The following is a 113,180-nucleotide window of genomic DNA, read 5'->3' as shown; positions in this document are numbered from 1 at the left end:
GCGGCCGCCGTCTGGACCGGCTCGGGCATGGACGTGCGGACGGTCCCGGTCCCCGAACTCGGGGCCGGCGAGGTGCTGGTTCGAGTACGGCTGGCCACGGTGTGCGGCAGCGACCTGCACACTGTCACGGGCCGGCGTCCCGCCGCCTGTCCTTCGGTGCTCGGCCATGAGGCCGTCGGCGACGTCGTCGCCACTGGTCCGGAATCAGATGCCCACGTCGGGCAACGCGTCATCTGGTCGGTGACGGTGGCCTGCGGTGAGTGCCCGCGGTGCCGGTCCGGGCTGAGCGCCAAATGCCTGTCGGTACGCAAAGTGGGCCATGAGCCGTTCGACGGGGACTGGCCGTTGTCGGGTTCCTATGCCGCCCATGTGGTTCTGCCGCGGGGCACCACGATCGTCGCGGTCCCCGACACACTGCCCGATGCGGTCGCGGCACCGGCGGCGTGTGCGACGGCGACGGTGATGGCCACGCTGGAAGCCGCCGGTGAACTGGCCGGCCGGCGGGTTCTGATCGGCGGGGCAGGCATGCTGGGGCTGACCGCGGTCGCGGCCTGCGCGGACGCCAGCGCCGACGTGCAAGTGGTCGACCTCGATGCCGAGCGTCTGGCGTCGGTGCCGCAATTCGGTGGCCGCGCCTCCGACGGCGGGCCGGTCGATGTGGCGATCGACTACACCGGATCGTGCGCGGCCGTGTCGGATGCGTTGGCGCGCCTCGATATCGGCGGCGCCCTGGTGCTGGCCGGATCCGTCACCCCGGGGCCGCCGCTGGCAGTCGACCCGGAAACCGTTGTGCGGCAATGGCTGACCATCACCGGCGTGCACAATTACGAGCCCCGGCATCTGCACCGGGCCGTCGAGTTTCTCGACCGCACCCGCGAGCGCTTTCCGTGGGAAGCGCTGGTCGTCCCCGCGGTGCCGCTCAAACAGATTGCGTCGGCGCTGAATCCGCCGCCACCAGGAAAGCTCCGCACTGCGGTCTGTCCGTAGCTTCGGCGGCAAAGCAGGGAAAAGTCAGCCCTGGAAGACGCGAATCCAGTCGACCAGCATCTCGGCGGGGTAGTTGCCACCGCTCGGATCGCGGCCGCCGGATCCGCCGACTGCGATGTTGAACACCGGCACCAGTGTGTAGCCGGGATCGTTGAAGGGCCAGTCGTCCAGCGAGTTCGCCGGGACCTCGAAGAAGGGGTCCATGCCCGGGGCATAGTCCTTCCAGAAGTACATGCCCTGCGGCGTCCACGACATCCGCCAGGTGTGCCACCCGCTGTCGATGGCATGCGGGTTGGTGGCGAAGGACTCGCCGTCCAACCGGGCGTGCACAGTGCTGCCCGACGGCCAGTCACGGTTGCCGTACCACTCGACCAGGTCCACCTCGCCGCCACGGACGGGATCGTCGTTGAGGAGCCAGAACGCGGGCCAGGCACCGTCGGTCAGGCAGTTGAGCTTGACCCGGGCTTCCCACGTGGTGCCGATGCCGCCGCGCCAGTTTCCGATGACCTTGGCGCTGGCGTACTTCTCCTGGACGGTGGTGCCCGGACCGCGGGTCGCGCGGATCACCAGGTTGCCCTTGCCATCCTGGAACGCGTGGTCGGTATCGGTGACGTAGCGGCCCATGTTGAACGGCTTGTCCCACTCGACCGGGTTCTTGATGGTCTCGCGCTCGGGCACCAGGTGCCACCACGCCGGGTCCGGCGGGGAACCGGCCGGACCGTTGAATTCATCCTGGAACAGGAAGGTCGGTGACGCCGCGGTAGCAGCCGGTGGGGTAGGCGCTCCGGGCGCGGCGGGACCAGGTGCGGCCGGGTCGGCGTTGGCCGTCCCGGCGGGCAGCGCTGCGGCTGCCACCCCCAGACCCATCATGAACATCACACTGCGACGATCCATCTCAGGCACAGCAGAACCTTAACCGAACTCTTACCCACATACTCGCTCCCTACCCAAAGTTTCGTGGTTACAAGACCATTTCCCCAGCTAGGGACACTGGGCGGGCGCGTCGTCACGCACCGGAGCGTCGGCGGGCAGCGTGTAGGTCACGACTACATCGGCATCGTCGGCCGCCTCGTTGGTCACCTGGTGGGCCACCCCGCCCGGGATCACCACCATCTGGCCCGCCGTGTACACCGCAGGCGCACAATTGCCCGCGCTGCGCACCACCACAGCGCCCTCGTTGATCACCGACTGCTCCGGCCCGGGATGGGTGTGCCAACCGCTGCCGGCCCCGGGTTTGAGCAGCAGGCCCTGTACGTGCAAGGTGGTCGGCTGCCCCGCCGTGACGACCCAGATCGGCGCGGTGGTGGTGCCTTTGCCGAGATCGGTGCGCACGACGTCACCCTCGGCGGGAGTTGCCGCAGCCGGGCCCGCCAACACACCTGCGGCGACGACGGCGACGGCAACCACGGCGACGGTATGAATGTGCTTCATCTTTCCTCCCGGTTTTGACCGAGAAGGTACAGCCGAACCACGCTCCGGGCAGCGTATTGCCGAACCCCGCACTCAGTCGTCGCCGGCGGCCGAACCCTTCGCCGCAGCCTTCCCGCCACGACTCGTGTCACCCTCGGCGTTCTCGCCGGCCTTGGGGCCTCGGACTTCGAGGTTGTAAGACTCAGCGGTGCAGCGATTTCCGGTGTGGCATCTGCCTGCCCGGCCCGTTCGGTACCGCGGTCAGGTAGTAGGAGCCTCCGGTCGGGGTGACGTCGATGAGGGCGCCGGCCAACATGGCGCCGACGTTGACCAGGATGTCGTTCGGGGCATCGCCCTTGATCTCGACGCCGCCGAGCAGATTCGTCAGAAAGATGGACGCAGCAATGGAATTCGGCCACGACACCGGGTTGAGCGTGACGGGCTCATCCGACAGCGCGTCGTACGCCCAGGTGACGTCCGCCGTCGCGGCATTGAGGTCGATGCCGGAGAACTGGTTGGCCCCACCCATTCCCACCATGGCCCGAGACGTTACGCCGCCGTCAGTTCATTGTATTGGCAATGCGCACAACGCTTTTCGCGCGCAACGAACCAGGTCGCAGCAAGGCAGAATGAGCGAAAAAGGGCAGGCAGGCGATCCGCCGCTCCAACCTTTGCCAAATACCGCTCAGTAATGAACCGGCAGCACCACGGGCGTCACGGATACGGCTGGTACGGATACTGAGGCTGCTGCTGGTAGGGGTACTGCGGCTGTTGCGGGTACTGGGGTTGCTGCGTCTCGCCGCGGTTCGGCACCTGGATCGGAATGGGCACCGGAACGAACGGCACGGTGACATACGTAGTCGTCATCGGGTTCGTCGTCGTGGTGGTCGTGGTCGGCGTCGTCGTGGTCGTTGTGGTCGGCGGCGTTGTGGTTGTCGTCGTCGTGGTCGTGGTGGTGGTCGTGACGGGCGGAGGCGTCGTCGTCTGCGTGACGACGTGCGTCTCCGTCACCGGCGGTGGTGGCGCCTGAGTCACCGTGACCGGCGGCGGTTCAGGGGCCTGCGTCACAGGCTCGGGGGCCGGCGGCGGCTCGACCGGCGGCGGCGCGACGGGGCTCGGTGCCACCTCCTGCGGAGGCAACGGCTTGGGCTCGGGTGGCTTGACCTCTGAACTCGGCGCGGTACCCGTCGCGCTGGTCAACGCATACGTCACACCACCGATGGCGACCAGGACCAGCGCGGCGGCCACGGCGAAAACCGTCAACGGCAACCGCTCCCACCCGCCACGCGGTTGTTCGATGGGACCCGTTGGGGGCACGTACTGCACAGCCGGACGCGCCGAGGTCTCAGTGCCGTAGGACTCCACCAAATCGGGTCCGGTGTAGGGCACCACGTCGTCGCCCGCCTCATCCTCCGACCAGGCCAGTGCACGGAAGGTGGATGAACCCTCAGAACCCTCTGCGCCGGAAGGCATTCCGGCCGGCGGGACTGCCGCCACGCCGAGGGTGGGGGCCACGCCGGTCTGCGCATCGGCATCGGCGGAGTAGGCGGCGGACAACGCGGCCCCGATCGCGGCATCCAGCGCCGGTTGCGGTGTCGTCACGACCTGCGCCTGCGAATGTTCCGAAAGCCTTTGGGTAACAAGGGGAATACTGGCCCCGCCGCCGATGGTCACCACTGCCGAGACTGCCGGCCAGCTGATCCCGTTGCGTTCCAACGCCTTTTCCAGCGCATCCAACGCACCGGCGAGCGGCGCCTGCATCAGCCCCTCGAGTTCGGTGCGGGTCACCCGCACCGTGGCCGAATATCCGGGTAGCTCGACCACCAGGTCGGTCGCGGTCTCTGCCGACAGTCGTTCCTTGGCCTGACGGCATTCCTCACGCAGCCGGGCCAGGGAGCCGACCGCGGCGGTTCCGGCCGGATCGATACCGCCGGCCTGGGCGACACCGTCGAGTACATGGGTCAGCAGGGCCTGATCGATCTGATCACCGGAGAAATCGGGATAGCGGGTGGTCTCGTCGATCGGCTCGAAAGCCGACGTGGCGTCGGCCAGCGTGATGCTGGTGCCGCCGCCGCCGAAATCCAGCAGTGCCACCACGCCGTTGGACGGCAGGCCCGGGTTGGCGCGCAGCGCCGCGAGCGAGGCAACGGCATCCGGGATGAGCCGGGGCGGCCGCCCATCGTGCGACAGGCTGGGGTTGTGCCGGAGCGCGTTGCGCAGGGCCCGCAAGGTCGGTGCGCCCCAGTGGGCAGGCACCGCGACCGCCAGCTGTTCGGAGGGTCCGCCGACCAGCTCGACCATCGCATCGAGGGCCTCGACCAGCAGGGTGTCGGCGGGATAGGACGCACCGTCGGGCGCCACCAAGGGCACCGGGTCGCCGACCCGCTCCACAAATCCACTGAGCGTGACACCGGGACCGGATTCAGGCATGCCGACCTGCGGCGTCCGGTCTGTCGACAAGGTCAACACCGAACGCCGGCTGACAGGTTGATTGCCGACTCGCGCCGCAACCAAGTTGGTGGTCCCGATCGACAACCCCAACGGGCCGCTCATAACGCACGCCACGATAGCCGCCGCGCGGCTCCGCGGCCTTTCGACACTCCGCAGCCGCCGGGCCAAGCGCGTTCCGCCGGTGCGCCTTTGACCAGCTCAGCAACACTCAGCGGGTACATAGCCACCACGATGGTCACCGAACTCCGCAGCTGAATCAGTCGACCGGCAAACCGCTTCAGCCCCTGGGGCGAGTGTGCAGCTTCTGTCGCCGAACACCGCTTCGCTGCCGCGAAAGCCTGCACGTTCGCCACAGTGGACACAGAAGGTATTGCGCCCGCCGGAGGTGTGCTCCAATGTCGTGCATGGGTGACATCGACGACATCAAGCAAGTCAAATACCGGTACCTGCGTGCGCTCGACACCAAGCACTGGGACGAGTTCGCCGACACCCTCACCGAGGACGTCGCGGGCGACTACGGACAGTCCATGGGCCAGACCCTGCACTTCACCGAGCGCGATTCGCTGGTGGAATACATGAAGGCCTCGTTGGGCCCGGAGGTCATCACCGAGCACCGCGTCGCGCACCCTGAGATCGTGGTCGACGGCGACGAGGCCACCGCCACCTGGTACCTGCAGGACCGGGTGATCGTCGCGAGTATGAACTTCATGTTGTTCGGGTCGGCGTTCTATCACGACCGCTACCGCCGCACCGCTGACGGGTGGAAGATCAGCGCCACCGGCTACGACCGCACCTACGACGCCACTCTCTCGCTGGAGGGGCTCAACTTCAAGCTGGAACCCGGTGCCGCCCTGAATCTTTGAGCTATTGCGCGACGGCGATCAGCGCGCCGGGCCGTAGCCACTGCATGATCTTGACGAGCGTGGCGTCGTCGATCGCCACACAACCGGCGGTGGGCCCGCCATCGGTGGTGTGCACGAAGAACGCACCACCGTTGCCGGGCACCCGCGCCTTGTTGACGCCCATCACCACAGCGTGTTTATAGGCCGTGATGTCGAGGTTCTCGGTGCCGCTGGCCGGATCGGTGTTGAACGGGCACTGCGCCTTCTTGCACACCTGCATGGTGTTGTAGGTGGGGCTCTTCATGTCCCCGTCCCACCAGTGGTCGGGCGTCACCTGGACGTACTGCAGCCCGCCACCCGGATTCGGGGCGGTGCCGAAGGCGAAGTCGAGGGTGAAAATGCCCATGGGCGTCTTCATTTCGCCGTCATGGGTCTGCGGGGCCATGCCGTTGGAGCCGACGTTGGCCGGGATCCCGGCACCGACCGGTTGCCACCCCGCCGGCCCACGTTGCCAGACATCCATCTTTGCCTTCGAACCGCCCACTCCGACAACGGAGATCACCTGGGTGGCGTTGCCCACCGAGGAGGCGAACCAGGGCGGATCGACGGCACCGGCTGTGGGCGCGCATGCGAGAGCCAACACCCCGGCACACAGATTCGCGAGCAGTCGGCGCATCCGTCCATCGTCGTCGGCATCCCTCTCGGCCCGATAAAGCTTGGGGCACGATCCGGTCCCGACGGCTACGTTGGCGGCATGGACGCGCGCGCGATCGGCAAGGGCCTGGGCACGTTGGACCGCGAGGTCTTCGAGGCGGTTGCCGAATCGCCGAGCCCGCTGCTGGACACTGTGATGCCCGGGCTGACCAGGGCGGCAGACCATTCCAAGCTGTGGTTCGCCATCGCGGCCGCCATGGGTGCGCTGGGCGGCGCGTCGTTGCGGCGTGGCGCCGCGCGGGGCGTCGTCAGCCTGGCGGTGACCAGCCTGGTGACCAACCAGGTGGCCAAACGGATCTGGCGGCGCCCTCGGCCCGACCGCAGCCTGATCCCGCTGGCGCGGCGGACCCGACGCGTACCCACCTCGCATTCCCTGCCGTCGGGGCACTCCGCGAGCGCCGCGGCCTTTGCGGTGGGCGTCGGCCTGGAGTCCGCATCCGCCGGCCTGCCGCTGGCACTGCTCGCCGGCCTGGTCGGGTTGTCCCGGGTGGCCACCGGTGCGCACTATCCGGGCGATGTATTCGCCGGATTCGGCATCGGCGCCGCGATCGCGGTCCTCGGCGCACGCATCGTCCCGACCATCCCGGCCGCCACGCTGCCGACGTCGGATCCGCTGCGGTTCCACACGGAGCCCCGACCGGACGGTGCCGGCGTGGCCCTGGTGATCAACCCGGCCTCCGGTGACGGGACGGGCGCACGGATCATCGACGACGTGCGAAAAGCCCTACCGCGCACGGAGATCGTCGAGCTCGGCGACGACGATGACATCGAGACCGTGTTACGCGAGACCGCTGCCCGCGTCGACGTGCTCGCGGTGGGCGGCGGCGACGGCACGGTGGCCTGCGCGGCGGGCATCGCCGTCGAGGCAGATGTCCCGCTCGCGGTGTTCCCCGGCGGGACCTTCAACCACTTCGCCAAGGACATCGGCTGCGATTCGGTGGCCCGGACCGTGAAAGCGATCGCCGACGGCTCCGCGGTCTATGTCGACCTGGTGTGCCTCAACGAGGAACGCATGGTGATCAACACCGCGAGCATCGGCGCGTACCCGAACTACGTGCGGATGCGCGAGAAGCTCGAACACCGGATGGGCAAGCGCTTGGCCGGGATGTACGCGCTGTATCTGACGCTGCGCCGGGAGGCCCCGGTGCGGATCAGCTACGACGACAAGACACTTGAGACGGAACTGTTCTTCCTGGGCAATTCGACCTACTTCCCGTCCGGGTTCGCCCCGTCGCTGCGGCCGCGTCTCGACGACGGTCTCATCGACGTGCGGATACTGGAAACCGGGCGGCGATTCAGCCGGCTGCGCATCGCGACGTCCGTGGCGTTGGGCCGGCTCGAACGCAGCCCGCTCTATCACGAGTTGCAGGTACCGCAGTTCCGGTTCGTCGCTGTCGACGGGCCCACCACCGTCGCCCACGACGGCGAGGTGGGCGAGGCGCTGCGCGAAGCGAGCTTCACCGTGCGCTACCGGGTGCTGCCGGTGTTTCGTCCACTGCCGTGACGGCCGGCGGGTACGGCGGGTACAGCAGGAACACCGCCACGAACCACACGTAGCCCAGCGCCCACCCGGCCACCACATCCGAAGGATGGTGGACGTTGAGCACCACCCGGCCCACGCCGATCGCGATGACAACGAGTGCTCCGGCGGCCACCCACCAGCCCCGCGGCGCGGGCCGCAGCATGGGCCAGGCGAGCGTCAGCAGGGCCAGCACCGAGACCATGACGCCCATCGCGTGCCCGGACGGGAACGAGGTAGATAGGGCGTGCACCAGCGCGGTGGACGGACGCGGACGGTCGACCAGGGACTTGGCCACCTCGGTCGTCACCGCGCTGAGCTCGATGGTCAACAGCAGGAACCACGCGATGCGCCGCCGGCGGCGCACAAGCGCGACAACGATCATCACCAGTGCCAGCAACCGGAAGGCAAAAGGCCCGAGCACGGTACAGAACACGTCCCAGGCGGTCACCCAGCCCGGGTGCGCCGATCCGAACCGGTACGGACCCGCCAGGCCCGCGGCGTCGACGTCGGCCAGCCAGGTCCACTGCCGCTCGTAGCCGATCCACAGTGCCGCGTACACCGCGGCGGCCAGCACCGCGGTTGCGATCAGCCACCTGACACGGGTTCTCACCAGACAATCTCTACCAGCTCCCACTGATTTGCCATGTTTGCGCGCTACCGTCGAGGGCATGGCTCTGATCCTGCGAAAGCTGATGCACATCGGCGGACTGCCGGACGGTCTTCGGTCAGAGGCAGAAGCCGAGGGCATTCTGTTCCTGGCCGAATACATCCCGGTGACCAGGCGTTTCACCGGATCGATCCCGGGCACGCGTTCTGCAGGCAGTGTTGCCAGCTACGCCGGTTCACTGGTTCTCACGAACTACCGGGCACTGGCCACCATGTCCACCCTGCCCAAGCTCGCCGGCCGCAGCATCGACCAGCCGTGGTCGGCCCCGCAGGTCGGTGCGGTGCAGGCCGAGATCAGCGACACCGGACTCACCCTGCAGGCCGACGTGGCCCAGATCGACCGGCGCGGTCACGGGCGGCTTTCGCTGCACTACAAGACCGACATCCCGGACGAGATTCTCACGCAACTGCCCCGCCGGTTGCTGGCCTTCGACGTCGGCCCGGAGTACGTCCTCCGCGCGGTCGGCGTGCCATACCACCCGTAGCAAACCCCACCGGAAATCGGGTATTTACCGAGACTCAATGTCTCGGTAAATTGGGGCCATGGTTTCCACCTCGCCCGACGCCGCATCGCTGGATGCGGACTACCGGGATCTACTGCAGACACTGTCCGAGGGTTCCGTGCGCCGCCGCTTCGATCCCTATCTGGACATCGCGTGGGACTCCCCCGATCTGGCGATCGACCTCGACGATCCACGTTGGGTGCTGTCACCGAGCGTCGATCCGCTGGGCGCCACGGCCTGGTATCAGAGCCAGCCGCAGGCCCGGCAGATCGCGATCGGCCGCTGGCGGACGCTCAACTCCGTCAAGGTCGGCGCGGCCTTCGAGAGCATCCTCATCCGCGGGTTGATGGCCTTCATCATGAAGCTGCCCAACAACTCGCCCGAGTTCCGCTATGCGTTGCATGAGATGACCGAGGAGTGCAACCACATCCAGATGTTCCAGGAGCTGGTCAACCGCAGCGGCCTGGACGTGCCCGGCATGCGGCCACTGTTCCGACGGTTATCGCCGTACATCGGCCTCGTCGGCCAGTACTCGCCGACGGCGTTCATGGCGGGCATCCTGGCCGGCGAAGAGCCGATCGACCATTTCCAGAAGGGGCTGATCCGCGAGGGCGCCAACATCCCACCCGCGGTGCTGCGGACCATGCAGATCCACATCGCCGAGGAGGCACGCCATATCTCCTGGGCGCACGAATTCCTCAAAACCCATCTGCCGGAACGCTCGTGGCGCATGAAGGCTTTCGCGTCCGTCGCATTTCCGCTGGCCCTGCGCTGGCTCGCCCACGAGATCATGGCTCCGCCGAAGTCATTCGGTGAGGAGTTCGGGATTCCGCGGGAGGTGATCAAGGATGCGTTCTGGCGTAGCCCGCACTCACGCAAGATCTTGAACGGCTACTTCGGTGAAATGCGTGCCCTCAGTGAGGAACTCGGGCTGATGAATCGGGTCGGACGGTGGACGTGGAACCGGTGCGGAATCGGCGGTCAGCCGGCCCGCTACCGCGGCGTGCCGGACCGCGAAGCGGTTGCCCTCCTCTGATGCCCCACGTCATCACGCAGTCCTGCTGCAGCGACGCCTCGTGCGTCTATGCCTGCCCGGTGAACTGCATCCACCCCACGCCCGACGAACCCGATTTCCACACCGCGCAGATGCTCTATGTCGACCCGGTCGCATGCGTCGATTGCGGCGCATGTGTATCGGCGTGCCCGGTCGATGCGATCAAACCGCATACCAAGCTGACCGGCGCGGAGGACGTGTTCACCACGCTGAACGCCGATTTCTACACCACACCACGGCCACGGCCCGTGCTGGCGCCGGTGGTGCCGCCGTTGCAGGTCCGAGCCGGCGACCTGCGGGTCGCGATCGTGGGATCGGGTCCGGCCGCGATGTATGCCGCCGAAGAGGTGCTGACCATTCCCGGGGCCCGGGTGCGGATCTATGAAAAGCTCACGCAGCCCTATGGTTTGGCCCGCTACGGGGTGGCCCCCGACCACCAGAGCACCCGCAAGGTGACCCGGCAGTTCGACCACATCACCGCGAGCCCACGCTTGGAGATGCATCTGGGTGTCGAGGTCGGCAGCGGCGTCACCCACGACGATCTGCTCGCCGAGCACCACGCCGTCATCTACGCGGTAGGTGCCTCGACCGACCGTCGGCTCGACATCCCCGGCAGCGAACTGCCCGGCGTCACCTCGGCCACCGAATTCGTCGCCTGGTACAACAACCACCCCGACTACACCGGTCGGACCTTCGACCTGTCTCATCGCCGCGCCGTCGTGATCGGCAACGGCAACGTCGCACTCGACGTCGCCCGCATCCTCACGATCGACCCAGACCGTCTGGCCTCGACGTCGATCGCCCCGCACGCCCTGGAAGCACTGCGCCACAGCGCAATCGAAGAGGTGGTCGTGGTCGGCCGACGTGGGATCGAGCAGTCTGCGTTCACCGTCCCCGAACTGGTCGGGCTGTGCTCCACACCGGGTGTCGACGTCGTCGTCCGTGACGAGGATCTGCGGATGCTGCCTGGCCCGGATCCCCGGTCCACGATCCTGCGGGCGGCATCGCGCGGAGCAGGCAATCGCCGGATCGTCCTCGAATACCTACTGTCGCCGACGGCGGTCCACGGCCAGTCCGCAGCCACCGGCGTGGAGTTCGTCCACAACGAACTGATCGCCGCGCCCGACGGATCGGTCCGGGTGAAAGCCACTGGGCGCGAACGGCTCATCGAAGCCGGTCTGGTGTTGACATCCATCGGCTACCGGGGCCGGCCGGTGGCCGGGCTACCGTTCGACGACGCCACCGCCACCGTGCCCCATCACGCGGGCCGGGTCACGCAGGCCCACGGCGCGTACGTCACCGGGTGGATCAAACGCGGGCCGACCGGATTCATCGGGACCAACAAGTCCTGCGCCCAGGAAACCGTGCGCAGCCTGGTCGACGATTACAACGCCGGGCTGCTCTAGCGTTTGGTCAGCGCGGCGATCACGGCCGTCAACTCGTCGTCGCGGTTGATCTCCAACCCGCTGGCACGGGCGGCGCCGTCCAGGACGTACCAGGCGAAATCGGCCAGGTGCGTCACGATCTCTTCCCGTGACCGCTCCGGCGCCGCACCGCGGATCCACGCCGACAGCGTGGCCTCCACCATGGTCACCACCGCGAACGGAACGGTCTTGAACGCAGCGTCGTCCACGCCGATGGTCTGCGCGATCGCGGCGATGACGCCTTCGGACTGCCTGGTCATCCGGAGCTTGAGCTCGCTGACCGCATCCAGCGAGCCGTCGCTGGAGAACGTCGGCCCGCGGCGGACGAAGTCATCGAGCCGCGGGTGATCAAGCATCCAGTCCGCGACCGCCGCCACGGTGCGGGTCAGGATGTCGCGCAACGAGCCGTTGGTGACATCGAGGTTGGTGTCGAGAATCGCGGCGAAATCATCGAACACCCAGGACCGGACGCGTCGCTCGAGCTCGTCCTTCCCGCTGAACTGCCGGTACACCACTGACTTCGCCACTCCGGCGCGTTCGGCGATACGCACCATCGAGATCTCGGCGCCCGGCGGATTCTCCTCGACCAATGCCACCGCGGCCTGCAGGATCTGGGCGCGCCGCTCGGTGTTGTGCTGCTCCCAACGGGCCTCGTAGCCGCTCGCCGCAGCGGGATCGGTGGCGGTCGGCATGGAGTCCACCCTACCGACGACGACGCGCCGCATATGTAGCTCTCGATGAGCCAAACGGTTGCGGGCGGCGCATTCGGGCTGTTCGGTCGTAGGGTGGACCGAAAGGATGTGACGTGAGCGAGCTGCAACGGCAGAACCTGTTGATCGTGCACTGGCATGATCTCGGGCGTTATCTCGGCGTGTACGGCCACCCTGATGTGGCCAGCCCGCACCTGGACCGCCTCGCCGCCGAGGGGATCCTGTTCACCCGGGCCCACGCCACCGCACCGCTGTGCTCACCGTCGCGGGGCTCGTTGTTCACCGGCCGCTACCCGCAGAGCAACGGCCTGGTGGGCCTGGCCCACCACGGCTGGGAGTACCGCGCCGGGGTGCGCACACTACCCCACTTCCTTGCTGAATCAGGTTGGCACACAGCTCTGTTCGGCATGCAACACGAAACCTCGCAACCTGCCAATCTGGGATACGACGAGTTCGACGTGTCGAACTCGTTCTGCGAGTACGTCGTCGAGCAGGCCAACGCCTGGCTGAGGGCGTCACCGCAGCAACCGTTCCTGCTCACCGCCGGATTCTTCGAGACGCACCGGCCCTATCCGCGCGACCGATACGAACCCGCCGAGGCCGACGACGTCGCCGTACCCGACTATCTGCCCGACACCTCTGCGGTGCGTGACGACCTCGCCGAGTTCTACGGCTCGATTGCGGTAGCCGACGCGAAAGTCGGGGAACTGCTCGGCACCCTGGCCGCGAGCGGTCTCGACGAGAACACCTGGGTGGTGTTCATGACGGATCACGGGCCTGCGTTGCCCCGGGCCAAGTCCACGCTGTACGACGCGGGCACCGGCATCGCGCTGATCGTGCGCCCACCGCGGGGGTCTGCTCTGGCGCCGCGCCGCTACGACGAACTGTTCAGCGGGGTCGATCTGCTGCCCACCCTGCTGGAACTTCTCGGCGTCGAGATTCCCGCCGAGGTCGAGGGTCTGTCACACGCCAGCAACCTCACGGCAACCCCCATTGAAACGGTTGAGGTCCGTTCCGAGGTGTACACCACAAAGACGTACCACGATTCATTCGACCCAATTCGCGCCATTCGCACCAAGGAATACAGCTATATCGAGAATTACGCGGCGCGACCATTGTTGGACCTGCCGTGGGATATCGCCGACAGCCCCTCTGGACGTGCACTCGGCGATACCGTCCGGAGCCCCCGGCCCGGCCGCGAACTGTACGACCTCGTCGCAGACCCCACCGAAAGCAACAACCTGCTGGGACCGGACGCCACCGACAAGGCCGAGGCGATCGCGAACGACCTGGCACTGTTGCTGAACGACTGGCGCGAGAAGACGCTCGACGTCATTCCGTCCGAATTCGCCGGCACCCGGATATCGGAGCGTTACACCGACACGTATCTGCATATCCACGGCCGTCCGGCCACCAGCAGATCGGCCATCGCCACCGACCGCGGTATCACCGATACCCGCCAATAGTTTTCATCACGGTGAACGAAACCTCTTGACGCCGTTTCAAATAGGCGCCGCAAACAAATCATGGATAGAGTCTCGCCCATGCCAGATCATCCGACGGCCTACCTGGTGCTCGCATCTCAGCGCAGCGGCAGCACCTTGCTGGTGGAATCCCTACGTGCCACCGGCATGGCCGGCGAGCCCCAGGAGTTCTTCCAGTACCTGCCGACCACCAGCATGTCGCCGCAGCCGCGGGAATGGTTCGCCGGCGTCGAGGACGAGTCGATACTGCGCCTGCTCGACCCACTGGTCGAGGGCAAGCCGGACCTGGCCCCGGCCGAGATCTGGCGCGACTACGTCCGCACCGTAGGCCGCACCCCCAACGGGGTGTGGGGCGGGAAGCTAATGTGGAACCAGACCCCGCTGCTACTGGAGCGCGCCGAGGGCCTGCCCGACAGATCCGGGCCCGGCCTGCTCGCCGCGATCCGCGCCGTCACCGGCGGCGATCCGGTGCTGATCCACGTCTACCGGCCCGATGTTGTGTCACAAGCGGTTTCGTTCTGGCGTGCGGTGCAGACCAGGGTGTGGCGCGGCCGGGCCGATCCGGCGCGCGATGCGCGTGCCGAATACCACGCGGGTGCCATCGCCCACGTGATCAAGCTGCTGCAGGCCCAGGAGGAGGGCTGGCGCTCCTGGTTCGCCGAGGAGAACGTCTCCCCCATCGACGTGTCTTACCCGTATCTGTGGCGCAACCTGACGACCGTGGTGGCCACCGTGCTGGAAGCGCTGGGCCTGGACCCGCGCCTGGCGCCACAGCCGGTCCTGGAACGTCAGGCCGATCAGCGATCCGACGAATGGGTCGACCGCTACCGCCGCGACGCCGAGGACCAGGGTCTGCCTGGTCTGACGGACTTGACGGGTTTGGCCGGCCTGGCTGACCTGCCCGGCGTGCCCTCTAACCTGTGATTTGTGGAGTTTTAGCCGCACCCGCCACGGCTGAAACTCCACAAATCGCGTCGATGACGCGGTCAGCGTGGGTCAGGTACAGCCCGTGTGCGGCGCCGGCGATCTCGATGAGCTCCGCATGCGGCAGCAGCGCAGCCGTGCGTCGTCCGGTGAGCTCGATGGGCGTCGACGCGTCGGCGTCGCCGTGGATCAGCAGCACCGGAAGGTCGAGTTCGGCGAGCTCCGCACGGTAGTCGGCGTGCGCACCCATCCGCTGGGTGGCCAGCAGGGTCTCGACAGGAACGGCAGCGATCTGGTCCACGGTCCACTCGACGATCTCGGGCGCCACGGTGTGCGGTCCGAAGAACGGTGGCGTGTTGTCGATGCACCATTGCCGCACATCGCGTTCCAGCTCGACGAGCATGGTGTCGAGGATGGCCTCGTCGACCCCCTCGGGGTTGTCCGGCGTCTTGACCACCAGCGGAAGTTGGCCCGCCACCAGTACCGCGCGGTTCACCCGCGCCGTCCCGTGCCGGCTGAGGTAACGCACGATCTCACCGCATCCCAGGGAATGCCCCACCAGTGTCACGTCGTCGAGTTCGAGGTGTCCCAGCACTCGGGCCAGATCGTCGGCCAGCAGATCCACCGTCCACTCACCGTGGTGGGCCCCCGAGCTCCCGTGCCCACGCCGGTCATAGGCGACACACCGAAAGCCCTTGTCCACCAAGCGTCGGACCAACTCATTCCACTGGCCCGAATTGAGGCCCCACGAGTGGGTGAAGACCAACACCGGCCCGGATCCGGTGTCGGTGTAGTGGATGTCGGTTCGGTCGGCCGTCTCTAGCGTAGGCATGCGTCGATAGTCGACCGCACAGGTACGCATGTCGATTACGTCGTAGGTAATGCCTACCCCGCGATTTGGGCCACCACGAACACGCGCCGGAACGGGAAGAACGTGATGCCGTCATCGCGTTTGGGGTAGGCCTCGGCCAGCATCGGGATGATGGCCTGCCGGTACTGCTCCCACAGCTCTTCGGTAAGCCGACCTTTCACCTGTGTCAACGCCGTCCCGGTGATCCAGTCCAGAACCGGTGTCTCACCAGATAATTGGTGCACGTAAGTGCTCTCCCAGGCATCCACCACGCAGCCCGCGTCGGTCAACAGCCCGGCATATTCGACGGGCGTATCCACTTGGCCGACATCGCGCCACGGCATGTCTCGCAGCGGCTCGATGAACGGCTCGCGGCGGGCCAGCTCGCGCACCGCGTGGTGGGACGGGGCGTCGAAATTGCCCGGCACCTGAAAAGCGATCCACGCACCCACAGGCAACTGTCCAACCCAGCGCACCACGAGTTCGCGATGCGTGGGCACCCATTGCAGTGCCGCATTGGAGATCACCACGTCCGTGTCGGGTTGCGGCGTCCACTCCTCGATCGCCCCGACGTGTGCCTCGAGCCCGCGCCCCTGCGCGGCTGCCACCATCTCCGGAGAGCTGTCCCAGGCCTCCAGCGTCGCATCTGGCCAACGCTGCGCCAGCGTCTCGGTCAGGTTGCCCGGCCCACAACCCAGGTCCACCACGCGGCGCGGAGCCGACGCAGCCACCCGCGATAGCAGGTCGTAGAACGGACGTCCGCGGTGATCGGCAAAGGCGAGGTAGGTGTCCGGATTCCACATGCCCCGATCATGCCCGGCGGTCGCATTTTCGAGGACGGCTATCGTCAGAGCGCGATGGACGAAGCAAACAAAGTACGGAAGATCTGGACCGAGCTGGGCCTGCCCGGCATCGTCGACGTACACACGCACTTCATGCCCAAGAACGTCATGGACAAGGTGTGGCAGTACTTCGACAGCCAGGGCCCGATGATCGGCCGCGAATGGCCCATCACCTACCGCGCCGACGAGGCGGAACGGGTCGCCACGCTGCGGGAGTTCGGCGTGCGCAGGTTCACCTCGCTGATCTACGCACACAAGCCGGCGATGGCCGCCTGGCTCAATCAATGGGCCAAAGACTTCGCCAGGGACACCCCGGACTGCCTGCACACCGCCACGTTCTTCCCGGAACCCGAGGCCCCAAAGTACGTCGCGGAGACGATCACCGCAGGTGCGCAGGTGTTCAAGGCACATATCCAGGTGGGGAATTACGACCCGAATGATCCCCTGCTCGACCAGGTCTGGGGGCCGATCGAAGACGCCGGCGTCCCGGTCGTGATCCACTGTGGTTCCGGTCCGGTGCCGGGCCGGTTCACCGGGCCAGAGCCGATCGCGAAACTGCTGGGCCGCTATCCACGCCTGGTGCTGATCGTCGCGCACATGGGGATGCCCGAGTACACCGCCTTCCTGGATCTCGCCGAGCAGTTCGGGCAGGTGAGGCTGGACACCACGATGGCGTTCACCCCGTTCGTCGAGGCGATGATGCCCTTCCCCGCCGCCGACGTCGCCCGGCTCAAAGCCATGGGTGAACACATCCTGTTCGGCAGCGACTTCCCGAACATCCCATACGGCTACGCCGAGGCGATACACCACCTGACCGACCTTCCGGGTATCGACGACGCCTGGCGCCGCAATGTCCTACACGACAACGCCGCGAAGTTGTTCGGGCTGAGCTGAGCGGTTGGCTAGCATCGGGAAGCGTGGAGCCGTCCAGCGCAGATCCGGTCGAACCCCCGATCCCTGTTCCCGATGTCCCCGGCGGTGATGCCGGTGCGGGCGGTCTGCCCCGGCGGGCCGATCTGACCGTGCGCCAGCGGGCGATCGTGGATGCCTCCGCGATCGCCGACATCGCGTTGCGCACGGGAGTTGCCTCGATCGTGGCCACGTCGATGGTGCCGACCACCCTTGCGTCGATGCTGGCTTCGATTCGGGACCCGTCGCAATCCCGCGCCGAGCACGACCACATGCGGTTCTACGCCGATCTGGCTGCCGCGCAAGATCCCGCGGTGTCATTTCCGGCGCCCACCCGGCCGCCCCGGGTATCCACCCGCCAGGCCAACCCGATCGCCGAGGTGATCGCTCACGGCCGGGTGGAGAACATCCGGTTCGAGAGCAGTTTCACCGCAGTCAACCCGGCACTGCGCGAAATGTGTGACGGGTTCACCCGCAACAATGTTGTGCGAGCCCAGCATTGGCGCCATGACGACGGCCCGCACCCCACGTTGTGTGTGATCCACGGTTTCATGGGGTCGCCGTATCTGGCGAACGGCCTGTTCCTGTCGTTGCCGTGGTTCTACCGCTCCGGCTACGACGTGCTGTTGTACACCCTGCCGTTTCACGGTCAACGCGCCGAACGGTTCTCACCGTTCAGCGGCTACGGATACTTCTCCCACGGGTTCGCCGGGTTCTCCGAGGCCATGGCCCAGGCGGTGCACGACTTCCGTTCGGTGATCGACTATCTGGAGTTCACCGGCGTCGACCGGATCGCCCTGACCGGAATCTCGCTGGGCGGATTCTCCTCGGCGCTACTGGCCAGTGTGGACGACCGGATACAGGCCGTGGTCCCGAATGTTCCTGTGGTGACACCGGATCGCACGGTCGACGAATGGTTCCCGGCCAACAAGTTGGTGGCCCTGCAACGCCGGGTGGCCCGAATCGATCCCGCGTTGACCGAAGCGGCGGCACGGTATGCCTCACCGCTGAACTATCGTCCGCTGGTACCCAAGGGGCGACGAATGATCATCGCCGGCCTCGGCGACCGGCTGGCTCCACCGCAGCAAGCCGAGATTCTCTGGGAACACTGGGATCGCTGTGCGTTCCACTGGTTCCCGGGCAACCACCTGCTGCATGTGAGCCAGCCGGACTACCTACGCCGGATGACCCGCTTCCTGCGGGATTTCATGTTCGACTGACCGCTGAAGCAACGTCTGCGGCGTCGCGGCCGGGCCACCGTCCAAACGGTCCGAGGACAACGGGTTCAACGCTGCCAATGCCGGACGGTGCCGGCCACCCGCCGGTTTCAGGCCCGCCAGTGGGCCCTTGCGTGCGGGCCGGTCCTCCGTGCGGAGCGCCGCGGCCACCGTCAGCTGCGGCTGAGTCGGAGATCCGGTGAATTCCAGTGCCGTCCAGGTTTCCTGTGCCGGCAGCGCACCGACCCCGGCGAGCACCGCGTCCAGCTTGTCGCTCACGCTGACGCGGTAGGCCGCGACAAATCCCGAGTCGTCCTTCACCCCTCGCCAGGTTTCCTTACCGGGGTCGGGCAGCGGGGAATCCACCCCGTCGACGAGCGTGACCGTCCAACCCTGCTCACGCAAGTGGTCGGCGAGCCGACGCCCGACGACTTCAGTGGTGTCCCGCAACGGGATTCGCGATGAACGCGCACGCAGCGCATCGAGATTGTCCACTGCTGCCACGGTCACGCTGATCCAGCTGCGGCGGGTACCGCCGGCGTCACGGTGGGTGATCCGGACCTTGTCGCAGCGAATGCCGTAGCGGTCGAGATAGCTGACCACCACCGGCAACTGGGCCGGGTCCGCAGGATCGACACGCAGCGTGACGGTCTCTGAATCGGCCGGCTGCTCAGGCTGCTTTTTGGCGAGGTTCCGCCGCCACATCGCCAGGTGCCGGGCGACCCGCGTGGTCAGGAACAACCCTCCCCACCAGGCCAGCAACAGCACCACTGCCGCGATGGAAACCCCGAGCACCCACCGTTCGGTGTTGGTCTGCCATGGCCGGGCCAGCACCGCCGTGACGATGAAGAGGGATGCCAGCGCGAGTCGGGCGGTCATGTGGTGGGGTCCTTCCGTCGATATGCGGCGAACGCGACAACGATGGCCGCCAGCGCAAGTACCCCGGTGCCGGCGAAAGCGACGATTCGGCCGGTGTTGTCACGCGGGGTTGGTTCTGGTGGTGCGGCAATGGGTTTGCCTGCAGGAGCCGCCGGTCCGTCCAGCGGCATGTCGGCGACATCCCAGCTGAGTGCGGCCACCGGATCGACACCGCCGGCGCCGATGACGTTCGACGGCGAGCGGGCCGCGCCCTGGGCCGTCGTGGTCAACCGGTGCACCACCTGTCGGGCGTTCAGATCAGGAAACTTGCTGCGCACCAAGGCCGCAACGCCGGACACGTAGGCCGTCGCATAACTGGTGCCGCTGAGCGGAATGAGCTTGCCCTGGTCGGTGGGCAGCGCGTTGGCCAACCCTCCGCCCGGCGCATTGCTCACCGAGGAGATGTTCTCGCCCGGCGCCGAGATCCCCACCCAAGGGCCGGCCATGGTGAATCCGGACGGTTGGCCGGTGGCGTTGAGTGCGCCGACCGACAACACGTAGGGCTGCCACCACGACGGGATCGACACTGAGGAGACACCGCCCCAGTTGCGCGGATCATCGGGGGTTCCGGACAGCGGATTGGATGCGCACGCGGTACCGGTGGTGACCCCGCCCTGGGTGTTGCCGGCGGCAGCGATGATGACCGCATCCTTCTCGAGCGCCGCATAGCGCAGTGCCGCACCGAGTTCGGTCTGGTCAACCGGTTTGTCGGCGGGCAGACACGTCACCACCGAGATGTTGATGACACGCGCACCCATGTCGGCAGCACGGACCACTGCCCGGGCCAGGCTTGCCACATCGGCGGCGGCACGGGCCTGGGCGGCATCGGCGCTGGGGGTGCGCGGCGCGAATCGCGGCGAATTCTGCCGGATCGAGATCAACCGGGCTTCCGGCGCAACCCCGGAAAAACCGTCGGGCCCGGGTTGGCCGGCGATGAGACCCGCGACCGCGGTGCCATGGCCGTCACAGTCGGTCAGGCCGTCAGTGGATTCGATGAAGTCTCCACCGCCCTCGACATGGGGCAACCGGGGTCCCGGCTGCACCCCGGTGTCGATGACCGCAACGGTCTGCCCCTGGCCGCGGCTCTGTTTCCAGGCTCCGGACAGGTTGAGTGCCAACTGGTTCGGATTGACCGCACCGGGATCGGTACCCGGCCTGGCTTCAGTGCTGACGCACGCCGAACGCTGCGCCATCGCCTCCACCGGGCCGGCACTGCCGGCCGGCGGGGCGATCTGCGGGTCGACCTCGGGCGGGCTGACCGCACCCGCCGACGGGGAGCCGACCAACAGCACCAGGCCGGCTGTGGCCAGAACACCCAGAGTCTTGTGGATCACCGATTCATCACCTGTCGAGAACGAGGCTGAACAGCCCGACGAGGAAGGCCATCACCGGAATCAGCGAAGCATCGAGCCCGGTCCCCAGGAAGCCCACCAGACGCCGCATCGGCAGCGAGTAGGTGTCCGGAGACGCCGCGCGCGGATTCAGTGCGGCGAAAACCCACACCACGACGAGCGCGGCGAGCACTGCCAGCGCCAACCAGGCCGCTTGGTACCGGCCGTCGATCGCGAAGGCCACCAACAGGACAACGGACAGGAGGTAGGGCTGGCTCAGCAGCCAGGCCTTGCACGAGGCGGAGTCCCAGACGCGAGCCTTCAGCACGGCGCCGAGCGCGCCAGCGACCACGACGTACCAGGCCCACGGCGACGCGGTCGACGAACCGACCAGGGCCACCGATCCCGCGACACCGAGCAGCACACCCGCGGCGATCACGCCGGTCTGATGAGACTGACTCACCCGAACCCGACGCGGCAGGTCGGCCAGCACCGACAGCGGTTGCGGCGACGGGGACGGATCACCGGGCGCCGGGATGACCGGCAGCGGGAAGCGCGCCCACATCGCGGACAGTTGAGCGGCCTGAACCGTGACCAGCAAGGCGATCAGGATCAGGGCACACCCGATCACTGTCGCGTTGATCTCCCACAGCGTGGCCGCCGCGGCGACCAACAACACGCCGGCTCCGACCACCGTGGTCGCGGTGAACACCGCGATACCCCGGTCGTCGGGCGAGCTGGCCATGCTGATCAACGACCAGGCAGCCACTCCGGCCGCGGCCAACAGGATGCTGGGCGCACCGAATTCGCCTGGCACACCGAGCGCGAACACTGCGCCGACGGGTACGAGCGCGGCGAGCGCCAACGCGGTGGCCAGAGCTCCTGACCGGCTCCGGGTCGACAGCGCGGCGAGCACGGTGGCGATGGCGATGCCGCCGGCCACGAACAGCCCGAGCAGTTCACCGGTCAGCACGCGATGGGCGACGGCCAGGCCGGTGCCCACCAGGATCAGCCCGATCAGGGCCAGCGATGCGTACCGCGCGATATGGGCGGCGCCCCACGGGCGCTGGCGAGCCGCAGAGAAGATCACCGCAGCGTCGGCGATGTCCTCGACGATGCGCGGGGCGGCCGGCCCGGCGGGAACGGCTTGCAGCGCAAGCAGATCACCGTCCACCACACCGACCGTGTCGAGTGTGGCGTCCAGGCTGTACGGTGCACCTCCCACCGGGGCCAGGCTCAGCCGCACCGGGTCGTTGGCGCCGTCGTCACCGCCGGCGTTGGGGGGCAGCACGATGCGCTGGACCGCGGGCAGGATCTCGCGCAGCGGCAGCTCGGACGGCAGGGCCATCTCGGTCAGCCGGCCACCGTCGTCTCCGGCGGCCAGCACGGCCACCCGGACGATCGGCATCACAGTGTTGTCGGACATTCCTATGCTTTCTGGGTTCTTCTCATGGAGCGTGGATCTCGGTGGGCTACAACGTCATTAGAGCCATTGGACAAATATTGGTTGACGGCTTCGCTGTCGAAGTCGCGGATGAGCGGTTGGTCGGGGAACCAGGAACCGCTCGGCAGGGAGGCGGTGAGCCGCTCGATCGCCATCGCGATCGCCTCGGCACTGCCCGCCGTGAAAGTCGAAATCCACTCCCCGTCGAAGGCTTTCGACGGGGAGACCAGAATCCGGCCTCCGGGGGTGTCGATGATGCTGACCCCCACCTGGGTGGTGACCCGGTGGCCGTCGCGATGCTCTCCGGCCACGATCTCGACATACGTCCGTCGCCCGTCGAACACCGCCTCCACGATCGGGCGGGCCGAGGCCGGGACTCCGAGGAATCCCAGCACCTCGGTCAGCGGCGTGCCGTTGCGGATCTGCTCGTCGGCACGGGCGCCGGCCGCGGCCGGCAGCGCGAACTCCTCGAACCGCGCGGGCCTGCGCTGCGACAGTCCGGCTGTGAGCACCGGTCCCAAGGCGTGCGGGTGGGCGATGTCCATCTCGGTGAACGTCACCAACTGCGCGTTGCGCAGGACGACAACTGTCCGGCCGGCCCGGTCTCCGCTGTGCTCGTCGGCTCCTCGCGCAACGATGCCCCGCAGCAGATCTCCCGGCCCGGAGACAAACCGCAGATCGAGCCACTGGGTCGGCCGACAAGCCAACCGAACCCATTGCGCCACCTGCGGATTGACTCCGCCACCGGCGTCGAGCACGCCCATCCTGGTCAGTTCAGCGGCCCGTCCGGCGACAAAGCCGGCCCGCTGTGCCGGTTCGCTGTAGGGCGGCGTGATGGCCAGCACCCACGGGTACGCCCCGGCGCCGAGTACCTCCGCGAGGTACCAGGCCTGATCGGTGGTCAGCTCGACGGCGTTAGCTCCGGTACTCAATGCGGAGCCACCGGCACTAGCCCCACTTGGCGCCTTCAGCCGCGTCGCGGGCACTCATCGACATGGTGTTCATCTCGTGAGTGGACGCCATCGCACGGTAGGCCCGGGTCAGCTCTTCCATCGCCTGGTTCCACTGGGCCTGCCAGGCCTGGTAGGTCATACCGGTGTCACCCTGCCAGGCGCTGCTCAGCGCGGCCTGCTCACTGGCGATGTCAGCACCGACGGCGTGCAGGGCAGCCGAGTAGGTGTTCATCTCTCCGGCGTGAGCCAGCATTGCCGGGTAGTTGTACATGATCTGAGACATGAAAACTCCTGTATCCGGGGTGATTCGGTTAGACCGAGGTGTAGGTGCTGGCGGCGGCGGCATCCTGGGCGACGTAGGTGCCCGCGGCGTCGCCGAGGTTGAGCTGCGCGATGTCGAGCAGCGCGTTGACCTTGGCCGACACCTCGACGAACCGGGCGTGGGCGGCCTGGAACGCGGCCGAGGCCTCACCCATGTGGAAGGCCTGAGACGACATGGCGGCCTGCTCGGCCTGCGCGATGGTGCTGCGCATCAGTGCGGCCTTGGCGCCGAAGGCGGCCTCGGAGGCGATCAACTGGGGGATGTGAGCATCCAACAGGCTCATGGATTTTCCTTTCGGGTCGTGGACATTTGGCGGTGCGACGAACGTGATGACGATGATCTGGTCAGCTGCGGCTACCCCCTTGCGAATCGCCGGGTTCCCAGGAGCCGGGCAGCATCGGCGAGACAGGACTGTCGTCGTAGCTCTCGCCGGCCAGCGTGGTCAGCCCGGCCGCGGTGGCATCGGATTTCGTTTCGGTACCGGTGAATCCCATGGTGCCGGCACCGCTTTCGGACGCTCGGACCCGCGGCTCCGGCTGTGGCTCGGGGTCTGGATCGGGTTGCTCGTAATCCATGTAGGCGTCCGCATAGGCGTGGTCTTCCAGTGCCGCACCTCGCTTACGACGCCGCTTACGCCGGGCCGCGAGCGACGCGGCCACACCCGATGCCGCCGCAGGAATGCCGGAAGCCGGTGCCGAAGCGCTGGACTTGCCGCCGACAGTCGGGCTGAACCCCTCATCGGGGTCACTGCCGAGCACCGCATACGGCGCGAAGGCCGCTGCTGCGACAGGCGCCGGTGCCGCAACCCCTCCGGAGGCAGGTGCAGCGGCGGGCGCGGCGGCTGCTCCTGCCCCACCCCCGACACCCGCAGGACTCAGGCCGGCCATCGGGAGTCCCTGATCGCTGCGGACCGGTGCCACCGGAGCGTCCCCATCGGCCGGAACGTCGCCCGGTGCAACGTCGTCGGTGGGAAGCAGGTCGAGGAAACCCAGTGCGGCAAGACCCATTCCGAGGAGCGGGGCCAGGAACGGCGACAGCGCGACACTGATCCACGTGCCCCAGCCCACCGGCTGGAAGATCAGCTGATAGATGACGCCGAACAGGAACGGCCCCCAGGTGGTCAGGAAGCCGGACGGGTTGGTCATCAGGTCGGTGAGCATGCTCTGGATGGTTCCGAGCGGATCGTTGAGGAACCGCAGCAGCTCCTTGCCGCCGATCATCGAGTCATTGCCCAGGTAATCGACCAGCCACTGCGGCAGATTGGGGTACTCGCTGTCGGCCGTCGCGTCGGCACTGGTCAGGGCCGAACCTGATTCCGTCGCAGTGCCCTGCGCCATCATCTGCTGTGCGTTGGCCGAGGCGGCGCCGACTTCCCCGGCACCTGGCTTGAGCAGCATCGGCGATGGCGTGCCGGTCGGTGCCGCCATCACGGCGGCCCCGGAGACAGCCTGGTAGGTGGCCATGGTGGTGGCCGCCTGGATCCACATCCGGACGTAGTCGGCCTCGTTGACCGCGATCGGAATCATGTTGATACCGAAGAAGTTCGTGGCGATCAGCACGCCGTGCACCACATGGTTGAGCGCGAGCTCGGGCATGGTCGGCATGGCCGCCACCGCCGTGGTGTACGCCGCGGCCGCGGTCTCGTGCTGCACGGCCACCGCAGCGCTGTTCGCGCTCTGCTGCGCCAGCCAGGTCAGGTAGGGCCCGTGCGCGGTGATGTACTGCTCCGAGCTCGGACCTTCCCACGACCCGGCCTGCACCGCACCCAACACGCTGGTGAGTTCTGCTGCTGCCGAGGCATATTCGGTACTCAGCGACTGCCAGGCCCCCGCGGCGGCCAGCAACGACCCGGCGCCCGGGCCGCTGGCAAGCAGCGTCGAGTGCACCTCGGGTGGTAGGGCCATCCAAATGGGGGCAGTCATCTCAGATGCCGCGCGCAGTCATGTAGGACGAAGCCGCCATCGCGTCACCGGTGATGTAGCTGGCACCGGACTCGCCGACGCCGACGCCCGAGCGTCCGAGCTCCTCCACGCCCTGGGCCGCGATCGCCGTGTGCTGGGCGCCGTGGGTGCTGAACCCGGTCGCGGTCTGCAACGAAACCGCGTCGGCCGCAGGCGGAATCACCGCTGAGACCAGGGGTGCGGCCGCGGCGTGCGCGGCGGCCAGCCGCGCGGTGAGCGCCTCGACGGCCGCGCTGGCGGCGGTCAATCCTTCTGGAACTACCCGCAATGTCATCAGAATTCCTTTCGCCCGTTGTTCACGGAAAGTGCCGTGTCATCGATGAGTGGGTTGACGAGCTGGACGAACTCGGGCGCGTCGCCGTCCCCGAGCAACATGCCGCGTCCCGCGGGGAACCGGGCGAACCGGTGTCCGCGGAGCTTGCCGCTGTCGGCCGGATTGCCCGACAGCATCAGGGTGGTCGCCTGCAGATCGTTGAGACGACGCAGCAGCGGTGCCGTCATCACGGCGTGCGCCGATCCGGTGGCCCGGGCCGTCACGATGACGCGCAGACCCAGATCGGTGGCCTCGGCCAACAGTCCGACGATGTTGGTCCACGGGCGTTGCCCGGCGAACGGACCGCTGACCGCGGGGCCGTCGGGAATCTGGTCGACGTCGTCGATGATCAGGTAGTGGATGTGACCGTCGGGTCCTGACCGCTGATTCCACGCGCTGAGTTCCTGTGGGCTCAAACCGGCCGGCGGACGGCGCTTCTCGATGAGTGCCGACAGACCCAGCATCGCCGGCAGCACGCGGTCGATGTTGGCCGTGTACTCGTTGTCCGGGAACAACGGCTCCTCCACCAGGTGCAGCCGTCGGTCGACGACGGTGAAGGCCACCTCGTCCGGCCGGGAGTTCTCCCGGATGGTCCGGATGATGTGACGCAGCAGCGTGGTCTTACCCGACTTCGTATCGCCGAACACCGTCAGCAACGGGTTGTCCTTGAAGTCCAGCACCACCGGTGCCAGATCCTCTTCGCGCTGACCGATGACCACCCGCTCGGGGGCCGGGTAGAGCGGCGCCAGCACGGCGGGGGCCAGCGCGGTGGGCAGCAGGCGCACCGGCGGTGCGGTCTGCCCCGGGTAGCGGGAGTTGATGACGGCGATATCGCTCAGCTCTGGCTCGGCGAACAGGAAGTGCTCGGCGGCCATGGTCAGGCCTCGGCCCGGCTGATCGGCAGGTACGGACTCCGCCGGGCGGCGCAGCGCACCGACCACCCGCACGATGCTGTCGTGGCTGTCGTGCAGCTTGAGCTCCAAGCGCAGGCCCAGGCCGTCACGCATCGCGAGCGGTACCTCCAGCCAGTTCGGCGTGGTGATCACGACATGGATGCCGTAGGCGAGGCCGGTGTTGGCCAGCTCGGTCACCTTGGCCAGCAGCGGATTACGAGTGTTGAACGTGTCGGTGTTGTCCCGGCTGAACGCGTACAGGTTGTCGATGACGAAGAAAACCTCGCCGTAGCCGTCTTCATACTTTCCGGTGGAGCTGCCCACCCGGCTCACCGCACCCTGGCGCTGGCGGGCCCGCAGCAGCTGCTCGAGCTCACCGAAGGTGCGGCGGATGCGTTCGGGCTCCAGCGGCGTGGCGACACTGCCGACATGCGCCAGATCGGCCAGGCCGGCGAGCTGTCCGCCGCCGTAATCCAGGCAGTAGAAGCTCACCTCGCTCGGCGAGTGCAACGCAGCCGCCGACAGCACGAAGGTCTGCAGTGCGGTCGACTTGCCCGAGCGCGGACCACCGTGGATCAGCACGTTGGCTGCCGACGAGTTGGCATCGAACACCAAGGCATCCCGGCGCATCTCGAACGGCTTGTCGATCTCGCCCAGCGGCCAACGCAGTTGACCGGGCTCGATCTCGGTGCGGGCCAACACGTCGTCCAGCGCAATCGCGCCGTCCAGCGGCGGCAGCCACAGCTTCGGTGCCTGCGGGCCGTAGGCGGCCAACTGGTCGCCGATGGTGGCGATCAGCTTGCGCGGTGGCGCGACGTTGACCTCTGGCTCGTTCGTGACGATCACCGTATCGGGCTCGGGCTCAACGCGCGAGGCGGTGAACAGCTGTGGCTGCGGCAGCGCCCGCACCACGATCGACTTCTCGGCCCGCGGCGGATCGTAGATGCCGTCGACGTAGGTGCTGCGGAACTTGACCGGCACCGCGCCCGGGGCGGGCACCAGGAAGCCTTCGCCCTTGTGCTCGCGACCCGACTCGATGTGATAGGCGTCCTCGACCCCGATGATCTGACGAGAGATGCTGGGGCTGGCCACCTTCAGACCGATCCGGTACGACGTGTTCTTGTCGATGTCCTTGATCCGGCCCACGTCCAGGGTCTGTGACGCGAACAGGATGTGAATCCGGAACGAGCGGCCCTTGCGCGCGACGTAATCGAACAGGTCGGCGTACTCGGGATGGTCGGCGAGCATCAGGGTGAACTCGTCGGCGACCACGAACAGCGTCGGCATCGGGGGCAGGTCATGTCCGGCTGCGATGGCAGCCTCATACTCGGTGACCGAGTTGAACGCGCTGCCCTGCACGCGGCGGCCGGCTTCCTTGAGCATCTGCTCACGGCGGGCCACCTCACCGCGCAGGGTGTCGGCGAACCGATCGGCCAGCGACTTCTTCTCGGCCATGTTCGAGATGACCGCGACGACCTGCGGGAAGTTGCGGAAGATGTCGGCGCCGGCCTCACCCTTGAAGTCGGCGTAGATCACGATGAGCCGCTCAGCGGAGTGAGTGGTCAACAGCGACAACAGGATCGACATCAGGGTCTGGGACTTGCCCGAGCCCGTCATACCGATCATCAGGCCGTGCGGGCCCATACCGCCCTCGGCCTCGTCCTTGAGGTCGAAGTACAGCGGCTCGCCGGTGGCGGTGACGCCGATCGGCACCCGTAGCTCGTCGTCGCGGTTGCGCGGGGCCCACAGGCTCGCCACGTCCAGCGCCGAAGCATCCGGGATGTCGAGCAGCGTGCCGAAGGTGGCGCCGCCGGTAGCGGTGGACCGCACGTAGCCGGGATTGGAATCCCAACGCGACAGCCGCCGCGCGATGTGGGCCGCCTCGGCAGCCGACATCGTGTCAGCCTGATTGACGTAGGGCTGCCAGCCGCTGCTCTGCCAGCGCTCGATCCGGCCTTCGGTGACCCGCAGGATGGGCCGCTCGGGATCCGGGTACTGCTCGCGGTTGGGCAGCTTGTCGCTGCGGTGGATCACGGTGACGCCGGTCAGACCTGGCTTCCGCGCGATGTCGTCGGGATCGGCTTCGGGATCGTCGAGGACGACCAGCAGATGCTTGAGGACCTGGTCCGCCTCGGCGGGGAACGCGGGCCGGCCGGTCAGCGCCCAATCGAGCTGTCCGCGCAGCTCGGTGACGCCGGTCGTCAGGTACCGGGCCGGGCCGACACCGTCGGCCTGCGACGGAATGTCCACGTGCGGAAGCCACTTCAGCCACGACCAGGCCTCGGAGTCGACATCGGGAGAAGCCAGGGCCACCCCGAGCATGGTCGGGTCGTGCCAGGTGACGGCCTGGGCGATCCAGGCGCGCAGCGCATCGCGGACTTCTTCGGCCTCACCGATCACGGTGATCCGGGCGAGCTTGGTGACGTCGATGCCGGTCGGGGCATCGCGCACGGTGCGCTGCACGTCGAGCAGACCACGAAGGGTGCTGTGCGACACCGGCTCCAGGTCGATCTCGTCGGCGGTGTCCTTGACCTTCAGCGCCGCATCCAGTGGCACATCGTGCAGCCCGGCGCGCAGCACCAGGAAGTCGCGGTCACGCGGGTCACGTTCCCACTGCCGGCGGGTACCCGGGACGGTGGCCAGCACCTCGGGCTCCGGGTGCGACCACTCCAGCGCCGCACGCTGCTCACCGGCATGCGCACGGACGTTGTCGCGCACCACCGACAGGTAGCGCAGGTAATCGGCGCGTTCGGCGTCGACCTCCTCGGTGCGCATCTTGTTGCCGCCGCGGTACAGCGCGGTGGCGGCCAGCAGCAGCACGAACGGGAAGAACAGCATGGTCGGCGAGATCATCCGCATCCCGGTGGCGAACAGGGCCACGATCATGCCCACGATCAGGATGACGATCAGGTAAGGCAGCACCCGGCGCAGCAGTGACGGGGGAACGATCCGCTCCAACTGGGGCGGCGGCTCGATCGTGATGGTGCCCTTGCGGGTGGTCGGCGGAGCCAGCCTGCGCTGGTGCTCGAAGATCAGCCTACTCATTAGCGGGTCGCCTCCAGGCGGGCAGCATTGGCATTGGACGACAGCGCATCATGAGCGGTCAGGGCGTCGCCACGGGACAGGGTCGGGCCGGCCGCGAACTGCGTCAGGATCGACCAGGGAATGGGTAGGGCCGGCGAGGTGAGGCCAAGCGCCGCAACAACTTTGTCGTCACCGGCGGTTTCGATGCCGTAGCGGACGCCGGTGTCGCTGACCCAGAACAACGAGCCTGCGGTCGGCGAACCTGGCTCGGCCCCGACGGTCTGGACGAAGTAACCGCTGCCCGGGGTGAGCGCGACCCGGCTTGCGGCGCCGTTGCTGCCCGCTCCGACCAGATCGACGGTGTGCAGGCCGTCCGGCACCGGCAATGCCGCACCGGAGAGGACCGCCAGCTTGCTCTCGGTGGCACCCGTCGGCTTGATCCATTGGGCACAGGTCACCGGGGCGGTCGACGACGCAACCAGCTTGACCGGTGTGCTCGGGTAACCGGCGGTGTCGATGGCACGTGAGACGGGCATCCGCGACACCTCGTCGGGCCCGATCCGCGGCGCCTGGTCCAAGCCATAGGAGTTGGTGTTCCGCAGGATCGAGGCCAGGACCGGCGAGACCGGCTGTAGACCGTCATTCAGCACCGCGTAGTAGCGGGCGGTGTTGTCGGCGTCGTACGCCGCCACCACGCCGCCGATGGGCACCGGCGTCGACAGCTCGTAGCTCGTCGGCGCACCGGCGTCGGCGATGTGCGGAGCCGCCAGTGCCGGGGCTTCGGGGATGGCGTTGAACAGGCCGGCGGCGATCGGCCGCGGCGCGGGGATCTGCCCGCCGAGACCGAGGGCATCGGTGACGGCGCGGTTGGCCAGATCGATCGAGCTGCGCTTGCCGTCCCACAGCAGCCAGTCGCCCGGCGTCGGGCCTTCCGCGTTGTGCACCAGGACCGCCTGGTCGGACGTCAGCGTCAGGGCACGCTCACCGCCCGATGCGAGGTTGCCGGCGATGACGGTCACTCCGGCGTTGGCGCCCGAGACCACATCGCACACAGTCCAATCCGCGTCGGTGCCGGCGCTCTGCACCATCCGCTCCGGCGCGCCGGGGATGCCCAGCAGGTTGCCGCGCGGGAACTTGTCGATCTCACTGGTCTTGACCGTGCTCGGGTTGTCCGACTTGCCGGTGATCAATCGCGCCGAGGTCAGGTTGAGCACGGGATGTAACTGTTCGCCCACCCGCACGTACAGCGCAGCCGTGGACCGGTCGGCGAGAACGGCATCGTTCCCGGCAGTCCCACCGGGTCGGAACAAGGAGAACAAGAAACAGCCGACCAAGCCGGTGATCACGATCAATGCGCCGGTCAGCACCGCACGGCTTTGCGTACGCAGCGGGTCCACCAGCATGCGGGTGTCGTGCAGCGCGACGCCAGAAGCGATGCGGCGCATGACGAATCGCCAGCCGGTGACCTGGTTCTTGGTGACAAAGCCGCGCCGGTACGACACCTGGTCGGGGTTTTCGTTGGACGGCGTGCGGGAGGTGAAGGAACGACGCTCGTCGGAAGGGCCGGGCGCGGTCATGCGGGCACCGTCAGACCCAGGCCGCGCAGCAGCGGGCCGGCAGAACTGTTCACGTCACCGGCGGTGATCGTCATCATCTCCTCGTCGGTGAAGTCGTCATTGTCGGAATGATCGAGGCGGTACTCGCGCTCCTCCTCGGAGCGCTCGACCAGGTTGCGGACGAAGCGGCCGTTACCGGCGATGTCGAGGCTGCGGCGCGGAACACCGTTGGCGTCGGGCATGGTTGCCTCGGCCAGATAACCGAACAGCTTCTCCATGTCGTCGTGCGCGGCCTTTTCGAACGTGCTGTCACGCTTCTCGGCCATCCGCTCGGCGATCTCGACGAGTTCGGACGAGGAGTACGACGGGAAGTCGATGCTGCGGGTGAAGCGCGAGCGCAGACCTTCGTTGGTGTCCAGGAAGCTGTCAAGGTCCTTGCGGTAGCCCGCGACGATCACGACGAGCCGGTCGCGGTCGTTCTCCATGCGGGCCAGCAGCGTGTCGATGGCGACCAGACCGAAGTCGTTCTTGGCGCCGGTGGACACCAGTGCGTAGGCCTCGTCGAGGAACAGCACGCCGTCCAGCGCGCTGTCGATGATGGCGTTGGTCTTGGCCTCGGTCTCACCGATGTGCTGGCCGATCAGGTCGGCGCGGTGCACCTCGCGGACCGTCTCCTTCTTGAGAAGCCCCAAGCCGCAATAGATCTTGGCGACGACGCGGGCGATGGTGGTCTTACCCGTTCCAGGCGGGCCGGCGAACACGAGGTGGTTGGTGCGCTGCGCCACGGCCAGCCCGCGCTCCTGGCGCCGGATCGACATGGCGACCGAGCTCTTGAGCCGCGCCACCTGGAACTTCACTTCTTCCAGGCCGATGAACTCGGCGAGCTCGGCTTCGGCCTCGACGAGCAGATGTGCCTTGCGCTCCTTGGCCCCCGGGTCGACGAAGTCGGATTCTGACGGTTCGGTGTCCGGGTCCCACGGGTCGGACCGGGCGTCGATGCGTGCGGCGTTGGTGATCAGCAGCCCGAACGTCGGATCCGACAGAGCCTCTTCGACCTGCTTGTTTTCGGGGTGCGCGGCGAAGAGGTCCTGCAGCACCTCGCCTGCGTCTTCATCCTCGCCCTGCCCGCGCAAGGTCAGTGCCTTCGCCAGCGCGCCGTCGAGCGCGGCCACCGCGACCGGGCCGGACGGGTCCTCCAGGTACGACAAGGCGGGCGCCGGCATGCCGAGCCGGGCCAGCGCGATGCCCAGGGTGATTCGCGCGGCGTGACCGGTGACCTCGTCGAGGGACGAGTCGGTGACGACGGGGGTGAGCAGCCGCACCACGTCGTTCCAGCGCTGGGCCCGGTGGTTGATCGCCACCCGCAGCCAGGTGGCGTTCAACCAGCCCGGCCGGCGGGCGAGCAGCTCGCCCACGAGCGCGTCGGCCTCGGCGAGCTGGCCCTGCGCGGCGCACCGCGCCGCGTAGGCCAGCTGGAAGTCGTCCACCTCGCTGGCACGGAACTGCAGGTACAGCCCGCTGTCATAGGTGAAACCGAGGTCGCCGGCAGCGAGGTCGATCTCGCGTTGCAGCAGACCGGCGCTGGCCCGGGTCCGCCACACCGCGTCGATGACCTCACCGGATACGTCGCCCGCGGCGGCCAGTCCGGTCCAGGCGTCACAGTGGTCGTGCGCGATGTGTGCCAGTCCAGCAAAGCCGGACCGGGCTGCGGCGAGATCGGCCGGACGCTGCCGGTCGTTCACCGTCAAGCCCAGCGCACGACAACATGTGGCGAAACGGCTGATCACATCGCGATCGAGCCGGGGCGCTCCCTGAGGCGGAGCCGCAAGCGTGTCACTACCCATATGCGTGCACGGGAGCGACTAAGCCCCCGAATCTCTCCCTTATGTATGGCTAAGCTAACTTTTGCTGAAGTTAGCATTGCATAACTTAACTGTCGAGAGGCACGTAGTCTGGCTAGCTCGTGAACTGCCTCACCTTTTGGTCGCAGCCACCAAGGTGATAGTTCCCGTCATCAGGCCTGCTTCTGATTCCGGACCGGGAACGGGCCGGCCCGCTCGGCGCAGAAGGTCGTGCAGCGGTGTCACAGCGGCTTCCCAGCCATGCGCGCCGAACCACTGCTCTGCGGGCGCGTGTTGCTGGTTGTAGACGAGAGTGAAGAACGCGTTCTCCTCACCGGATGACAGGGCTTCGGCGCGCTTGGCCTCGAACGCCTCGTCCGGCATCGGCATCGCTTCCTCGATACCGACGAAGCTGCCCGGCGCGGCGAGCGCATCAATGCCAGCAAACAACTGTTCCTGTGCTGTGGCGGGCAGATAGATCAACAGCCCCTCGGCAATCCAGGCCGACGGCCGCGACGGATCGAAGCCGCTCGCGCGCAGCGCCGCCGGCCAGTCCTCCCGGAGATCAATCGCCACCTCGCGCCGCTCGGCCGTCGGCGCCTCACCCAGCCGCTCGACAGTCTCGCGCTTGAACTCGAGCACCCGGGGCTGATCCAGCTCGTAGACCACGGTGCCGTCGAGCCATGGCAGGCGGTAGGCCCGCGAGTCCAGACCGGCCGCCAACAGCACAACCTGTGTGATCCCGGCGTCGATGGCCCGGAGGAAGTACTCGTCGAAGTACTTGGTCCGGGCGCCCTGGAAGTTGACGAAGCTCTCACCGAATTCGGTCTGCAGCGGATGCTCGGGGTCGGTGCCCTCGACCGCGGCCGTCCATTCGCCGCCGACCGCGCGACAGAACGCCTCGGCATACTGGTCGACGGCGAGCGGATCGGGCTTCCTGGCCTCCAATGCCCTTGAGGCAGCGACGAATAGCGCCGTCGAGCCTACGCTTGTGGTGATATCCCAGTTGTCATTGTCTGTTCGTCCGGTACTCACGCGCGCGACAATACGCCGGGAGCCTGGCACCCGTCCGCGCGTCATCATCGCTCGTTGATGCGTGTGATGCGCATAGGATGACATCATGCGCACCACCATCGCCATCGCGGACGAACTGCTGGCTGCTGCCAAGCATCGCGCTCGGCAACGGGGGCAGTCGCTGGGTTCACTCGTCGAAGACGCGCTGCGCCGTGAGCTGGCAGCCGAGCAGAGCTCGGCGCCTCGGCCCGCCATTCCGGTGTTCACCGGGGGCAACGGGCCGCGCCCCGGCGTTGATCTGCGGTCCAACCGGGAGTTGCACGCAACCCTCGACGACGGCGTCGAACTCAACGCGCTGCGGTAGGCACGCGTGCATCTACTCGACGTGAACGTCGTACTCGCAGTCCACCGCAGCGACCACCCCGATCACGAATCCGTCATCACCTGGTTCGATCGGATGCTCGACGCCGAGGAACCCTTCTCAGTCCCAGCAGTGGTGTGGGGCTCGTTTCTACGAATCGCTACCAATCGGCGAATCTTCGAGATCCCCACGCCCCGCAACGCAGCGTTCTCGTTCATCACGGCGGTGGAAGCCCAGCCCAATCACTTGAGAGTCGGGCCCGGAGCCCGCCATCTCACGCTGCTGCAGGACCTGTGCGATGAGGCCGATGCCGTAGGCGACCTGATACCGGACGCGGTTCTGGCGGCCATCGCTGCCGAACACCACTGCGACGTGGTCACGCTGGATCGGGACTTCGCCCGGTTCAACTCGGTGCCGCACATCCGGCCCCTCTAAACCAGCGGTCGACCGGTCCGAATCCGCCAGTCGAGGTCTTTGAGCAGCACGTTGAACGGGAACTGCCGCAGGACCGACGGCAGCAGGTCGTTGATCGTGCGCAGCACAGAGATCAGCCGGTCGAACCGCTTCTGGCTCTCGGTGTCCCACGGCAACCGCATCTCCTCCCGGAACCGCTGCGGCAGGAATCCCGTGGTGATCAGCAGGGCGACCGCATCGAGTCGGCTCTGCACGAAGCGGGGCAGTTTCGGATTCTTCGGCCGACCCGCGGCGATCGGATACAAGTAGCCCCGCACGGTGTCGTCGATGCGCAGCTGTTCCAGGGATTCCTCCCAATACCGGTCGAACGCGGCCCGGTCAGCCGGCCACATGTCCTCGGGCACCTGCAGAGTGGTGCCCATCGTGACGCTGTCGCGGTAGTGCCGGTCGGCGGTCTCGTCGTCCAACTCACCGATGAACATCCGGAACACGTCGACCCCGCCCTTGTAGAGGCAGGCCGCCACCCAGAGCTGAAGGTTCTTGTCGAACGCGTTGTACTTCACCGGGCTGTCCTCGGTGGAGTACACCTGCGCGTGCGCCTTGTTGACCGCCCGCCGGTAGGCCGCCTTCTGCGCGTCGCTGCCCCGGGTGGCCACGGCCAGGTAGGTGAAGGTGGTCCTGGCCCGCTTGACCGGGTGCAGGTCGGTGCGACCGCTCTCGACGCGGCTCTCGACGACGCCGTAGCCGACGCCGGGGTTGGCCAGCTGCATGATCACGTTGGCGGGGCCCGCCAGCAGCGCCACACCCATCAGCCCGTCGTCGAAACCGGCGCCCCGCCGACGCTTGGGCACGGCCCCGGGACGCGCCGACTCGTTCATCGGCCGCTCGACGTGCGGGATCGGTTCGCGGACCGTCATGGCCACTCCTCCTGGAAACTGAGAACCTGTGTTTCCTGATACTGGCCTGCCAGACTGACAGGTGTCAAGATGTGTGGGTGAAGCAGGTCCGCCCGTACCGCGGCGTCGAAGCGGCCGACCGCCTGGCGCAGCGTCGCAGCCAGCTACTCGAGGCCGGGCTGGATCTGCTGGGCGCCGAGGACGCCGAGGTCACCGTGCGCGCGGTGTGTCGCACCGCGGGGCTGGCCGCACGGTATTTCTACGAGAGCTTCACCGACAAGAACGACTTCATCGCCGCGGTCTACGACTGGGTGATCGCCGATATCGCGACCTCGACGCAGGCCGCCGTCGCGGCTGTGCCGCTCGCCGACCAGACCACCGCCGGTATGACCAACATCGTGCATCTGATCGCCAAAGATCCGCGGATCGGCCGGCTGCTGTTCAGCGTCAAACTGTCCAACGACGTACTGGCGCGTAAGCGTGCCGAATCCACTGCACTCTTCGCCGCGCTGCTCGGTCAGCACGCCGGCGATGCGCTGCAGCTCCGCACGAACGACTACCTCAGAGCCACATCACATTTCGCCGTCGGCGGGGTAACCCAGACGATCAGCGCGTGGCTGTCCGGCGAGATCACCCACTCCCCCGACCAGCTCATCGACCAGTTGCGATCGATGCTCGACGCGCTGGCCGGTATGCAACAACCCGGGAGCTGACGTGCCGGGCCCGGCGAATCGGCGCGTCGCCGAAGGTTCCCAGCCAGGGTCCCCCGTGCTGCCGTAACCGACCCAGGCGGCGTGCATCTCGGCGGCCAAACCAGCCGGAGGATCGTCGGGGCCGAGCAGGGCGCCGGGGCCACGCAACGACTCCAGTCCGATCCGGTCGAACACGAATGGCAGCTCCACCGCATGCGCTGCCCCCAACGCGCCATCCACCGCCTTTGACCGCCACGAGAATTCGTAACGGTGCGTCGCGGCGCCACCCTGCTCCGCGTGGGCTCGCGCCGTACCGTAACTGCCCGTCCGGAACAACGCGTCACCGAGCATTGCCGAACGCAGCTCACCCCACCCCGCGTGGGGGAAGCGCAAGCGATACCGCCGGACGAGCGCGGCCGGGTCGCTGCCCACCTGCGAGGCGAGCTGCTCGACGTCCGCACGGGTCGATGCGTCGAACTTGCCCTGCGGAACCAGATACAGGTTGCCCTCCTCGGTGTTGGTCCCGATCAACAGCCCCACGTCGGGATTGAGACGCAGCACCGGCTGTTCTTCCAGCACCAGGCTGAACGGGCTCAGACCCAGCAGCGGGTCGAAGTGCCCTCCGGTGCGCAGATCCAGACCGGCCAGCCTGGGGAGCACCTCGACGAACTGCTCGTCAGACACCCGGTCGAAACCGGCGACGGTGGGCTCGACACCCAGAGCCTCGGCCGCCGCCGCGGCGACCCGGGCGGCCTGGTCCGGGCTGAACGCACCGAATCCATTGCCGCTCTGCATGATTGCCCGACGGATCAACCGGTGCACGCCGGGTGTGGCCAGCACTCCCGCAGTGAGCGTCGCGCCGGCAGACTGGCCGAACAGGGTGACGTTGCCGGGATCTCCGCCGAAGGCCCTGATGTTGGCCTGCACCCAGTCCAGCGCGGCCAGCACGTCGAGCAGGCCACGGTTGGCGACCGCTCCGGGCAGGTCCAGGAATCCGGTGACCCCCAGTCGATAGGTCACCGTCACCAGCACGACGCCGTCGCGGGCGAAGGCGCCGCCGTCATAGAGCGGCGAGCGGGTGGAGCCGGCCACGAAGCCACCGCCGTGGACGAACACCATGACGGGACAATCCCGCGCGTCCGGCGGCGCCCACACATTGACGGTGAGGTAGTCGGGATCCCGCACCCAGCCGGGCCCGAAGAAGGGCGACATATCCAAGCGCCCGAAGCTGTTTCGAAGTGGCTGCGGCGCGGTCGGCCCGGGCCTCGTGGCATCGCGGACATCGCGCCACGACTCGTGCACCTCCGGGGCCGCGAAGCGACCGACGACGGCGGGTGGCGCGGCGTAGGGGATGCCGAGAAACGTTTGCGCTTCCGAGGTCTGGAACCCCCGCACGGCGCCGGCGGTCGTCTCGACGATCGGTCGAGCCATGCTCAGGCCCCTCTCACCCGGTCGAACGCTGCCCATTCCTTGATCGCGAACCGGTCGCCGTCCCGCATCACCTCGGCCGCGCCGTGGCCACCGAAGTGAGCCGGGATCACCAGTGTGTTGGTGTCGGCCGCCTCGCCCAGCACCCGCAGCCGGGTCTCCCGCGCCTGCCTCGGGTCCTCGCAGTAACAGCTGTTGGTGTCGGGTTCGGCGATCTGCAGCGCGGTGTGCATCATGTCGCCGACGAACACCGCGCGGTCACCGCCAGACTCCAGCCGGACCACCGCGGAGCCCGGCGTATGCCCGGGCGCCGGTTCGAGCGCGAGGTTTGAATCGATGCGAAAGCTGTTCTCCCACAATCGTGTTTTCCCCGATGCGTGTACGGGAGCAACGCTGTCGAGGAAGACGTTGTCCCGCCCTGAGACGGGCTCACCGCGGTTCGCCGGATTCCAGAAATCGAAGTCCGCGCGCGGCATCAGATAGGTGGCATTCGGGAACGTCGGGACCCAGTTGCCGTCCTCGAGGTACGTGTTCCAGCCGACGTGGTCGACGTGGAGGTGGGTGTTGATCACCACGTCGACGTCCTCGGGGGCGACGCCGGCCCTGGCCAGATTGCCGAGGAAATCGGTGTCGAGCTGATGCCACACCGGGGCATGGGGCCGCTCCTTGTGGTTGCCCACCCCGGTGTCGACCAGGATGGTCCGGCCCTCACTACGCAGCAACCAGGTCTGGATCGCCGAGATACATACATCGAGGTCGGCGTCGTAGAAGTCAGGTGCCAGCCAATCTTCGTTCCGCCGCCACGTCTCGGCAGGGCTCTCCGGGAAGAACTCCTGTGGCGACAGCCGCACCGAGCCGTAGTACTCCATGACCCGGGTCACCGTGACGTCGCCCAACACGATTTCGTTCATGTCTCCAGCCTGGCAACACAGCGACCGGCCAACCAGGCCCAACGGTGCCTACCCCTGACAGGGTCAGGCACGGCGCGTCGGACCGGAGGCATAGTGGGGTGGTGGCCACCGGACAACTCGGCGAATTCCTGCGGGCGCGGCGTGGGCGCCTGCATCCAGAGGACGTGGGGCTGTCCCGGTACGGCGAACGACGACGCGTGGCGGGCCTGCGGCGGGAAGAGGTCGCCCAGCTGGCCGGAGTCAGCGTTTCCTACTACACGCGGCTGGAACAGGGGCAGTCGGTGAATGCCTCGGAAGCGATCCTCGACGCGCTGGCGCGGGCCCTGCAATTGGACAGCCACGAGCATGCACACCTGCGGGAGTTGGCATCCCAGCGGACACAGCCGCCGCGCCGCCCTCCGGTTGAGCGCGTCAGCACGTTGACCCGTGAGCTGTTGCGCTCGATGGATCACCTGCCCGTACTGGTGATCGGCCGCCGCACCGATGTACTCGCCTGGAATGAGCTGGGCCATGCCCTGCTGGCCGGCCATCTGGATTTCACGTCGGTGGACAACCCCGCGAACCGGCCCAACCTGGCCCGCCTGCTGTTCCTCGATTCGCATACACGCGACCTGTATGGGGATTGGCACCGCAAGGCCCGGGCCGTGGTCGGCAGCCTCCGTCTGGCCGCCGGCCGGCATCCCGACGACGCGCTGCTGTCCGCCCTGATCGGCGAATTGTCGGTCAAGAGCCAGGAATTCGTGACGCTGTGGGCCGATCACCGGGTGAAACCGTGCGAGGCCGACTCCTACGACCTGCGCCATCCGCTCGTCGGCCCGCTCACCGTCACCATGCAGAACCTCAACCTCGCGCGGGACGTCGAGCAATCACTGTGCGTGGTGACGACGGCGGAGGGCTCGGGTTCAGCGGACACGCTGCAACTCCTGGCGCAATCGACGCCGGGCAAAAATATCCGAGCCCCGAGCACGGCCGGGCGCGCATGATGGCGATATGACCAACTCTGGACAGACCTCAGGTCGGGCCGTAGCCGATACCGGAGTCCTGGTGGCGGCCATCCGCGCCGAGGAAACCCGCCGCCCCGACCGGCTTTTCGACGATCCGTTCGCTCAGAAACTCTCCGGTGAATCCGGCCGGCGGTTGCTCGCCGAGGCGGTCGCAGCCACCGGTGACAAGTCGATGGTGCAGATCGTGGTGCGCACCCGGTTCTGGGACGAGGCGCTGTCGACTGCCGTACCGCCGGTGAAACAGGTGGTGATCCTCGCCGCGGGACTCGATGCCCGGGCCTACCGGCTGCCCTGGCCCGACGACACCACGGTCTTCGAGCTCGACCAGCCTGCTGTGATCGCCGCCAAGGCGGATGTGCTGGCCGGCGACGAACCACGCTGCCGACGGGTTGCCATCGGCGTCGACCTCACGCAGGACTGGACCGATACCTTGCGGTCCAACGGTTTTGACCCGACGATACCGGCTGTGTGGTTGATCGAGGGACTGTTGCAGTACCTCGACGAGGACGCCGTCCACATGGTGTTCGAGCGGGTCGACGCATTGTCGGCGCCCGGTTCGGTGCTGCTCTACGACATCGTCGGCAAGACGCTGCTGGACAACGTGATGCTGGCGGCAGTCCGCGAACAGATGGAGCGCAGCGGCGCGCCGTGGCTGTTCGGCACCGACTCCCCCGAGCAACTGTGCGAACCGCTGGGCTGGTGGGCGGTGGTCACCGATGTGGCCGAGCCGGGCAACAAGTGGAACCGGTGGTTCGCGCCGGCGGTGCCGCTCGACGTTCCGGGCGTGCCGCGCGGCTACTTCGTCACCGCCACCAAGCGGTAACGGACCGGACTACCGACCGGCAGTCACCGGCGGACGTCGGTCGGCCGCCGTCTTGGGCGCCGTCTGTGCGTCGTTGTCGGTGAATTCCTTGGTCCAACACGCGAATTCCAGGGCGACCCCGTCCGGGTCGAGGAAGTAGAACGACCGGACGTAGACGCCTGGGTGCACTGTGGCCGAGGCCTGCATCGGGCTGTCGTCGTGGTTGAGCACCGGCCCGACACGCACGCCCTTGGCCTTGAGCCTCTGCCGGTACTCATCGAACTTCTCGGCGGGCACATGCAACGCGATGTGGTTCAGCGAACCGGTGGCGCTGACGAACTCGCCGATGCCGGGGATGGCGGCTGGCGCCGAGATGCCGGGCACCCCGTCGGGAGCGTCACGGAACCAGAAGAACGCGATGCAGTCCCCGTTACCCGCATCGAAGAAGAAGTGTTGCCCCATGTCGCCGGGCAGATCCAGCGATTTGATCAGCGGCATGCCGAGCACGTTGGTGTAGAAGTCGACCGTGCGCGCCATGTCCGCGCACACCAGTGCCACGTGGTTGATTCCGCCGAACTCGAACTCCGAGTTGGGATTGCTGGGCTTGATCACGTCGATAAACCTCCCGGGGCGATTACACCAAGGACTGGCGCAGCTGCGAATCTGAATCTAACATCAGATTCAGATGTGATCAATGGCCGTTCAAGATTTCCCGGCCCGCCGGGAGTGAGGAAATCCGTGACCGTCAGCCCCCGTACCCCGCTGCCGACCGCCCGCGGCCGCCAAACCCAGGCGGCGATCGACAACGCAGCTCGCGCGGTGATCGCCCGCAAGGGCATCCTGGCCACGACGATCTCCGACATCGCCTCCGAAGCAGGCCGATCGGCCGCGTCGTTCTACAACTATTACGCCTCTAAAGAAGCCATGGTCCGCGAATGGGCCCTGCGCTTCCGCAACGAGGCCCGCGAACGCGCACTTCCGGCGACCGGACCCAACCTGACCAACCGGGAACGCTGCCGGCAGGCGGCCTCCGCGCACTGGATGACCTACCGGCACCGCCTGGCGGAGATCATCAGCGTGTCCCAGATGGCCATGATCGACGACGACTTCGCCGAATACTGGGACGAGATCTGCCAGCTACCGATCGCCATGATCACCGAGATGATCAAACATGCTCAGCAGCAGGAATTCTGCCCCGACGACGACGCCCACCTCACCGCCGTCGCGTTGGTGTCGATGCTCAACCAGTTCTGCTACGTCCAACTGTCCGGCGGCCGCGACGCCGTCGCCGACGACGACGCCTGCGTCACCACCCTTGCCAACGTGTTCTACCGGACCATCTACCACGAGGAGAGCCCGCGTTCATGAGTACAGCGTCGCCGGAGGTGGTCCGCGAGTTCATCGGGCTGGAATCCCCCACGGCCCAGCGCGCCGGCGCGGGTGGATACCCGTGCCAGGGCCTCTACTACCGCGGCGCGGGACGCAAACCCACGGTCGCGGTGATCGCCACGCACTACCAGATCGACTTCTCCGAGCACTACATCGCCGACTATCTGGCCACCCGGAGTATCGGCTTCCTCGGCTGGAACACCCGTTTCCGCGGTTTCGAGAGCAGCTTCCTGCTCGACCATGCCCTGGTCGACATCGGCGTCGGAGTGCGCTGGTTGCGCGAGGTCCAGGGAATCGAAACCGTTGTGCTGCTCGGCAACTCCGGGGGCGGATCACTGATGGCGGCCTACCAGTCCCAAGCCGTCGAGCCGAACGTGCAGCCACTGGAAGGCATGCGGCCGGCGACGGGGGCGACCGAGCTGTTGCCCGCCGACGGGTACGTGGCGAGCGCGGCCCACCCGGGTCGGCCGGACGTGCTGACCGCCTGGATGGACGCCTCCGTCGTCGACGAGAACGACGCTGTTGCCGCCGACCCGGAACTCGACCTGTTCGACGAGCGCAACGCGGCACCTCTATCGGCCGAATTCGTGGCCCGGTACCGCGCGGCGCAGGTCGCGCGCAACGAGAAGATCACCGACTGGGCCGAGAGCGAACTCAAAAGGGTTCAGGCGGCCGGATATTCGGATCGCCCGTTCACCGTCATGCGCACCTGGGCCGACCCGAGGATGGTCGACCCGACCGTCGAGCCGACCAACAGGCAGGCCAACCTCTGTTATGCCGGTGTACCGATCAAGGCCAACCGGTCGGCCCGGGGAATCGCCGCGGCCACCACCGTGCGGAACTGGATCGGCATGTGGAGCCTGCGCCACGCCCAGACCCGGGCCGAGCCGCACCTGGCCCGGATCACCTGCCCGGCACTGGTGATCAACGCCGGGCAGGACACCGGCGTGTACCCGTCCGACGCCCAACGCATCCACGACGCGCTGGCGAGCACGGACAAGGCGCAGTGCTCGATCGACACCGACCACTACTTCACCAGTTCCGGCGCCCGCGACCAGCAGGCCGATACCATCGCCGAATGGATCGCGAAACGGTGGCGGTGAACCCCGGCCCGATCCGGGTCCTCGCCCACTTCACCCCGGGCGACAATGTGCTGGATTTTATTGCGCCCCATAAGGACTGGCTCGACGTAAGGTTCTGCGCCGAGGATGACGACGCTGCGTTCTACCGCGAGCTTCCCGACGCCGAGGTGCTCTGGCACGTGTTGCGGCCGGTCACCGGTGACGATCTGCAGCGCGGCCTGCGGCTGCGGCTGGTGCACAAGATGGGCGCCGGGGTGAACACCATCGACGTCGACACCGCCAGTCAGCTGGGCATCCTGGTGGCAAACATGCCCGGCGCCAATGCCCCTTCCGTGGCCGAGGGCACCGTGCTGCTGATGCTGGCTGCGCTGCGCCGATTGCCCGAACTCGACCGCGCCACCCGGGACGGCAAAGGTTGGCCGTCGGATCACAGCCTGGGCGAGACCGTCCGCGACATCAGCGGGTGCACGGTGGGCCTGCTCGGCTACGGCAACGTCGCCAAGCGGGTCGAGAAAATCGTCGTCGCCATGGGCGCCGAGCCGTCACAGGTACTGCACACCAGCACCCGCGACACCGGTCATCCGCGGTGGCGCAGTCTGCCGGACCTGTTGGCCGCCAGCGATATCGTCTCGCTTCATCTCCCGCTGACCGATGCCACCCGGGGCCTGCTCGACCAGAAAGCCCTGTCATCGATGAAGCCCGGTGCGGTCGTCGTCAACACCGCGCGCGGACCGATCATCGACGAGCCGGCCATGGTGGAAGCGCTGCGGTCCGGGCAGCTGGCCGCGGCCGGGTTGGATGTGTTTGCCGAGGAGCCGGTACCGCCGGGCAACCCTCTGCTGGAACTACCCAATGTGGTGCTGACGCCGCACGTCACCTGGTACACGGCCGACACCATGCGGCGGTATCTGACTATGGCGGTGGACAACTGCCGGCGCATTCGCGATGGCGAACCGCTGGCCCACGTAGTTAACGGAGTGCGATAGGCCGCCGGAGTGGCGCCCGTCACGCCGGGGTACCCTCGGCCCAACCAACCGGTTATCCGACCTGGGATTGAGGTGCGTTATGCCCATTGCGATCACGTCTGAGCACAGCGACCTGGCCGACTCGGTCCGGTCCCTCGTAGCGCGGGTGGTGCCCTCGGAGGTGCTGCACGAAGCACTCGAGACTCCGATCCCGAACCCCCCGCCGTACTGGAAAGCCGCGGCCGAGCAGGGGCTGCAGGGCGTCCATCTCTCGGAATCCGTTGGCGGGCAAGGCTTCGGCATCCTGGAGCTGGCCGTTACGCTGGCCGAGTTCGGCTACGGCGCGGTCCCCGGGCCGTTCGTCCCGTCGGCGATCGCCGGCGCACTGATCTCGGCCGCCAACCCCGAGGCCGAGATCCTCGGGGGCCTGGCCTCGGGCGAGACCATTGCCGCCTACGCCATCGACTCCGGCCTGACCGCGACCCGCCACGGTGACGGACTGGTCATCCGTGGTGAGGCTCGAGCGGTGCCCGCGGCGGCGCAGGCATCGATCCTGGTGCTCCCGGTCGCGATCGAGTCCGGTGTCCAATGGGTGGTGCTGGACGCCGCCCAGCTCGAGATCGAGCCGGTGCGCAGCGTCGATCCATTGCGCCCGCTGGCCCATGTGCGGGCCAACGCGGTCGAGGTCGAAGCCGACCGGGTGCTGGCCGACCTGAGCCGCGCCCACGCCAGGGCACTGATCACCACACTGCTGTCGGCCGAGGCGATCGGTGTCGCGCGCTGGGCCACCGACACGGCCACCGCGTACGCGAAGATCCGCGAACAGTTCGGCAGGCCGATCGGCCAGTTCCAGGCGATCAAGCACAAGTGCGCCGGGATGATCGCCGACACCGAGCGCGCCACCGCCGCAGTCTGGGACGCCGCCCGGGCGTTGGACGATGCCCAGGAAGACCCCTCGGCGACAACCCATTTCGAGTTCGCTGCGGCTGTGGCCGCCACGCTGGCACCTGCCGCCGCGCAACACACCGCCCAGGACTGCATCCAGGTGCACGGCGGTATCGGATTCACCTGGGAACACGACACCAACGTGTACTACCGTCGCGCGCTCGTCCTGGCGGCCTGCTTCGGCCGGGCCTCGGACTACCCGCAGCTGGTGGTCGATACCGCGACCGCGACCGGCATGCGCCCGGTCGACATCGACCTCGACCCCGACACCGAGAAACTGCGCGACGAGATCCGCGCGGAAGTTGCTGGATTGAAAGCGATTCCGAGCGGCGCCGAACGCAACACCGCGATCGCCGAGGGCGGCTGGGTACAGCCACACCTGCCCAAGCCGTGGGGCCGCGCGTCCGAGCCGATCGAGCAGATCATCATCGCCCAGGAATTCGGTAGCGGCCGCGTGCGGCGCCCGCAGATGGGTATCGCCTCCTGGATCATCCCGTCGATCGTGGCGTTCGGCACCGATGAGCAGCAGCAGCGGTTCCTGCCACCGACGTTCCGTGGCGAGATGATCTGGTGCCAGCTGTTTTCCGAACCAGGCGCGGGTTCGGACCTGGCCAGCCTGACCACCAAGGCCACCAAGGTCGACGGCGGCTGGCGTATCACCGGGCAGAAGATCTGGACGACGGGCGCGCAGTACTCGGCGTGGGGCGCGCTCTTGGCGCGCACCGACTCCAACGTGCCCAAACACCAGGGCATCACGTACTTCCTGCTGGATATGAAGGCTCCGGGCGTCGAGGTGAAGCCGCTGCGCGAGCTGACCGGCAACGCGATGTTCAACACCGTGTTCATCGACGACGTGTTCGTGCCCGACGACATGGTGCTCGGCGAGGTCAACCGCGGCTGGGAAGTCAGCCGCAACACCCTGACCAACGAGCGGGTGTCGATCGGCAGCAGCGAGCCGCCGTTTTTGGCCAACCTCGAGCAGTTCGTGGCGTTCCTGGGTGCTGGCCAATTCGACCAGATCGACCAGAATCGTGCGGGCCAACTGATCGCGGAGGGGCACGCGGCCAGGGTGCTCAACCTACGTTCCACCCTGCTGACGCTGGCCGGCGGCGATGCCATGCCCGCCGCCGCGATCTCCAAACTGCTGTCGATGAAGACCGGCCAGGGCTACGCGGAGTTCGCAGTCGCCTCCTTCGGCACCGATGGCGCCGTCGCCGATCCCGAGCAGGAATTCGGCCGCTGGGCGGAGTATCTGCTGGCCAGCCGCGCCACCACGATCTACGGCGGGACCACCGAAGTTCAGCTCAACATCATCGCCGAACGCCTGCTCGGCCTGCCCCGCGATCCGTAACTTTCCGTGCGGGGAAACTTTCCTTGCGCGAGCAGACGCAAAACTGCCCTGAAACCGGTGTTCTGGTGCAGCTTTGTGTCTGCTCGGCAGGTAATGCGAGTGCTACCGTCGAAATAGGCGACCACCAGAAACGGTTGACACTCGATGATGAGCACGTCACGACTTCGCATTCTGCGCCCGATCCTGTTGGGTGCAGCGGCGCTGTCTGTCGTCCTCGCGCCGACCGCCGTGTCGTGGCAGATGTCCCCGGGGCCTGCCGAGATCCAGGCCGAACCATGTGTGAACGGCGTCATTCCGTGGAACCCGTATGTGGTGAACTGCAACCTGCAGCCAAGACCGCCGCGAGTCCGAGGGTCCGCTCCCGATGCCGGCGCCATCATCGCGTGCCGCGGCAGGCCGGGCTGCCTGGGCTGGTACGTCAACGGTCCGCCGTGACGATCTGAGCACGCACCATGGGCAGCGACGAGGACGACGTAGAAAAGCGTTGGCACGATCCGGAGATGTTCCGATCGGCCGTGGGTTACGTGCTGGCCGTGGTCGCTGTCGCCGCAGTCGCCATGATCTTCTACGCCTTTGACCATTCCGTGCTCTCGGCAACGCTGGTTCCGACGATCATGTTCGTCGGAGGGGTCGGGGCATTCATCCGGACCTACCAGGTGTGGCGAGCCGAGGGCACCTGGCCCATCTGGCAGGGCGCAGGCTGGTTCCTGCTGGCATTGTCGTTGATGTGCCTGGCGGTGCCGGGCTCGGCACTACTCTCCTGACGCACCCTCGCTGAGTGCGGCTTCCACAACGCGACTCCGGTCGAGCGCCGTTTTCGCCAGGCGTAAGGACAACCGTGGCGACAGCCGCTCCAGGTACCAGAACGCCTTCCACCACGCAGGCACGATGATGATCGCGTCATTGCGCAACACGGCCCGCACCACCCGTTCGGCGAACACGTGAGGATCCATGGGCCGCAACGGTTCCCATACCTTCTTGATGAACTCTTCATCTCTGACGCCAGGGGCCTTGAGCCGCCCGAACTTGCCGCCGGTGAGGATCGGCGTGCGGATCACACCCGGGCAGAGCGCCGAAACCCGCACGTTGTGGCGGTCGGCTTCGACTCGCAGAGTCCGCGAGATGGCAACGACTGCATGTTTGGTGGCGGAGTAGCTCGCCTGCCCAGCGCCGGTCATCAGGCCCGCCATCGACGCCGTGTTCACGATATGCCCGCTGTGCTGCCTGATCATGATCGGATAGACCGCCTGGATGCCGTGCACCACACCCCGCAGGTTCACATCGAAGACGTCGTTCCAGTCATCGAGCGTGTACGAGTCGACTTCGCCCCCGACCCCGATGCCCGCATTGTTGAACAGATAGTCGATGCGGCCCGACTGCTCGACAATCCTGGCGGCCGCGCGTTCGAACGACGTGTAGTCGCGCACGTCGAGCTCGATCGCGTGCGCTGTTCCACCCCCCGCATTGAGGCGGCCGGCGAGCTCCTGCGCAGCGTCGGTCTGCCGGTCGGCGATCCAGACCTCAGCGCCTTCGCCGGCCAGCCTGGCCGCCAGCGCCGCACCGATACCTGACGCACCACCGGTGATGACAGCGATCTTTCCCGACGCACTCGGCCCCATGACCGCAGAATACGTTCGATCTCGGGGCCCCGCCGGGGCTTGCCCGACTGGGGATTACGGCAAAATCGAGTCGACGTAACCGCCGTCGACCCGCAACGCCCCGCCGGTGGTGGCCGAGGCGAGCGGAGAGGCCAAGTAAGCCACCATGTTTGCGATCTCTTCGGGCTCGATCAGGCGCTGGATCAATGACTGCGGCCGGTGCTTGATCATGAATTCGCGCTGCGCCTCGTCCCACGGCAAGGACTTGTCGACGAGTTGGTAGACGAAGTCCTCCACGCCGGCCGTGTGCGTCGGCCCGGCGATCACCGAGTTCACGGTCACGCCGGTACCCGCGGCTTCCTTGGCGAAACCGCGCGATACCGCGAGCAGTGCCGTCTTCGAGACGCCGTAGTGGATCATCTCCGCCGGCGTGACAATGGCGGAGTCACTGGCGATCTGGATCGCCCGGCCCCAGCCTCGCTCGGTCATCCCGGGCAGGTAGCTGCGGATAAGCCGCACCGAGGCAAGGACATTCACGTCGAAGTAGGTGCGCCACTGCTCGTCGGTGATCTCCAACGGCGGCACCGCCCCGAAGATACCCAGGTTGTTCACCAGGATGTCGACCTCGGGCAGCTGACGCAGCAGGTCGGCTGTGCCCTCCTCGGTGGAGACGTCGGCGGCAACACCTATTACGTCGAACTCGCCCAACTTCGAGACAGCTTCATCGACGCGGGCCGACGTGCGGCCGTTGACGGCGACCCGGGCACCGCTGCGGGCCAGTTGATCGGCGATGGCCAGCCCGATGCCTTGTGTCGAGCCCGTGACGAGCGCGGTCTTTCCGCTGAGGTCGATGTTCACAAGGTTGTACTACCACCGTTCGGAGCGAACTATTCCAGGTTGCGGAGCTCGCGCTTGAGAATCTTGCCGGTTGGGTTGCGCGGCAACTCGTCGAGGAACACCACCTCACGCGGCACCTTGTACCGCGCCAGATGCTCCTTGACGTAGGTCTTGATCGTGTCCTCGTCGATGCTGGCGCCCTCGGCCTTCACCACGTAGGCCTTGAGCCGGGCACCCCACTCCTTGTCCTCTACACCGAGCGCGGTGGCCTCGATGACGTCGGGGTGCCCGCTGATCAGATCCTCGACCTCGGCCGGGAAGACGTTCTCCCCGCCGGAGACGATCATCTCGTCGTCTCGCCCGCTGACGTAGAGCAGGCCGTGCTCGTCGAAATATCCGACATCGCCCGACGACAGCATGCCGTCGATGATCTCCTTACCCCCACCACCGGTATATCCCTTGAACGGGAAGGTGTTTCGCACGAAGATGCGACCCACCTGGCCGGCCGGGAGCTCCTTGCCGTTGTCGTCGATGATCTTGACGGTGATGCCCTTGACCACCGGCCCGACCGTCGACGGATTGATCGACAAATCCTTGGGACGCGCGATGCTCGCGAAGGCGATCTCGGTCGATCCGTAGAGGTTGTAGATGACCGGCCCGAGTTCTTTGAGTGCGCGGGACGCCAGTTCAGCGCCGAGCTGGGATCCGGAGACGAACACGATCCGCAATGACGACAGATTGGGTTTGGGCTTCATCTGCTCGAGATGGTCGAGCATCCGCGACAGCATCACCGGCACCACCACCATCCCGGTGACCCCGTGCTTCTCGACGTCTTCGAACACGGTGGCCGGCTTGAACCGGCGACGGAGCACCAGGGTCGAGCCCAGCATCATCGCGACGGTGGCGTGCAGAAACCCGAGCGCGTGGAACATGGGCGCGGGCAGTGCGGTCACCTCACCGCCTTTGAACGGGACGTGCGACAGCACTCCCCCGATCGGCGCGAGCGACGGTGGGGCGGCACGGTTGGCACCCTTGGGAGTTCCGGTGGTGCCGCTGGTCAGGATGATGATCGCGGGATGTTTGGTGGCCTTGGGTGCGGGCTTGCCGTTGCTGCGCGCGATGACGTCGGCCAGGGTCTCGTCGGTGCTAGCCTGCGGTTCATCGCCTCGGGCGGAGCCCGACAATCCAGTGCTGTCCGGGTTGACGCCCAGGGCTCGGAGCTTGCCCAGTTCGGGTTCGGCGTGGGCGACCGCGGCGGTGTACTCGTCGTCGTAGATGATCACCTTCGCGCCTTCGCGCTCGGAAACCTCCTTGATCTGCGGTCCCGAGAACTCGGAGTTGAGCATGATGATCCGGGCTCCGACCCGCGCCGCACCGTATTGGGAGATCAGGAACCACCGGTGGTTGCGGGCCAGGATGGCCACTCCGTCGCCGCCCCGCACGCCCATCGTGAGCAATTCGTTGGCCACTGCGTGCGCCGCAGCGTCGAGCTCACCGAACGTCAACTCACCTTCATCGTCGATGACGGCGACACGGTTGGGATGCCGGCGCGCATTGAGTGCCGGGATCATCCCGATCTCACCCCAGGTCCGGATGTCATTCAGCATGGCCGCGATATGTTGTGGTGACTCCAGCCGCAGCGCGCCCGCCTCGAACATCTTGCGCGCGTAATGCAATTCGGCTGCGCCTCGCTCCGCGTACTGCTTGGCCTTCGCGGTCAGGTTCGCCGGCAGATCAGACAGACTTGGCATGTCGCCACAATAAGTGACATCTATCGCACTGCGGGCGGTAACTACCATGTGGTCATGGCCGGTGCAATGTCGCTGGAGATCGATGGCCTCGAAGTGGCCGTCAGCAACCCCGACAAGGTGGTTTTCCCTGACGCTCACGTCACCAAGCTGGAACTGATCAACTACTACCGGTCAGTGGCCGACGGTGCGCTGCGCGGGGTTTACGAACGCCCGATGATCCTCAAGCGGTTCGTCAAAGGCATCGCCACCGAAGCCATCTTCCAGAAGCGGGCGCCGGAGAAGCGGCCGGATTATGTCGACGTCGCCGAGCTCAAGTACCGGTCGGGCACGTCGGCCAAGGAAGCGGTCCTGCGCGATGTCGCGGGCCTGGCGTGGGCCGTGAACCTGGGATGCGTCGATTTCAACCCGCATCCGGTGCGGGCCGAGGATCTCGACCATCCCGATGAGCTCCGCGTCGACCTGGATCCGATGCCCGGGGTCGGCTGGTCTCAGATCGTCGATGTCGCCCACGTCGCCCGCGAGGTCCTGGAAGAGCACGGCCTGACCGCGTGGCCCAAGACGTCGGGCTCGCGTGGCTTCCACATCTATGCGCGTATCCAGCCGAAGTGGCCGTTCACCAAGGTGCGGCTGGCGGCCGAGACGGTGGCTCGGGCGGTAGAGCTCAGGGCACCGGACATTGCGACCGCGCGCTGGTGGAAAGAAGAACGGGGGACCCGGGTCTTCGTCGACTTCAACCAGAACGCCAAGGACCGCACGGTGGCCTCGGCCTATTCCGTGCGGGCCACCGCCGATGCCCGGGTCTCGACCCCGCTGCGCTGGGACGAGGTCGACGGTTGCCGGCCCGAGGCATTCACGATCGCCACGGTGCCCGATCGGTTCGCCGAGATCGGCGACCCGTGGGAGGGCATGGATCTCGCGGTCGGCGAATTGGACGCGCTGCTCGGGCTCGCCAAAGAACTCGGCCCGGCCGAGAAGGCGCCCAAGGGCGCTTCCCACGACGGGCGCAGACAGTCGAGCATGCCGCTGATCGAGATCGCCCGCACCAAGACCAAGGACGAGGCCATGGCGGCGCTGGATGTGTGGCGTGAGCGGTACCCCGCGGTGGCTGCGCGACTGGAGCCCGTTGACATCCTGCTCGACGGCATGCGCGGCCCGAGCTCGATCTGGTACCGGGTGCGGATCAACCTGGTGCACGTGCCGGAGGCCGACCGCCCGCCGCAGGAAGAGCTGATCGCCGATTACAGCCCGTGGGAGCACTATCGCGGCGCACAGTGGCAGCGCGGCGGAAACACTTAGGAGTGCGTATGCGAATCGCCCTGTTCGCGACCTGCCTGGCGGATGCAATGTTCCCACCCGCGGCGATTGCCACGGTTCAGCTGCTCGAGCGCCTCGGCCACCAGGTGGAGTTTCCCAAAGGTCAAACCTGTTGCGGCCAAATGCATGTCAATACCGGCTATCTCAAAGAAGCCACGGCGCTGGTCCGCAACCACGTCAAGGCCTTCGAATCCGCGAACTGCGACGCGGTGGTGGCGCCCTCGGGCTCGTGCGTCGGTTCGGCCCGCCACCAACACGCGATGGTGGCCCGCCGGGCCGGCGACGAGGACCTGGCCACGCGCGCCGAGAGACTGGCCGAAAAGACCTACGAGTTGTCTGAATTCCTGGTCGACGTGCTCGGTGTCGACGACGTCGGTGCCTACTATCCGCACCGCGTCACCTATCACCCGACCTGCCACTCACTGCGCATGCTCTGGGTGGGCGACAAGCCGCTGCGGCTGCTGCGCAACGTGCGGGGCCTGACACTGGTGGAGCTGCCGGATGCCGAATCCTGTTGCGGATTCGGCGGAACCTTCGCGATCAAGAACTCCGATACGTCCACCGCGATGCTGGCCGACAAGATGGCCCACATCGCAGCGACCGGGGCCGAGGTCTGCAGTGCCGGGGACTCGTCGTGCCTGATGCACATCGGCGGCGGGCTGAGCCGGCTGCGTTCCGGCGTGCGCACCGTGCACCTGGCCGAGATCCTGGCGGCCACATGACCACATTCCTGGGCACCCCCGGCGTCGGCAACCTGAGGGGCGACGAAGCCTTCCCGAAAGCTGCCCGCACCGCGCTGGCCGATTCCCAACTGCGTCGCAACATCGGCCACGCCACCCACACCATCCGGACCAAACGGCTGGCCGCCGTGGCCGAATGCGACGACTGGGAGCAGTTGCGTGCCGCGGGCAGTGCCCTCAAACAGGACGTCATGGCGCGCCTTCCCGAGTTGCTCGAGCAGTTCGAGGACAACGTCAGCCGGCGAGGCGGCGTGGTGCACTGGGCCCGCGACGGCGATGAGGCCAATCGCATTGTCGCCGAGCTCATCCGCGCCACCGGCTCCGACGAAGTGGTCAAGGTCAAGTCGATGGCCACCCAGGAAATCGGTCTCAACGAATATCTGGAGGCCCAGGGCATCGCCGCGTTCGAAACCGACCTGGCCGAGCTCATCGTGCAACTCGGCCACGACAAACCGAGCCACATCCTGGTGCCGGCCATCCACCGCAACCGGGCCGAGATTCGCGAGATCTTCAACCGGGAGATGCCCGACGCGGGCGAGCTCACCGACGACCCCCGGGTACTGGCCATGGCGGCCAGGGCCCATCTGCGGCGCAAATTCCTCACCGCGAAGGTCGCGATCAGCGGGGCGAACTTCGGTGTCGCCGAGACGGGCACGCTGGCCGTGGTGGAATCCGAAGGCAACGGCCGGATGTGCCTGACGTTGCCGCAGACGCTGATCACGGTGATGGGTATCGAGAAGATCGTCCCGTCGTTCACCGATCTCGAAGTCTTCATGCAGTTGCTGCCGCGGTCGTCGACGGCAGAACGGATGAATCCGTACACCTCGATGTGGACCGGTGTGCACCCCGGCGACGGGCCCCAGGAATTCCACCTGATCCTCCTCGACAACGGCCGCACCCGGGTGCTGGCCGATGAGGTGGGTCGCGCCGCGTTGCACTGCATTCGCTGCAGCGCCTGCCTGAACGTCTGTCCGGTCTATGAACGCACGGGCGGGCATGCCTACGGTTCGGTCTACCCGGGCCCGATCGGGGCGATCCTGAGCCCCCAGCTCACCGGCACCACCGGTCACGACGATCCCAACGCCAGCCTGCCGTTCGCCTCCTCGCTGTGCGGAGCGTGCTTCGAAGCCTGCCCGGTGCGCATCGACATCCCGTCGATCCTGGTGCACCTGCGCGCGCAGCAGGTGGACAAAGAAAGACGGGGGCTGCCGTGCGGACAGGATCTGGCGATGAAGGCCGCGGGCTGGGCGATGTCCGGCGCGGGCCGGTTCGCGCTGGCTGAAAAGGCTCTGGGTGCCGGGCGGCTGATCGCCGGGCGCGATCACCGCATTTCTGCGCTGCCCTGGCCCGCCTCCAGGTGGACGGCCAGCCGCGACATTCCCGAGCCGCCCGCCGAGACGTTCCGGCAGTGGTGGAGCCGTACCCACGAGGGCGGCCGAAGGTGACCGGCCCGACCCCCGGCGCGGCCCGGGCCACGGTTCTCGGCCGGATCCGCGGCGCCCTGGCCTCCGCACCCCCGCCCGCGGTCGCGGTGCCCAGGGACTACCACCGTGAGCCGCTGACCGGCGCCGGCGACGTCGAGCGGTTCGCCGAGACAGTCGCCGAGTACCGGGCGCGGGTCCATCGCATCGGGGTTGACGAGATCGCGTCGACCGTCCTCGGTCTGGTCGGGCCGGAGGCCACCGTCGTCATCCCGGCCGATCTGCCGCCGGAGTGGGCGACCGGGCTGACCACGGTCGCCGACATGCCGGCGCTGAGTGTCGAGCAACTCGACAGAGCCGATGCGGTGCTGACCGGGTGTGCGCTGGGGATCGCCGCGACGGGCACGATCGTGCTGGATGCCGGCCCCGGACAGGGGCGGCGTGCGCTGACCCTGGTGCCCGACCATCACATCTGCGTGGTCCGGGTCGATCAGATCCTCGATACCGTGCCGCAGGCATTTGCCGAGCTGACGCCGACGCGGCCACTGACGTTCATCTCCGGTCCCAGCGCCACCAGCGACATCGAACTACAGCGGGTAGAAGGAGTCCACGGGCCCCGAACGCTCGACGTGCTGGTCGTGTGAACCTTACTGACGAGTAAGCCTCGGAGGGTTCTTAGCAAAGTATTAACGCTGGCTCCCAGCAGCCTTATTTTGCCCGCATAGCGTCATGGACAGGTTGACGCGACGGAGCTCAGCCCGAGCTCAAGAAAGACGGCGGGAGGCTGATCATGACTTTCACGAACAACACCCCGGCAATGGATCGACACTTTCGGTACGGGAACTCGGCAGTCATCTGCGAGGGCGCATCGATGCGCGCGCAGTGCCGCCAACTGGCGACAGTGGTGACCATCAAGGGAGACGTCGACAGCAACAACATCGATCAGATCGCGTCATATGTGAATCGGTTCATCCTTGCGGAGAAGCCGTTGGCACTCGATCTGAGTGGCGTGAACAGCTTTGCACCGCACGCGATCGCGCTTTTCTACGATATCGATGAACGGTGCGGTGCACTGGGCGTGGACTGGGCGGTAGTCGCCAGCCAGCCGGTCACCGCTGAGATCCGCCGCCAGGAGGTGGGCGTCCCGCTCAGCTCGTCGGTGCCAGAAGCCCTGCATCACTTCGCCGAAGGCAACACGGCACGCCGCCGGTTGCTGCCCCTGCTTACCAAGAGCGCCTGAGAGAAAGGCCAACGCAATGTTGATCGATGTCCGCTGGTTGTCCCGCCTGCTTCGCCATCGTCACCGGGTGGTGCACATCTAAGCCCAACGCACACAAGACATCTTTCGAAGCGGCTGCCGGACCTGGTCCGGCAGCCGCTTCGTTCTGTCAGGGTCTATGTGATGTCGAGCGGTCCGGCCGGGCGTGGCCGAGAAGTTGTTCTCGAATCGAATCTTGGTGCGCTGCACGGTGAACGGGTTGCACTCGCAGTAGGAGTAGCTCTCATCCCGGGGATCGATTCTCACCAACTCGGCTGCGCCGGGCAAAGTGTCCTCACCCGCTCCTGCAAATGCTGACACGTCACGGCGAGCCACGTCCTTGCCGAGCGAACGATTCGTCGCACACACCCTGTTTCACCTGCTAAAGTTCGGCCCGCCGGGCGATGCAATCGGCACCTGCCCGCCTCGGGAAGGAGTCCCGCTGTGTCCCGCACTCTGACCACCGCGCGCTACGGAATGGTGCCGGCTTTCGCCGCCGGTGCCGTCGGAGTTGTCGTGGGTCTGTTCAACCCCGTGACAGCGGCCGCCGAGCCGCCACCGCGCCCACCCGATTGCACAGCCGCCGATCTCGCCGGCATCGCCTCCGGGGTCGCCGCCGCAACTTCCACCTATTTGTGGGCCCATCCGGACGTGAACGATTTCTACACAAATCTGCACGGCCGCCCACAGGAACAAGTGCCGGACGCCACCCGAACCTTCTTCGACGGCAACCCCCAGGCACACGCTGACCTGGTCGGGATCCGTCAACCGCTGACCGACTTCCGCGCCCGTTGCGGGATCAAGCCACCCGATCAGCCCTTAGGACAATGATGAAGAACCCAACGCCTCGATCATCATGGCTCCGCGCGGCCACGGTCGCACTCGCCTTCACCGCGCTGCCCGGCGCCATCGTCCTGGCCGCCCCGGCCGGGACGGCCAGCGCCGACGTGTGCGCCAGCGCCGGACGCCGGATCTCGGTCGGCGGGTGCGTGAACGTCGCCGACGCCGTCGCGCCATACGTTCCGCCGCCGGCCTACTACGCCCCGCTCCCGGAGGACGTGCCACCGCCGCCGCCCCCACCGGGTTCGAACGTCAGCGGCTGCATCGGCTACAACGGCCGGTGGGTCCACGCCGGCGGTTGCAACTAACTCAGGCGATCGCGCCGGCGTGCACCGATTTCGCCGACATGCACCGTTTTCCACCCAGGGGTTGTGACCGCGGTCGGTGAACAGCCCTGGCGTGGAAACCGGCGTCCGGGCAGAGCGGGCCCCGGACTCAGCGAGTCAGGCGATCGCGCCGGAGTCCTTGAGTTCTTCGATCCGGTCCCAATCGATACCGAGCTCCATCAGCACGAGCTCGGTGTGCTCAGAGGCCTGGGGTGCCCGGGTGGTCTCCAGCGGTTCGTGGTTGAACTGCACCGGCCCCCGCACCACCTTGAACGGTTTGCCGCCGTCGGTGGCCTCGACCTCGACGATCATGTCATTGGCGACGGCCTGGTCATCACTGGCGAGGTCGGTCAGGCTCTGGAACGGCGCCCACTGACCCTTCATGGTCTTGAGGTGTTGGCGCCAGTATTCGAACGGCTTACTTCCGATCGCCTGGGCGATGAGTTTGACACCTTCCGAGGCGTTCTCGATCAGCGGCAGCACGTCGGAGAAGCGCGGGTCATCGGCGAGCTCGGGCAGACCGAGGTGTTCGAAGGCGTCGCGGATGTAGCCGGTCGGGCTGACGATGCACAGGTTGATGGTGCCGCCGTCGGACGTCCGGTAGTTGGCCATGAACGGGTTCACCGAGGTGGCATCGTCCGGCATCAGTGAGCGCATGGTCTCACCGGTCTCCATGCCCTGGGTGACGCTGGCGCCGGCCGCCCACCATGCCGTGCTCAGCAGCGACACGTCGATCTCGGCGGTTTCCCCGGTCCGCTCACGGTGGAACAGGGCAGCGGAAATGCCTCCGGCGATGTTCATCCCGCCGATCGAATCGCCGAAGGCGGGGATGCCCTGGGACAGAGCACCATTGATCGCTTCCGGGGTGAGGGCGTGCCCGACGCCGCTGCGGGTCCAGAAGGCGGTGCCGTCGAAGCCACCGGTATCACGCTCGGAACCTTTGTCGCCGTAGGCGCTGCCGCGGGCATAGATGATGTCGGGGTTCACCGCACGGATGTGCTCGACATCGAACTTGTTCTTCTGCCGTTGGGCGGGAAGGTAATTGGTCAGGAAGACATCGGCCGTCTTGGCGATCTCGTACAACACCTCCTGCCCGCCTGGGGTCGAGACGTCGATACCGACGCTGCGCTTGCCACGGTTGGGATGCTCGATGAGCGGGTGGCGGTTCGGGTCGAGCTGGTGCCCGCCCATGTTGATGAAGCCGCGCTGCGTGTCGCCGCGCACGGGATGTTCCACCTTGATGACGTCGGCACCCCAATCGGCGAGGATGGCGCCCGCCGCCGGGACGAACGTGAACTGAGCGACCTCAAGTACTCGCACGCCCTGCATGACCTTGATCAACGCGGCTCCTAACCGTTGCACTTACGGTAAGTGTAGCGAGAGACCGCCGCCCGGATCGGGGCCCCGCCGAAACGGCATTCCGGCTGAAGAAGTTCGAGAGCAGCCCTGCCGGAATGCCGTTTCGGCGAAATTTGGTGCGGGTATGCCACCGGCGGACGGATGTATGGAGGCCGGCGATGACCGCTACCGGAGAAGTCAACGAACGACAGGCCAGGCAGGTCGCCGAGCAGGCGCGTGAAGCCCAGTGGCGCCAACCCAGTTTCGGCAAAGAGCTCTTCCTCGGGAGATTGCGACTGGATCTGGTCCACCCACATCCACGCGGTCCGGCCGAGACGACGCAGCGGGGTGAGGAATTCCTGGCCAAGCTGCGGCAGTTCTGCGAGACGCAGATCGATGCCGCGGTCATCGAACGCGACGCGCAGATCCCCGACAAGGTGATCCGTGGGTTGAAGGAACTCGGCGCGTTCGGCATGAAAATCTCGACCGAGTACGACGGGCTCGGCCTGTCGCAGGTCTACTACAACAAGGCACTCGCCCTGGTCGGCTCGGTCCATCCCGCGCTGGGTGCGCTGCTTTCGGCACACCAGTCGATCGGAGTCCCGCAGCCGGTGTCGATGTTCGGGACGGCCGAGCAGAAGCAGACCTGGCTGCCTCGGTGCGCGCGGGAGATCAGCGCATTCCTGCTCACCGAACCCGATGTCGGCAGCGACCCGGCCAGACTGCACGCCACCGCCACCCCCGACGGTGACGACTACCTGCTCAACGGCGTCAAGCTGTGGACCACCAATGGCGTCATCGCCGACCTGCTCGTGGTGATGGCCCAGGTGCCGGCAAGCGACGGGCACAAGGGTGGCATCACCGCATTCGTCGTCGAAGCGGATACGCCCGGCATCGTCGTCACCAATCGCAACGCATTCATGGGACTGCGCGGCATCGAGAACGGCCTGACCAAGCTGACCGACGTACGGGTGCCGGCCGCCAACCGCATCGGTCGCGAAGGTGAAGGCCTCAAGATCGCGCTGACCACCCTCAACGTGGGACGGCTCTCGCTGCCGGCGGTGTGTACCGGGACGGCGAAGTGGTGTCTGAAGATCGCCAGGGAATGGTCGAAGGAACGCGTGCAGTGGGGTCGGCCGGTCGGTGAGCACGACGCGGTGGCCGGCAAGGTGGCGTTCATCGCCGCGACGACCTACGGAATCGAGTCGATGGTCGAGCTCGCCAGTGAGCTCGCCGACGCGGGGCGGACCGACATCCGGATCGAGGCTGCCCTGGCCAAGTTGTACGGGTCGGAGATGACGTGGTTGATCGCCGACGAGCTGGTGCAGATTCGTGGCGGGCGTGGCTTCGAGACGGCCGAATCGCTGGCAGCCCGCGGTGAGCGTGGCGTGCCGGTCGAGCAGATCCTGCGCGACATGCGGATCAACCGCATCTTCGAAGGTTCCACCGAGATCATGCATCTGATGCTGGCCCGCGAGGCCGTCGACGCCCACCTCTCGGTGGCCGGCGACATCATCGACCCCGACGCCGACCTCAAGCACAAGGCGAAAGCGGCGGCACAGGCCGGTAAATTCTATGCCCGCTGGCTACCCACCTTGGTCACCGGGAAAGGCCAGCTACCAACGTCATTCACCGAATTCGGAGCGCTCGGCGAACACCTGCGTTATGTCGAGCGGGCCAGCCGCAAGCTCGCCCGCAGCACCTTCTATGCGATGTCCCGATGGCAGGGCAAGCTGGAGCACAAGCAGCGCTTCCTTGGCCGGATCGTCGACATCGGCGCGGAATTGTTCGCGATGACCGCGGCCTGCGTCCGGGCCAGCAGCGACGCACCGGACTCCGCGGTCGAGCTCGCCGACGCGTTCTGCCGCCAATCCCGGGTGCGGGCCGAGCGGCTGTTCACCGAACTCTGGGACAACAGCGACGATTCTGACCGGACGCTGGCGCATGACGTGCTGGGCAGCCGGTACACCTGGCTGGAGGACGGGATCATCGACCCGTCGATCGAAGGGCCGTGGATCGCCCAGGAGGGCGGCGACGTGACGGAGGACGTGCACCGTGTCATCGGTTGAAGAAAGTACTTGCGCACGTGAACAAGTCACCCACGAATGCTTCCTGAGAACCGGGCACGCTCGTAGAATCAACGAGTTATGACGACCCCGTCGAACGCGCACGGCGGATGGGCACAGTGGCCCCATTCGGTGCCTGCGCTCGACCACCGTCTCACCCGCAGACAGGCGCGTCAGCTGAGCCGCCGGTTCGCCGGGGTGGGCGTGGGCATCGGCGCGGCCCGCCTTCGCGAAATATCCTCCGGTGCCCCTGCCGCCGAGACTGAACTGGAACGTGTCGAGTTCGCCTTCGTAGCAGACGAACTCATGAAGGACGAGCGGATCGCGAAGTTGGCACGCGGCAAGCAGCGCTGTGTGTCGTGGTTCGTGGTCCTCGTCATGGGGCTGATCATGTTCAGTTCACTGTTGTGCATGGTCGTGCTGATGTTGAGCCTGATGCAGCATTCGGCACCGTTCTGAGTCGGCCGCTCAGTCAAAGGCGACGCTGAAGTACTGCGTCTCCTGAAACTCCTCAAGCCCGACACGCGCGCCTTCGCGACCGAGACCGCTCTGCTTCATCCCGCCGAACGGGGTCGACGGGTCGGACACGACGCCCCGGTTGATGCCGACCATGCCGGCGTCGAAGGATTCGGCAAGCCGTACCGCATCCTGCAGCCGTCCGGCGTAAACGTATGCGGCCAAACCATATTCGGTGTCGTTGGCCCAACGCAGAAGATCCGCCTCGTCTTCCCACACCACTACCGGGGCAACAGGTCCGAAGATCTCGTCGGCGAGGATCGCGGCGTCCGGGGCAACTCCCGTCAACAGCGTGGGGGCGACGAACCAGCCCTCGGACGGCGCCTGGGCCTGCGCGGTGATCATGGCGCCGCCGGCCACCGCGGCATCGATTGCGGCCGCCACCCGCTGGGCAGCGCGCTCGCTGACCAGGGGGCCGATCTGCGATGCCGGATCCGACGCGGGGCCCACCCGCAGCGCCGCCACCTCAGCACCGAAGCCGGCGATGAATTCGTCCGCCACCGACGCGTGCACGTAGAACCGGTTGGCCGCGGTGCAGGCCTGACCGCCGCCGCGGAACTTGGCCACCATCGCACCCGCGACGGCCGCTTCGACGTCGGCGTCGGCAGTCACGACGAACGGGGCGTTGCCGCCGAGTTCCATGCTCGCGTTGACGATCCGGTCGGCGGCCTGCTTGAGCAGTACCCGCCCGACGCCGGTCGAACCGGTGAAGGACACCTTGCGGACCCGCGCATCGCCCAGCCAGTTCTCGACTACGGAGGCCGCATCGGTGGTGGGAACCATGTTGACCACGCCGTCGGGAACACCTGCGGCTGACAGGATTCCGGCGATCGCCAGCGCGGTCAGGGGTGTCTCGGCCGCCGGTTTGAGGACCACGGTGCAGCCCGCGGCCAATGCCGGGGCGATCTTGCGGGTTGCCATCGCGGCCGGGAAATTCCACGGTGTCACCAGTGCGGCGATCCCCACCGGCTTGTGGGTCACCAACGTGCGCGTGCCGCCGGCGGGGCTGATGCCGTAGGCGCCGTCGGTCCGCACCGCCTCCTCGGAGAACCAGCGGAAGAACTCGGCCGCATAGCCCACCTCGGCACGGGCGTCGGCCTGCGATTTCCCGTTCTCCGCGCAGATCAGCGCGGCCAGCCGCTCGGTGTCAGCGACCATCAGGTCGAACACCCGGCGCAGGATGTCGCTGCGTTGCCGCGGGCTGGTCCGGGCCCAGTCACCGAAGGCCCGGTGCGCGGCGTCGACTGCGGAGCGGGCATCGGAAACGGTGCCGTCGGCCACTTCGGCGATGGTCAGACCCGTGGCCGGGTCGTGTACCTCGAACGTGGTGGCGGCACCGCGGACCTGCCCGTCGATGAGAATGCCGTGCTTGGCGTCGAGTTCGGCGATCGCGTTCTGCGTATTCACAACAAAGGTCCCCGGACTCAGCGGGTCTCGGCGAAGATGGCGGCCAGGATGTCCAGGCCCTCCTCCAGCAGGTGGTCGGGCATCGACAGCGGCGGCAGGAACCGCAGCACGTTGCCGTAGGTGCCGCAGGTCAGCACCACCAAGCCCTGGGCGTGTGCGGCGGCAGAGACCTGCTTGGCCAGGTCGGCGTCGGGTTCGGTGGTGCCGGCCTTGACGAGTTCGACGGCGATCATGGCGCCGCGGCCACGGACCTCGCCGATCCGGGAATCCTCGGCGGCGATCGCGTCGAGGCGGCCGATCATGGTCTTCTCGATCTCCACGGCGCGGGCCAGCAGTCCGTCCCGCTCGATGGTGTCGATGACGGCGAGGGCCGCGGCGCACGCGATCGGGTTGCCGCCGTAGGTACCGCCGAGGCCGCCGGCATGCGGCGCGTCCATGATCTCGGCACGCCCGGTGACCGCCGACAGTGGCAGGCCGCCCGCGATGCCCTTGGCGGTGACGATCAGATCCGGCACGACATCGTCGTGCTCGACGGCGAACATCGCACCGGTGCGAGCGAAGCCCGACTGCACCTCGTCGGCGACGAACACCGCGCCGTTGTCGGTGCACCAGTTCTGCAGTGCGCGCAGGAATCCCGGTGCGGGAACGATGAATCCGCCTTCGCCCTGAATGGGTTCGATCACGACGGCGGCGACGTTGTCGGCGCCGACCTGCTTGTCGATGAGGTCCAGGGCGCGGGCGGCCGCAGCAGCGCCGTCGGTCTCGCCGTCACGGAACGGGAAGGAGGTGGGCACCCGGTACACCTCACCGGCGAACGGCCCGAAGCCGTTCTTGTACGGCTGGTTCTTGGCGGTCATGGCCATGGTGAGGTTGGTGCGGCCGTGGTAGGCGTGGTCGAACACCACAACTGCCTGCCTGCGGGTATAGGCGCGCGCGATCTTCACGGCGTTCTCGACGGCTTCGGCGCCGGAGTTGAACAGCACACTGCGCTTGTCGTGGTCGCCGGGAGTGAGCCGGTTGAGCTCCTCGGCCACCCGCACATAGCCCTCGTACGGCGTCACCATGAAGCACGTGTGGGTGAACGCGGCGACCTGTTGGGTGACAGCGTCCACCACGGCGGGTGCGCTGTTGCCCACGGTGGTGACGGCGATGCCGGAGCCGAAATCGATGAGCTGGTTACCGTCGGCGTCGACGAGGATTCCGCCGCCTGCGGCCACCACATAGACGGGCAATGTGGTCCCCACACCACTGGCCACCGCGGCGGTCTTGCGCGCCTGCATCTCCTGGGAGACCGGGCCCGGAATGGTGGTGACGAGCCGGCGTTCCTGGGTGACGGCCGCACCCGCGATCTCAGCGATGGTCACGTGTTCCTCCTGCAGCTGGCGGTATTCGTTCCTCACGCTAGGCAACCGTCGGCGCCGCCGGCAGGTCAGAAATGCACATATGTCCCGTCTGCAATTGTGCAACACTGTCAGTGTGGTCCTGGTCGGCGATCTGCTGGAAGCACGCGCACTCGGGCTGCGTGCCGTCCAGGTCTGTCGTCCCGAGGCAGCGGTCCGCTGGGTGGCCACGAGTGAGCTCGCCGACCCGGGGCCGTTCCTGGAAGGCGGCGAGATCCTGCTGACCACCGGCCTCGAAACCAGCACCTGGCACGACGAGTGGGACGGCTACGTGCGCCGGCTCGGCGACGCCGGCGTGGCCGCAGTGGGGTTCGCCGTCGGACTCACCCACGCCGAGACGCCCGCTGAACTGACCGACGCATGCCGGCGACACCAGGTGAATCTGTTCGAGGTGCCGCGGCCGACCACGTTCGTCGCGATCAGCCGGCACGTCGCGCACCTGTTGGAGGAACAGGAGTCCACTGCCACACGCGAGTCGCTCAAGACGCAGCGCAAGCTCATCTCGGCCGCGGCCAAACCGGAACCTGCCGTTGCGGTCATCACGGCGCTGGCCGCGGCTCTCGACGGCGCGACGTGCCTGATGAATCCCGACGGCCGCGTCGTCACCGGCCCTGTCGGCACCCGCCGCGCCGAATTTCCACTCGACGAGGTCGCCGGCGACGTCAAGAGACTTCAGGCACACGGATTACGTTCGGCTGCCGCACAGTCAAATCCGACAACCTCGGTGTCGGTCCACCCGATCGGTCTGAGCGGGCGGGCATCGGCCTATCTGGCCGCCTTGATGCCGGCCCGGGCGTCGGAAGGACAGCGTCAGGCCGTGACGACGGCGGTGGCGCTGTTGGGGCTCATCGACGAGCAGGACCGGAGCCGTGCCACGACCCGACGGCACCTGCGCAGCCGCGCCCTGGAGCTCCTCGCCGAAAGTGACATCCGCACAGCACAATTAGTGCTGGAGATGGACCAGGCGACGATCGAGCTACCGAAGCACATTCGCTTCCTCCGAGGCGCCGGAGACGAATCCGCCATCGAGAACGCGGTAGCCACCCTCGAGCGACGCGGCATCCTCGCCGGGGTGTACGCCGGTGAGCTGTGCGCGGCCACCGAGCCTTCCCGTGCCGAAGCGACCGGTTCCCGGTTGGCCGAGGAAGGATTGCTCATAGGCATCGGGAATTCGGTCGCACCCGGCGACGGCGAGACTGGCTACCGCACCGCCGGCCTGGCACTGGGTCAGGCGACCGATGTTTCCGGTGCGGTGGTGTGGGACCGGGTGATCGACAACGGCCCGCTCGGGCTGATCGATCCCGAGAAAGCCACCGCCTTCGCCGAATCCTGGTTGCGCGGGCTCGATTCCGAGCAGCTGGAGACTCTGCGTTGTTTCCTGCGCCACCACGGATCCCGGCTCAAGGTCGCCGAAGAACTCGGCCTGCACCGCAACACGGTGCGCAATCGTCTCGCGGCCATCGAGGCGGTGCTACCCGGGAAGCTCGACGATCCGCAGACCCGGGTGAGCGCCTGGATCGCCCTGCAATCGGTCCCCGAGGACCGCGGGCCGTGAAGTCTCAGGCCTTGAAGTAGACGAACTGGTGGCTGGTGGACAGCAATGCGCCGGTGCGTCCGAACAATTGCGCAGTCTGGTCGAAGTAGCCGCCGGAGTACTTGTGCGCCCGCGCCGTTCCCAGCATGAAGTCGTCCCCCTGCGCGGCGAGCTGCTCGCCGTCGGCGTGGAAATACACCGTGATCGACACCGTTCCGGCCGGTACGAACTGGCCGTGACGCAGGAAAACCCGCGGATAGAAGATGTCGCTCACCGCGGCCAGGGCAGCGAAATCCATTGGCCTGGAAGGCTTGTTGCGCACCCACAGGCTCGTGGTGGAACTCGCCGATGTAGTCGGTTCACTGCCGATGTCGGGCATCCCCCCGTCGACGAACCGCATGTCGTAGTTGTCGAACCACGCCACGCCGAACGGCGGCACCGTCGGCTCGATGTCCTCGGGCGCCGGAGCCTGCGGCCATTCGATCTCGGTGTCGGACCAGCCGTCGCGTCGTAGCCCGAATACCGCGGTGGCGGTGGTCTTGACCTCACCGTCCTGACTGAGTTCGACGATCCAGTGCTGATTGGACCGGTTGGTCTTGACGGCCCTGGTCACGATGTCGAAGTTGCCGTCGACGATCGGTGCCGCATAGTTCACCGTCAGGGCGATGGGCTGGCCGTGCCGTTTCGGGTGCAACTCGATCGCCCGCAGCATGGCGGCCGCGGTGATGCCGCCGAACGGGCCGACCATGTTGGCCCACTCGGGGATTGTGCGCCCGCGCCACCGATCATCGCCGGACGGTTCGAGTTCCAGGGCCTTGTCGAAGGGATGCACCCGGCCACACTACCGAGGTGGCAGCACTCCTCCACCGTGGCGTCAGGATCGCCCGCTGTCAGGCGACGGTGACCGCTTTGCGCACCGGTTCGCTGCGGTAACGCGACGCGGGACCGTCAATTCGCAGAATCCGCCACAGGATCTTGGCGATCGGGTTCATCAGGCCGGTGTCCTCGGCAAGCATCCTCACGTCGCCGTAGATCTCGCGCAGCATCGCCCTGGAATTGGGCGACCGCCAGTAGATGTCTTTCATGACTGATCTCGGAATGTCGAACTCACGCCAGAAGGAGCGTGGAGGTTTGGCGATGAGCTTGGCCGCCAGACGGAAGCTCAGCGGATACATGATCGACAGCCCAAATCGGTTGAACCGCCGCATTTCCGGGATTCGGCGACGCAGGAACTCGTGAGCAAATGAGATGTGGCGAGCTTCCTCGGCGACGTGTATCGCCATCACGCGCTCCATGATCGGGTGGACGTTGCCGCCCTCGCGCAGGATCGATTTCTGCAGGTGGTCGATCGGCTCCTCGCCGCACAACACCATCATGAAGAAGAACGTCGGCATCGGACTCGCGAACAGCGGCGGCAGCCAGTGGATCCATCTGAGCCACCGCACCAACCCCGGAGCGTCCACGCCCGTGTGATTCACCAACTCCTGGAACATCAGGGTGTGGTTGCACTCTTCCACCGCCTCGTGCAGGCAGTACCGGTATTCGGGGCTGCCGTTGGGAACCCAGAATGTGTAGTTCAGGATCCCTCGGATCAGCATGTTCTCGAATTGCAGGCCAGCCCTGGCGACATTCGCCTGACGCCACATGCCGATCGCAATCTGCTTTTCCAGCGGCTGCGCCTGATACCACGCGTGCCCGCCCATGGGGTCGCTTTTGGGCAGCACCCATCGCGGGTCGTTCGCCGTCACCGTGAACTGCGGCGAATCCCACGGGATGTCCAAGTACGGGTTGAAGTTGCGGTGCACCGATCCCGCCGACAGGGTCGCCAGCCTCGTGCAGTAATCCGCATCGTCGCTGACGTCCATCCGGTCCCGCCACCGCCGGACCGCCTTCGTCAATGCCATGACGTCCCCTCCCCAACACACCCAGGCCACATTTACCGGGACCGTGAGTCCCATTCCTCTTATCTGTATGGGACTCCCTGTCCCATACAGATGTCAAGGGCGTGCCGCGGCAAGGCGTCGGTTCAGCCGGTTTACTTCGCCGGCGAGTAGTTCGGCCGGCCCAACCCCAGTGCCTGCTGGGCGATCATGTTGCGGAACACCTCGAGGGTGCCCCCGTAGATGCCGGTGGGGCCGGCCAACCGGAAGATGTACTCGGCACCTCCGTCGTCTGCCGCCCCGGTCGCGCCGACCGGCAGCGCACCGGCCGACCCCAGGAGGTCCATCAGGTCCGGGGATACCTCGCGCATGGTCTGGGCGATCGCGACGCGGCCGTACATGCCGGGACTGCTCAGAGCGGCTTCCAACCGGGCGACGCCTCGGCCCAGTCGGTAGCGCGACGCCGCGTCGTCGGGGGCGACGGCCGTGACGTGGTCCACCGCCTCGGCCATCAGGTTGATGTGCTCGGTCATGGTGGCGAGCTTCTGCAGACCGCGCGTCTCACGTTCGAAGGTGCCATGTTCGAGTTCGAGGGCACCGCGCAGGACCGCCCAGCCGCCGTTCACCTCACCGACGCGGTAGCGGTCACCGACTCGCACGTCGCTGTAATACGTGATGTTGGTGCGGTCTCCGTCGACGGTGCGGATCGGCTGGATCTCGACACCGGGGGAATCCAGCGGCACCAGGAACATCGTCAGGCTCTTGTGTTTGGCCGCAGACGGATCGGTGTTGGTCAGCAGGAACACGTACTGGGCGTTGTGCGCATTCGAGGTGAACATCTTGGAGCCGTTGACAACCCAAGTTGATCCATCCGCTTCCCGCACCGCGCGGGTCTTGCAGGTCGCGACATCGGACCCGCCTTCGGGTTCGGTGTAACCCAGGCACAGCCGCAACCGCCCGTCCAGAACACCCGGCAGCACCTCGTCGAGAAGCTCGGCCGAGGCGAACTTCTCGACGGTGTGGGCGACCATGGCAGTCGTCCCCCAGTGGAACCAGGGGGTGTGCGCGCGGCCGATCTCCAGCTCCCAGATGCGGCGCCGGACCGCGCTGAATCCGCCGTCGGCCTCGGCCCGGTAATCCCCGGCCAGATACCCGGCCCCGCCGAGGGCCAGATGCACCGCCTCGTCGAAGTTCTCCCCGGTCTCGCGGTCACGCGCGATCACCTCGTCGGTGACGACGCGGGCCAGGAACGCGCGCAGCTCTTCCCGGAAGGCCACGTCCTCCTCGGCAAGCTCGACATGGGAGAAGTCCATCAGGACACCGTGACACTTTCATCGTCATTTGTAAATACGACCTGTCCCCGTCGCAGCAGCAGGAGGAGCGCGCCACCGATGAACGCGGCGATTCCGGCCAGCACCAGGAACCCGTCGAAGCTGTTGGTGGCAGCCAACATACGACTCAACACCACCGCACCCAGGGCCGACGACACCCCGATCACCGCGGACAGGATGCTGAGGACCGTGCTGTACACGCCCAGGCTGAAGTGGCGTGCCACCAGGTAGGCGATCACGTCCCCTTCAGCTCCCCAGGCCGCTCCGAGACAGCAGACGGCCACGGCGAGGACACCGATGCCGTCCCACGACGAGGCGATGAGCAGGCAGCCGAGACCCGGCAGTGCCATCGCCACCGCGGCAACCGCCTGCGCGGGCAGTCGATCGAGCGCCACACCGCACACAAAGCGGCCGACGATGACGGCGGTCGCGAACACCGTGATGAGTACCGCGACGTCACCGCCGGCTCCGGCGTCGCCGAGCATGATGCCGAGTTGGGTGGTGGTGACCGAGTGGTAGAGATTGCACAGCAGCACACCCAGCAGCAGGATCCAGAACACCCTGCTGCGCCCGATGGCGCGGTAATCCTTGCCAGCCTTGCGTTCTCCCGCGGCCGGCACGGCGTCGCCGTTGCGCCTGGGCACGAGCATCAGGGCGATGACGCCGATGACCGCGATCGTGACGGCGATGGCCACACACCCGGCCCGCCAACCATGGGCGCGGTTGACGGCATCGACCACCGGAGCGCCGATCGCACCCAACAGGGGTGGACCTGAGATCGCGATGGCCAGGGCGAGACCCCGGGCCGCCTGGAAACGCGTTGCGACCAGCCGGCTGTAGATCGCCGGCGTCGTGGTCACCCCGAGCGCGATGAGTGCGACGTTGATCGCGAAGTACTGCCAGATCGGACCGGACATCAACGCGTACGCGATCCAGCACGACGGCAGCCCGACGACGCCGATGACCGCGACCCGCCGCACCCCGACAACGTCGGCGAGGCGGCCGTAGACCGGCAGGAACACGAACGTGAGCAACGTGATCGCGCCCGTCAGCGCGAAGTCCGAACGACTCCACCCGAACGCCGCCACGAACTGCGGCCCCATCACGGCGTTCGTGTAGGCGCTCAGGCTCAGACCCGCACTGAGGCCGGCGGTCGCGGCGGCCAGCGACTGCCAATTGGTCCGAAACTCGCCGAAGTAGGTCATCGCCGGTGAATCTAGCCGGTGGACACCGGAATCGACGTTGTGTCCTCATCGTCGGCGCGGGGTGTGCGGGGCGGCACCGGTTTCCGGAAGTGGTTGTCCCCACGGGGATAAACGACTTGTGGCCACCAGAACCACCGACCCAGCAGGGTGGCGATCGACGGCATCAGCAGCGAGCGCACGATGAAGGTGTCGATCAGCAGGCCGATAGCGATGGTCGAGCCCATCTGGGCCAGCACAATCAGTTTGCTCGCCATCATGCCGGCCATCGTCGCCGCGAACACGAGCCCGGCCGAGGTGACCACGCCACCGGTGCCGGCCATGGACCGGATGATGCCGGTCTTCAGGCCGGCGTGGATCTCGTCCTGGAACCGGGATACCAGCAGCAGGTTGTAGTCCGATCCGACCGCCAGCAGGATGATCACCGACATCAGCATGACCAACCAGTGCACCGGCATCCCGAACAGGTCTTGCCAGAGCAACACCGAGATGCCGAACGACGCGGCGATCGAGCTACCGGCCGTCAGCACGATGGTCAACGCGGCCACCGCACTGCGCGTCAGAATGAGCATGATCATGAAAATCAGCGTCAGCGCCGACACCACCGCGATCATCAGGTCGTAGCGGGCACCGTCGGACATGTCCTTGTACGTCGCCGCGACACCGCCGAGATAGATCTTGGCGTCCGACAGTGACGACATCTTCAGGGCCTCCTGCGCGGCCTTGCGCTCGGAATCGACTCGTGCGATCCCGTCCACCGTCGCCGGGTCGGTCTGGTGGGTGATGAACATGCGGGCGGACTTACCGTCCGGCGACAGGAACATTTTGAGGCCGCGCTCGAAATCGGGGTTCGTGAAGGCTTCCGGGGGCAGATAGAACAGGTCGTCGTTCTTGGCGTCGTCGAAGGCCGCACCCATTGACAGCGCCGTGTCGTTCATCGCCTGCATCTGGTCGATCAGGGCCTTCTGCGAGTTGTACGACGCCAGCGACAGGTCCCGGCTGGTTTCCATCGACGCGATCGTCTGAGGGAGCAGCGCAGTGAGTTTCGGGGCGAGGTCGGCCAGTTGGTCGGTATTGACCTGCACCGACGACGTCTTGTCGGTCAGCTCGTCGATCCCGTCGAGAGCATCGAAGACCGAACGCGCCGCCGAACACATGGGGATGTCGAAGCAGTGCGGTTCCCAGTAGAAGTAGTTGCGCATGGGCCGGAACTGGTCGTCGAAGTTCGCGATGTTGTCCCGCATCTTCTTGGTGACCTCGAGCAGCTCCTGCGACTTGGCCGCGGAGTCCTGTGTGAGGTGGGTCTGTTCGAGCGAGAGCTGGTATTGCCTCTTCATGATGTCGATCGAGGTGTTGGTCGCGTCGATCATCCGAAGCTGGTCTTCGAGTTGCTTGCGCTGGAACGGCAGGTTCATATTGCTGGTCTGCCCCGAGATACTGGTCTGGAACGGAATCGAGCTGTGCTGGATGGGGATTCCCAGCGGCCGGGTGATGCTCTGCACCATCGCGATGCCTTCGGCGTGCATCACATTGCTCGAAATCTTGTTCAGCACAAGCATGTCGGCGGGATTGCGCATGTCATGGGTGGACTCGACCATCAGGATGTCGGGGTTCATCCTGGCCTGGGAGAAGTGCCGGTCGGCAGCGGCGAAACCGACGTTCACCGGGGCGTCCTCGGGCAGGTAGTACCGGTCGTTGTAGGCCGGCTTGTACCCGGGGATGGCCACCACCCCGATCAGCACGATGAACAGGCTGGCCACGAAAATCGGTGCGGGCCAACGCACCACCGCGGTGCCGACTTTGCGCCAGAACTTGCTCTGCGGGGGCCGCTTGGACTCGTACAGCCCGATCCGGCTGCCAAGGTAGAGCACCGCCGGGCCGAGCGTGACCGAGATGACCACGACCACGACCATGCCGATCGCGACGGGGGCACCCATGGTGGAGAAGTAGGGCAGTCGCGCGAAGCTGAGGCAGTAGGTCGCTCCGGCGATGGTCAGACCGGAACCCACGATGACGGGCGCGACCGATTTGAAAGTCGCGTAGTACGAGTCATCCCGGTCAAGGCCCATGCCGCGGTCTTCGCGATACCGGCCGAAGATGAAGATTCCGTAGTCGGTGGCAGCGGCGATCGCCAGCATGGTCAGGATGTTGCCCGCGAAGGTGGTCAACCCGAATACGTCGTGCATCGCCAGCACGGACACCACGCCGCGGGCGGTCAGCAGCGCCAGGAACGTCAGGAACAACTGGATCAGCGTGGTCCTGATCGAGCGATAGACCACCAGCAGCATGACTGCGATGGCGACCAGGGTGATCAGGGTGATCTCGGCCAGGCTCGCGTTGCCGATGACATGCATGTCATTGGTCAGTGCGGCTGGGCCGGCGACGTGCGCCTGCACCCCCGGGGGAGCCTTCGTTTCCTCGATGACCTTGCGGACCGCTTCGACGCCCTCGTTGGCCAGCGTCATGCCTTGCTCGCCGGCGAGGTTGATCATCACGTACGACGCCTTGCCGTCGGCGCTCTGCGCGCCGGCCGCAGTCAGCGTGTCACCCCAGAAGTCCTGGATGTGCTGGATGTGCTCGGGATCCTGCTGCAGTTTGCGGATGATCTCGTCGTAGTACTGGTGCGAGTCCGGGCCCAGCGGCTCCTGGCCCTCGATGACGACCATGATCGTGCTGTTGGAGTTGAACTCCTTGAAGTTGGCCCCCATCAACTTCATCGCCTGCATCGACGGGGCGTCCTCGGGCGCCATCGGTGCGGCGTGCAATTCGCCGACGACCTCGAGCTGCGGCGCGATCACATTGACGACGACCGCGATCGCGACCCAGATCAGGATGATCGGCCACGCCAGAATGCGGAGCAGGTGCGGGAAGACAGGTCGTTTCGGCTTGCCGGTGGGCTCAGGCGAGGTGGCGGATGTGGTCATGCGGACTTCACCAGGCAGTAGGTCTGGGCGTTGACGCCATTGGCGGATTGCTCCTCGCGGACAGTGCCGTTGACGGTGACCCGGCACCCGATGTGGTCGCCGCTGCTTTCACTGTCGCTGCGCGCCATCAGGTTCGCACTGACGGTCGGCAACGTGGTGGACAGGGTGACGGACCAGGGCAGCGGGGTGTTGACCGAGTGCACCTTGGCGTCCGGATCGAAATAGCTGATCTCGGCGGAAGTTCCGGGCGGTCCGTACACCTCGTACAAGACCACCTTGGGGTTGAACTGGACGATCTCGATCCCGGCGCCGGCATTCGCGTTGAGGTCCTCGGACCCGAACATGCGATGCAGACGGGAGACCACCAGGCCCGATACGGCCAGTACGACAATCAGAACCATCGGAATCCATGCGTATTTCAGCGAACGACGAACAGCCCGACCAGGACTCACCGGTACCTCCCGACGATTGCCCGCACCCGCCACTGGCACAGGCCCCGGCGATCGGCGAATTAGTTCGAATAACTATGTACAGCGGGGAGGAACTTTACACCGCCGTGAGCGGGAACGCAGTCGGGGCCCGCAGCCTGAGAACTTGCTGTCGGTTACCTGAAAGTCCCGGCCTTGCCCACCAGCCCGCGCGGCTAGGCTGCCGTGCCGTTGCCCGACGGACGGTCGAGATAGCCTCGGGCGACAGCCATTTCAACCAACCTCGAACGCAGCGCACGACGCCCGCGGTGCAATCGCGACATCACTGTTCCGACCGGAATCTGCAGAATCTCCGCAATCTCCTTGTAGCGGAAGCCTGCAACGTCGGCGTAGTACACCACGACGCCCTGCGATTCCGGCAACGCTCGCATGGCCTGGCGCACGTCGTCATCGCCCATCGATTCCAGGGCCGCCAGTTCCGCCGAGACCACGCCGAGCGGGAAGCGCTGCGCCACCTCTGCGAGTTGGGCATCCGAGAGTGAGTCGGCGAAGACCTCCCGCGGTCGACGCTGCGCGGTGCGGTACGCGTTGATCCACGTGTTGGTCAGGATGCGAAACAGCCAGGCCCGAATGTTCGTACCGTCCTGGAAGGTGTGAAAGCTGCTGTACGCCTTGACCATTGTCTCTTGAACCAGATCTTCGGCGTCCGCGGCATTGCGCGTGTATCGACGCGCGGCCGCGTAGAGCTGATCCACCAACGGCAGTGCATCGCGCTCGAACCGTTCCGCGCGACAATCGTCACTCACGTGTATATCCGTGCTCATCGGCATGGCCCCCGCTCCTGCCACTGCTCATATCGCCGGCCTCAGACAGTTCGCTCCTCGAAGTTATCCGGCGGCGCAGCCGTTCCCCAGGGGGATTACCCCCGGATTCGCGGCGGTTTTCCACACCGCACCGGTCGCGCCGAACTGTCATGCACGCAGCATGACACCTCAACCCAAGTTGAGGTCAAATGGTTTTCTGGCGCCAATCTCTTTGCGGCTGTTGCCCTTCAACATGTCAAAATTGACTCCACAGCAGCTGACTCAGACGGTGTTGGGCTCCACAGCCTTCCGCGCGCGCCGGGATCGAGCCGGAGGCCACCAGTCGCGCCCATACGGTCATCGGCGATACGCCGCGAAACCGGGCCGTTCCCGCCTTAGGCTCATCGGTTATGAATCGACTCGATCGCTTCTTCGAGATCTCGGCCCGCGGCTCGACGGCCCTCTCCGAGATCCGCGGAGGCCTGGTCACCTTCATCGCGATGGCCTACATCATCGTGTTGAACCCGGTCGTCCTCTCCGGTTCCGCCGACGTCGCGGGCAACAAGCTCGAATTCGCTCAGGTCTCGGCCACCACCTGCCTGGCGGCAGGGGTGATGACGATCCTGTTCGGGATCATCGCGCGGCTGCCGTTCGCGTTCGCCGCGGGTCTGGGCATCAACTCGTTTCTGGCCACGACCGTGGTGGGCACGGTCACTTGGCCCGAGGCCATGGGCCTCGTGGTCATCGACGGTCTGATCATCGTGGCACTGGCGGCCAGCGGATTCCGCCGACTGGTGTTCGACGCGGTACCCATGCAACTCAAGCTGGCGATCACCGCGGGCATCGGGTTGTTCATCTTGTTCATCGGATTGGTCGACGCCGGATTCGTCGGCTCGACCGGCCTGCCCTCTCCCCCGGTCGGTCTCGGCACAGGGGGTGTCGGCTCGATCAACACCGTACCGACCGTCGTCTTCGTATTCACTCTCCTGTTCACCGGAATCCTGGTGGCCCGGAAAGTGCGCGGCGGCATACTGATCGGTCTCGTCACCGGCACCGTGGTCGCCGTGATCGTCGAGGCGATCTGGCACCTCGGCTCGGCTCAGGAGAACGCCGGCGGGTGGGGGTTGTCGGTGCCGACCCTGTCGGGCTCCCCGTTCGCACTGCCCGACCTGTCCCTCGTCGGCGATGTCAGCCTCGGCGCGTTCAGCCGGATCGGCGCCCTGGCGGCCATCATGCTGGTGTTCACCCTGGTGTTCGCCAACTTCTTCGACGCCATGGGCACCATGACCGGGCTGTCACGGGAGGCCGGACTGTCCGACGCCCAGGGCAACTTCCCGCGGCTGAAATCCGCATTGATCGTCGAAGGTGCCGGTGCCGTCGTCGGCGGCTCCTCATCGGCGTCGTCGAACACGGTCTTCATCGAATCCGGCGCGGGCATCGAGGAGGGTTCTCGCACCGGATTCGCCAACCTCATCACCGGCGCGCTGTTCCTGGCGGCCATGTTCGTCGCGCCGTTGGCCTCGATCGTGCCCACCGAGGTCGCCGCCGCGGCCCTGGTGATCGTCGGCGCCATGATGGTGTCGCAGCTGCGCCACATCGATCTCTCGGAGTTCTCGGTGGCCCTGCCGGTCGTGCTGACGGTGGCCACCATGGCATTCAGCTACTCGATCGCCAACGGCATCGGCGTGGGCTTCGTGGCCTGGGCCGTGCTGCGATCGGCCGCGGGTAAGGCCCGCGAGGTCAGCCCGCTGCTGTGGGTCGTGGCTGCCGGCTTCATCCTGTACTTCGCCCGCGGCTGGATCGAGTCGCTCATCGGCATGTGAGGGCCGGTAACCTTCACGATCATGGTGACGACATGAGCGCCGGCCTGTTCGGTTTGCTCGACGACATTGCGGCGTTGGCCCGGCTGGCGGCGGCGTCGATCGACGACATCGGTGCCGCGACCGGGAAGGCGACCGCCAAGGCCGCCGGCGTGGTGATCGACGACACCGCGGTGACGCCGCAGTACGTCCACGGCCTCACCGCCGATCGCGAGCTGCCGGTGATCAAGCGCATCGCGATCGGGTCGCTGCGCAACAAGATCGTTTTCATCCTGCCCGCGGCGTTGCTGCTCAGCCAGTTCGCTCCATGGCTGCTGACGCCGATCCTGATGCTCGGCGCGACCTACCTCTGTTTCGAGGGCGCCGAGAAGGTCTGGGGCCGGTTCCTCAACCACGGCGGTCACGACGCCCACGACGCGCCCACCACGGCCGTCGGCGGCGACCCCGAAAAGTTCATGATCACGGGTGCGATCCGCACCGACTTCATCCTGTCGGCCGAGATCATGGTGATCGCGCTCAACGAGGTCGCTCACCAGCCCTTCCTGCCGCGGCTCATCATCCTGGTGATCGTCGCGCTGGTGATCACGGCCGCGGTGTACGGCGTGGTGGCCGGCATCGTGAAGATGGACGACATGGGCCTGCTGCTGGCCCAACGCTCATCGAAGGCGGCGCAGAAGATCGGCCGCGGCCTGGTGGCCGGGATGCCCAAGCTGCTCTCGGCACTGTCGACGATCGGCACAGTGGCGATGCTCTGGGTCGGTGGACACATCCTGCTGGTCGGTACCGACACCCTTGGGTGGCACACGCTCTACGGCCTGGTCCACCATGCCGAGGAGGCGGTGCGCCATGCAGTCGGAGGTGGGTTCGGCGGCCTGCTGGCCTGGCTGGTCAACACGGGTGTGTCAGCCGTCATCGGTCTGGTGGTCGGCACCGTGGTGGTCGGGATCATGCATGTGCTGCCGTTCGGCAAGAAAGCCGATCACGACGCTCCTGCGTGATCGTCAAGGCCGGTCCACCTGATTCGACCGAACGGCACGGGGCCCCACCCAGCCAAACGTCTGCGGCAGAAGCAAATTCTTTTAGGCGCCCCACCCATCGACGTGTCATACTTGATCCGGACGTTTTTGGTACGTCCAGTTTCACGATGAGAGAAGTAAAAATATGACACAGGGAACTGTGAAGTGGTTCAACGGCGAAAAGGGCTTCGGCTTCATCGCTCCTGACGGCGGCGCCCCGGACGTTTTCGTCCACTACTCCGAGATCACCGGCGGTGGTTTCCGGTCGCTCGAAGAGAACCAGCGTGTCGAGTTCGAGATCACCCAGGGAGCCAAGGGCCCCCAGGCAACGGGAGTTACCGCGGTCTAACCGCCCCAAGACCTGATGGTGGGCTGGTACGGATGAATTCCGTACCAGCCCATTTTCTTTCGTTCACACAGGCGTTTGCGCCTGAAGATCCCCCAGCCATCTCGCAGATTCGACCTGGGCGACGCGCAGCACGCGATCTGCGGTGTCGAACATGGGAGTACGCCGCACCGTTTCCTCCACAGGCATGGACGCGGCGCAGCGCATCACCAACCCGCCGAGATTGACGGACGTCTTGCACGGGACGACAAGCAGTTTCACGCACTGGTCCCGGCCCGCCACCATCATCAGACGGGGCCGGCTCAGCTTCACCCCGGTGGGCAGGCGGGTGCCGGTCACGATCGAGTCGAGGTCCAGCTGCCCCTGGGCGGCCGACCAGTTGACGCGAATATCGACAACTTCCCCGATCGATCGATGCAGAACTCCGACGAGCTCCGGCAGTTCGTTCGCCACGGAGGCGGTGTGCGGCCACCATGCTCCGTCAATATCGGCACCCAACTGACGGGCGAGGGCGAGCCGGACCGGACTGGCCAGCCGTCGAGTCCCGTTGAGGCCGTTCACGACGGCGACTGGGCGTCTGCGCGAGGCGGTGGCGCCGGCCGATCCGTGGGCCGATCCGAGAAGACCAGCCCCCAGGCCGGGTCACTCGAGCTGTCGACATCCGGCATAGGTTCTTGCTGTTCAGGGTGTGAAAACAGTTCGGACGATTCCATAGAGAGTGTCCTTGAGAGGTGCGGGACTACCGCACTGGTATTGGATAGCAAGCGATGGTTAATCGCCGGCTGCTGACGGTTCAACATCGAAAATCGTGACTGTCGAACGTCACGGTTGACCAACTGATGTATCCGGCCTGATCACAATCCTACCCCCGATGAACCGCACGCCGACGGCCCGGCACCCCGGGCATCGCCGTCAGCGGCCCCGTACGGCGGGCAGGATCAAGTTGTCGATGACGTCCCGGACGTACTTCGAGTCGACACTCTGACCATTGACCACCCGCATCAGGCCCATCCCGGTCAGCACATCAGCGACCAACGACCAGTCCCGGTCGGCCGACACCTCGCCGCGGGCGACGGCTTGCTGAAGGATCGTCGTCATCACCCGCCTACCCTTGAGCAGCATCAGATCTTCGAGCGCAGAGCCGAGGTGCGGATCGTGGGTGGCCTCGACCGCGACCCTCAGCACCAGATCGTAGGAGAATAGGTCGTTGTCGCTGCGCGCCGTGCGCCGCACGATTTCGTCGAAATCGCCTTCCAGACTGCCGGTGTCGGGCGCATCGTCGTCGAGCAGGTCGGGCTTCCAGTACACGAGCGCGTCGGTGATCAACGCGGCCTTCGACGACCAGCGACGGTAGATGGCCGCCTTACCGACACCGGCGCGCGCCGCGATGTCGTTCATGTTGGTGTTGACATAACCGTTTTCGGCCAACGCGGCCAACGCCGCGTCGAGGATGGCCGGATCACGCGACCGGTCGAGTCGGCCGTCAGTCCGCTGGCGCAATCTCGACTTCGACTCTGCGTCAGGCGGGTAATCCGGGCCAGTCACGGCTGTCACACCGTCGTTGTCGGTATCGGCGCGGTGTTGTCGTCGGTCTCGCCCGCCTTCCGGGCACGCTCTTCGCGACCGCGCCTGGTGATCTCAAAGGTGTTGAGCGGCCACCAGAACCAGCGGCCCAGCGCCGCGGCGATCGACGGCGTCATGAACGAGCGCACGATCAGCGTATCCACGATCAGGCCGATACCGATCGTCATACCGAGTTGGCCGACCACCCGCAGGTCCGACACGATCATCGACATCATGGTGAAGGCGAACACCAGGCCGGCCGCGGTGACGACACGTCCGGTCGCCCCGATCCCGCGGATGATCCCGGTATTGAGCCCGGCGTGTATCTCTTCTTTGAAGCGCGAGACCACCAGCAGGTTGTAGTCCGAACCCACTGCCAGCAGAATCACCATCGACAGCGGGATCACGATCCACTGCACGCCCAGGCCCAGGATGTCCTGCCAGAGCAGCACCGACAAGCCACACGCCGTACCCAGGGACGCGGCCACGGTGCCCACGATCACCAAGGCGGCCACCACACTTCGGGTGATGATCAACATGATGCTGAAAATGAGGATCATCGCCGCGATCACCACGATCATGAGATCGGTTTTCACACCGTTCTGCATATCGCTGTAGAGCGATGCCGTACCGGCGAGTGAAACCTTCGCACTGGCCAGCGGGGTGCCCTTGAGGGCGTCGGCGACAACACCTTTGAGGTCGCGGACATGTTCGATGCCGTCCACCGAGGCGGGGTCGCCCTGGTGGGTGATGATCATCCTGACCGCCTTGCCATCGGGCGACATGAACATCTTGACCGCCCGGTTGAAGTCCGGGTTCTCGAAAACATCCGGCGGCAGGTAGAACATGTCGTCGTTCTTGGCTTGATCGAAGTACAGGCCGATCTCCGTCGCGCCCTTGGCCGCTTCCTGTTGTGCGGCCTGCGTGCCGGCCATGGTGCTGTGGGTCGCGATCATGAAGTCGCGCATCCTCTTCATCGTCCCGATGGTGTCCTGCAGCACCGGCAACATCTGCGGCATCAGCTGATCCATGCGGTCCATGTCGGTGGTCAGCGTCTGCATCTTGTCGGTCAGCGTGTCGATGCCATCGAGCGTGTCGAAGATCGACCGCATCGACTGACACATCGGGATGTCGAAGCAGTGCGGTTCCCAGTAGAGGTAGTTGCGCAACGGCCGGAAGAAATCGTCGAAATTGGCCAGGTTGTCCCGCATCTCCTTGGTCGCTTCCACCATCTCGTGGGTATTGCCGACCATGCTGTGAGTGGTTTCGGTGAGCTCCTTGGTAATGGCGTACATGCGTTCCATGCTGGCGACGGTCTTGCTCATCTCGTCAGCCTGTTCGAGCATCTGCGCCGAGTTGTCGTTGTTGAACTTGGCGGACTGCAGTGTGCTGGCGTTCTGCGCGCCGAGCAGGAACGGGATCGAGCTGTGCTCGATCGGGGCACCCAATGGGCGGGTGATGGTCTGCACTCGTTCGATGCCCCGCATGTGCATCACGTTCTTGGCGACCTTTTCGATGACCAGCATGTCCGAGGGGGTGCGCAGATCGTGATCGGCCTCGAGCATCAGCAGCTCGGGGTTCATCCGGGCTTGGGAGAAGTGCCGGTCAGCAACGCCCATGGCGAGGTTCGCCGGCATATCAGCGGGGGTGAACTGCTTGTCGTTGTACTGCGGCACATAGGTCATGAGGGCGACGAAGCCGATGACGGCTATCAGGCTGGTGACGAAGACGATGGGGATGGGCCAGCGAACCACCGACGTGCCGACCTTTCGCCAACCCGGCGACGCGATTTTGTGCTTGGGATCGAGTAGACCGAACTTCGAGGCGACGGTGAGGACCGCGGGTGCCAACGTCAGTCCGGCAATGATGATCACCAGAACCGCGATGGCGCAGGGCAGACCCATGGTCTGGAAGTAAGGCAGCGTCGTCATGGTGAGGCACAGGCACGCCCCGACGATCGTCAACCCGGAGCCCAGGATGACGTGAGACACGCCGCTGTAGGCCACATAGAACGCGTCTTCCCGCTCCAGGCCTTTCGATCTCTCCTCGTGATATCGCCCGAGGAGGAAAATCACATAATCGGTTCCCGCCGCCAGGGACAGCATGGTCACCATGCTCACCGCGTACGGGGTCAGGCCGATGATGTTCAGGTAGCCGGCAGCGGCCGTAACACCCTGTGCAGCAAAAAGTTCCAGAAGAATGACAACCATCGACACGAGCAGCGTCACGACGGAGCGGTACACCGCGAGCAGCATCACGATGATGACGCCGACCGACACCAACTCCATTTTCGCCATACTTTGATGCCCCGCCACCTGGGTGTCGGCGTTGAGCACACTGTTTCCGGCGACGTGGGCCATGATGCCCGGCGGGGCGGGTACCGAGGCCACGATGTCACGTACTGCGGCCACCGACGCGTAGCTCTTGCTGGTGCCCTGGTCCCCGGCGAGGAAGATCTGGACATAGGCGGACTTACCATCCACACTCTGCGAGCCCGCCGCGGTCATCGGATCGCTCCAGAAGTCTTGAACGTTCTGGACGTGCTCGGGATCGGCCTTCAGCTTGGCGACGATCTCGTCGTAGTACTTGTGCGCAGCCTCGCCGACCGGCTCATCGCTCTCCAACACTACCATCGCCGTGGAGTCCGAATCGTACTGCTGAAACACCTTGCCGATGTTCAGCATCGCCTGATACGAATCGGCGCTGGTGGGGCTCAGTGGTACCGATCTAGACGCCGCGACCTCGTCAAGTGACGGGACAAGCGTTCCCAGAGCAACCGTGAGGAGCACCCAGAAAACGATGATCGGCAGCGAGAAGATCCGGACCATCCGACCCAGGAACGGGCGATGGGACTTCGTGTGCGCGTTGCTCATACGGATTTCACCAAGCAGTAGATGAACGGTTTGAAGGTGTCGGTGCTCGTCCGGTCGTCACGCACGTCGTCATCGACAGTTACCCGGCACCCGAGGTCTGTTACGTTCCGTTCGCCCTGAGCCATGATGTTGGCCGACATGGATGGCAGCGTCGTCACGATCGTGAATGACCAAGGCAACGGGGCCTTTTCGATGAGGTTGGGTTGACCGTATTCGTCGAGATAGTTGATGTTCGCCGTGCCTCCGGACCCGGTGATCTCGTACTTGATGTGCTTCGGATTGAAGTTCTCGGTAATTCCGGAGCCCTCCGCCACGTTCGGTTCCTGCTGCCCAGTACCCCGAATTCGAAGGATCGCGTAGGCGCCCAGAGCGACGACCACCACCAGCACCAGCGGTATCCACGCCTTCTTGAGCAACTTGAACACCGTTGCGCCTCCCCGACTGTGACACTCGAAAATTTACCCAGACGGAACCCAAGTTCCGCCTAAGAGGATGCTGAGCACTGTACCCGAGCCGCCCTTGCGTCACGACCCGTACCTACTCGGCCAGGAACCTTTCGAGCCCGGAGATCACGATGTCGAGGTTGAATTCGAAGTCCTGGGCAGCGGTCGCGGCGACACCGCGATCGGCCACCACACGGCTGAGCAGTGGAAATTCACTGGACGGAAGGTCTTTCAGCGCACGCACCACCTCGGGTGTCTGATGATGCAGCCGAGACTCCGCCGAGCCCAGCACATCGTGCGCGGCCGACATCGCCAGTCCGGACACCAGGGTGAGCACCCGCCCGGCGTCGTCGGTGCTGAATCCACCGTCGGTCAAAGCCTGCAGCACCTGTTCGGCCAGCGCGAGGCTCGCCGCCCCGCCGGTGCCGCTCAACCGGAAACTCGTCGCTGTCACCCCGAGTTTGAGTACGCCGTGGCGGATCGCGTTGCCGTAGGCCCGCAGAATCTCCTGCCAGCTCGCACCTTCGGGCAACTTGATCGAGCGCAGCTCGGTCTCGAACAGATCGGCCACCACCAGCTCCAGCAGGCCGTCGCGATCACCGACGTAGTAGTGCAACGTGGTGCGGTCCACCCCGAGCGCATCGGCGACCGCCTGCATGGTCAGCGCACCCGGGGGCATGGCGCGTGCCGCGGCAACGATCTGTTGCTGATCGATGCGCGGTGGACGTCCCCGGCCCCGACGTGGCGCATTTCCGGTGGTCACACAGGCAATTCTAGTTCCTCACGACGCCGCCGGAGCGCCACTCTTCCCTTTTTCTCACGGTCGTGGAAAACTGCCCGAAACCGAGCAAGGAGCCGCTGCGATGTCACAAACTTCGCCATACCGGGTTGTCCAGTGGACGACGGGAAACGTCGGGAAGAGTTCGGTTGCGGCCATCGCCCGCAACCCCACCCTGGAACTGGTCGGCTGCTACGCCTGGTCACCGGACAAGGCCGGCAAGGATGTCGGCGAGCTCGTCGGCCTCGAGCCCCTCGGCGTCGCGGCCACCAATGATGTCCAGGCACTGCTGGCCCTCAAACCGGACGTCGTGGTCTACAACCCGATGTGGATCGATGTCGACGAACTCGTCGAGATCCTCTCCGCCGGAGTCAATGTGGTTGCAACCGCGTCATTCATCACCGGCCACAACCAGGGCGAGGGCCGCGAACGCATCGCCGAGGCCTGCCGCAAGGGTGGCTCGACCATGTTCGGATCGGGCATCAGCCCCGGCTACGTGAACCAGTTGGCGATCGTGGCGGCCGGCATCTGCGACCGGGTGGACAAGATCACCGTCAACGAGGCGGCCGACACCACGTTCTACGATTCGCCCGAAACCGAGAAGCCGGTCGGGTTCGGTCAGCCCATCGACCATCCCGACCTGCAGGCCATGACGGCGCATGGCACGGGGGTCTTCGGCGAGGCGGTCCGGATGATCGGTGACGCGCTCGGCATCGAGTTCGACGAGGTGCGCTGCGACGCCGAATACGCCCAGACCACAGAAGATCTCGACCTCGGCTCATGGACCATCCCGGCCGGCGGCGTGGCGGGGGTGTTCGTCAGCTGGAAAGGCATCATCGGCGACATCACTCGGGTGGAGCTCACCCTGCGGTGGCGCAAAGGCCAGACACTGCAACCTGATTGGCAGATCGATCAGGACGGCTGGGTGATCGAGGTGGCCGGTCGTCCGACCGTGACGATGAAGGTCGGCTTCCTGCCGCCGCCGGACTTCGAGGCCACCACCCTGGAGGAGTTCATGGTGCTGGGGCACATCATGACCGCCACTCCCCCGATCAACGCGATCCCCGCGGTGATCAACGCCGCACCCGGCATCGTCACCTACAACGATCTCCCGCTGATCCTGCCGCGGGGAGTGGTACCGGCGAGTTAGCATCCAGCCATTCACGCATCGGCCTATCGGGGGACACATGACGCAGTTTTCGGGTTGGGTCGGAGCCGGTGTACTGACCGCCGGGGTATCCGCGGCGCTGCTCGTCGGAGCCGGCGCAGCCAACGCCGACTCCGACGGCGGGTCTGATCCAGGACCGGCGAAGACATCGTCGGCCGACAGCGGGAAATCAAGCGCCGCAACAGCCAACCGGCGCCATCAGAAACGGGTCTCGGACGCGCCCGCCGGGCCGCAGAGCCGCAAGAGCTCCGCCAAACGGGGCGACCGCCCGTCGGGGGCGATCCCGCGTCACCGCCCGGCTGCCGAGAAGACGGACGACACGGCGGAGACGCCCATTTCGAGAACCCTCACAGCGTCGGCACCGGTCCACCGACTGGCCGTGCTGCGTAACGAAGTACGCGACCGTCTGGCGCCGTCGACTGCCGATCCGCAACGCGCACCAGTCGTCGGCAGCCACCGCGCACAAGCCGTTATTGCTCAAGTGGCGGACAAGGTTTCAACGCCGACCGCAGACCAGACCAGCCCATCCCCCACGTCGATACTCGGCCCTTTCCAACCCGACTATCCACCGCTGGTCAGGGCCGTCGGGTCGCTCGTCTTCAATGCCATCGGCGGACTGATCCAGACCGTCGACGGTCCGCCGGTGGTGCCGCCCGCGCTCCGCGACTCGGTCCAGGTGAGTAGTTCGACGCTGGTCGTCGCCCCGGGCACCGAGGTGCCTGCCGATTGGTATATCCCGACGCAGGGCGGGTCGGAACGGTTGATCTACCTCCAGCACGGAGTCCTGGCCACCGGTCCGATGTACAGCTACACCGCGTCCTATCTCGCGGAAAGAACCAACAGCGTGGTGGTGGTCACCACCGTGACGTCCAATCCGTTCGCTGACGGCGGGATGTGGCTCGGCGGGGACAACATGCACAAGGCCGTCGCTCAGCTCTTCCTCGACCCCGACCGAAAAGCGTTGAACGCCAGCATGACCACGGCGACATTGAAGGCGGGCCAGGAGAGCTTCGCCGTCCCGCAACAGTTCGTCCTCGTCGGGCACTCACTCGGCGGTGGATTCGCTCCCGGGGTCGCCGGCTACTACGCAGAGGGGTTGGTGGCGCGGCGAGCCGACGGCCAGGATGTCGCCAACGATCTCGCCGGCGTGGTGCTGCTCGATGCGGTTCCCGTCTCGCCGATCATGCCCAATGCGATGGAGCGTCTCGCACTCCTCGAGGCCAGCAACGGCAATGATCCGTCCGACTACGTGCCGGTCTACGAGATCGGTGCGCCACCGAATTTCCTGAACTCCACGAGCAGTGTGAACGACGATCTCTCGGCTGCCCGCCCGGGAAAGTTCAACGGCGTCGTCGTCGACGGCGGCGTGCACATGGACTCCATGCTCGGCGGCAACCCGCTGATCCAATTCGCGGCCTACCTCGTTGCGGGCATCCCGCAGCCGCAGAACCCACCGGCCGTGCAGTGGTTGATGGCGGGATGGATCAACGACATGTTCGAAGGCAACATCGATCCCGTGACCGGACAATGTTCGCGCGACTGCAACGGTTCGTACGGCGCTCCGGGTGCGTCCATCGACATCGACGGCGACCATGGGAACGCTACGGGAGTCGTCATCGAATCCGGCTCGATGCCCGACGAATCCAGCTGGAGCGCACCCCGGTTCATCCCGGTCGACGCGTCGTTCATCCCCCGTTCGGTGCTGTCACGATCGGTGTAGCACTCACCGGGAAGTTGACCGAGTTGGCGATGAAGCACATCCGGTGGGCTTCGTGATGCAGTTCCGTGGCGTCGCCGACCCGGTCCGGCTCGGCGATGATCACCTGCGGCCGTAACGTGACATCGGTGAAAAGGCCACTGCCTTCGGCATTCTCACTCATTGTGCCTTCCGGCCGGTCAGCGTAGGCGGTCACGGTGATGCGTTCACGGGCACACAGTGCGAGATACCAGAGCATGTGGCATTGGGACAGGCTGACCACCAGCAGTTCCTCGGGGTTCCAGCGCTGCGGGTCTCCCCGGAAGGCGGGATCGGCGCTACCCAGGATTGTGGGCTTGCCCGGCGCATCTACGCCCGTCACGTCGTGGTCGCGCGCGTAGTCGCGGTAACCACTGGTTCCCGAACCGGTGTTGCCGGTCCAGGTCACCTCGACTTCGTAGCGGTGAGTCCGATTGGCCATGTTCGCGAACATACCAATCGTCGCGTCAGCTCATCTCCTCACGGACAACAGTGCCCCCCTCGGCAGCCGACGTGGCGGCCCACGAGGCGAGCAGCTCCAGGGCGTGCGCTGTGGCCGAAGCAGGTTCGGCCACATAGATCGTCAGCGTGAGGCCGGGGTCGGAGATCATGTCGACGCTTTCGTAGGCCAGTTCCAGGTCCCCGACGACGGTGTGGTGGAAGTGCTTCACCCCGGCACCGTGCAGACGTACGTTGTGAGAACCCCACAGGCGGCGGAATTGTTCACTGCGGGTGGACAGTTCGCCGACCAGATCATGCAGCGCCTTGTCGTGCGGGTCGCGCCCGGCCTCCGTCCGCAGAATAGCCACGGCGGTGTCCGCGGCGGTGTCCCAGTCCGGGTAGAAGCGTTGCGAATCCTCGTCGAGGAACGTGTAGCGGGCGAAGTTCGGTACGTCGCCCGGCTCGCTGTCGTACAGGCAGGAGTGCATCGCCCGGCCAAGGTGGTTGGTCGCCAACAGGTCCATGCGGCCGTTACGAATGATGGCCGGGGGCGCAATACCGTCGAGCACCCACTGCAGTGCCGGCCGCGGCGTCCAGCGTGCGGATGGACGTCGCCTCGGACGCATTCCGGCACTCGTGCCGTCGGCGGCGTGGGCGAGGTGGAACAGGTGCGCCCGTTCGGCGTCGTCGAGTTGCAGTGCCCGAGCCAGCGCGTCGAGAACTGACGCTGACACACCACCGAGAGAGCCGCGTTCCAGTTTGGCGTAGTACTCGACGCTGACGCCGGCCAACGTCGCGACCTCGCTGCGGCGAAGACCTGGGACCCGGCGGTGTCCCGCGTCGGGAATACCCGCCTGTTGCGGGGTGATCTTGGCTCGCCGCGAAGTCAGGAACTCGCTGACCTCGGCTCGATTGTTCACGTATTCGACGGTACGACTGACAGAAGGTTCCTGGGATGCACTCTCAGTACACGTCTCGACCGGGACTCCCTGATCCCGTCGGTGTCGCGTTCCCTGGTGACATGCAACAAACAACCCACTCAACCCGGCTGCCGACGCTGGTGTACGTCGTCGCCGCCGGCATCTTCTTGATGGGTACCACCGAGTTCATGCTGGCCGGTCTGTTACCCGATGTGGCATCTGACCTCGGCGTCGACGTGACTCGAGCGGGTCTGCTCATCACCGCGTTTGCCGTCGGAATGATCATCGGTCCACCGGCCATGGCGTTGGCCACGCTGCGACTGCCCGCGCGTGCGACGCTCGTCGGGGCGCTGTCGGTATTCAGTGCCGGCCACGTGGTGGCGGCGCTCAGCGATTCATTCGGTGTGGTCGTTGTCTCGCGAGTGGTCACCGCCCTGGCCACCGGAACCTTTTGGGCAATCGGAGCGGTGGTCGCCACCGCTGTCGCAGGGCCCGGTGCCGGCGCGCGGGCGATCGCGGTGATGTCAGGCGGCCTGAGCCTGGCAGTCGTCGCCGGCGTTCCACTGGGCACCTTCGCGAGCTTGTTCACCGGGTGGCGCGGCCCGTTCTGGATGCTTGCCGGGCTGTCGTTGGTCATCGGCGTGGCGGTGTTTCGCATCGCGCCTCCCACGCTCGGCCAATCTCCGGCAAAGGTATCCGTGCGCAGCGAAGTGGCCGGGCTGCGGCCGTGGCGGATGTGGGTTGTGCTGGCGGTCATAGTGCTTGCCCAGGCCGGATTCCTCGGCATGTACAGCTTCATCAGTCCGCTACTGACCGACCGTGCCGGTATTGCACCGGCGCTCGTGCCGGTGGTGTTGGTCGCGTTCGGTATCGGTGCGTTGGCAGGCACTGCCATCGGGGGCCGCTTCGGCGACCGCCATCCCCTGACGACCATTGCGGTGGCGGTGACGGCCTCGGCGACCGGGATGCTCGTGCTGGCAGCCACTGCCGAACACTCTGCGGTCGCGGTCATCGTGGTGGTGCTGTTGGGTGCGTGTGGGCTCGGAGCCAATCCGGTGCTGATCGCGCAGACGCTGCAGCATGCCGGTGGCAGTTCCACCCTGGCGTCATCGCTGGCCACCGCCGCGTTCAATCTCGGTACCGCGGGCGGGTCGGCCCTGGCCGCGGCCACCATCTCGACGGCGTTGGGGCTGAGCGGCCCAGCCATTCTCGGAGCTGGCATCACCGCTTCGGCGCTGATTCCGCTGGCCGTGCTGATCACGCTCCGGCCGAGAGCTTCTGCATCACCGCGAACCCCAGAGTGCACCCTGGCCGCGTGAGTACCTCTTCCATCGCATCGCCCAAGGAGTATCGAAATGCCCTTCAATGAAACGTATTTGAGCCGACGCAAGGCGTTGAAGCTGGCCGGAGCCGGAGCGTCGGCCCTGACGGCACTGACCGCTTCGGCGTGCGCATCACGGCCATCCGGTATCGCTCCGCCATTGCCGGCCACCGCCGGTACGCCCGATCTTCCTGCCGGCGACATGAGCCACGGCGCCGACAATTTCTATGTCAGCGATCGGGTTGATGTGCAGAAGGTGACCTTCAAGAACCAGTATCAGATGGAGGTCGGCGGCAACCTGTTCGTCCCGAAAGACCTGAACCGCAAAGGAAGAACCGCCGCCATGGTTGTCGGGCATCCGATGGGTGCGGTGAAGGAGCAGAGCGCCAATCTCTACGCCACCAAGATGGCCGAACAGGGCTTCGTCACCATGTCGCTGGACTTGTCGTTCTGGGGTGAGAGCGAGGGCCGGCCGCGCAATGCGGTGTCACCGGACATCTATGCCGAAGACTTCAGTGCCGCTGTCGATTACCTGCGCACGCAATCCTTCGTCGACCGGGAGCGGATCGGCGCCCTCGGGATCTGCGGCAGCGGAAGCTTCGTGGTCAGTGCCGCGAAGATCGACCCACGTATCAAGGCCGTCGCGACGGTCAGCATGTACGACATGGGCGCGGCCAACCGTCACGGATTGCGCAATAGCCTGAGTCTGGAACAGCGGCAACAGCTCATAGACCGGGCAGCCCGTCAACGTGATACCGAATTCATCGGCGGCGAAACCGAATACACCAGCGGTACCGTGCACGAACTGACCGAGAGCTCCACCGTTGCCGAGCGGGAGTTCTACGACTTCTACCGGACGCGGCGCGGCGCCTTCACGCCCGACGGCCAGTCACCCGACCTCACCACACATCCCACCCTCACCAGCAACGTGAAGTTCATGAACTTCTATCCGTTCAACGACATCGAGACGATCTCGCCGCGTCCCATGTTGTTCGTCACGGGAGAGCGGGCCCACTCGCGGGAGTTCAGCGAGGACGCTTACCGCTTGGCGGGCGAGCCAAAACAGCTCGCCATCGTTCCCGGGGCCGGCCACGTCGATCTCTACGACCGGGTCGACCTGATCCCGTTCGACACACTGACCGCTTTCTTCAGAGGCAACCTGACCTGACGGCACCACGGATCTTCGCGAGCCGGCACCCATTGACACATTGGCACGAATAACTAGACTTTGTGCCATGGCTAATGTCAGCGCGGCCGACACGGACATAGTGCGACCGAACGTGCTGGCGGATTTCCGCAGGCACTCGGGCAGCATCCTGGGCGGCGCCTTCGGCGCCGCCGCGTTCGACGAAGTCGCCCTGGTCCCGGTGGCCGCGGCCGTCGACCGCAGCGGCCGGTTCGAACGAAACTTTCTCGATCGCGGTGTGCGCAGCGGATTTTCGGCGTTCCTGGCGATCTGGGGTGACGCCACGGACCGCGAGGCGGAGGGGCGCCGCCTGCAAACGATGCACCGCGACGTCCGCGGACACGGCAAAGACGACTTCGCCGAGGTCCGCTACAGCGCCCTGAACCCGCAGCTGTGGAACTGGATCGCGATCAGCGGGATCTTCGTCGTCCTGCATTCGTTCACGCCGGCGACCGGCATCACGATGAACGCCGCCGAGCAGGAGGCCGCCTACGGTCAACTACTCGAGGCGTTTCGCTCGATCGAGCTGCCGGGTGCGTCGGCGAAACTCCCGGAAACGTACGCCGAGGCGTCCCGCTACTACGACGACATGGTGGAAAACCAGTTGCAGGGCAACGAGTTCCTGACCCGTGTGACGGCCGGGCTGACCCAGCTTCCATTGCCGACCCTATTGCTGCCCGCCCCGGTGCGACTGGCGTTGACCCCATCCTGGACAGCAGTTCGACCGATCGCCGGCCGGGTGATCAAAGTGTGCTCATTCGGCATCATGCATCCGGGGATTCGGGAGATGACAGGGTTCCGTTGGCAGTCCCGGCACGACCGGGAATTCGCCGTCTACACCCGGCTGCTCCAACTGGCCTGGCGGGTGCTGCCCGACCGGCTACTGCTGGTACCCCTGGCCTACAACCGGCTGCAGTACGAGAAGTTGGTTCGCCTGCACCGATCGGTGGCGCTGGATTCGTTCGCGCCGCTGGGATGCCCGGCAGCGGGCTGACACACTGGTAGCGATGCCACCACGCAGCAACGCCAGCCAATCCGAACAGGAAGACGCCATCCTCAAGGCCACCGCCGAGGAGGTGGCGCTCGTCGGCCTCGGCCGGGCCAGCCTGGATGTCATCGCCAAGCAGGCCGGTGTCAGCCGCCGTACGCTCTACCGCCGCTTTCCCACCCGCGACGCGCTGATCACCGAACTCGGGCGGCGCACCTTCGACGCGGCGATGCACCGGCTGCGCACCGTCGCAATCGATTCCGGCCCCAACGAGGCTGCGGTGGCGGCGTTCTGCGAAGGTGTGCGGCTGCTGACGACCGAGCCGGTGATGCGCAGGTTCCTGCGCCTGGACACCGATTTCACCGCAGTGGCCGGAGCCTACGACCAAGCTCCGGCGTTTCTGCACCACGCCTCGTCGGCGATGGCCAAGGCCCTTCGCGCGGCGGGCGCGACCATGCCCGATCCCGACCTGCTGGCCGTCGCCGAACTGCACATCCGCTTGGCGTGCTCACTGGCCCAGATGCCGACGCCGGTGTTGGATGTCAACGACGACACGGCGGTTCGCTCCTACGCGCGAAAGCATCTGGCCCCACTCGTGCGGTAGCTCCGTCTCGGGGTCTACCCGCGCAAGCCGGCCGCCGCGTCGCGCACCGCGGCCGTGATGGCGGCGACCATCGGGCTGTCGAGCTTCCAGCACTGCCAGAACAGCGGCACGTCCAGATACTGTTCGGTGATCCGGACAAAGTCGTCGTCCACCAGTTCCTCGGGATACATCCCCCAGCCCAGCCCGGCGCGCACTGCGGCGCCGAAGCCCTCGGCAGTCGGGATGTAATGCGTCGGCCTGATCACGTCCCTGCGGAATACCTTGCGCACCAATTGATCCTGTAGCGCATCATCACGGTTCCAGGACAGCGAGGGCGCCGCCTGCGCCGCCTCGCGGGTGAACCCTTCCGGCAGGTAGCGCTGCACATATTCCGCACTGGCCACCGGCACGTAGCGCATCGCGCCCAGCGGGTGCACCCGACAGCCCGGCACCGGGTTCCGCTCGGTGGTGACGGCTCCCATCACCACGCCCTCGCGCAGCAGTCGTGCCGAAAGGTCCTGATCCTCGATCCTGATGTCGAACAGGAACTCGGCGGCCCGGGCGAACACCCCGGTGAACCAGGTCGCCATCGAATCGGCGTTGACGGCCAGCGCGATCCTGGTGCGTTGCGCGGTGCCACCGCCCATCTCCGCCAGTGCCTCGGACTCCAGCAATGCCGTCTGCGCCGCCAGCCTGAGCAGGGGAACGCCGGCAGATGTTGCTGTGCAGGGCTTTTCGCGAACCACCAAAACCTGCCCGACACGTTGCTCCAGGGCCTTGATGCGCTGGCTGACCGCCGAAGGAGTCACATGCAGACGCTGCGCGGCTGCATCGAAGCTTCCCAGCTCGACCACCGCGGCGAAGGCAGCAAGCTGCTGGCCGTCGATCTGCACGCCCCGATCCTAGTCGGGCAGACCCTCGTCGCCGCGCAAACCGCTGCCGGTGAACCGGACCAACTGGTCGACCCACCCACGGTCCAGTCCGCCGGGCCCCAAAGGCCGCCCGTAGAGAGTCAGATCGGAGCTGGCCAGCGCACCGATCATCGCAAAGATGGCAATCGTGCTGCGCTGCTGACCTTCTGTGGTCTGGATGTCCGGCACCGCCCGTCCCGCGGCGGCGAAGAACAACTCGGGCAGGCTCGGTGTGCCCGCCAACTGATCGAGCCAGATCTGATCTTCGTCCAAGGCAAGCTGATTCATTACCTTGAGCCAGCGCAATCCACCGATCGGATCCTCGTCGAGCAGCCGGACGTAAGGCGCGATGAGAGCCTCGACGACGTCGCAGACACCGATCTCGTTCCCGGACTCAGCCACCCGCACCAGCTCCTGGACGACGGCCCCGAACACCGTCGGCACCCGCCGTCGTGCCACCTCGAGCACCAGGTCCCGCTTGGCCGGGAAATGGTAGGCCACCGCGCGGCTGGCCACGCCTGCCTCGCGGGCCACTGCCCGCGCCGCCACCGCACCGATCGACGTCTCGGCGAACATTCGCTCAGCGGTATCGACGATCAGGGTTCGGGTGTCGACATCACGCCGGGGACCACGTCTATGGGTCGAGCTCGAGACCACAAGAGGAGCCTAACCACTTGTGGCGCCATCGTCCTGTGGTCGGTTCAGTTCTCCTACTACGGTCGTAGGTCAAGATCGGACACCAGAGCGATGTGGGTTGACCTGCGTTCTTCGTAGCGTCGAGCCATGACACGAGCACAGCGTTCCCCAGCTATCTCGATAGCGAACTCAGTGACAGGCGTCGCCCGTGGATGGACGGCGAAAGATGCCGTCGTCACCCCACCGGTGACCGACCGGGTGACACCGCCGCACCAGGGCTCCCAGGACGCCGGCCGGTGGCGGCGCGCGGTGGCCGCGGTGCGCGCAGCACTGGCCACCGTGCCCCGCCCCGACCTGAAGCAGCCCTACTATCCGCCGGTGCGCGAACGCTTCGTCGAGGACGCCGCGATGTCACGCGAAATGTGGCGACTCTGAATTGCTGAAATCCGGCCCCCGAAAATCCAGCCCCAGAAAATCCGGCCCCCGAAAATCCAACCGTAGTAGGAGGCGCAGCAACGCCTTCACCTTCTACGATCACAACATGCTCGGTAGCATCGCGCGCGGGTTCCGTGCGCACGTACACCGGCGGGGCTATGCGCTCCCGGTGGGCTACAACTGGGCCATCGTGTTGGCGTTCGACACGACGGTGATCGGTGCCAGCCTGGTGGCGATGTTGCAGCGCCCGACGGCCGACCTTCCGGCCGGCCTGCTCGCGTTCGTCGTCTGCGCTGCGCCCTTCGCGTTGTTCTACCTGTCGGGCGTCGATTTCAAGGCACCGATCGTCTGGGGAACCTGGACCACCGCGACTGCCGTGTTGCTGTTCGCGACGGCAACACCGGTATCCAACGACTTCGCTCCGTTGATCGCGGTGCTGATGGTCGGCGAGGTCGCCTCACTCACCGGGGTGTGGGGTGGATTCTTGGCGTCGCTGACCGCGGCCACCCTGCTGCTGACCGCTGCCTCGCAACACCGTCTCGATGCCCTGCCGCTCTATCTGGGGATCCTCGGGATGGGTTGGCTGGTGGGCTATCTCGTGCACACCCAGCAGCAACTCATGCGACAGCAGCAAGAGTCGCAGGCCGCGCAGGCCCGCCATGCCGCGGCCGACGAACGGCGCCGTATCGCCCGCGAGGTCCACGACGTGATTGCGCATTCACTGAGCGTGACGCTGCTGCACGTGACCGGGGCACGTCGGGGGTTGCAGCAGGACCGCGACGTCGACGACGCGGTCGAGGCATTGGAGCAGGCCGAACGCCTGGGGCGTCAGGCCATGGCCGATATCCGGCGCACGGTCGGACTACTCGACGGCGCCCCCATGAGCATGGCTCCCGAACCCGGAGTCGACGACATCAGTTGCCTGGTAGACGATTTCGTGCATGCCGGGCTCAACGTGCGGTTCGACGCGACCGGCCGCACCGATATGGTCTCCGCCGCGGTGGGCTTGGCGTTGTACCGCATTGCCCAGGAGTCTCTGGCCAACATCGCCAAGCACGCGCCCGATGCGGAAGCGACAGTGCTGCTGAGGATCTCACGGAACTCGGCGACCTTGACCGTCGCCAACCGACTGCCAGTGGCCGCCCTCACCGTCCGGAACGGCCGCGATGCGGAGGGCCGCGGGGTACGCGGTATGCGCCAGCGCGTCGAGCTGCTCGGCGGGATCATCAGCGTCGGTCCCGGCGACGACGGATGGTCGGTGCGCACGAACATTCCCTTGGATGACACCGACCGGGCGCCCCGGCGATGCCCCGTGGTGTCATGACGGACCCCGTCACCGAGGTCGCGGTCCTCCTGGTCGACGACCAGGATCTGGTGCGCTCCGGGCTGCGACGCATTCTACGGCGCAAGGACGGCTTCACGATCGTCGCCGAATGCGCCGATGGCGACGAGGTGCCCGATGCCATCAGCCAGTACCGGCCCGACGTGGTGGTGATGGACCTGCGGATGAAACGTGTCGACGGGATCGAAGCCACCCGCCAGGTGACGGCGGTCGACGGGCCTCCGGTGCTGGCGCTGACCACGTTCAACGACGACGAGTTGCTCTCGGGCGCGCTGCGGGCCGGGGCCAGCGGATTCGTACTCAAGGATTCCTCCGCCGAGGAACTGATCCGGGCGGTGCGCGCGGTGGCCCAGGGCGACAGCTATCTCGACCCGGCGGTGACCTCACGGGTGCTCACCACGTACCGCAAGTCCGCCGAGCCGCGTCGCAACGGCGCCGTCGGCGATCTCACCGCCCGGGAGCTCGACGTGCTGACGCTGATCGCCAAGGGGCATTCCAACGCCGAGATCGCCGATGAACTCTGCATCTCCGGGCTCACCGTCAAGAGCCATATCGGCCACATCTTCATCAAGCTCGACCTGCGTGACCGTGCCGCCGCCATCATCCACGCGTACGACGCCGGGCTGGTCAGCCCCCAGTAACAGAGTCTTTCGGCCGTGGCCTGAAGGACTTTCGGCAGGAGAATACCGACGGATGACCGCTACCCTCCGTCGCCCAAGGAGAGTGATCATCGGTTATGGCCGCAGCGGAAATTCACGAAACACACACCGGGATCGTCGCGTTGGTGGGCGACAGGGCCTACAAAGTCAAGAAACCCGTCACCACTGACTTTCTCGATTTCAGCTCGGTCGAGCACCGTGAACAGGTGTGCGTACGTGAGGTTCGCTTGAACCAGCGACTCGCGCCCGACAGCTACCTCGGGGTCGCCCATCTCTCCGATCTACAAGGTGGTCAGCCCGAGCCGGTGATCGTGATGCGCAGATACCCTGATTCGCGCCGGTTGACGTCGATCGTCGCCAGTGGTGAACCTGTGGTTGAGCATCTGTCAGCGATCGCCGATGCGATCGCGCGGTTTCACGCTGACGCCGAACGGTCCGACGACATCGACCGCGCAGCGGCGGTGCCTGCGGTCGCCGGCCGTTGGCGGGACAACCTCACTGAATTGCGCCGGTATGCGGGAACAGTGGTGCCCGCTGAATCACTGGCCGAGGTCGATCGGCTGTATGACCAGTTCATCAAGGGTCGCACCGCACTGTTCGGCGACCGCATCGCCAACCGCCGCGTCGTCGACGGCCACGGCGACTTGTCGACCGGAGACATCTTCTGCATGCCAGACGGTCCGGCCATCCTTGACTGTCTCGAGTTCGACGACGGCCTACGCCATGTCGACTGCAGCGACGACGCCGCGTTCCTGGCGATGGACCTGGAATTCCTCGGCCGCCGAGACCTGGCGGATTACTTCATCGCCGAGTACCAGCGGCTCTCCGGGGATGTGCCGCCGAGCGCATTGGTGGACTTCTACATCGCCTACCGTGCCGTGGTCCGCGCCAAGGTCGACTGCATCAGGGTTCAGCAGGGCAACGAGAGCGCGACGAATGATGCCCGGCGCCATCTCGACATCGCCCTCGATCGCCTCCGCCGAGGTGCCGTGCGACTGGTCATCGTGGGCGGTGGCCCCGGAACCGGCAAGACCACGCTCGCGCACGCGCTCGCTGAACAGGTGGCTGCGCGGGTCATCTCCACCGATGATGTGCGCCGCGAACTGCAGGAGCGTGGAGTCCTCGACGGCGCGGCCGGGATTTTGAACGAGGGGCTGTACAGCAAGGAGAACGTGTCCGCCGTTTATGCGACCGTGCTGGAGAAGGCCCGACGAACACTGGCCATGGGGCAGTCGGTGATCCTCGACGGCACCTGGCGAGATCAGGACCTTCGACGGCGAGCGCGGGAGATTGCAGCGGAACAGAGTTGTCCGACAGTGGAATTGGCGTGCACTGTGCCTCTCGACGAAGCCAAGCAGCGCATCGTCCAGCGGCAGGTCACCAACTCAGATGCCACCCCGCAGATCGCAGAAGGTTTGGCGACCGACGCCGATTGGCCTGACGCCCATCTCGTCAACACGCGCCGCCCGCTTGCGGAATCCGTCGCCGAAGCCCAACGGATCTGTTGCACGACAATCTGACCCTCAAGGGTCTGAACCATTACGAAGTGAGGTTCCTGTGTAAACCCGGAGCCGCGGACCCGCCGAACGCCCTTGTAAAGTAAAACGGCGGCCTTCCTTTCGGCTGCCACCTGCACAAACGTTCCGGGCAGCGAGGTTCGGCACATCCACCAAGGGGGAAATATGAATGAAGTGCTGGCCCGCGCCGGCATCTTCCAAGGTGTGTCGCCAGACGCCGTGGCCGCGCTCGTCCGGCAGTTGGAGCCGGTGACCTTCCGTCGGACCGAGGTCGTGTTCACCGAGGGCGAGCCCGGCGACACGCTGTACATCATCACCGCGGGCAAGGTGAAGATCGGCCGCAAGTCGACGGACGGCCGCGACAGCCTGATCACGCTGATGGGCCCGTCGGACATGTTCGGCGAACTCGCCATCTTCGATCCGGGTCCGCGAACCTCGACGGTGACCGCGCTGACCGAAGTGAAGGCGGTGGTGATGAGCCGCAGCGTGCTGCGGAGCTGGATCGCCGATCGACCTGAGATCGCCGAACAACTGCTGCGGGTGCTGGCCCGCCGGTTGCGTCGCACCAACGACAACCTGTCCGACCTGATCTTCACCGATGTGCCGGGCCGGGTTGCCAAGCAACTGCTCTATCTGGCGCAGCGATTCGGCAGCCGCGACGGCAGCGCACTGCGTGTCGACCACGAACTGACGCAAGAAGAGATCGCCCAGCTCGTGGGCTCCTCGCGGGAGACGGTCAACAAGGCGCTGTCGGACTTCGCGCAACGCGGCTGGATCCGCGTGCAGGGCCGCAGCATCCTGATCGACAACGCCGAGCGATTGGCGAAACGCGCGCACTGAACGTGTGACCGCACAGACATTGTTAGTACCCTAACTATTAGGGTACTTTCTAAGTATGACCGCAGTATCCGAAGCGTCGACCGCACCCTCCGGAGCCCTCGGCGCCGATCCCCTGGCCCTCGAGCGACAGGTCTGTTTCGCACTGGCCGTCAGCAACCGCGCCGTGCTCGCGGTTTACCGGCCGCTGCTGGAGCCGCTGGGGCTGACCCATCCCCAGTACCTGGTGATGCTGGCGTTGTGGGATCACCAACGGTCCGGCTCGGGCGGCACTCCGCCGCTCTCGGTCAAAGAGATCGCCTCCGCACTGCAACTCGATTCGGCGACGCTTTCACCGATGCTCAAACGGCTGGAAGCACTCGGCCTGCTGACCCGCAGCCGCCGGGCGGGCGATGAACGCGCAACCGATGTCGCGCTCACCGAGGCCGGGATCGCCCTGCGTGAACGGGCCCTGGCGATCCCTCCCGCAGTGGTCGAGCGCCTGGGCGTCGACCTCGCCGAACTCGAACAGCTGCATCGAGTGTTGACCCGCATCAACGTGGCTGCGCTGGCGGCCAACTCACTCACCGACTGACCCGAGGAGTCCACCATGGCCGGCCAGAAAACCGAAGACCGTCCCAACCTCTTCCAATACATCGCCTACTGCTACGGCAAGCGGTTGCCCGATTCCATGCGGGACTGGGTGGCCCACGACCTGGCCGACCATGGCGCAGTGCGCCGTCATCTGATCCGGATGGCGATCCCGCCACTGTTCGTGCTGGCGCCGCTCTGGCTGCTGCCCGCTTCGCTGTACGTGCACATCGAGATGACCGTGCCGATCTACATCTGGGCGCTTTTGATGGCGCTCGCGCTCAACAAGATCTGGCGCCGGCACCGGCTGGCACAGCACGGCCTCGACCCCAATCTGGTCGACGAGATCCAGTACAAGAAGGACCTGCAGAAGCACGAGGACTACATCCGCCGGTTCGGACCGCGCCCCGAATCGTCCAAGCGTCAGACCAACAGCAGCCCCTTCTGACGTTCAAGCTGGTCAGACCCCTTGCATGCAAGCTTGCATACAAGGGGTATAGTCGTCCTACGTGGTCACGGACGAGAAATCGAGCAACAGCCAGCGCGTCTACCGGATGACCAAGGACCAGATCCTCTCCGGTGAGTTTCGAGGCGGGCAGCTGCTCAGCGAGGTAGAGGTGGCGACGCAGCTCGGCGTCAGCCGCACACCTGTGCACGAGGCGTTTCTGCGCCTGGCTGCCGAGGACTTCCTGGATCTGGTGCCGCGGCGCGGCGCCGTCGTCGTCCCCGTGTCCGCGCAAGAAGCCACCGACCTGCTCGAGATGCGCCTGGCGCTGGAGACCGCGGCGGTGCGCCGGCTGTGCCGATCACCGGAATCCATCGACACCCTGTTCGGTGAACTCACCGAGTTGGTAGAGCGGCAGCGCCATGGCGCCGCGATCGGGGATGCCGATCAGTTCGCAGCCGCCGACGACGCGTTTCACCGCCGGATCGTGCAGGTCGCCGGGAATTCGATCGCCGGGCGCTTCTACGGATCGCTCAGCGACCGGCAGCGCCGCATGATGGCCGACGCCGCCCGCTCGGACTCAGCCCGGCTCACCGAACTGATCGGCGAGCACGCGGATCTGGCCGATGCCATCGGACGTCGCGATGTCTCCGGTTTCGAGGCAGCACTGCTGGCCCATCTGGAAGCGACCTACCGGGTGGTGCTGGCATGACCACTGTCGCAACGGAATTCGCCGAAGCGCCGGTTCGGCTGCCGCGCCGCCTACCGCCCTGGCTCGCGGTGGCCATCGCCGTCTTCTGCATCGGTTGGGGCGGAAACCAATTCACCCCGCTGCTGATCGCCTATGCCCAGCACTCCGGCTACACCCGGGTGGACGTCGACATCCTGCTCGGCGCCTATGTGCTCGGCCTGATTCCCGGCCTGCTGATCGCCTCGACGCTGTCGGACCGTCACGGTCGGCGCAATGTAATGGCCGCCGGTGTGCTCAGTGCGGCGCTGGGCAGTCTCATCCTGGCAGTCGGCGACTACTGGGGTTTCCCGGCCCTGTTCGTCGGCCGGTTGTTCAGCGGGGTGGCAGTCGGGATCGCGATGGCAGTGGGTTCGGCCTGGATCACCGAACTGTCCAGGCCGCCCTTCGACGACGCTTCGGACGGCGCCGGAGCGCGACGCGCCTCGATCTGCCTGTCGTTGGGCTTCGGGGTGGGACCTCTGTGCGCCGGGCTGCTCACCGTCTACGCGCCGCTACCGCTGGTGTTGACCTACCTGGTCCACGCTGCCCTGTGCGTGCCGGTGCTGTGGGCGGTGTGGAATCGGACCGCCGAGACCCGTGAGCGCACAACCTCTCGACCTTTCCTGGACGGCCTCAAGGTGCCTGCAGCGGGCCACCGCCGGTTCCTGCATGTCGTTGTTCCCATGGCGCCGTGGATCTTTGGATCGGCGGCAATCGCCTACGCGGTGGTGCCCGCACTCGTCGCCGACCAGCTCGGGTCGTGGGCCCTGCTCTATACCGTGGGGTTGACCGTCCTGACGCTGGGCTGTGGTGTGGCGATCCAACCGATTGCACGTCGGCTCGACGACGTGTCCAGCTCCCGGGCCGTGGTGGTGTCGATGGCGCTCATGGCGCTGGGGATCTTCGCCGCAGTCGCCACCGCCGTGACCCGATCGGCGCTCGTCGCGCCACTTGTCGCGATGCTGCTCGGCAGCGCCTACGGCATTGCGATCGTGTCGGGTCTGCTTGAGATCCAACGCATTGCACCGCCCGACGAGCTCGCCGGCATCTCGGGCGTCTACTACTCACTGGCCTATCTCGGGTTCCTCCTGCCCGCGGTGCTTGCCGCACTCGCGCACTGGTTCAGCTATCCGGTCATGCTGACCGTGGTAGGGGTACTGGCCATCATCTGCACGGCAGTGTGCGCATCAGGGTGGGCGAAGCATCTGGAGCCGCGGACGCCGACGTCCGCCTGAGGTCATCCCTCAGATGCCGGCGCTACAACTCAGCAACGCGCCCGTTGTCGACCAGCCACCTGCGGTCCAAGCGAACGTTCTGCAGCATGCGGCGGTCATGCGTCACCAGTAACAACGCACCGTCATAAGCCTCAAGCGCCTGCTCGAGTTGCTCGATGGCAGGCAGGTCCAGGTGATTCGTCGGCTCATCGAGCACCAGCACGTTGGTGCCGCATGCTTGTAGCAACGCCAGGCCGGCACGGGTTCTCTCCCCGGGCGATAATTCGTCAACCGGGCGTTCGACGTGATCGGCCCGCAGCCCGAACTTCGCCAGCAGGGTGCGCACATCGGCGGTCGACCAGGCCGGCAGCCGCTGCTCGAACCGGTCGACGAGTCGCGCGGTACCGGTGAAATCGTTACGGGCCTGGTCAATCTCGCCGATGGCGACGCTGGCGCCGAGACCGGCGCGCCCCGCATCGGGCTGACGACGCCCCAGCAGAAGCCGCAGCAATGTCGACTTTCCGGCCCCGTTGGCGCCGGTGATTCCGATCCGCTCGCCGGCATCAACCTGCAACGACACTGGGCCCAACACGAAATCACCCTGCTGCACAACGGCATTGTCGAGGGTGGCGACGACCGAGCTCGACCGTGGCGCGGCGCCGACGGTGAACTGCAGAGACCATTCCTTGCGGGGTTCCTCGACTTCCTCGAGGCGGGCGATCCGGCTCTCCATCTGACGCACCTTCTGCGCCTGCTTCTCGCTGGATTCGGTGGCGGCGCGCCGGCGGATCTTGTCGTTGTCCGGTGACTTGCGCATCGCGTTGCGGGTGCCCTGGCTCGACCACTCGCGCTGCGTGCGCGCGCGGGACACCAGGTCGGCCTTCTTCTCGGCGAATTCCTCGTACTGTTCGCGCCGGTGCCGGCGGCCGACCTCACGCTCCTCTAGATAGCTTTCGTACCCACCGCCGAAAACGGTGGTGGTGTTCTGTGCCAGATCCAGCTCGAGGATGCGAGTCACGCTGCGGGCGAGGAACTCCCGATCGTGACTCACCAGCACCACACCCCCACGAAGCTCCGTGACGAACTGCTCCAGCCGGGCGAGTCCGTCAAGGTCCAGATCGTTGGTCGGTTCGTCGAGCAGCACGACATCGAACCGCGACAGCAGCAGTGCCGCCAACCCGACCCGTGCCGCCTGCCCGCCTGACAACGCGGTCATCGGCGTCGAGTCGGGTCGCACCGCATCGGTGTCGAGCCCGAGGCCGGCCAGCACTGCCGGCAGCCGTTCGTCGAGATCGGCCGCACCGGTGGCGAGCCAGTGATCCAGCGCGGCCGAGTAGGCAGCGGCCGGATCCTCTTCCCCTGAGCTCGGGTCTGCCAGTGCCGCGGCCGCGGCGTCCATGGCCTGCGTGGCATCGGTGCATCCCGTGCGGCGGGCAATGTAGGCCGCGACGGTCTCCCCTGGTAGGCGCTCGTGCTCCTGCGGCAGCCATCCGACGAATGCGTCTGCCGGCGCCACGCTGACCGTTCCGTCGAGCGGCTCGAGATCCCCGGCCAGGATCCGCAGCAGTGTGCTCTTGCCTGCGCCGTTGACCCCGACAACCCCGATGACATCACCCGGCGCGACCGTCAGGTCGACCCCCTCGAAGAGGGTGCGATGGGCGAATCCGCCGGCCACATTCTTCGCGACAAGCGTTGCGGTCATGGTTTCTATCGTCGCATTACGCCGAGTTGCCCCGCGCCCGGCGCATCGGTTCCGCCGCTGAGGTTGCAAGCTGGGCCCTGTGGCGAACGTGCAACCTTTGCAGCAGGACGGTGGCGGGCCGCTACAAGAACCAGCACGTTCGTCACAGTGAGCCGCGGGGATGCCAGGAAGCGAAGACCGGGATCCGAAGCGGACCAGACGCGGCGTGTTTCAAAGGCCAAACTCCGCACGGGGTCCACCGCCCGGCTACCGTCGATCTGGTGACAATGTCACGGACCCGCCTCGCCCGGTTCTGCGCCATCGGAACCGTCATGATCACCCTCGTCGCGGCCACATCGTGCGGGCGGCCGGCGCGTCCACCGGCGGCCAGTTCCACGTCGACAACGACCGCGCCGGTCCCCACGGTCCCGATTCCCAGCACGGCCGCCGTCGTGCCCATGGGTGACTTCACCCCGGTCGCCCAGCTCGTCAACGACGCGATTGCGGTACCTCGACTACCGGGTGCGGTGGTCCAGGTCGGGCACGCCGGCAAGATCGTCTTCCGCCAGGCGTTCGGGTCGCGCAAACTGGCCGGCGAAGCGGGACCGGACGGAGCGTCCGCCCCCGCCGAGCCGATGACCGAGGACACGATCTTCGACCTGGCCTCGTTGTCGAAGTGCCTCACGACCGCCGTTGCCATCCTGCAGCTATACGAACAGGGCCAGGTTCAACTCGATGAACCCGTGCAGACGTACCTACCCGACTTCAACCCGACCAATGATCCACGCCGCGCGCAGGTGACGGTGCGGATGTTGCTCACCCACACGTCGGGCCTCGCGGGAGATCTGAGTCTGGACGGGCCGTGGGGGCTGGACAAACCCGACAAGGCCGAAGGCATCCACCGGGCGCTCGGCGCGTGGGTCGTGTCCGAGCCCGGAGAACGCTTTCACTACTCCGACATCGGGTTCATCATCCTCGGGGCGCTGCTCGAGAAAGTCACCGGTGAACCCGAGGACGTCTACATTCAGAAGAACGTGTTCGCGCCGCTCGGGATGGCAGACACCCGCTATCTCCCGGTGGCCAAAGCATGTGGCCCACACCAGGTCCGGGGAACCGCGATCGCCGTCGATCCGCGCGCGGATGAAGTGAACGACTGCCCGGCGGGTACGTGGAGCACCGATCTCCTGGCGCGCGTCGCACCCACGGCACTCGACGAAGACACTACGGGCCTCAATCCGGACTTCGGCCACCCGCTGCGCGGCACCGTGCACGATCCGACGGCCCGCCGGATGGGTGGTGTCGCCGGAAGTGCCGGCGTGTTCTCGACGGTGAACGACGTCGGCCGGTTCGCTCAGGCCCTCCTCGACCGTCGCGCCGGCCGCCCGAGTGCATTCCCGCTGAAGCAATCGACCCTGACGTTGATGACCACCCCGCAGCAGCCCGGACACAGCGAGGTACAAGTCGAGGCGGCGAACAACGCCACCCGAGAGGCGATCGAAAACACCCCCAACACAACACATCCCCTGCTCGCACCTAATTATCCGGCAATAGCCGGACAAGACCTCCGTGGCTTCGGCTGGGATATCGACACGGACCAGTCCCGGCCGCGGGGCATGGTCTTCCCCATCGGCAGCTTCGGCCATACCGGCTTCACGGGAGTGACGCTCTGGATGGATCCGGGATCGGACACCTACGTCGTCGTTCTCGGGAACGTGATCCATCAGCGCGGCGCCCCGCCCATAGCCGGGCTGAGCGGTGAAGTGGCCACACTCAGCGGCCGGGCGCTACATCTGTACGGGAACTAGCCGGCCACCGCTGAGCCGACAAGGTAACTGCCCAGCAGACAGACTCCGATGAGCACGACCCATCCGTCGGTGAGGCGGCACAGCAGTACGGGCGCGTGACGGACTTCCATGAACTCTCGGAAGATGATGCGCACCTTGATGAGTGCGATGACGATTGCGCTGACGGTGACGACGGTGCTGGCCTTGAGGGTGCCGTTCTGGTCGACGGCTTCGTCCAGCCAGACGTAGGCGAGCGTCATCGCCGTCAGGATCACCCAGACGATCGGCAGTCTGCTGTTGAATTTGGTGCGCACCACTCACCTCACGACGTAGATCAACGCGAAAATCAGGACCCACAGGAAATCGACTGTGTGCCAGTACGTGGCACCCGTTTCGACAAGCTGCTGGGATCGCCGCTCCGGACTCCACAACTGGTAGACGACCACACCCAGCACCACGAAGCCGATAAGTACGTGTATGCAGTGGATCGAAGTCAGGAAGAAGTAGTGCTGAAAGAACTCATCGCTGGTGAACGTGTTCCCCATGCCTATCTGGGTGACCCATTCGATGATCTTTCCGGCCAGGAAGACGACACCGAACGAGACCGACAGGAACGCGTTCGTCAACGCGGATCCGTAGTTGCCCTCACGTGAGGCCTGGACGCACCGCGCGATAGCCCACGAACTCAGCAGCAGGGCAATGGTATTGACCACCCCTATGCGTAGGTCGAGGTGGGACTGCGACTGCAGGAAGAGTTGCGGATTCTGGGTACGTGACACCAGGTACACCGAGAAGTACGCGGTGAACAGCAGCGATTCGAACAGCACGAACATCCACATGTCGGGCTGCCCGGGAACCGCCCGGGTGCGGTCACGGTCGACTTGCTGGGTCATCGAACCGCCTCCGCCGGCGCGTGCTGGTCTGCGGCATCCTTGTCCGGAAGGTCCGGTAGCGGGCCGGTGCCGAAGTCTTCGCGTTCGATCATCTTGCGTAGCAGCACGATGAAAACTCCTGTGTACGTGACGAACACGACCATGTTGACCCACCAGGCGATTGCGCCGTTCCAGGCGAAGGCGCCCCGCTGGAAGATCCACGCGGGAGCGACGACCACCTCGGTCAGCGCGTTGCACAGGTTGAGATAGCCGAACCACTTCGGGAACACGCGGTTCTTGTCGAGCAGGATCGCGGCCATCCACACCAGGGAGCCGATCAGGAACACACCCATGGTGCCGCTGAACGACAGGAAGGCGAATTCGTAGAGCCAGTGGACGATCTCGGGATCGCGGTCGGGCCGTAGCGCGGCAGCGGTCATCGCGATGGCCATGACGAGCATGCCCGGAATTGCGCTCAGCGAGTACATGATCAGATACGAGTACGCGAAGACCGGACTGACCGACATCCGTCGCATCGAGTACGCGAGAAGGGCGTTCATCGGCGCACACAACCCCGTGATGAGGAAGACGACGCCGAAGCCGGCGAGAACGCCGAACCGGTGGTCGGTCATCCAATGCACGACCATCGGGGTGTCCCAGGCCGGGCTCGGTGGGGGCTGTACGCGGGTGACGAAGAAGAACAGCACACCGTAGAGCTGGTAGAAGAACACCATCACGTACCACGCGAACCACAGTTCACGTTTGGGATGGTGGCGGAGGTTCCACGTGAGCCTGCTCAACCGTGAGTCGCTCACGCGGGCACCTTGTCCATCACCCGTTGCTGCTTGATCGTCTGGGCGAGAACGACTCCCATCACCAGAATCCAGACCGCGATGGCGATGTTCTTGAGCCAGAAGGACAACGCCCCGTCCCAGGCGAGGGGCCCGTCGAACGACAGTGCGGTGAACGTAGCCGGGGCCAGCGCTGCCGCGACGATGAGGTTGAAGTACCCCACCCACGGCTTGAACACCGGTCGTTCCTGATGGTCCCAGTAGATCGCCAGCGCCAGCAGCAGGCATTGTGCGATCAGGTATGGCACCAGCAGCGTGAAGGTGAGCCAGGCGAGGTCATTGAGCACCTGGGTCAGCTCAGGAGCGCGGTCCGGGCGGAACGAGCCGAGCAGCCAGAACATGTTGGCGATGAGGAACAGTGCCGGCGGACCTCCGGCGGCGGCAATCAAGCTGTAGGACAGGATCGGCGTGCGGTGGGCCATCCGGCGTACCTGCATCGCCAGCAGCATCACGATCGGGATGAGGCCGACGCCGAACCAGTTGAACAGGATCATGCTGTAGCGGATCCGTGCGGTGTTGTCCTGATAGAAACTCGCGACCTGGTCGGCAGACATGTTGGGGGACATCGGATGTGCGAACCCGGGGAACAAGAAGAACGCGGAGATCCAGATGATCGCCACCACGGGCAACGTCCCTAAGAGGATCAACTCACCGTCAGGTCGTCTCATGGTCGGACTCTCTTCATGCGTCGCGTTGGTTGCCGATCGGCAACTTGGACGGTAGCCGATCGGCAACTAGGCGGTCAATCGTCGGTTACCGTTGATGCTGTGACGTCCACTCAGGAGGCCCGCACTTTCGGCGCGATCACGCGCACCGCTGCTCAGACACGGGTGATGGATGCAGCCCTGAAACTGATCGCCAATCACGGGGTGAGCGGCACGTCGCTGCAGATGATCGCCGACGAGATGGGTGTCACGAAGGCCGCCGTGTACCGGCAGTTCAAGACCAAGGAAGAGATCGTCATCGCGATCACCGAACGGGAGATGAGCTTCCTCGAGGAAGCACTGGAGGAAGCTGAGGCCCAAGGCTCCCCCCGAAAAGCCCGTGAGGCGCTGCTGGACCGGATGATCGAGCAAGCCATCGACCGCCGCGGCGCCTTCAGCATTCCGATGTTCGATCCCGTCATCATTCGCCTGCAGGCCGAGTATGAGCCGTTTCAGCGATTCATCGAACGCCTCTTCGCGGCCCTCCTCGGCACTGAAGCCGGCGTGGAGGCTCGACTCCACGCCGCGATGCTCTCAAGTGCCATCAGCGTCGCCGTCATGCATCCGCTTCTCGCCGACATCGACGGCGAGACCCTTCGGGTGCAGTTGAACCAGATGACGCGCCGGATGCTCGGGCTTGCCGACTAGCGACGAGGCGTCGTGGTGATGTGCACGTGGTCGAAGTGCCCGTAACCCGAGGCCTGCGGGCCGGATGGCGTGTAGTAGGTGCCACGCCAGATCACATCCTGTAACCCGAACCGGGCCACATTGCTCATCGCGAACGCAAGAATCTCATTGCCGAGCGCGATGCCCTCGGGGCTTTCCGGATTGGGAATCATGATGTCGATCGCCAGCCCGCTCGGATGCCACGGCTTCGAGTCCGGCCGCACCCCGTCGATGTCGGCAATCTGGGGAAACCGGGCGCTGACGGCCCTGGCGGCCACGATGGTGTTGGGCTGCAACCCGGCCTCGGACGCGACGCCGACGGGCAGCGACTCCGGGATATCCGCCTCGCCGCCCGGCATCACCGCCGCCGCGTTGTCGACGACCGCCTGCTGTTGCGGTGTCAACGCCCCGTATTGCGCCTCGGCTTCGGCGATCTGACGCAGCAGTTCACGCCACTTGCCCTGGAGGTCTGCGCGCACCGCGTTCGCCCGCTCGGCCGCGGTGTGGGCGTCGGCGGCCGATTTCTCTGACGCACCGGCGGCGGCGGCCGCGCGCTCACGCGCCGATCGATAGGCCTCCATCTTGTCGGCCGCCCCATCGACCACCGCCCGCTGCACCGACAGCTGATCGATCAGCTGCCGCGGGGAGCCTGCGGTCAGCACCGCCGCCACTCCACCGGTGCGTCCACTCATATACGTCATCGCCGCCACCCCGTCGACCGCAGCCTGAAAGGGCTGAAGCTGGGTGTTCGCGATCTCGAGGGCCTCCATGTCGGCGCGATGGCGGTCCGTCGCCGCTGTCTCCTCGGCCAGTCTGGCATCGACGTCGCGTTGGGCAGCCGTGACGGCCTCACGACTCTGAACCGCCTGACGGGACAACTCGTTCAGCTTGGCCAGCCCGTCAGCCGCAGGCTCCGCATTCACGTCGGCCATCGGCGTCAGAATCAGGACCGCGGCCGCCGCACCGCACACCGTTCGCCGAAGTAAACGGCGCACCCCGATCATTCGGATAGTCACGATCCTTCGCTGCAAGGACCGATCCTGGCCCGGCGGTATATCTCCTGGACAGGCTACGAACTGCCTTGGACGATGTCCACCCGTCTTTATCCTGGATTGTCGACTGCCACCCGGCCCTCAGCCAGCACCAGTTGCCGCCGGATCAGGAACAGCGGGAATGCCACGCTCACAGCGATGACCGCACTGAGCACGATGTAGATCCACACCTTCGGGATGCCGATCCGGCGCGCCTCGACGACCATGAACACGAAGGCCGCCAGCCCGAACAACAGCAGGTCGTTGGTGAGTGAGGACGACCCGTAGTTGGCGTAGCCGCTCTGGAAGAAGTCGATCAGGCTCGTGCTTTCCGTAGTGAAGTAGCCGATGTTGTTCCACCAGGTCGCCACCAGCGCTACCACTGCGATCACTGCATAGGTGCCGCACAAAATCTTGTCGTTTCGTGTCAGCATCGCCATCGTCACGCCTCCCCTTCAGACCGATCAGTCCAGGTGAACGTATCTATCCAGCGACCTCCACGGAGGCGATTTGTCCCACCAGTTGTCCCATTACATGGTGAGTGAGTACTCTCTCACCATGTCATCCGGACGCGACCGACTCTTGGCCACAGCGCTCAAGCTGTTCGCCGCCAGGGGGTACGCCGCCACGTCCGTGGCTCATATCCAGCAGGCGGCCGGCCTGGCGCCGGGCTCGGGAGCGCTCTACAAGCACTTCGGCTCCAAACGCGAACTGCTCGAGTCCGCGGTCTCACACCGCATCGAGGCCATCGTGAGTGCCCGGGAGCAGTACGACGCCGGCCATCCCAAGACCACCGAAGAGGCGGTTCGCAGCGCCGGGCAATTGATCTGGGCCAACCTGACCCAGAGCGAGGAACTGCTACGGGTCATGCTGCGCGAACCCGACGAACTCGGTGACCTCGACGAGAAAACGTGGCAGGTCATCACCGACAACGCCTATCAACGGTTCGCCGATGAACTGGCCGCATCGAATCGCTCGGGCCGCACCCAGATCCCCGATCCCGAGGCCACGGCAGCCGTCGCGATCTCCGCACTGTCCTATGCCGCGACGCTGCAGGCGCTGACCAAACGCACGCCGGGCAACGTCGACAACGATCGCTTCTTCGAGGCCTGGGTCACCCAGACCGTCAGCGTGATCGAACAACACCGCTCGTAAACCACTGACCACCAACATATTTCAGGAGCCAACCGTGACGTTCTCCATGCAGCTGAGCGACGATGTGATCGAGGTCCGTGACTGGGTGCACCAGTTCGCCGCCGAGGTGGTGCGTCCGGCCGCCGCGGAATGGGATGAGCGCGAGGAGACCCCGTGGCCCGTCATCCAGGAGGCCGCCAAGGTCGGCCTGTATTCCCCCGAACTGTTCGCCCAGCAGGCCGCCGAACCCACCGGGCTCGGCATGCTGACCGTGTTCGAGGAACTGTTCTGGGGTGACGCGGGCATCGCCCTGTCGATCCTGGGCACAGGCCTGGCCGCAGCGGCCCTGGCGGGCAACGGAACCCCCGAACAGATCGGCCAGTGGCTGCCGGCCATGTTCGGCACACCCGGCGAGCCGCATCTGGGTGCGTTCTGCTCGTCCGAGCCCGACGCGGGATCCGACGTCGGCGCCATCCGCACCCGCGCCCGCTTCGACGAGGCAACCCGCGAGTGGGTGCTCAACGGCACCAAGACGTGGGCCACCAACGGCGGCATCGCGAACGTCCACATCGTGGTGGCCTCGATCTATCCCGAACTCGGATCCCGCGGACAGGCCACGTTCATCATCCCGCCGGACACCCACGGCTTCACGCAGGGCCAGAAGTTCAAGAAGCACGGCATCCGCGCCTCCCACACCGCCGAGGTGGTGCTCGACAACGTCCGCCTGTCCGAGGATCTGATCCTGGGCGGTCGGGAGAAGTTCGAGGAGCGCATCGCCCGCGTGAAGTCCGGCGCCTCGGCCGGCGGCCAGGCGGCGATGAAGACCTTCGAGCGCACCCGGCCCACCGTGGGCGCGATGGCGGTCGGTGTGGCCCGCGCCGCCTACGAATACGCTCTGGACTACGCCTGCCAGCGCGAGCAATTCGGCCGCAAGATCGGCGAGTTCCAGGCCGTCGCGTTCAAGCTCGCCGACATGAAGAGCCGTATCGACGCCGCCCGATTGCTGGTCTGGCGAGCCGGCTGGATGGCCCGCAACAACCAGGCCTTCGACAACGCCGAGGGCTCGATGGCCAAGCTGGTCGCCAGTGAGACCGCGGTCTATGTGACCGATGAGGCCATCCAGATCCTCGGCGGCAACGGCTACACCCGCGATTACCCGGTCGAGCGGATGCACCGTGACGCCAAGATCTTCACGATCTTCGAGGGCACCAGCGAAATCCAGCGCCTGGTGATCTCTCGCGCCATTACCGGACTGGCGATCCGCTAGTCAGCAGCGGCTATTTGCCGGTGCGCTCGCGGTGCTTGCACCCGGGCCAGCAGCACGGTCGCCGCTGCCCTTCCTCCAACTCCTCCTGCGTCCGGCGGATCCGCCGCTCGCGCGTCGCCTGCTGCTTGGCGTCCTCGACCCAGCAGATGAACTCGTTGCGCGCGAGCGGCGTGATGTCCTGCCAGGCAGCCAGCGCCGTGGCGTTGCCGATCAGGGCTTCGCGCAGGTCGGCCGGCAATTTGTGCACGACCCCGCCGGACACGCGTTGGCCAGTCATAAGGCCAGGTTAAGCGCCTGAGCTCAGCAACACACTCGCGACACGGCGTACCCCTTATCGTTACCTTAAAGGGGTCTTATTTTTCTTAGAGTTGAGGTACGGTGGGCGTGCAGGGCGGTCATCCCGCCCCGGCAGTGACGGAAGGAACCCGACATGCAACCTGCAGCAGCCACCCGGATCGCACTTGTCACCGGCGCCTCGCGGGGTATCGGCGCCGATGTCGCACAACAGCTCGCCGGTCCGGACACCCACGTCGTCGTCAACTACCGCGAGAAGGCGAAACGAGCCGACTCGGTTGTCGACGCCATCCACCGCGCGGGCGGTCGTGCCTCTACGCTCGGGGCCGACATCTCCGACGAGGCCGCCGCCGCCGCGATGATCGAACGGGTGGGTCGCGAGTTCGGTCGGCTGGACGTGCTGGTGCTCAATGCATCGACCGGGCTGAATCTGGGTGCCGATCCGGGTTACGCGATGCGGCTGAACCGCGATGCCCAGCGCCGGTTGGTCAAGCTGGCCCTGCCACTGATGCCGGTGGGCGGTCAGATCGTGTTCGTCACCAGCCATCAGGCCCACTTCTTCCCCAACAAGGCCGTGCCGAAGGGCTACGCAGCGATCGCCGCAAGCAAGCGCGCCGGCGAGACCGCGCTCTATGCCATGCGTTCCGAATTCGACCGGCGGGGAATCGATTTCACCGTGGTGTCCGGTGAGGTGATGTCTGACCGCGAGCTGGCGACCACCATCGCTCGGGCGGCATCCGCGCCGTACCCGTCCGGGATCGTCTACGCCGGCGGTCCAGACTTTCTGTGCCAGATGTCGGCCTGACAAATAGCCTTTCGCCCGAGACCTACTGCGAACCAGAGGTATTCGCCTGCAGTTGGTTCCGGACCGCAGTGCCCAACGCGCTCGTCGTCGAGGCTCCGCCCATGTCAGGGGTCAGGATGTCACCTCCGCGCGCCAGCACGTCCTCGACGGCTTTCATGATCGCTGCCGCGGCATCACGTTCACCCAGGTGGTCGAGCATCAACGATGCGCTCCAGATTTGACCGATGGGATTGGCGATGCCGCGCCCGGCGATGTCGGGGGCGGAACCGTGAACCGGCTCGAACAGGCTCGGAAAACGCCGCTCCGGATTGATGTTTCCACTGGGCGCGATGCCGATGGTGCCGGTGCACGCCGGCCCCAGATCAGACAGGATGTCGCCGAAGAGGTTGCTCGCGACCACAACATCGAACCAGTCGGGATGCAGAACGAAATTCGCCGCGAGGATGTCGATGTGGTATTTGTCCACCTCGATATCGGGGTACCGCTCACTCATCTGCTCGACGCGCTCGTCCCAGTACGGCATCGTGATCGAGATACCGTTGCTCTTCGTCGCCGAGGTCAGGTGTTTCTCGGGTCGCCGTTGGGCAAGCTCGAACGCGTACTTCAGGATCCGGTCGACACCGACGCGGGTCATCACCGTCTCCTGCATCACCGTCTCACGGTCCGTGCCCTCGAACATCTTGCCGCCGACGCTCGAGTACTCACCCTCGGTGTTCTCCCGTACGACGACGAAGTCGACGTCGCCGGGTTCCCGTCCCGCCAGCGGGCTTTTCACTCCGGGCATCAGCTTGACCGGACGTAGGTTGACGTACTGGTCGAAGTGTCGACGGAACTGCAGGAGGCTGCCCCACAGCGAAATATGGTCGGGCACAACGTCCGGCCAGCCGACGGCGCCGAAGAAAAGCGCATCGAAGCGGCTCAGCTCGTCGAACCACCCTTCGGGCAGCATCGCGCCGGTGTCGGTGTAGTACTCCGCGCACGCGTAATCGAACTGTTCATAGTCGACGGCGAAACCGAAGGCGGCCGCTGCCGACTCCAGCACCTTGAGGCCCTCGGGGACCACTTCCTTGCCGATACCGTCGCCCGGGATCACTGCCAGCCGGTGGGTGGTGGTCATTCCGCCACCTTACGTTTTGGCGATCCGGCGCCGGCGGCAAGCGAGGGGGCGCCCGGTGTGGGCGCCCCCTCGCTGGTGTCGGGTGTCAGCGACCGTTGCCGAATGTCGATGTGACGACACCGGTGCTGGCGTGGTGCTGGATGTCGTGCACCCACTGGTGATGGGTGACGTCAGCTTGCGCCGGGGCGGCCAGGCCGACGATGGCGGCGGCGAAACCGGTGGCGATCATGCTCGCAAAACCAAATTTCTTCATGTCGAAAGCCCTTCGTTCTGGGCGTTCGAGCCGTGGCGTGGGAGTCGCGGTTCGGACGTCTCTCCACCGGTTCGGGGGATTCCTACCCGGTCTGACTCTCACAACACGCTGGTCAACGCGGTTAATTCCGCTGGCAGAAATTGCGCGGGGGTTGGCAGAAACAGCGGATCACGACGTGTCTGCGCGCCGTTTTCTACTGCAGGGTTGCTCTGCGGCACTGGCCACGACCCAGTTGCAGAAAGCGACGTGCACATGGGCTTCACAGCGCGGTTCATCGGTACTACATTGCGTAGTAGTCGAGCTTAGGGGGCACGATGCGGTGGCGCGGAGTAAGTCATGTCGAGTTCGCGGTCTTGGATTACGACGAATCTCTCAAGTTCTATGACGCGATGCTGGGCTGGCTGGGATTCAGCAGCTTCTCGTCGCTGAACATGGAATACCAGTCGATTTACTACATGACGCGATACCTCAACCCGCACAGCTACATTGGCATCCAGCCAGCGCGGACCGGAGACAAGCTCACCCACGCCGACCAGGCCGTCGGGATCAATCACGTCGCGCTGTGGGCCCGAAACCGGAAGGAAGTCGACCGCTTTCATCGCGAGTTCCTGATCGCCCGGGGCATCCCGGTCACCGACGAACCCAAGGACTACCCGCAGTACTGGCCCGGCTACTACGCGGTGTTCTTCGACGACCCGATCAACGGGATCCACTGGGAACTCGCCTGGGTGCCGAAAGTGCCGACGCCGCGCCAACTATGGTCGTTCTATCGGACAATCCGGGCCTTCGGTAAGCAGCGCCCCGATCTGGCTAATACGGTGCCCGGCATCACCCTGCAGGCGCGGCGGAGTCTGCCGGGTAAGTGAGCCCGGAAGCTAGGCCAGCGTGACACCCAGTTCCCGGGTCGGCACGCGCGACCTACCCGTCGTCGCCGCCCCCATGATTGGGGTTGGTGCAGATGGTGCCCTCACACGGCACATCTGAGCCATCACCATTCGGGTTGGGCATCAC

At 66.2% G+C, this 113,180-nt stretch carries 110 protein-coding genes and 2 pseudogenes (1 of these 112 cut by a window edge); 55 read left to right on the top strand and 57 right to left on the bottom strand.

Annotated features, from left to right (window positions below; genetic code table 11):
- Positions 1–987 carry the 3' portion of a zinc-binding dehydrogenase gene (locus ACZYZF_RS06865; RefSeq protein ID WP_463834981.1) on the top strand. Its footprint begins 27 nt before the window's first position, so 987 of the gene's 1,014 nt are visible here — the last part of the coding sequence; the start codon falls outside the window, past its left edge; it ends in the stop codon at positions 985–987.
- A gap of 24 nt (positions 988–1,011) precedes the next feature.
- On the opposite strand, the gene ACZYZF_RS06860 is transcribed toward ACZYZF_RS06865, so the two are convergent.
- The 4 genes from ACZYZF_RS06860 to ACZYZF_RS06845 form a co-directional block, all read right to left on the bottom strand.
- Complete coding sequence (locus ACZYZF_RS06860; RefSeq protein ID WP_463744107.1) at positions 1,012–1,881, bottom strand: glycoside hydrolase family 16 protein; 870 nt, start codon at positions 1,879–1,881, stop codon at positions 1,012–1,014.
- 87 nt (positions 1,882–1,968) lie between these two features.
- Positions 1,969–2,418, bottom strand: a complete 450-nt coding sequence (locus tag ACZYZF_RS06855; protein WP_463742935.1) for a cupin domain-containing protein — start codon at positions 2,416–2,418, stop codon at positions 1,969–1,971.
- 181 nt (positions 2,419–2,599) lie between these two features.
- Positions 2,600–2,935, bottom strand: coding sequence for a hypothetical protein (locus ACZYZF_RS06850; RefSeq protein WP_463834980.1), 336 nt, complete (start codon positions 2,933–2,935; stop codon positions 2,600–2,602).
- Positions 2,936–3,111: 176 nt separating this feature from the next.
- Positions 3,112–4,950 (bottom strand): Hsp70 family protein, encoded by a 1,839-nt coding sequence (locus tag ACZYZF_RS06845; RefSeq protein ID WP_463742937.1) that lies wholly within the window; start codon positions 4,948–4,950, stop codon positions 3,112–3,114.
- 302 nt (positions 4,951–5,252) lie between these two features.
- Here ACZYZF_RS06845 and ACZYZF_RS06840 point away from each other — a divergent pair, with 302 nt between their 5' ends.
- Positions 5,253–5,711, top strand: a complete 459-nt coding sequence (locus ACZYZF_RS06840) for a nuclear transport factor 2 family protein (protein ID WP_463834979.1) — start codon at positions 5,253–5,255, stop codon at positions 5,709–5,711.
- Between the two features lies 1 nt (position 5,712).
- Here ACZYZF_RS06840 and ACZYZF_RS06835 read toward each other — a convergent pair whose 3' ends face one another.
- Positions 5,713–6,366 carry a L,D-transpeptidase family protein gene (locus ACZYZF_RS06835; RefSeq protein ID WP_463834978.1) on the bottom strand — a complete coding sequence of 218 codons (654 nt, stop codon included), beginning with the start codon at positions 6,364–6,366 and terminating at the stop codon, positions 5,713–5,715.
- Positions 6,367–6,444: 78 nt separating this feature from the next.
- Here ACZYZF_RS06835 and ACZYZF_RS06830 point away from each other — a divergent pair, with 78 nt between their 5' ends.
- Entirely contained in the window at positions 6,445–7,908 is a 1,464-nt protein-coding gene (locus ACZYZF_RS06830) for a bifunctional phosphatase PAP2/diacylglycerol kinase family protein (protein WP_463742940.1), read from the top strand.
- On the opposite strand, the gene ACZYZF_RS06825 is transcribed toward ACZYZF_RS06830, so the two are convergent.
- Positions 7,862–8,536 carry a phosphatase PAP2 family protein gene (locus tag ACZYZF_RS06825; RefSeq protein ID WP_463742941.1) on the bottom strand — a complete coding sequence of 225 codons (675 nt, stop codon included), beginning with the start codon at positions 8,534–8,536 and terminating at the stop codon, positions 7,862–7,864. The genes ACZYZF_RS06830 and ACZYZF_RS06825 overlap by 47 nt on opposite strands.
- A 58-nt stretch (positions 8,537–8,594) precedes the next feature.
- Here ACZYZF_RS06825 and ACZYZF_RS06820 point away from each other — a divergent pair, with 58 nt between their 5' ends.
- The 3 genes from ACZYZF_RS06820 to ACZYZF_RS06810 are packed head-to-tail and all read left to right on the top strand — an operon-like array spanning position 8,595 to position 11,555.
- Positions 8,595–9,077, top strand: coding sequence for a hypothetical protein (locus ACZYZF_RS06820; protein ID WP_463742942.1), 483 nt, complete (start codon positions 8,595–8,597; stop codon positions 9,075–9,077).
- Between the two features lie 58 nt (positions 9,078–9,135).
- Positions 9,136–10,131 carry an AurF N-oxygenase family protein gene (locus ACZYZF_RS06815; RefSeq protein ID WP_463834977.1) on the top strand — a complete coding sequence of 332 codons (996 nt, stop codon included), beginning with the start codon at positions 9,136–9,138 and terminating at the stop codon, positions 10,129–10,131.
- A complete protein-coding gene (locus ACZYZF_RS06810; protein WP_463742944.1) occupies positions 10,131–11,555 on the top strand; it encodes an FAD-dependent oxidoreductase in 1,425 nt (474 codons plus the stop codon). The genes ACZYZF_RS06815 and ACZYZF_RS06810 overlap by 1 nt, the downstream gene beginning before the upstream one ends.
- On the opposite strand, the gene ACZYZF_RS06805 is transcribed toward ACZYZF_RS06810, so the two are convergent.
- Positions 11,552–12,265, bottom strand: a complete 714-nt coding sequence (locus ACZYZF_RS06805; protein WP_463742945.1) for a TetR/AcrR family transcriptional regulator — start codon at positions 12,263–12,265, stop codon at positions 11,552–11,554. The genes ACZYZF_RS06810 and ACZYZF_RS06805 overlap by 4 nt on opposite strands.
- A gap of 113 nt (positions 12,266–12,378) precedes the next feature.
- Here ACZYZF_RS06805 and ACZYZF_RS06800 point away from each other — a divergent pair, with 113 nt between their 5' ends.
- Positions 12,379–13,749, top strand: coding sequence for a sulfatase family protein (locus tag ACZYZF_RS06800; protein ID WP_463834976.1), 1,371 nt, complete (start codon positions 12,379–12,381; stop codon positions 13,747–13,749).
- A gap of 78 nt (positions 13,750–13,827) precedes the next feature.
- A pseudogene (gene stf0, locus ACZYZF_RS06795) lies at positions 13,828–14,625 on the top strand (trehalose 2-sulfotransferase); the annotation flags it as partial.
- A gap of 55 nt (positions 14,626–14,680) precedes the next feature.
- Here the strand turns inward: stf0 and ACZYZF_RS06790 are convergent.
- A complete protein-coding gene (locus tag ACZYZF_RS06790; protein ID WP_463834975.1) occupies positions 14,681–15,523 on the bottom strand; it encodes an alpha/beta fold hydrolase in 843 nt (280 codons plus the stop codon).
- Between the two features lie 53 nt (positions 15,524–15,576).
- On the bottom strand, positions 15,577–16,344 hold the full coding sequence (locus ACZYZF_RS06785; RefSeq protein ID WP_463742948.1) for a trans-aconitate 2-methyltransferase: 768 nt from the start codon (positions 16,342–16,344) through the stop codon (positions 15,577–15,579).
- Positions 16,345–16,398: 54 nt separating this feature from the next.
- Here ACZYZF_RS06785 and ACZYZF_RS06780 point away from each other — a divergent pair, with 54 nt between their 5' ends.
- Both ACZYZF_RS06780 and ACZYZF_RS06775 read left to right on the top strand, forming a co-directional pair.
- Complete coding sequence (locus ACZYZF_RS06780) at positions 16,399–17,277, top strand: amidohydrolase family protein (RefSeq protein WP_463742949.1); 879 nt, start codon at positions 16,399–16,401, stop codon at positions 17,275–17,277.
- A gap of 23 nt (positions 17,278–17,300) precedes the next feature.
- A complete protein-coding gene (locus ACZYZF_RS06775) occupies positions 17,301–18,512 on the top strand; it encodes an alpha/beta hydrolase family protein (protein WP_463834974.1) in 1,212 nt (403 codons plus the stop codon).
- Here ACZYZF_RS06775 and eccE read toward each other — a convergent pair.
- From eccE to ACZYZF_RS06715, 12 genes are all read right to left on the bottom strand, one after another.
- Positions 18,468–19,388, bottom strand: a complete 921-nt coding sequence (gene eccE / locus ACZYZF_RS06770) for a type VII secretion protein EccE (protein WP_463834973.1) — start codon at positions 19,386–19,388, stop codon at positions 18,468–18,470. The two genes, ACZYZF_RS06775 and eccE, sit on opposite strands and share 45 nt — an antisense overlap.
- A complete protein-coding gene (mycP, locus tag ACZYZF_RS06765) occupies positions 19,385–20,761 on the bottom strand; it encodes a type VII secretion-associated serine protease mycosin (protein WP_463742952.1) in 1,377 nt (458 codons plus the stop codon). Before mycP ends, eccE begins: the two co-directional genes overlap by 4 nt.
- Before the next feature lie 7 nt (positions 20,762–20,768).
- Positions 20,769–22,184, bottom strand: coding sequence for a type VII secretion integral membrane protein EccD (eccD, locus tag ACZYZF_RS06760; protein ID WP_463742953.1), 1,416 nt, complete (start codon positions 22,182–22,184; stop codon positions 20,769–20,771).
- A gap of 2 nt (positions 22,185–22,186) precedes the next feature.
- Positions 22,187–23,134, bottom strand: coding sequence for an ESX secretion-associated protein EspG (locus tag ACZYZF_RS06755; protein WP_463834972.1), 948 nt, complete (start codon positions 23,132–23,134; stop codon positions 22,187–22,189).
- Between the two features lie 16 nt (positions 23,135–23,150).
- The gene (locus ACZYZF_RS06750) at positions 23,151–23,438 is read right to left on the bottom strand and encodes a WXG100 family type VII secretion target (protein ID WP_003880383.1); all 288 of its coding nucleotides are present in this window, start codon (positions 23,436–23,438) and stop codon (positions 23,151–23,153) included.
- A gap of 28 nt (positions 23,439–23,466) precedes the next feature.
- Positions 23,467–23,760 carry a type VII secretion system protein EsxG gene (gene esxG, locus ACZYZF_RS06745; protein ID WP_029106090.1) on the bottom strand — a complete coding sequence of 98 codons (294 nt, stop codon included), beginning with the start codon at positions 23,758–23,760 and terminating at the stop codon, positions 23,467–23,469.
- 61 nt (positions 23,761–23,821) lie between these two features.
- Positions 23,822–25,399 (bottom strand): PPE domain-containing protein, encoded by a 1,578-nt coding sequence (locus tag ACZYZF_RS06740; RefSeq protein ID WP_463834971.1) that lies wholly within the window; start codon positions 25,397–25,399, stop codon positions 23,822–23,824.
- Position 25,400: 1 nt separating this feature from the next.
- Positions 25,401–25,712, bottom strand: coding sequence for a PE family protein (locus tag ACZYZF_RS06735; RefSeq protein ID WP_463742956.1), 312 nt, complete (start codon positions 25,710–25,712; stop codon positions 25,401–25,403).
- Positions 25,712–29,689: a type VII secretion protein EccCa gene (eccCa, locus tag ACZYZF_RS06730; protein ID WP_463834970.1), complete on the bottom strand. Its 3,978-nt coding sequence runs from the start codon at positions 29,687–29,689 to the stop codon at positions 25,712–25,714. The genes ACZYZF_RS06735 and eccCa overlap by 1 nt, the downstream gene beginning before the upstream one ends.
- A complete protein-coding gene (eccB, locus tag ACZYZF_RS06725) occupies positions 29,689–31,245 on the bottom strand; it encodes a type VII secretion protein EccB (RefSeq protein WP_463834969.1) in 1,557 nt (518 codons plus the stop codon). Before eccB ends, eccCa begins: the two co-directional genes overlap by 1 nt.
- Positions 31,242–33,011: a type VII secretion AAA-ATPase EccA gene (eccA, locus tag ACZYZF_RS06720; RefSeq protein ID WP_463834968.1), complete on the bottom strand. Its 1,770-nt coding sequence runs from the start codon at positions 33,009–33,011 to the stop codon at positions 31,242–31,244. The genes eccB and eccA overlap by 4 nt, the downstream gene beginning before the upstream one ends.
- 186 nt (positions 33,012–33,197) lie before the next feature.
- Positions 33,198–34,145: a class I SAM-dependent methyltransferase gene (locus tag ACZYZF_RS06715; protein WP_463744108.1), complete on the bottom strand. Its 948-nt coding sequence runs from the start codon at positions 34,143–34,145 to the stop codon at positions 33,198–33,200.
- A 40-nt stretch (positions 34,146–34,185) separates the two neighbouring features.
- Here ACZYZF_RS06715 and ACZYZF_RS06710 point away from each other — a divergent pair, with 40 nt between their 5' ends.
- Both ACZYZF_RS06710 and ACZYZF_RS06705 read left to right on the top strand, forming a co-directional pair.
- Entirely contained in the window at positions 34,186–34,443 is a 258-nt protein-coding gene (locus tag ACZYZF_RS06710) for an antitoxin (RefSeq protein ID WP_463742960.1), read from the top strand.
- 6 nt (positions 34,444–34,449) lie between these two features.
- Entirely contained in the window at positions 34,450–34,875 is a 426-nt protein-coding gene (locus tag ACZYZF_RS06705) for a TA system VapC family ribonuclease toxin (RefSeq protein WP_463742961.1), read from the top strand.
- Here the strand turns inward: ACZYZF_RS06705 and ACZYZF_RS06700 are convergent.
- Positions 34,872–35,771: an oxygenase MpaB family protein gene (locus ACZYZF_RS06700; RefSeq protein WP_463742962.1), complete on the bottom strand. Its 900-nt coding sequence runs from the start codon at positions 35,769–35,771 to the stop codon at positions 34,872–34,874. The genes ACZYZF_RS06705 and ACZYZF_RS06700 overlap by 4 nt on opposite strands.
- Positions 35,772–35,848: 77 nt before the next feature.
- On the opposite strand from ACZYZF_RS06700, the gene ACZYZF_RS06695 reads away from it, so the two are divergent.
- The gene (locus tag ACZYZF_RS06695; protein ID WP_463742963.1) at positions 35,849–36,463 is read left to right on the top strand and encodes a TetR/AcrR family transcriptional regulator; all 615 of its coding nucleotides are present in this window, start codon (positions 35,849–35,851) and stop codon (positions 36,461–36,463) included.
- A 15-nt stretch (positions 36,464–36,478) separates the two neighbouring features.
- Here ACZYZF_RS06695 and ACZYZF_RS06690 read toward each other — a convergent pair.
- Positions 36,479–37,873 (bottom strand): annotated as a pseudogene (locus ACZYZF_RS06690) (carboxylesterase/lipase family protein); the annotation flags it as partial.
- A 2-nt stretch (positions 37,874–37,875) separates the two neighbouring features.
- Positions 37,876–38,781: an MBL fold metallo-hydrolase gene (locus tag ACZYZF_RS06685; protein ID WP_463742964.1), complete on the bottom strand. Its 906-nt coding sequence runs from the start codon at positions 38,779–38,781 to the stop codon at positions 37,876–37,878.
- Between the two features lie 101 nt (positions 38,782–38,882).
- On the opposite strand from ACZYZF_RS06685, the gene ACZYZF_RS06680 reads away from it, so the two are divergent.
- A complete protein-coding gene (locus ACZYZF_RS06680; RefSeq protein ID WP_463834967.1) occupies positions 38,883–39,764 on the top strand; it encodes a helix-turn-helix transcriptional regulator in 882 nt (293 codons plus the stop codon).
- A gap of 7 nt (positions 39,765–39,771) precedes the next feature.
- Positions 39,772–40,608: an SAM-dependent methyltransferase gene (locus ACZYZF_RS06675; RefSeq protein ID WP_463834965.1), complete on the top strand. Its 837-nt coding sequence runs from the start codon at positions 39,772–39,774 to the stop codon at positions 40,606–40,608.
- Positions 40,609–40,617: 9 nt separating this feature from the next.
- Here ACZYZF_RS06675 and ACZYZF_RS06670 read toward each other — a convergent pair whose 3' ends face one another.
- Positions 40,618–41,199 (bottom strand): VOC family protein, encoded by a 582-nt coding sequence (locus tag ACZYZF_RS06670; protein ID WP_463834964.1) that lies wholly within the window; start codon positions 41,197–41,199, stop codon positions 40,618–40,620.
- A gap of 126 nt (positions 41,200–41,325) precedes the next feature.
- Here ACZYZF_RS06670 and ACZYZF_RS06665 point away from each other — a divergent pair, with 126 nt between their 5' ends.
- From ACZYZF_RS06665 to ACZYZF_RS06640, 6 genes are all read left to right on the top strand, one after another.
- The gene (locus ACZYZF_RS06665) at positions 41,326–41,955 is read left to right on the top strand and encodes a TetR/AcrR family transcriptional regulator (protein WP_463834963.1); all 630 of its coding nucleotides are present in this window, start codon (positions 41,326–41,328) and stop codon (positions 41,953–41,955) included.
- Entirely contained in the window at positions 41,952–43,079 is a 1,128-nt protein-coding gene (locus ACZYZF_RS06660) for an alpha/beta hydrolase (RefSeq protein ID WP_463834961.1), read from the top strand. The genes ACZYZF_RS06665 and ACZYZF_RS06660 overlap by 4 nt, the downstream gene beginning before the upstream one ends.
- Positions 43,055–44,044 (top strand): 2-hydroxyacid dehydrogenase, encoded by a 990-nt coding sequence (locus ACZYZF_RS06655; RefSeq protein WP_463834960.1) that lies wholly within the window; start codon positions 43,055–43,057, stop codon positions 44,042–44,044. The genes ACZYZF_RS06660 and ACZYZF_RS06655 overlap by 25 nt, the downstream gene beginning before the upstream one ends.
- A gap of 79 nt (positions 44,045–44,123) precedes the next feature.
- Positions 44,124–46,319: an acyl-CoA dehydrogenase gene (locus ACZYZF_RS06650; RefSeq protein ID WP_463834959.1), complete on the top strand. Its 2,196-nt coding sequence runs from the start codon at positions 44,124–44,126 to the stop codon at positions 46,317–46,319.
- A 147-nt stretch (positions 46,320–46,466) separates the two neighbouring features.
- Positions 46,467–46,754 carry a hypothetical protein gene (locus ACZYZF_RS06645; RefSeq protein ID WP_463834957.1) on the top strand — a complete coding sequence of 96 codons (288 nt, stop codon included), beginning with the start codon at positions 46,467–46,469 and terminating at the stop codon, positions 46,752–46,754.
- Between the two features lie 17 nt (positions 46,755–46,771).
- The gene (locus tag ACZYZF_RS06640; RefSeq protein WP_463742977.1) at positions 46,772–47,083 is read left to right on the top strand and encodes a hypothetical protein; all 312 of its coding nucleotides are present in this window, start codon (positions 46,772–46,774) and stop codon (positions 47,081–47,083) included.
- Here the strand turns inward: ACZYZF_RS06640 and ACZYZF_RS06635 are convergent.
- Genes ACZYZF_RS06635 through fadD2 form a run of 3 tightly spaced genes read right to left on the bottom strand, consistent with a single transcriptional unit; the run spans position 47,072 to position 50,505 of the window.
- Entirely contained in the window at positions 47,072–47,938 is an 867-nt protein-coding gene (locus ACZYZF_RS06635; RefSeq protein WP_463834955.1) for an SDR family NAD(P)-dependent oxidoreductase, read from the bottom strand. The two genes, ACZYZF_RS06640 and ACZYZF_RS06635, sit on opposite strands and share 12 nt — an antisense overlap.
- A gap of 54 nt (positions 47,939–47,992) precedes the next feature.
- A complete protein-coding gene (locus ACZYZF_RS06630; RefSeq protein WP_463834954.1) occupies positions 47,993–48,775 on the bottom strand; it encodes an SDR family NAD(P)-dependent oxidoreductase in 783 nt (260 codons plus the stop codon).
- Between the two features lie 29 nt (positions 48,776–48,804).
- Positions 48,805–50,505, bottom strand: coding sequence for a long-chain-fatty-acid--CoA ligase FadD2 (gene fadD2 / locus ACZYZF_RS06625; protein ID WP_463834952.1), 1,701 nt, complete (start codon positions 50,503–50,505; stop codon positions 48,805–48,807).
- A 54-nt stretch (positions 50,506–50,559) separates the two neighbouring features.
- Between fadD2 and ligD the strand changes: the two genes are divergently transcribed.
- The 7 genes from ligD to ACZYZF_RS06590 all read left to right on the top strand — a co-directional run bounded on the left by ligD (position 50,560) and on the right by ACZYZF_RS06590 (position 56,386).
- Complete coding sequence (ligD, locus tag ACZYZF_RS06620) at positions 50,560–51,801, top strand: non-homologous end-joining DNA ligase (RefSeq protein WP_463834950.1); 1,242 nt, start codon at positions 50,560–50,562, stop codon at positions 51,799–51,801.
- Between the two features lie 8 nt (positions 51,802–51,809).
- Positions 51,810–52,541 (top strand): (Fe-S)-binding protein, encoded by a 732-nt coding sequence (locus ACZYZF_RS06615; RefSeq protein ID WP_463742982.1) that lies wholly within the window; start codon positions 51,810–51,812, stop codon positions 52,539–52,541.
- A complete protein-coding gene (locus ACZYZF_RS06610; protein ID WP_463834949.1) occupies positions 52,538–54,004 on the top strand; it encodes a LutB/LldF family L-lactate oxidation iron-sulfur protein in 1,467 nt (488 codons plus the stop codon). The genes ACZYZF_RS06615 and ACZYZF_RS06610 overlap by 4 nt, the downstream gene beginning before the upstream one ends.
- Positions 54,001–54,624, top strand: a complete 624-nt coding sequence (locus ACZYZF_RS06605; protein ID WP_463834947.1) for a LutC/YkgG family protein — start codon at positions 54,001–54,003, stop codon at positions 54,622–54,624. Before ACZYZF_RS06610 ends, ACZYZF_RS06605 begins: the two co-directional genes overlap by 4 nt.
- Before the next feature lie 146 nt (positions 54,625–54,770).
- Positions 54,771–55,220: an STAS domain-containing protein gene (locus ACZYZF_RS06600; RefSeq protein WP_463834945.1), complete on the top strand. Its 450-nt coding sequence runs from the start codon at positions 54,771–54,773 to the stop codon at positions 55,218–55,220.
- Positions 55,221–55,682: 462 nt separating this feature from the next.
- Positions 55,683–56,069 carry a heme-binding protein gene (locus ACZYZF_RS06595; protein WP_463834944.1) on the top strand — a complete coding sequence of 129 codons (387 nt, stop codon included), beginning with the start codon at positions 55,683–55,685 and terminating at the stop codon, positions 56,067–56,069.
- Positions 56,069–56,386 (top strand): hypothetical protein, encoded by a 318-nt coding sequence (locus ACZYZF_RS06590; RefSeq protein WP_463742987.1) that lies wholly within the window; start codon positions 56,069–56,071, stop codon positions 56,384–56,386. The genes ACZYZF_RS06595 and ACZYZF_RS06590 overlap by 1 nt, the downstream gene beginning before the upstream one ends.
- Before the next feature lie 135 nt (positions 56,387–56,521).
- Here ACZYZF_RS06590 and ACZYZF_RS06585 read toward each other — a convergent pair whose 3' ends face one another.
- Entirely contained in the window at positions 56,522–57,733 is a 1,212-nt protein-coding gene (locus ACZYZF_RS06585; RefSeq protein ID WP_463744110.1) for a CaiB/BaiF CoA transferase family protein, read from the bottom strand.
- A gap of 188 nt (positions 57,734–57,921) precedes the next feature.
- On the opposite strand from ACZYZF_RS06585, the gene ACZYZF_RS06580 reads away from it, so the two are divergent.
- Positions 57,922–59,811 carry an acyl-CoA dehydrogenase family protein gene (locus ACZYZF_RS06580; protein WP_463834943.1) on the top strand — a complete coding sequence of 630 codons (1,890 nt, stop codon included), beginning with the start codon at positions 57,922–57,924 and terminating at the stop codon, positions 59,809–59,811.
- Positions 59,812–59,889: 78 nt separating this feature from the next.
- Complete coding sequence (locus tag ACZYZF_RS06575; RefSeq protein ID WP_463834942.1) at positions 59,890–60,267, top strand: hypothetical protein; 378 nt, start codon at positions 59,890–59,892, stop codon at positions 60,265–60,267.
- Positions 60,268–60,276: 9 nt separating this feature from the next.
- On the opposite strand, the gene ACZYZF_RS06570 is transcribed toward ACZYZF_RS06575, so the two are convergent.
- Complete coding sequence (locus tag ACZYZF_RS06570) at positions 60,277–61,731, bottom strand: NAD-dependent succinate-semialdehyde dehydrogenase (protein ID WP_463834941.1); 1,455 nt, start codon at positions 61,729–61,731, stop codon at positions 60,277–60,279.
- A gap of 17 nt (positions 61,732–61,748) precedes the next feature.
- Positions 61,749–63,095, bottom strand: a complete 1,347-nt coding sequence (gene gabT, locus ACZYZF_RS06565) for a 4-aminobutyrate--2-oxoglutarate transaminase (RefSeq protein ID WP_463835156.1) — start codon at positions 63,093–63,095, stop codon at positions 61,749–61,751.
- Between the two features lie 79 nt (positions 63,096–63,174).
- Here gabT and ACZYZF_RS06560 point away from each other — a divergent pair, with 79 nt between their 5' ends.
- A complete protein-coding gene (locus tag ACZYZF_RS06560) occupies positions 63,175–64,686 on the top strand; it encodes a PucR family transcriptional regulator (protein WP_463834940.1) in 1,512 nt (503 codons plus the stop codon).
- Between the two features lie 4 nt (positions 64,687–64,690).
- On the opposite strand, the gene ACZYZF_RS06555 is transcribed toward ACZYZF_RS06560, so the two are convergent.
- The 7 genes from ACZYZF_RS06555 to ACZYZF_RS06525 all read right to left on the bottom strand — a co-directional run bounded on the left by ACZYZF_RS06555 (position 64,691) and on the right by ACZYZF_RS06525 (position 73,260).
- The gene (locus ACZYZF_RS06555) at positions 64,691–65,497 is read right to left on the bottom strand and encodes an acyl-CoA thioesterase (protein WP_463834938.1); all 807 of its coding nucleotides are present in this window, start codon (positions 65,495–65,497) and stop codon (positions 64,691–64,693) included.
- Positions 65,498–65,555: 58 nt separating this feature from the next.
- On the bottom strand, positions 65,556–66,569 hold the full coding sequence (locus tag ACZYZF_RS06550) for an AurF N-oxygenase family protein (RefSeq protein WP_463742993.1): 1,014 nt from the start codon (positions 66,567–66,569) through the stop codon (positions 65,556–65,558).
- A gap of 131 nt (positions 66,570–66,700) precedes the next feature.
- Positions 66,701–67,858: an acyl-CoA dehydrogenase family protein gene (locus ACZYZF_RS06545; RefSeq protein ID WP_463834936.1), complete on the bottom strand. Its 1,158-nt coding sequence runs from the start codon at positions 67,856–67,858 to the stop codon at positions 66,701–66,703.
- Complete coding sequence (locus ACZYZF_RS06540) at positions 67,858–69,081, bottom strand: MFS transporter (RefSeq protein WP_463834935.1); 1,224 nt, start codon at positions 69,079–69,081, stop codon at positions 67,858–67,860. Before ACZYZF_RS06540 ends, ACZYZF_RS06545 begins: the two co-directional genes overlap by 1 nt.
- A gap of 11 nt (positions 69,082–69,092) precedes the next feature.
- Complete coding sequence (locus tag ACZYZF_RS06535; protein ID WP_463742996.1) at positions 69,093–72,002, bottom strand: MMPL/RND family transporter; 2,910 nt, start codon at positions 72,000–72,002, stop codon at positions 69,093–69,095.
- Complete coding sequence (locus ACZYZF_RS06530; RefSeq protein WP_463742997.1) at positions 71,999–72,403, bottom strand: MmpS family transport accessory protein; 405 nt, start codon at positions 72,401–72,403, stop codon at positions 71,999–72,001. Before ACZYZF_RS06530 ends, ACZYZF_RS06535 begins: the two co-directional genes overlap by 4 nt.
- A gap of 242 nt (positions 72,404–72,645) precedes the next feature.
- Entirely contained in the window at positions 72,646–73,260 is a 615-nt protein-coding gene (locus tag ACZYZF_RS06525) for a sigma-70 family RNA polymerase sigma factor (protein ID WP_463834933.1), read from the bottom strand.
- Positions 73,261–73,643: 383 nt separating this feature from the next.
- Here ACZYZF_RS06525 and ACZYZF_RS06520 point away from each other — a divergent pair, with 383 nt between their 5' ends.
- The 3 genes from ACZYZF_RS06520 to ACZYZF_RS06510 all read left to right on the top strand — a co-directional run bounded on the left by ACZYZF_RS06520 (position 73,644) and on the right by ACZYZF_RS06510 (position 76,418).
- A complete protein-coding gene (locus ACZYZF_RS06520) occupies positions 73,644–75,056 on the top strand; it encodes an NCS2 family permease (protein ID WP_463742999.1) in 1,413 nt (470 codons plus the stop codon).
- A 32-nt stretch (positions 75,057–75,088) separates the two neighbouring features.
- Positions 75,089–76,051 (top strand): DUF808 domain-containing protein, encoded by a 963-nt coding sequence (locus ACZYZF_RS06515; RefSeq protein WP_463834931.1) that lies wholly within the window; start codon positions 75,089–75,091, stop codon positions 76,049–76,051.
- Positions 76,052–76,214: 163 nt separating this feature from the next.
- Entirely contained in the window at positions 76,215–76,418 is a 204-nt protein-coding gene (locus ACZYZF_RS06510; protein WP_166908296.1) for a cold-shock protein, read from the top strand.
- A gap of 63 nt (positions 76,419–76,481) precedes the next feature.
- Here the strand turns inward: ACZYZF_RS06510 and ACZYZF_RS06505 are convergent, their stop codons facing one another.
- From ACZYZF_RS06505 to ACZYZF_RS06485, 5 genes are all read right to left on the bottom strand, one after another.
- Positions 76,482–76,976: a DUF5994 family protein gene (locus ACZYZF_RS06505; RefSeq protein ID WP_463743001.1), complete on the bottom strand. Its 495-nt coding sequence runs from the start codon at positions 76,974–76,976 to the stop codon at positions 76,482–76,484.
- Positions 76,977–77,327: 351 nt separating this feature from the next.
- Positions 77,328–77,960 carry a TetR/AcrR family transcriptional regulator gene (locus ACZYZF_RS06500; protein ID WP_463743002.1) on the bottom strand — a complete coding sequence of 211 codons (633 nt, stop codon included), beginning with the start codon at positions 77,958–77,960 and terminating at the stop codon, positions 77,328–77,330.
- 5 nt (positions 77,961–77,965) lie between these two features.
- On the bottom strand, positions 77,966–80,851 hold the full coding sequence (locus ACZYZF_RS06495; protein ID WP_463834930.1) for an MMPL/RND family transporter: 2,886 nt from the start codon (positions 80,849–80,851) through the stop codon (positions 77,966–77,968).
- Positions 80,848–81,267 carry an MmpS family transport accessory protein gene (locus ACZYZF_RS06490; protein WP_463744112.1) on the bottom strand — a complete coding sequence of 140 codons (420 nt, stop codon included), beginning with the start codon at positions 81,265–81,267 and terminating at the stop codon, positions 80,848–80,850. Before ACZYZF_RS06490 ends, ACZYZF_RS06495 begins: the two co-directional genes overlap by 4 nt.
- 121 nt (positions 81,268–81,388) lie before the next feature.
- Positions 81,389–82,057 carry a TetR/AcrR family transcriptional regulator gene (locus tag ACZYZF_RS06485; RefSeq protein ID WP_463743004.1) on the bottom strand — a complete coding sequence of 223 codons (669 nt, stop codon included), beginning with the start codon at positions 82,055–82,057 and terminating at the stop codon, positions 81,389–81,391.
- A gap of 100 nt (positions 82,058–82,157) precedes the next feature.
- Here ACZYZF_RS06485 and ACZYZF_RS06480 point away from each other — a divergent pair, with 100 nt between their 5' ends.
- Positions 82,158–83,222 (top strand): NAD(P)H-dependent amine dehydrogenase family protein, encoded by a 1,065-nt coding sequence (locus tag ACZYZF_RS06480; RefSeq protein WP_463743005.1) that lies wholly within the window; start codon positions 82,158–82,160, stop codon positions 83,220–83,222.
- Positions 83,223–83,259: 37 nt separating this feature from the next.
- Positions 83,260–84,960, top strand: coding sequence for an alpha/beta hydrolase (locus ACZYZF_RS06475; RefSeq protein ID WP_463834928.1), 1,701 nt, complete (start codon positions 83,260–83,262; stop codon positions 84,958–84,960).
- On the opposite strand, the gene ACZYZF_RS06470 is transcribed toward ACZYZF_RS06475, so the two are convergent.
- Positions 84,926–85,417: an OsmC family protein gene (locus ACZYZF_RS06470; RefSeq protein WP_463834927.1), complete on the bottom strand. Its 492-nt coding sequence runs from the start codon at positions 85,415–85,417 to the stop codon at positions 84,926–84,928. The two genes, ACZYZF_RS06475 and ACZYZF_RS06470, sit on opposite strands and share 35 nt — an antisense overlap.
- A gap of 25 nt (positions 85,418–85,442) precedes the next feature.
- On the bottom strand, positions 85,443–86,336 hold the full coding sequence (locus ACZYZF_RS06465) for a helix-turn-helix transcriptional regulator (protein WP_463743008.1): 894 nt from the start codon (positions 86,334–86,336) through the stop codon (positions 85,443–85,445).
- A gap of 101 nt (positions 86,337–86,437) precedes the next feature.
- Here ACZYZF_RS06465 and ACZYZF_RS06460 point away from each other — a divergent pair, with 101 nt between their 5' ends.
- The 4 genes from ACZYZF_RS06460 (at position 86,438) to ACZYZF_RS06445 (ending at position 90,435) form a co-directional block, all read left to right on the top strand.
- Complete coding sequence (locus ACZYZF_RS06460) at positions 86,438–87,655, top strand: MFS transporter (protein WP_463834925.1); 1,218 nt, start codon at positions 86,438–86,440, stop codon at positions 87,653–87,655.
- Between the two features lie 36 nt (positions 87,656–87,691).
- Positions 87,692–88,825: an alpha/beta hydrolase gene (locus ACZYZF_RS06455; RefSeq protein WP_463834924.1), complete on the top strand. Its 1,134-nt coding sequence runs from the start codon at positions 87,692–87,694 to the stop codon at positions 88,823–88,825.
- Positions 88,826–88,892: 67 nt separating this feature from the next.
- The gene (locus tag ACZYZF_RS06450) at positions 88,893–89,837 is read left to right on the top strand and encodes an oxygenase MpaB family protein (RefSeq protein ID WP_463743011.1); all 945 of its coding nucleotides are present in this window, start codon (positions 88,893–88,895) and stop codon (positions 89,835–89,837) included.
- A gap of 13 nt (positions 89,838–89,850) precedes the next feature.
- The gene (locus ACZYZF_RS06445; protein ID WP_463743012.1) at positions 89,851–90,435 is read left to right on the top strand and encodes a TetR/AcrR family transcriptional regulator; all 585 of its coding nucleotides are present in this window, start codon (positions 89,851–89,853) and stop codon (positions 90,433–90,435) included.
- Between the two features lie 14 nt (positions 90,436–90,449).
- Here ACZYZF_RS06445 and ACZYZF_RS06440 read toward each other — a convergent pair whose 3' ends face one another.
- Positions 90,450–91,307 (bottom strand): LysR family transcriptional regulator ArgP, encoded by an 858-nt coding sequence (locus tag ACZYZF_RS06440; RefSeq protein ID WP_463834922.1) that lies wholly within the window; start codon positions 91,305–91,307, stop codon positions 90,450–90,452.
- 9 nt (positions 91,308–91,316) lie between these two features.
- Complete coding sequence (locus ACZYZF_RS06435) at positions 91,317–91,982, bottom strand: TetR/AcrR family transcriptional regulator (RefSeq protein WP_463834920.1); 666 nt, start codon at positions 91,980–91,982, stop codon at positions 91,317–91,319.
- A 126-nt stretch (positions 91,983–92,108) separates the two neighbouring features.
- Between ACZYZF_RS06435 and ACZYZF_RS06430 the strand changes: the two genes are divergently transcribed.
- The 9 genes from ACZYZF_RS06430 to ACZYZF_RS06390 all read left to right on the top strand — a co-directional run bounded on the left by ACZYZF_RS06430 (position 92,109) and on the right by ACZYZF_RS06390 (position 99,731).
- Positions 92,109–92,396 carry a hypothetical protein gene (locus ACZYZF_RS06430; protein ID WP_463743015.1) on the top strand — a complete coding sequence of 96 codons (288 nt, stop codon included), beginning with the start codon at positions 92,109–92,111 and terminating at the stop codon, positions 92,394–92,396.
- A gap of 106 nt (positions 92,397–92,502) precedes the next feature.
- Entirely contained in the window at positions 92,503–93,720 is a 1,218-nt protein-coding gene (locus ACZYZF_RS06425) for a sensor histidine kinase (protein WP_463834919.1), read from the top strand.
- A complete protein-coding gene (locus ACZYZF_RS06420) occupies positions 93,717–94,379 on the top strand; it encodes a response regulator transcription factor (RefSeq protein WP_463743017.1) in 663 nt (220 codons plus the stop codon). Before ACZYZF_RS06425 ends, ACZYZF_RS06420 begins: the two co-directional genes overlap by 4 nt.
- A 95-nt stretch (positions 94,380–94,474) precedes the next feature.
- A complete protein-coding gene (locus ACZYZF_RS06415) occupies positions 94,475–95,917 on the top strand; it encodes a bifunctional aminoglycoside phosphotransferase/ATP-binding protein (RefSeq protein WP_463834918.1) in 1,443 nt (480 codons plus the stop codon).
- A gap of 162 nt (positions 95,918–96,079) precedes the next feature.
- On the top strand, positions 96,080–96,754 hold the full coding sequence (crp, locus tag ACZYZF_RS06410; RefSeq protein WP_463743019.1) for a cAMP-activated global transcriptional regulator CRP: 675 nt from the start codon (positions 96,080–96,082) through the stop codon (positions 96,752–96,754).
- Between the two features lie 55 nt (positions 96,755–96,809).
- A complete protein-coding gene (locus tag ACZYZF_RS06405) occupies positions 96,810–97,325 on the top strand; it encodes a MarR family winged helix-turn-helix transcriptional regulator (protein WP_463834917.1) in 516 nt (171 codons plus the stop codon).
- 15 nt (positions 97,326–97,340) lie between these two features.
- Positions 97,341–97,769, top strand: coding sequence for a DUF5313 domain-containing protein (locus ACZYZF_RS06400; RefSeq protein WP_463834916.1), 429 nt, complete (start codon positions 97,341–97,343; stop codon positions 97,767–97,769).
- Between the two features lie 61 nt (positions 97,770–97,830).
- Positions 97,831–98,478, top strand: coding sequence for a GntR family transcriptional regulator (locus tag ACZYZF_RS06395; protein ID WP_463743022.1), 648 nt, complete (start codon positions 97,831–97,833; stop codon positions 98,476–98,478).
- On the top strand, positions 98,475–99,731 hold the full coding sequence (locus ACZYZF_RS06390; protein ID WP_463834915.1) for an MFS transporter: 1,257 nt from the start codon (positions 98,475–98,477) through the stop codon (positions 99,729–99,731). Before ACZYZF_RS06395 ends, ACZYZF_RS06390 begins: the two co-directional genes overlap by 4 nt.
- A 22-nt stretch (positions 99,732–99,753) precedes the next feature.
- Here ACZYZF_RS06390 and abc-f read toward each other — a convergent pair whose 3' ends face one another.
- Positions 99,754–101,412, bottom strand: a complete 1,659-nt coding sequence (gene abc-f / locus ACZYZF_RS06385; RefSeq protein WP_463834913.1) for a ribosomal protection-like ABC-F family protein — start codon at positions 101,410–101,412, stop codon at positions 99,754–99,756.
- A gap of 266 nt (positions 101,413–101,678) precedes the next feature.
- On the opposite strand from abc-f, the gene ACZYZF_RS06380 reads away from it, so the two are divergent.
- Positions 101,679–103,196, top strand: a complete 1,518-nt coding sequence (locus ACZYZF_RS06380) for a serine hydrolase domain-containing protein (RefSeq protein ID WP_463835155.1) — start codon at positions 101,679–101,681, stop codon at positions 103,194–103,196.
- Here ACZYZF_RS06380 and ACZYZF_RS06375 read toward each other — a convergent pair.
- From ACZYZF_RS06375 to ACZYZF_RS06360, 4 genes are read right to left on the bottom strand one after another with little or no spacing between them, the layout of a single operon-like run.
- Entirely contained in the window at positions 103,193–103,489 is a 297-nt protein-coding gene (locus tag ACZYZF_RS06375) for a cytochrome C oxidase subunit IV family protein (protein ID WP_463834912.1), read from the bottom strand. The genes ACZYZF_RS06380 and ACZYZF_RS06375 overlap by 4 nt on opposite strands.
- Before the next feature lie 3 nt (positions 103,490–103,492).
- Positions 103,493–104,068 carry a cytochrome c oxidase subunit 3 gene (locus ACZYZF_RS06370; RefSeq protein WP_463834911.1) on the bottom strand — a complete coding sequence of 192 codons (576 nt, stop codon included), beginning with the start codon at positions 104,066–104,068 and terminating at the stop codon, positions 103,493–103,495.
- Entirely contained in the window at positions 104,065–104,862 is a 798-nt protein-coding gene (locus tag ACZYZF_RS06365; protein ID WP_463834910.1) for a hypothetical protein, read from the bottom strand. The genes ACZYZF_RS06370 and ACZYZF_RS06365 overlap by 4 nt, the downstream gene beginning before the upstream one ends.
- Complete coding sequence (locus ACZYZF_RS06360) at positions 104,859–105,566, bottom strand: hypothetical protein (protein WP_463834909.1); 708 nt, start codon at positions 105,564–105,566, stop codon at positions 104,859–104,861. The genes ACZYZF_RS06365 and ACZYZF_RS06360 overlap by 4 nt, the downstream gene beginning before the upstream one ends.
- A gap of 165 nt (positions 105,567–105,731) precedes the next feature.
- On the opposite strand from ACZYZF_RS06360, the gene ACZYZF_RS06355 reads away from it, so the two are divergent.
- Positions 105,732–106,250, top strand: coding sequence for a TetR/AcrR family transcriptional regulator (locus tag ACZYZF_RS06355; RefSeq protein WP_463835154.1), 519 nt, complete (start codon positions 105,732–105,734; stop codon positions 106,248–106,250).
- On the opposite strand, the gene ACZYZF_RS06350 is transcribed toward ACZYZF_RS06355, so the two are convergent.
- Positions 106,247–107,272 (bottom strand): coiled-coil domain-containing protein, encoded by a 1,026-nt coding sequence (locus ACZYZF_RS06350; protein WP_463744115.1) that lies wholly within the window; start codon positions 107,270–107,272, stop codon positions 106,247–106,249. The two genes, ACZYZF_RS06355 and ACZYZF_RS06350, sit on opposite strands and share 4 nt — an antisense overlap.
- A 98-nt stretch (positions 107,273–107,370) precedes the next feature.
- Positions 107,371–107,739 (bottom strand): DUF2834 domain-containing protein, encoded by a 369-nt coding sequence (locus tag ACZYZF_RS06345; protein WP_463743029.1) that lies wholly within the window; start codon positions 107,737–107,739, stop codon positions 107,371–107,373.
- Positions 107,740–107,857: 118 nt separating this feature from the next.
- Here ACZYZF_RS06345 and ACZYZF_RS06340 point away from each other — a divergent pair, with 118 nt between their 5' ends.
- Both ACZYZF_RS06340 and ACZYZF_RS06335 read left to right on the top strand, forming a co-directional pair.
- Positions 107,858–108,454: a TetR/AcrR family transcriptional regulator gene (locus ACZYZF_RS06340; protein WP_463743030.1), complete on the top strand. Its 597-nt coding sequence runs from the start codon at positions 107,858–107,860 to the stop codon at positions 108,452–108,454.
- Positions 108,455–108,488: 34 nt separating this feature from the next.
- The gene (locus tag ACZYZF_RS06335) at positions 108,489–109,700 is read left to right on the top strand and encodes an acyl-CoA dehydrogenase family protein (RefSeq protein WP_463743031.1); all 1,212 of its coding nucleotides are present in this window, start codon (positions 108,489–108,491) and stop codon (positions 109,698–109,700) included.
- Between the two features lie 10 nt (positions 109,701–109,710).
- Here ACZYZF_RS06335 and ACZYZF_RS06330 read toward each other — a convergent pair whose 3' ends face one another.
- Positions 109,711–109,977, bottom strand: a complete 267-nt coding sequence (locus ACZYZF_RS06330; RefSeq protein WP_463834908.1) for a YdeI/OmpD-associated family protein — start codon at positions 109,975–109,977, stop codon at positions 109,711–109,713.
- Between the two features lie 153 nt (positions 109,978–110,130).
- Between ACZYZF_RS06330 and ACZYZF_RS06325 the strand changes: the two genes are divergently transcribed.
- Complete coding sequence (locus ACZYZF_RS06325) at positions 110,131–110,799, top strand: SDR family oxidoreductase (protein WP_463743033.1); 669 nt, start codon at positions 110,131–110,133, stop codon at positions 110,797–110,799.
- Between the two features lie 22 nt (positions 110,800–110,821).
- On the opposite strand, the gene ACZYZF_RS06320 is transcribed toward ACZYZF_RS06325, so the two are convergent.
- A complete protein-coding gene (locus tag ACZYZF_RS06320; protein ID WP_463834907.1) occupies positions 110,822–111,916 on the bottom strand; it encodes a tartrate dehydrogenase in 1,095 nt (364 codons plus the stop codon).
- An 85-nt stretch (positions 111,917–112,001) separates the two neighbouring features.
- Entirely contained in the window at positions 112,002–112,169 is a 168-nt protein-coding gene (locus ACZYZF_RS06315) for a hypothetical protein (protein ID WP_463834906.1), read from the bottom strand.
- Positions 112,170–112,483: 314 nt separating this feature from the next.
- Here ACZYZF_RS06315 and ACZYZF_RS06310 point away from each other — a divergent pair, with 314 nt between their 5' ends.
- Complete coding sequence (locus ACZYZF_RS06310) at positions 112,484–113,035, top strand: VOC family protein (RefSeq protein ID WP_463834905.1); 552 nt, start codon at positions 112,484–112,486, stop codon at positions 113,033–113,035.
- The last annotated feature ends 145 nt before the right edge of the window (positions 113,036–113,180 follow it).

The sequence above is a fragment of the Mycobacterium sp. IDUB_24 genome (genome assembly GCF_055419385.1).
Note: the sequence above shows the minus strand (reverse complement) of the source record. Positions and strands in the feature narration are given on the sequence as shown.

Coding starts and splice junctions, on each gene's coding strand:
- ACZYZF_RS06860 (WP_463744107.1), bottom strand. CDS start 1,881: ATGGATCGTCGCAGTGTGATGTTCATGATGGGTCTGGGGGTGGCAGCC.
- ACZYZF_RS06855 (WP_463742935.1), bottom strand. CDS start 2,418: ATGAAGCACATTCATACCGTCGCCGTGGTTGCCGTCGCCGTCGTCGCC.
- ACZYZF_RS06850 (WP_463834980.1), bottom strand. CDS start 2,935: ATGGTGGGAATGGGTGGGGCCAACCAGTTCTCCGGCATCGACCTCAAT.
- ACZYZF_RS06845 (WP_463742937.1), bottom strand. CDS start 4,950: ATGAGCGGCCCGTTGGGGTTGTCGATCGGGACCACCAACTTGGTTGCG.
- ACZYZF_RS06840 (WP_463834979.1), top strand. CDS start 5,253: ATGGGTGACATCGACGACATCAAGCAAGTCAAATACCGGTACCTGCGT.
- ACZYZF_RS06835 (WP_463834978.1), bottom strand. CDS start 6,366: ATGCGCCGACTGCTCGCGAATCTGTGTGCCGGGGTGTTGGCTCTCGCA.
- ACZYZF_RS06830 (WP_463742940.1), top strand. CDS start 6,445: ATGGACGCGCGCGCGATCGGCAAGGGCCTGGGCACGTTGGACCGCGAG.
- ACZYZF_RS06820 (WP_463742942.1), top strand. CDS start 8,595: ATGGCTCTGATCCTGCGAAAGCTGATGCACATCGGCGGACTGCCGGAC.
- ACZYZF_RS06815 (WP_463834977.1), top strand. CDS start 9,136: ATGGTTTCCACCTCGCCCGACGCCGCATCGCTGGATGCGGACTACCGG.
- ACZYZF_RS06810 (WP_463742944.1), top strand. CDS start 10,131: ATGCCCCACGTCATCACGCAGTCCTGCTGCAGCGACGCCTCGTGCGTC.
- ACZYZF_RS06805 (WP_463742945.1), bottom strand. CDS start 12,265: ATGCCGACCGCCACCGATCCCGCTGCGGCGAGCGGCTACGAGGCCCGT.
- ACZYZF_RS06790 (WP_463834975.1), bottom strand. CDS start 15,523: ATGCCTACGCTAGAGACGGCCGACCGAACCGACATCCACTACACCGAC.
- ACZYZF_RS06785 (WP_463742948.1), bottom strand. CDS start 16,344: ATGTGGAATCCGGACACCTACCTCGCCTTTGCCGATCACCGCGGACGT.
- ACZYZF_RS06780 (WP_463742949.1), top strand. CDS start 16,399: ATGGACGAAGCAAACAAAGTACGGAAGATCTGGACCGAGCTGGGCCTG.
- eccE (WP_463834973.1), bottom strand. CDS start 19,388: ATGACCGCCCGACTCGCGCTGGCATCCCTCTTCATCGTCACGGCGGTG.
- eccD (WP_463742953.1), bottom strand. CDS start 22,184: ATGTCCGACAACACTGTGATGCCGATCGTCCGGGTGGCCGTGCTGGCC.
- ACZYZF_RS06750 (WP_003880383.1), bottom strand. CDS start 23,438: ATGTCTCAGATCATGTACAACTACCCGGCAATGCTGGCTCACGCCGGA.
- esxG (WP_029106090.1), bottom strand. CDS start 23,760: ATGAGCCTGTTGGATGCTCACATCCCCCAGTTGATCGCCTCCGAGGCC.
- ACZYZF_RS06740 (WP_463834971.1), bottom strand. CDS start 25,399: ATGACTGCCCCCATTTGGATGGCCCTACCACCCGAGGTGCACTCGACG.
- ACZYZF_RS06735 (WP_463742956.1), bottom strand. CDS start 25,712: ATGACATTGCGGGTAGTTCCAGAAGGATTGACCGCCGCCAGCGCGGCC.
- eccCa (WP_463834970.1), bottom strand. CDS start 29,689: ATGAGTAGGCTGATCTTCGAGCACCAGCGCAGGCTGGCTCCGCCGACC.
- eccB (WP_463834969.1), bottom strand. CDS start 31,245: ATGACCGCGCCCGGCCCTTCCGACGAGCGTCGTTCCTTCACCTCCCGC.
- ACZYZF_RS06715 (WP_463744108.1), bottom strand. CDS start 34,145: ATGACGCGCGGACGGGTGCCAGGCTCCCGGCGTATTGTCGCGCGCGTG.
- ACZYZF_RS06710 (WP_463742960.1), top strand. CDS start 34,186: ATGCGCACCACCATCGCCATCGCGGACGAACTGCTGGCTGCTGCCAAG.
- ACZYZF_RS06700 (WP_463742962.1), bottom strand. CDS start 35,771: ATGACGGTCCGCGAACCGATCCCGCACGTCGAGCGGCCGATGAACGAG.
- ACZYZF_RS06685 (WP_463742964.1), bottom strand. CDS start 38,781: ATGAACGAAATCGTGTTGGGCGACGTCACGGTGACCCGGGTCATGGAG.
- ACZYZF_RS06675 (WP_463834965.1), top strand. CDS start 39,772: ATGACCAACTCTGGACAGACCTCAGGTCGGGCCGTAGCCGATACCGGA.
- ACZYZF_RS06660 (WP_463834961.1), top strand. CDS start 41,952: ATGAGTACAGCGTCGCCGGAGGTGGTCCGCGAGTTCATCGGGCTGGAA.
- ACZYZF_RS06655 (WP_463834960.1), top strand. CDS start 43,055: ATGGATCGCGAAACGGTGGCGGTGAACCCCGGCCCGATCCGGGTCCTC.
- ACZYZF_RS06650 (WP_463834959.1), top strand. CDS start 44,124: ATGCCCATTGCGATCACGTCTGAGCACAGCGACCTGGCCGACTCGGTC.
- ACZYZF_RS06645 (WP_463834957.1), top strand. CDS start 46,467: ATGAGCACGTCACGACTTCGCATTCTGCGCCCGATCCTGTTGGGTGCA.
- ACZYZF_RS06640 (WP_463742977.1), top strand. CDS start 46,772: ATGGGCAGCGACGAGGACGACGTAGAAAAGCGTTGGCACGATCCGGAG.
- ACZYZF_RS06635 (WP_463834955.1), bottom strand. CDS start 47,938: ATGGGGCCGAGTGCGTCGGGAAAGATCGCTGTCATCACCGGTGGTGCG.
- fadD2 (WP_463834952.1), bottom strand. CDS start 50,505: ATGCCAAGTCTGTCTGATCTGCCGGCGAACCTGACCGCGAAGGCCAAG.
- ligD (WP_463834950.1), top strand. CDS start 50,560: ATGGCCGGTGCAATGTCGCTGGAGATCGATGGCCTCGAAGTGGCCGTC.
- ACZYZF_RS06615 (WP_463742982.1), top strand. CDS start 51,810: ATGCGAATCGCCCTGTTCGCGACCTGCCTGGCGGATGCAATGTTCCCA.
- ACZYZF_RS06610 (WP_463834949.1), top strand. CDS start 52,538: ATGACCACATTCCTGGGCACCCCCGGCGTCGGCAACCTGAGGGGCGAC.
- ACZYZF_RS06600 (WP_463834945.1), top strand. CDS start 54,771: ATGACTTTCACGAACAACACCCCGGCAATGGATCGACACTTTCGGTAC.
- ACZYZF_RS06590 (WP_463742987.1), top strand. CDS start 56,069: ATGAAGAACCCAACGCCTCGATCATCATGGCTCCGCGCGGCCACGGTC.
- ACZYZF_RS06585 (WP_463744110.1), bottom strand. CDS start 57,733: ATGCAGGGCGTGCGAGTACTTGAGGTCGCTCAGTTCACGTTCGTCCCG.
- ACZYZF_RS06580 (WP_463834943.1), top strand. CDS start 57,922: ATGACCGCTACCGGAGAAGTCAACGAACGACAGGCCAGGCAGGTCGCC.
- ACZYZF_RS06575 (WP_463834942.1), top strand. CDS start 59,890: ATGACGACCCCGTCGAACGCGCACGGCGGATGGGCACAGTGGCCCCAT.
- ACZYZF_RS06560 (WP_463834940.1), top strand. CDS start 63,175: ATGTCCCGTCTGCAATTGTGCAACACTGTCAGTGTGGTCCTGGTCGGC.
- ACZYZF_RS06550 (WP_463742993.1), bottom strand. CDS start 66,569: ATGGCATTGACGAAGGCGGTCCGGCGGTGGCGGGACCGGATGGACGTC.
- ACZYZF_RS06545 (WP_463834936.1), bottom strand. CDS start 67,858: ATGGACTTCTCCCATGTCGAGCTTGCCGAGGAGGACGTGGCCTTCCGG.
- ACZYZF_RS06540 (WP_463834935.1), bottom strand. CDS start 69,081: ATGACCTACTTCGGCGAGTTTCGGACCAATTGGCAGTCGCTGGCCGCC.
- ACZYZF_RS06535 (WP_463742996.1), bottom strand. CDS start 72,002: ATGACCACATCCGCCACCTCGCCTGAGCCCACCGGCAAGCCGAAACGA.
- ACZYZF_RS06530 (WP_463742997.1), bottom strand. CDS start 72,403: ATGGTTCTGATTGTCGTACTGGCCGTATCGGGCCTGGTGGTCTCCCGT.
- ACZYZF_RS06525 (WP_463834933.1), bottom strand. CDS start 73,260: ATGCCGATGAGCACGGATATACACGTGAGTGACGATTGTCGCGCGGAA.
- ACZYZF_RS06520 (WP_463742999.1), top strand. CDS start 73,644: ATGAATCGACTCGATCGCTTCTTCGAGATCTCGGCCCGCGGCTCGACG.
- ACZYZF_RS06515 (WP_463834931.1), top strand. CDS start 75,089: ATGAGCGCCGGCCTGTTCGGTTTGCTCGACGACATTGCGGCGTTGGCC.
- ACZYZF_RS06510 (WP_166908296.1), top strand. CDS start 76,215: ATGACACAGGGAACTGTGAAGTGGTTCAACGGCGAAAAGGGCTTCGGC.
- ACZYZF_RS06495 (WP_463834930.1), bottom strand. CDS start 80,851: ATGAGCAACGCGCACACGAAGTCCCATCGCCCGTTCCTGGGTCGGATG.
- ACZYZF_RS06480 (WP_463743005.1), top strand. CDS start 82,158: ATGTCACAAACTTCGCCATACCGGGTTGTCCAGTGGACGACGGGAAAC.
- ACZYZF_RS06475 (WP_463834928.1), top strand. CDS start 83,260: ATGACGCAGTTTTCGGGTTGGGTCGGAGCCGGTGTACTGACCGCCGGG.
- ACZYZF_RS06470 (WP_463834927.1), bottom strand. CDS start 85,417: ATGGCCAATCGGACTCACCGCTACGAAGTCGAGGTGACCTGGACCGGC.
- ACZYZF_RS06460 (WP_463834925.1), top strand. CDS start 86,438: ATGCAACAAACAACCCACTCAACCCGGCTGCCGACGCTGGTGTACGTC.
- ACZYZF_RS06455 (WP_463834924.1), top strand. CDS start 87,692: ATGCCCTTCAATGAAACGTATTTGAGCCGACGCAAGGCGTTGAAGCTG.
- ACZYZF_RS06450 (WP_463743011.1), top strand. CDS start 88,893: ATGGCTAATGTCAGCGCGGCCGACACGGACATAGTGCGACCGAACGTG.
- ACZYZF_RS06445 (WP_463743012.1), top strand. CDS start 89,851: ATGCCACCACGCAGCAACGCCAGCCAATCCGAACAGGAAGACGCCATC.
- ACZYZF_RS06430 (WP_463743015.1), top strand. CDS start 92,109: ATGACACGAGCACAGCGTTCCCCAGCTATCTCGATAGCGAACTCAGTG.
- ACZYZF_RS06425 (WP_463834919.1), top strand. CDS start 92,503: ATGCTCGGTAGCATCGCGCGCGGGTTCCGTGCGCACGTACACCGGCGG.
- ACZYZF_RS06420 (WP_463743017.1), top strand. CDS start 93,717: ATGACGGACCCCGTCACCGAGGTCGCGGTCCTCCTGGTCGACGACCAG.
- ACZYZF_RS06415 (WP_463834918.1), top strand. CDS start 94,475: ATGGCCGCAGCGGAAATTCACGAAACACACACCGGGATCGTCGCGTTG.
- crp (WP_463743019.1), top strand. CDS start 96,080: ATGAATGAAGTGCTGGCCCGCGCCGGCATCTTCCAAGGTGTGTCGCCA.
- ACZYZF_RS06405 (WP_463834917.1), top strand. CDS start 96,810: ATGACCGCAGTATCCGAAGCGTCGACCGCACCCTCCGGAGCCCTCGGC.
- ACZYZF_RS06400 (WP_463834916.1), top strand. CDS start 97,341: ATGGCCGGCCAGAAAACCGAAGACCGTCCCAACCTCTTCCAATACATC.
- ACZYZF_RS06390 (WP_463834915.1), top strand. CDS start 98,475: ATGACCACTGTCGCAACGGAATTCGCCGAAGCGCCGGTTCGGCTGCCG.
- abc-f (WP_463834913.1), bottom strand. CDS start 101,412: ATGACCGCAACGCTTGTCGCGAAGAATGTGGCCGGCGGATTCGCCCAT.
- ACZYZF_RS06380 (WP_463835155.1), top strand. CDS start 101,679: ATGTCACGGACCCGCCTCGCCCGGTTCTGCGCCATCGGAACCGTCATG.
- ACZYZF_RS06370 (WP_463834911.1), bottom strand. CDS start 104,068: ATGACCCAGCAAGTCGACCGTGACCGCACCCGGGCGGTTCCCGGGCAG.
- ACZYZF_RS06360 (WP_463834909.1), bottom strand. CDS start 105,566: ATGAGACGACCTGACGGTGAGTTGATCCTCTTAGGGACGTTGCCCGTG.
- ACZYZF_RS06355 (WP_463835154.1), top strand. CDS start 105,732: ATGGATGCAGCCCTGAAACTGATCGCCAATCACGGGGTGAGCGGCACG.
- ACZYZF_RS06350 (WP_463744115.1), bottom strand. CDS start 107,272: ATGATCGGGGTGCGCCGTTTACTTCGGCGAACGGTGTGCGGTGCGGCG.
- ACZYZF_RS06345 (WP_463743029.1), bottom strand. CDS start 107,739: ATGGCGATGCTGACACGAAACGACAAGATTTTGTGCGGCACCTATGCA.
- ACZYZF_RS06340 (WP_463743030.1), top strand. CDS start 107,858: ATGTCATCCGGACGCGACCGACTCTTGGCCACAGCGCTCAAGCTGTTC.
- ACZYZF_RS06330 (WP_463834908.1), bottom strand. CDS start 109,977: ATGACTGGCCAACGCGTGTCCGGCGGGGTCGTGCACAAATTGCCGGCC.
- ACZYZF_RS06325 (WP_463743033.1), top strand. CDS start 110,131: ATGCAACCTGCAGCAGCCACCCGGATCGCACTTGTCACCGGCGCCTCG.
- ACZYZF_RS06320 (WP_463834907.1), bottom strand. CDS start 111,916: ATGACCACCACCCACCGGCTGGCAGTGATCCCGGGCGACGGTATCGGC.
- ACZYZF_RS06315 (WP_463834906.1), bottom strand. CDS start 112,169: ATGAAGAAATTTGGTTTTGCGAGCATGATCGCCACCGGTTTCGCCGCC.
- ACZYZF_RS06310 (WP_463834905.1), top strand. CDS start 112,484: ATGCGGTGGCGCGGAGTAAGTCATGTCGAGTTCGCGGTCTTGGATTAC.